109 protein-coding genes, 3 tRNA genes, 2 pseudogenes and 1 riboswitch (1 of these 115 running past the window's edge) are annotated in these 113658 nt (G+C 57.4%); of the genes and pseudogenes, 66 read left to right on the forward strand and 48 right to left on the reverse strand.

What is annotated here, in order from left to right; translation table 11 throughout:
* Positions 1-7 precede the first annotated feature (7 nt).
* Positions 8-688 (reverse strand): cupin domain-containing protein, encoded by a 681-nt coding sequence (locus D0851_RS01110; protein ID WP_117616978.1) that lies wholly within the window; start codon positions 686-688, stop codon positions 8-10.
* A gap of 68 nt (positions 689-756) precedes the next feature.
* Positions 757-1287, reverse strand: a complete 531-nt coding sequence (locus tag D0851_RS01115; RefSeq protein WP_117616979.1) for an isochorismatase family protein — start codon at positions 1285-1287, stop codon at positions 757-759.
* A gap of 50 nt (positions 1288-1337) precedes the next feature.
* On the opposite strand from D0851_RS01115, the gene D0851_RS01120 reads away from it, so the two are divergent.
* Positions 1338-1544 carry a DUF2905 domain-containing protein gene (locus tag D0851_RS01120; protein ID WP_117616980.1) on the forward strand — a complete coding sequence of 69 codons (207 nt, stop codon included), beginning with the start codon at positions 1338-1340 and terminating at the stop codon, positions 1542-1544.
* 128 nt (positions 1545-1672) lie between these two features.
* Positions 1673-1763, forward strand: a tRNA-Ser gene (locus D0851_RS01125).
* 49 nt (positions 1764-1812) lie between these two features.
* On the opposite strand, the gene D0851_RS01130 is transcribed toward D0851_RS01125, so the two are convergent.
* Both D0851_RS01130 and yccX read right to left on the reverse strand, forming a co-directional pair.
* A complete protein-coding gene (locus D0851_RS01130; protein WP_117616981.1) occupies positions 1813-2418 on the reverse strand; it encodes a DUF938 domain-containing protein in 606 nt (201 codons plus the stop codon).
* Between the two features lie 77 nt (positions 2419-2495).
* The gene (gene yccX, locus D0851_RS01135) at positions 2496-2771 is read right to left on the reverse strand and encodes an acylphosphatase (RefSeq protein ID WP_117616982.1); all 276 of its coding nucleotides are present in this window, start codon (positions 2769-2771) and stop codon (positions 2496-2498) included.
* Positions 2772-2854: 83 nt separating this feature from the next.
* On the opposite strand from yccX, the gene D0851_RS01140 reads away from it, so the two are divergent.
* Positions 2855-3628, forward strand: a complete 774-nt coding sequence (locus D0851_RS01140) for a fructosamine kinase family protein (protein WP_117616983.1) — start codon at positions 2855-2857, stop codon at positions 3626-3628.
* On the opposite strand, the gene D0851_RS01145 is transcribed toward D0851_RS01140, so the two are convergent.
* Positions 3609-4571, reverse strand: coding sequence for an AEC family transporter (locus tag D0851_RS01145; RefSeq protein WP_117616984.1), 963 nt, complete (start codon positions 4569-4571; stop codon positions 3609-3611). The two genes, D0851_RS01140 and D0851_RS01145, sit on opposite strands and share 20 nt — an antisense overlap.
* A gap of 316 nt (positions 4572-4887) precedes the next feature.
* Between D0851_RS01145 and D0851_RS01150 the strand changes: the two genes are divergently transcribed.
* Positions 4888-6927: a sensor domain-containing diguanylate cyclase gene (locus D0851_RS01150; RefSeq protein ID WP_227539396.1), complete on the forward strand. Its 2040-nt coding sequence runs from the start codon at positions 4888-4890 to the stop codon at positions 6925-6927.
* Between the two features lie 52 nt (positions 6928-6979).
* On the opposite strand, the pseudogene D0851_RS20990 reads toward D0851_RS01150, so the two are convergent.
* Positions 6980-7765: pseudogene (locus D0851_RS20990) on the reverse strand (molybdopterin cofactor-binding domain-containing protein); the annotation flags it as partial.
* Between the two features lie 108 nt (positions 7766-7873).
* Between D0851_RS20990 and D0851_RS01165 the strand changes: the two are divergent.
* The 6 genes from D0851_RS01165 (at position 7874) to pgsA (ending at position 12206) form a co-directional block, all read left to right on the forward strand.
* The gene (locus tag D0851_RS01165) at positions 7874-8320 is read left to right on the forward strand and encodes a DUF1330 domain-containing protein (protein ID WP_117616987.1); all 447 of its coding nucleotides are present in this window, start codon (positions 7874-7876) and stop codon (positions 8318-8320) included.
* A gap of 85 nt (positions 8321-8405) precedes the next feature.
* Entirely contained in the window at positions 8406-8660 is a 255-nt protein-coding gene (locus tag D0851_RS01170; RefSeq protein ID WP_205422247.1) for a hypothetical protein, read from the forward strand.
* Positions 8661-8771: 111 nt separating this feature from the next.
* Positions 8772-9023 (forward strand): hypothetical protein, encoded by a 252-nt coding sequence (locus D0851_RS01175; RefSeq protein WP_117616988.1) that lies wholly within the window; start codon positions 8772-8774, stop codon positions 9021-9023.
* 100 nt (positions 9024-9123) lie between these two features.
* The gene (uvrY, locus tag D0851_RS01180; protein WP_117616989.1) at positions 9124-9786 is read left to right on the forward strand and encodes a UvrY/SirA/GacA family response regulator transcription factor; all 663 of its coding nucleotides are present in this window, start codon (positions 9124-9126) and stop codon (positions 9784-9786) included.
* A complete protein-coding gene (gene uvrC, locus D0851_RS01185) occupies positions 9770-11632 on the forward strand; it encodes an excinuclease ABC subunit UvrC (RefSeq protein WP_117616990.1) in 1863 nt (620 codons plus the stop codon). The genes uvrY and uvrC overlap by 17 nt, the downstream gene beginning before the upstream one ends.
* Before the next feature lie 7 nt (positions 11633-11639).
* The gene (gene pgsA, locus D0851_RS01190) at positions 11640-12206 is read left to right on the forward strand and encodes a CDP-diacylglycerol--glycerol-3-phosphate 3-phosphatidyltransferase (RefSeq protein WP_117616991.1); all 567 of its coding nucleotides are present in this window, start codon (positions 11640-11642) and stop codon (positions 12204-12206) included.
* On the opposite strand, the gene D0851_RS01195 is transcribed toward pgsA, so the two are convergent.
* The 4 genes from D0851_RS01195 to D0851_RS01210 are packed head-to-tail and all read right to left on the reverse strand — an operon-like array spanning position 12151 to position 15732.
* On the reverse strand, positions 12151-12792 hold the full coding sequence (locus tag D0851_RS01195) for an ABC-type transport auxiliary lipoprotein family protein (RefSeq protein ID WP_227539397.1): 642 nt from the start codon (positions 12790-12792) through the stop codon (positions 12151-12153). The genes pgsA and D0851_RS01195 overlap by 56 nt on opposite strands.
* Positions 12789-13727 carry an MlaD family protein gene (locus D0851_RS01200; protein WP_117616992.1) on the reverse strand — a complete coding sequence of 313 codons (939 nt, stop codon included), beginning with the start codon at positions 13725-13727 and terminating at the stop codon, positions 12789-12791. The genes D0851_RS01195 and D0851_RS01200 overlap by 4 nt, the downstream gene beginning before the upstream one ends.
* Before the next feature lie 5 nt (positions 13728-13732).
* Complete coding sequence (locus D0851_RS01205; RefSeq protein ID WP_117620233.1) at positions 13733-14554, reverse strand: ABC transporter ATP-binding protein; 822 nt, start codon at positions 14552-14554, stop codon at positions 13733-13735.
* Positions 14555-14565: 11 nt separating this feature from the next.
* On the reverse strand, positions 14566-15732 hold the full coding sequence (locus tag D0851_RS01210) for an MlaE family ABC transporter permease (RefSeq protein WP_205422248.1): 1167 nt from the start codon (positions 15730-15732) through the stop codon (positions 14566-14568).
* A gap of 224 nt (positions 15733-15956) precedes the next feature.
* On the opposite strand from D0851_RS01210, the gene D0851_RS01215 reads away from it, so the two are divergent.
* Positions 15957-16032, forward strand: a tRNA-Gly gene (locus D0851_RS01215).
* A 60-nt stretch (positions 16033-16092) separates the two neighbouring features.
* Positions 16093-16166, forward strand: a tRNA-Cys gene (locus tag D0851_RS01220).
* A 97-nt stretch (positions 16167-16263) separates the two neighbouring features.
* Here the strand turns inward: D0851_RS01220 and D0851_RS01225 are convergent.
* The 7 genes from D0851_RS01225 to D0851_RS01260 all read right to left on the reverse strand — a co-directional run bounded on the left by D0851_RS01225 (position 16264) and on the right by D0851_RS01260 (position 23717).
* Positions 16264-17031 (reverse strand): hypothetical protein, encoded by a 768-nt coding sequence (locus D0851_RS01225; RefSeq protein WP_117616994.1) that lies wholly within the window; start codon positions 17029-17031, stop codon positions 16264-16266.
* Between the two features lie 441 nt (positions 17032-17472).
* A complete protein-coding gene (locus D0851_RS01235) occupies positions 17473-18342 on the reverse strand; it encodes a hypothetical protein (protein ID WP_162893656.1) in 870 nt (289 codons plus the stop codon).
* A gap of 10 nt (positions 18343-18352) precedes the next feature.
* The gene (locus D0851_RS01240) at positions 18353-21124 is read right to left on the reverse strand and encodes a hypothetical protein (protein WP_117616997.1); all 2772 of its coding nucleotides are present in this window, start codon (positions 21122-21124) and stop codon (positions 18353-18355) included.
* The gene (locus D0851_RS01245) at positions 21121-21714 is read right to left on the reverse strand and encodes a condensin complex protein MksE (protein WP_205422249.1); all 594 of its coding nucleotides are present in this window, start codon (positions 21712-21714) and stop codon (positions 21121-21123) included. The genes D0851_RS01240 and D0851_RS01245 overlap by 4 nt, the downstream gene beginning before the upstream one ends.
* A gap of 31 nt (positions 21715-21745) precedes the next feature.
* Positions 21746-23041, reverse strand: coding sequence for a hypothetical protein (locus D0851_RS01250; RefSeq protein ID WP_117616998.1), 1296 nt, complete (start codon positions 23039-23041; stop codon positions 21746-21748).
* Between the two features lie 5 nt (positions 23042-23046).
* Positions 23047-23481, reverse strand: a complete 435-nt coding sequence (locus D0851_RS01255) for a type II toxin-antitoxin system VapC family toxin (RefSeq protein ID WP_117616999.1) — start codon at positions 23479-23481, stop codon at positions 23047-23049.
* Complete coding sequence (locus D0851_RS01260) at positions 23481-23717, reverse strand: type II toxin-antitoxin system Phd/YefM family antitoxin (RefSeq protein WP_117617000.1); 237 nt, start codon at positions 23715-23717, stop codon at positions 23481-23483. Before D0851_RS01260 ends, D0851_RS01255 begins: the two co-directional genes overlap by 1 nt.
* A gap of 158 nt (positions 23718-23875) precedes the next feature.
* On the opposite strand from D0851_RS01260, the gene D0851_RS01265 reads away from it, so the two are divergent.
* The 14 genes from D0851_RS01265 to D0851_RS01330 all read left to right on the forward strand — a co-directional run bounded on the left by D0851_RS01265 (position 23876) and on the right by D0851_RS01330 (position 38775).
* Positions 23876-24676, forward strand: coding sequence for an SDR family NAD(P)-dependent oxidoreductase (locus D0851_RS01265; protein ID WP_117617001.1), 801 nt, complete (start codon positions 23876-23878; stop codon positions 24674-24676).
* A 10-nt stretch (positions 24677-24686) separates the two neighbouring features.
* Positions 24687-25892 carry an acyl-CoA dehydrogenase family protein gene (locus tag D0851_RS01270; RefSeq protein WP_117617002.1) on the forward strand — a complete coding sequence of 402 codons (1206 nt, stop codon included), beginning with the start codon at positions 24687-24689 and terminating at the stop codon, positions 25890-25892.
* Positions 25892-26917, forward strand: a complete 1026-nt coding sequence (locus D0851_RS01275; RefSeq protein ID WP_117617003.1) for a phosphotransferase family protein — start codon at positions 25892-25894, stop codon at positions 26915-26917. Before D0851_RS01270 ends, D0851_RS01275 begins: the two co-directional genes overlap by 1 nt.
* Positions 26914-27279: a DUF6285 domain-containing protein gene (locus D0851_RS01280; RefSeq protein ID WP_117617004.1), complete on the forward strand. Its 366-nt coding sequence runs from the start codon at positions 26914-26916 to the stop codon at positions 27277-27279. Before D0851_RS01275 ends, D0851_RS01280 begins: the two co-directional genes overlap by 4 nt.
* A gap of 3 nt (positions 27280-27282) precedes the next feature.
* Positions 27283-28896 (forward strand): long-chain-fatty-acid--CoA ligase, encoded by a 1614-nt coding sequence (locus D0851_RS01285; RefSeq protein ID WP_117617005.1) that lies wholly within the window; start codon positions 27283-27285, stop codon positions 28894-28896.
* A 164-nt stretch (positions 28897-29060) separates the two neighbouring features.
* Entirely contained in the window at positions 29061-30284 is a 1224-nt protein-coding gene (locus D0851_RS01290) for an ABC transporter substrate-binding protein (protein WP_117617006.1), read from the forward strand.
* A 77-nt stretch (positions 30285-30361) separates the two neighbouring features.
* Positions 30362-31231, forward strand: a complete 870-nt coding sequence (locus tag D0851_RS01295; protein WP_117617007.1) for a branched-chain amino acid ABC transporter permease — start codon at positions 30362-30364, stop codon at positions 31229-31231.
* On the forward strand, positions 31228-32175 hold the full coding sequence (locus D0851_RS01300) for a branched-chain amino acid ABC transporter permease (RefSeq protein ID WP_117617008.1): 948 nt from the start codon (positions 31228-31230) through the stop codon (positions 32173-32175). Before D0851_RS01295 ends, D0851_RS01300 begins: the two co-directional genes overlap by 4 nt.
* Complete coding sequence (locus tag D0851_RS01305) at positions 32172-32954, forward strand: ABC transporter ATP-binding protein (protein ID WP_117617009.1); 783 nt, start codon at positions 32172-32174, stop codon at positions 32952-32954. Before D0851_RS01300 ends, D0851_RS01305 begins: the two co-directional genes overlap by 4 nt.
* Positions 32951-33655, forward strand: a complete 705-nt coding sequence (locus D0851_RS01310; protein WP_117617010.1) for an ABC transporter ATP-binding protein — start codon at positions 32951-32953, stop codon at positions 33653-33655. The genes D0851_RS01305 and D0851_RS01310 overlap by 4 nt, the downstream gene beginning before the upstream one ends.
* A gap of 46 nt (positions 33656-33701) precedes the next feature.
* Positions 33702-34385, forward strand: a complete 684-nt coding sequence (locus D0851_RS01315) for a TetR/AcrR family transcriptional regulator (protein ID WP_117617011.1) — start codon at positions 33702-33704, stop codon at positions 34383-34385.
* A 36-nt stretch (positions 34386-34421) separates the two neighbouring features.
* The gene (locus D0851_RS01320) at positions 34422-35885 is read left to right on the forward strand and encodes an NAD-dependent succinate-semialdehyde dehydrogenase (RefSeq protein WP_117620235.1); all 1464 of its coding nucleotides are present in this window, start codon (positions 34422-34424) and stop codon (positions 35883-35885) included.
* A 24-nt stretch (positions 35886-35909) separates the two neighbouring features.
* Complete coding sequence (locus tag D0851_RS01325; protein WP_117617012.1) at positions 35910-37133, forward strand: CaiB/BaiF CoA transferase family protein; 1224 nt, start codon at positions 35910-35912, stop codon at positions 37131-37133.
* 161 nt (positions 37134-37294) lie between these two features.
* A riboswitch (glycine riboswitch) is annotated at positions 37295-37393 on the forward strand.
* Between the two features lie 164 nt (positions 37394-37557).
* Complete coding sequence (locus D0851_RS01330; RefSeq protein ID WP_117617013.1) at positions 37558-38775, forward strand: D-amino acid dehydrogenase; 1218 nt, start codon at positions 37558-37560, stop codon at positions 38773-38775.
* 31 nt (positions 38776-38806) lie between these two features.
* Here the strand turns inward: D0851_RS01330 and D0851_RS01335 are convergent, their stop codons facing one another.
* From D0851_RS01335 to D0851_RS01350, 4 genes are all read right to left on the reverse strand, one after another.
* On the reverse strand, positions 38807-40366 hold the full coding sequence (locus D0851_RS01335) for an FGGY-family carbohydrate kinase (RefSeq protein WP_117617014.1): 1560 nt from the start codon (positions 40364-40366) through the stop codon (positions 38807-38809).
* Entirely contained in the window at positions 40348-41955 is a 1608-nt protein-coding gene (locus D0851_RS01340; RefSeq protein ID WP_117617015.1) for a glycerol-3-phosphate dehydrogenase/oxidase, read from the reverse strand. The genes D0851_RS01335 and D0851_RS01340 overlap by 19 nt, the downstream gene beginning before the upstream one ends.
* Positions 41956-41963: 8 nt before the next feature.
* Positions 41964-43568 carry an FAD-binding oxidoreductase gene (locus D0851_RS01345; protein WP_117617016.1) on the reverse strand — a complete coding sequence of 535 codons (1605 nt, stop codon included), beginning with the start codon at positions 43566-43568 and terminating at the stop codon, positions 41964-41966.
* Positions 43569-43756: 188 nt separating this feature from the next.
* Positions 43757-44407: a type II secretion system protein N gene (locus D0851_RS01350; protein WP_117617017.1), complete on the reverse strand. Its 651-nt coding sequence runs from the start codon at positions 44405-44407 to the stop codon at positions 43757-43759.
* A gap of 165 nt (positions 44408-44572) precedes the next feature.
* Here D0851_RS01350 and gspE point away from each other — a divergent pair, with 165 nt between their 5' ends.
* The 11 genes from gspE (at position 44573) to gorA (ending at position 54467) form a co-directional block, all read left to right on the forward strand.
* Entirely contained in the window at positions 44573-46081 is a 1509-nt protein-coding gene (gene gspE, locus D0851_RS01355; RefSeq protein WP_117617018.1) for a type II secretion system ATPase GspE, read from the forward strand.
* A gap of 3 nt (positions 46082-46084) precedes the next feature.
* Positions 46085-47296 carry a type II secretion system inner membrane protein GspF gene (gspF, locus tag D0851_RS01360; protein ID WP_117617019.1) on the forward strand — a complete coding sequence of 404 codons (1212 nt, stop codon included), beginning with the start codon at positions 46085-46087 and terminating at the stop codon, positions 47294-47296.
* A 68-nt stretch (positions 47297-47364) separates the two neighbouring features.
* Positions 47365-47817, forward strand: a complete 453-nt coding sequence (gene gspG, locus D0851_RS01365; RefSeq protein WP_117620236.1) for a type II secretion system major pseudopilin GspG — start codon at positions 47365-47367, stop codon at positions 47815-47817.
* A gap of 6 nt (positions 47818-47823) precedes the next feature.
* A complete protein-coding gene (gspH, locus tag D0851_RS01370; protein WP_117617020.1) occupies positions 47824-48354 on the forward strand; it encodes a type II secretion system minor pseudopilin GspH in 531 nt (176 codons plus the stop codon).
* Positions 48351-48722: a type II secretion system minor pseudopilin GspI gene (gene gspI, locus D0851_RS01375; protein ID WP_117617021.1), complete on the forward strand. Its 372-nt coding sequence runs from the start codon at positions 48351-48353 to the stop codon at positions 48720-48722. Before gspH ends, gspI begins: the two co-directional genes overlap by 4 nt.
* Positions 48723-48724: 2 nt before the next feature.
* Entirely contained in the window at positions 48725-49486 is a 762-nt protein-coding gene (gene gspJ, locus D0851_RS01380; protein ID WP_117617022.1) for a type II secretion system minor pseudopilin GspJ, read from the forward strand.
* A 6-nt stretch (positions 49487-49492) separates the two neighbouring features.
* On the forward strand, positions 49493-50512 hold the full coding sequence (gene gspK, locus D0851_RS01385) for a type II secretion system minor pseudopilin GspK (RefSeq protein ID WP_117617023.1): 1020 nt from the start codon (positions 49493-49495) through the stop codon (positions 50510-50512).
* 2 nt (positions 50513-50514) lie between these two features.
* Positions 50515-51819 carry a type II secretion system protein GspL gene (gene gspL, locus D0851_RS01390; RefSeq protein WP_117617024.1) on the forward strand — a complete coding sequence of 435 codons (1305 nt, stop codon included), beginning with the start codon at positions 50515-50517 and terminating at the stop codon, positions 51817-51819.
* A gap of 4 nt (positions 51820-51823) precedes the next feature.
* A complete protein-coding gene (gene gspM / locus D0851_RS01395) occupies positions 51824-52354 on the forward strand; it encodes a type II secretion system protein GspM (protein ID WP_117617025.1) in 531 nt (176 codons plus the stop codon).
* Positions 52355-52408: 54 nt separating this feature from the next.
* Positions 52409-53080 (forward strand): GNAT family N-acetyltransferase, encoded by a 672-nt coding sequence (locus D0851_RS01400; RefSeq protein ID WP_117617026.1) that lies wholly within the window; start codon positions 52409-52411, stop codon positions 53078-53080.
* Positions 53081-53105: 25 nt separating this feature from the next.
* Positions 53106-54467, forward strand: a complete 1362-nt coding sequence (gorA, locus tag D0851_RS01405; RefSeq protein WP_117617027.1) for a glutathione-disulfide reductase — start codon at positions 53106-53108, stop codon at positions 54465-54467.
* 49 nt (positions 54468-54516) lie between these two features.
* On the opposite strand, the gene D0851_RS01410 is transcribed toward gorA, so the two are convergent.
* The 3 genes from D0851_RS01410 to D0851_RS01420 all read right to left on the reverse strand — a co-directional run bounded on the left by D0851_RS01410 (position 54517) and on the right by D0851_RS01420 (position 59646).
* The gene (locus D0851_RS01410) at positions 54517-56460 is read right to left on the reverse strand and encodes an ATP-binding protein (protein WP_117617028.1); all 1944 of its coding nucleotides are present in this window, start codon (positions 56458-56460) and stop codon (positions 54517-54519) included.
* Positions 56453-57385 (reverse strand): ABC transporter substrate-binding protein, encoded by a 933-nt coding sequence (locus tag D0851_RS01415; protein WP_227539398.1) that lies wholly within the window; start codon positions 57383-57385, stop codon positions 56453-56455. The genes D0851_RS01410 and D0851_RS01415 overlap by 8 nt, the downstream gene beginning before the upstream one ends.
* Before the next feature lie 83 nt (positions 57386-57468).
* A complete protein-coding gene (locus tag D0851_RS01420; protein ID WP_117617029.1) occupies positions 57469-59646 on the reverse strand; it encodes a TonB-dependent receptor plug domain-containing protein in 2178 nt (725 codons plus the stop codon).
* 131 nt (positions 59647-59777) lie between these two features.
* Here D0851_RS01420 and D0851_RS01425 point away from each other — a divergent pair, with 131 nt between their 5' ends.
* A complete protein-coding gene (locus D0851_RS01425; RefSeq protein ID WP_117617030.1) occupies positions 59778-60422 on the forward strand; it encodes a J domain-containing protein in 645 nt (214 codons plus the stop codon).
* Positions 60423-60436: 14 nt separating this feature from the next.
* Here D0851_RS01425 and D0851_RS01430 read toward each other — a convergent pair whose 3' ends face one another.
* From D0851_RS01430 to D0851_RS01445, 4 genes are all read right to left on the reverse strand, one after another.
* The gene (locus tag D0851_RS01430; protein WP_117617031.1) at positions 60437-61432 is read right to left on the reverse strand and encodes a bile acid:sodium symporter family protein; all 996 of its coding nucleotides are present in this window, start codon (positions 61430-61432) and stop codon (positions 60437-60439) included.
* 3 nt (positions 61433-61435) lie between these two features.
* Complete coding sequence (locus tag D0851_RS01435) at positions 61436-62113, reverse strand: FadR/GntR family transcriptional regulator (protein ID WP_117617032.1); 678 nt, start codon at positions 62111-62113, stop codon at positions 61436-61438.
* 79 nt (positions 62114-62192) lie between these two features.
* Entirely contained in the window at positions 62193-63683 is a 1491-nt protein-coding gene (locus D0851_RS01440; RefSeq protein WP_117617033.1) for a flavin-containing monooxygenase, read from the reverse strand.
* A 90-nt stretch (positions 63684-63773) separates the two neighbouring features.
* On the reverse strand, positions 63774-64685 hold the full coding sequence (locus tag D0851_RS01445) for a LysR family transcriptional regulator (protein ID WP_117617034.1): 912 nt from the start codon (positions 64683-64685) through the stop codon (positions 63774-63776).
* 113 nt (positions 64686-64798) lie between these two features.
* Here D0851_RS01445 and D0851_RS01450 point away from each other — a divergent pair, with 113 nt between their 5' ends.
* The gene (locus tag D0851_RS01450; protein WP_117617035.1) at positions 64799-66418 is read left to right on the forward strand and encodes an NADH-quinone oxidoreductase subunit L; all 1620 of its coding nucleotides are present in this window, start codon (positions 64799-64801) and stop codon (positions 66416-66418) included.
* Positions 66415-68880 carry a YbcC family protein gene (locus tag D0851_RS01455; protein ID WP_117617036.1) on the forward strand — a complete coding sequence of 822 codons (2466 nt, stop codon included), beginning with the start codon at positions 66415-66417 and terminating at the stop codon, positions 68878-68880. The genes D0851_RS01450 and D0851_RS01455 overlap by 4 nt, the downstream gene beginning before the upstream one ends.
* Positions 68881-68917: 37 nt before the next feature.
* Here the strand turns inward: D0851_RS01455 and D0851_RS01460 are convergent, their stop codons facing one another.
* Complete coding sequence (locus D0851_RS01460) at positions 68918-69190, reverse strand: YebG family protein (protein WP_117617037.1); 273 nt, start codon at positions 69188-69190, stop codon at positions 68918-68920.
* Between the two features lie 133 nt (positions 69191-69323).
* Entirely contained in the window at positions 69324-70292 is a 969-nt protein-coding gene (locus D0851_RS01465) for a beta-ketoacyl-ACP synthase III (protein WP_117617038.1), read from the reverse strand.
* A gap of 178 nt (positions 70293-70470) precedes the next feature.
* On the opposite strand from D0851_RS01465, the gene D0851_RS01470 reads away from it, so the two are divergent.
* From D0851_RS01470 to D0851_RS01475, 3 genes are all read left to right on the forward strand, one after another.
* The gene (locus D0851_RS01470) at positions 70471-70722 is read left to right on the forward strand and encodes a YdcH family protein (protein WP_117617039.1); all 252 of its coding nucleotides are present in this window, start codon (positions 70471-70473) and stop codon (positions 70720-70722) included.
* A gap of 171 nt (positions 70723-70893) precedes the next feature.
* The gene (locus D0851_RS20125) at positions 70894-71046 is read left to right on the forward strand and encodes a hypothetical protein (protein ID WP_162893658.1); all 153 of its coding nucleotides are present in this window, start codon (positions 70894-70896) and stop codon (positions 71044-71046) included.
* Between the two features lie 234 nt (positions 71047-71280).
* A complete protein-coding gene (locus D0851_RS01475) occupies positions 71281-71532 on the forward strand; it encodes a hypothetical protein (RefSeq protein ID WP_117617040.1) in 252 nt (83 codons plus the stop codon).
* A gap of 3 nt (positions 71533-71535) precedes the next feature.
* Here the strand turns inward: D0851_RS01475 and D0851_RS01480 are convergent, their stop codons facing one another.
* From D0851_RS01480 to D0851_RS01490, 3 genes are all read right to left on the reverse strand, one after another.
* Entirely contained in the window at positions 71536-72477 is a 942-nt protein-coding gene (locus D0851_RS01480) for a peptidoglycan-binding protein (RefSeq protein ID WP_117617041.1), read from the reverse strand.
* Positions 72478-72586: 109 nt separating this feature from the next.
* Entirely contained in the window at positions 72587-74587 is a 2001-nt protein-coding gene (locus D0851_RS01485) for a methyl-accepting chemotaxis protein (protein ID WP_227539399.1), read from the reverse strand.
* 76 nt (positions 74588-74663) lie between these two features.
* Positions 74664-75629: an ABC transporter substrate-binding protein gene (locus D0851_RS01490; RefSeq protein WP_117617042.1), complete on the reverse strand. Its 966-nt coding sequence runs from the start codon at positions 75627-75629 to the stop codon at positions 74664-74666.
* Positions 75630-76023: 394 nt separating this feature from the next.
* Between D0851_RS01490 and D0851_RS01495 the strand changes: the two genes are divergently transcribed.
* The gene (locus tag D0851_RS01495; RefSeq protein ID WP_117617043.1) at positions 76024-77487 is read left to right on the forward strand and encodes a malate:quinone oxidoreductase; all 1464 of its coding nucleotides are present in this window, start codon (positions 76024-76026) and stop codon (positions 77485-77487) included.
* Between the two features lie 29 nt (positions 77488-77516).
* Here the strand turns inward: D0851_RS01495 and D0851_RS01500 are convergent, their stop codons facing one another.
* Both D0851_RS01500 and D0851_RS01505 read right to left on the reverse strand, forming a co-directional pair.
* Positions 77517-78845 carry an ATP-binding protein gene (locus D0851_RS01500; protein WP_117617044.1) on the reverse strand — a complete coding sequence of 443 codons (1329 nt, stop codon included), beginning with the start codon at positions 78843-78845 and terminating at the stop codon, positions 77517-77519.
* Positions 78835-79500 (reverse strand): response regulator transcription factor, encoded by a 666-nt coding sequence (locus D0851_RS01505; protein WP_117617045.1) that lies wholly within the window; start codon positions 79498-79500, stop codon positions 78835-78837. The genes D0851_RS01500 and D0851_RS01505 overlap by 11 nt, the downstream gene beginning before the upstream one ends.
* Positions 79501-79686: 186 nt before the next feature.
* Between D0851_RS01505 and D0851_RS01510 the strand changes: the two genes are divergently transcribed.
* The 8 genes from D0851_RS01510 to D0851_RS01545 all read left to right on the forward strand — a co-directional run bounded on the left by D0851_RS01510 (position 79687) and on the right by D0851_RS01545 (position 87384).
* Positions 79687-80088, forward strand: a complete 402-nt coding sequence (locus D0851_RS01510; protein ID WP_117617046.1) for a PepSY domain-containing protein — start codon at positions 79687-79689, stop codon at positions 80086-80088.
* Between the two features lie 58 nt (positions 80089-80146).
* On the forward strand, positions 80147-80617 hold the full coding sequence (locus D0851_RS01515; protein ID WP_117617047.1) for a DUF2271 domain-containing protein: 471 nt from the start codon (positions 80147-80149) through the stop codon (positions 80615-80617).
* Between the two features lie 22 nt (positions 80618-80639).
* Positions 80640-82865, forward strand: a complete 2226-nt coding sequence (locus D0851_RS01520) for a PepSY domain-containing protein (protein WP_117617048.1) — start codon at positions 80640-80642, stop codon at positions 82863-82865.
* A 161-nt stretch (positions 82866-83026) separates the two neighbouring features.
* Positions 83027-84547, forward strand: a complete 1521-nt coding sequence (locus D0851_RS01525; protein ID WP_227539400.1) for a COG3014 family protein — start codon at positions 83027-83029, stop codon at positions 84545-84547.
* A gap of 10 nt (positions 84548-84557) precedes the next feature.
* The gene (locus D0851_RS01530) at positions 84558-84962 is read left to right on the forward strand and encodes a YcfL family protein (RefSeq protein ID WP_117617050.1); all 405 of its coding nucleotides are present in this window, start codon (positions 84558-84560) and stop codon (positions 84960-84962) included.
* A 60-nt stretch (positions 84963-85022) separates the two neighbouring features.
* Positions 85023-85622 (forward strand): penicillin-binding protein activator LpoB, encoded by a 600-nt coding sequence (lpoB, locus tag D0851_RS01535; protein WP_117617051.1) that lies wholly within the window; start codon positions 85023-85025, stop codon positions 85620-85622.
* Between the two features lie 43 nt (positions 85623-85665).
* Positions 85666-86397 carry an SDR family NAD(P)-dependent oxidoreductase gene (locus D0851_RS01540; RefSeq protein ID WP_117617052.1) on the forward strand — a complete coding sequence of 244 codons (732 nt, stop codon included), beginning with the start codon at positions 85666-85668 and terminating at the stop codon, positions 86395-86397.
* Between the two features lie 123 nt (positions 86398-86520).
* A complete protein-coding gene (locus tag D0851_RS01545; protein ID WP_117617053.1) occupies positions 86521-87384 on the forward strand; it encodes an urea carboxylase-associated family protein in 864 nt (287 codons plus the stop codon).
* Here the strand turns inward: D0851_RS01545 and D0851_RS01550 are convergent, their stop codons facing one another.
* Positions 87385-87954 (reverse strand): NADPH-dependent FMN reductase, encoded by a 570-nt coding sequence (locus D0851_RS01550; RefSeq protein ID WP_117617054.1) that lies wholly within the window; start codon positions 87952-87954, stop codon positions 87385-87387.
* Positions 87955-88423: 469 nt separating this feature from the next.
* Complete coding sequence (locus D0851_RS01555; protein WP_117617055.1) at positions 88424-89236, reverse strand: amidohydrolase family protein; 813 nt, start codon at positions 89234-89236, stop codon at positions 88424-88426.
* Between the two features lie 77 nt (positions 89237-89313).
* On the opposite strand from D0851_RS01555, the gene D0851_RS01560 reads away from it, so the two are divergent.
* The gene (locus D0851_RS01560; protein ID WP_117617056.1) at positions 89314-89742 is read left to right on the forward strand and encodes a MarR family winged helix-turn-helix transcriptional regulator; all 429 of its coding nucleotides are present in this window, start codon (positions 89314-89316) and stop codon (positions 89740-89742) included.
* Positions 89743-89837: 95 nt separating this feature from the next.
* Here the strand turns inward: D0851_RS01560 and D0851_RS01565 are convergent, their stop codons facing one another.
* Positions 89838-90740 carry a hypothetical protein gene (locus tag D0851_RS01565; protein WP_117617057.1) on the reverse strand — a complete coding sequence of 301 codons (903 nt, stop codon included), beginning with the start codon at positions 90738-90740 and terminating at the stop codon, positions 89838-89840.
* A gap of 370 nt (positions 90741-91110) precedes the next feature.
* Here D0851_RS01565 and D0851_RS01570 point away from each other — a divergent pair, with 370 nt between their 5' ends.
* On the forward strand, positions 91111-92037 hold the full coding sequence (locus D0851_RS01570) for a LysR substrate-binding domain-containing protein (RefSeq protein WP_117617058.1): 927 nt from the start codon (positions 91111-91113) through the stop codon (positions 92035-92037).
* Positions 92038-92095: 58 nt separating this feature from the next.
* On the opposite strand, the gene D0851_RS01575 is transcribed toward D0851_RS01570, so the two are convergent.
* Both D0851_RS01575 and D0851_RS20745 read right to left on the reverse strand, forming a co-directional pair.
* Positions 92096-92734, reverse strand: coding sequence for a BCCT family transporter (locus D0851_RS01575; RefSeq protein WP_264756458.1), 639 nt, complete (start codon positions 92732-92734; stop codon positions 92096-92098).
* A complete protein-coding gene (locus D0851_RS20745; RefSeq protein ID WP_264756459.1) occupies positions 92716-92910 on the reverse strand; it encodes a BCCT family transporter in 195 nt (64 codons plus the stop codon). The genes D0851_RS01575 and D0851_RS20745 overlap by 19 nt, the downstream gene beginning before the upstream one ends.
* 270 nt (positions 92911-93180) lie before the next feature.
* Between D0851_RS20745 and D0851_RS01580 the strand changes: the two genes are divergently transcribed.
* The 5 genes from D0851_RS01580 to D0851_RS01600 all read left to right on the forward strand — a co-directional run bounded on the left by D0851_RS01580 (position 93181) and on the right by D0851_RS01600 (position 99420).
* A complete protein-coding gene (locus D0851_RS01580; protein WP_117620239.1) occupies positions 93181-94365 on the forward strand; it encodes an aromatic ring-hydroxylating oxygenase subunit alpha in 1185 nt (394 codons plus the stop codon).
* Positions 94366-94392: 27 nt separating this feature from the next.
* Entirely contained in the window at positions 94393-95835 is a 1443-nt protein-coding gene (locus D0851_RS01585; RefSeq protein WP_117617059.1) for an aldehyde dehydrogenase family protein, read from the forward strand.
* A 10-nt stretch (positions 95836-95845) separates the two neighbouring features.
* Entirely contained in the window at positions 95846-97240 is a 1395-nt protein-coding gene (locus D0851_RS01590) for an FAD-dependent oxidoreductase (protein WP_117617060.1), read from the forward strand.
* On the forward strand, positions 97204-98622 hold the full coding sequence (locus D0851_RS01595; protein ID WP_319922341.1) for an NAD(P)/FAD-dependent oxidoreductase: 1419 nt from the start codon (positions 97204-97206) through the stop codon (positions 98620-98622). Before D0851_RS01590 ends, D0851_RS01595 begins: the two co-directional genes overlap by 37 nt.
* A 387-nt stretch (positions 98623-99009) precedes the next feature.
* The gene (locus D0851_RS01600) at positions 99010-99420 is read left to right on the forward strand and encodes an ACT domain-containing protein (RefSeq protein WP_117617061.1); all 411 of its coding nucleotides are present in this window, start codon (positions 99010-99012) and stop codon (positions 99418-99420) included.
* Between the two features lie 46 nt (positions 99421-99466).
* Here D0851_RS01600 and D0851_RS20750 read toward each other — a convergent pair whose 3' ends face one another.
* The 4 genes from D0851_RS20750 to D0851_RS01615 all read right to left on the reverse strand — a co-directional run bounded on the left by D0851_RS20750 (position 99467) and on the right by D0851_RS01615 (position 103823).
* Complete coding sequence (locus D0851_RS20750) at positions 99467-99598, reverse strand: hypothetical protein (RefSeq protein WP_264756460.1); 132 nt, start codon at positions 99596-99598, stop codon at positions 99467-99469.
* A gap of 142 nt (positions 99599-99740) precedes the next feature.
* Positions 99741-100928 carry a thiolase family protein gene (locus D0851_RS01605; RefSeq protein ID WP_117617062.1) on the reverse strand — a complete coding sequence of 396 codons (1188 nt, stop codon included), beginning with the start codon at positions 100926-100928 and terminating at the stop codon, positions 99741-99743.
* Positions 100925-102685 carry a DUF3141 domain-containing protein gene (locus D0851_RS01610; protein ID WP_117617063.1) on the reverse strand — a complete coding sequence of 587 codons (1761 nt, stop codon included), beginning with the start codon at positions 102683-102685 and terminating at the stop codon, positions 100925-100927. Before D0851_RS01610 ends, D0851_RS01605 begins: the two co-directional genes overlap by 4 nt.
* A 208-nt stretch (positions 102686-102893) precedes the next feature.
* Positions 102894-103823: an alpha/beta fold hydrolase gene (locus tag D0851_RS01615; protein WP_162893659.1), complete on the reverse strand. Its 930-nt coding sequence runs from the start codon at positions 103821-103823 to the stop codon at positions 102894-102896.
* Between the two features lie 565 nt (positions 103824-104388).
* Here D0851_RS01615 and D0851_RS01620 point away from each other — a divergent pair.
* Positions 104389-104655: a type II toxin-antitoxin system Phd/YefM family antitoxin gene (locus tag D0851_RS01620; protein WP_227539401.1), complete on the forward strand. Its 267-nt coding sequence runs from the start codon at positions 104389-104391 to the stop codon at positions 104653-104655.
* Positions 104652-105053, forward strand: a complete 402-nt coding sequence (locus D0851_RS01625) for a type II toxin-antitoxin system VapC family toxin (RefSeq protein WP_117617066.1) — start codon at positions 104652-104654, stop codon at positions 105051-105053. The genes D0851_RS01620 and D0851_RS01625 overlap by 4 nt, the downstream gene beginning before the upstream one ends.
* Before the next feature lie 422 nt (positions 105054-105475).
* Here D0851_RS01625 and D0851_RS01630 read toward each other — a convergent pair.
* Positions 105476-106078, reverse strand: a pseudogene (locus D0851_RS01630) (pirin family protein); the annotation flags it as partial.
* Positions 106079-106188: 110 nt separating this feature from the next.
* On the opposite strand from D0851_RS01630, the gene D0851_RS01635 reads away from it, so the two are divergent.
* The 3 genes from D0851_RS01635 to D0851_RS01645 all read left to right on the forward strand — a co-directional run bounded on the left by D0851_RS01635 (position 106189) and on the right by D0851_RS01645 (position 108501).
* Positions 106189-107115 (forward strand): LysR substrate-binding domain-containing protein, encoded by a 927-nt coding sequence (locus D0851_RS01635; protein ID WP_117617068.1) that lies wholly within the window; start codon positions 106189-106191, stop codon positions 107113-107115.
* Between the two features lie 192 nt (positions 107116-107307).
* A complete protein-coding gene (locus tag D0851_RS01640) occupies positions 107308-108048 on the forward strand; it encodes a tyrosine-type recombinase/integrase (protein ID WP_117617069.1) in 741 nt (246 codons plus the stop codon).
* A gap of 126 nt (positions 108049-108174) precedes the next feature.
* Positions 108175-108501, forward strand: a complete 327-nt coding sequence (locus D0851_RS01645) for a hypothetical protein (RefSeq protein ID WP_117617070.1) — start codon at positions 108175-108177, stop codon at positions 108499-108501.
* Here the strand turns inward: D0851_RS01645 and D0851_RS20905 are convergent.
* Genes D0851_RS20905 through istA form a run of 3 tightly spaced genes read right to left on the reverse strand, consistent with a single transcriptional unit; the run spans position 108498 to position 110732 of the window.
* Positions 108498-108716, reverse strand: coding sequence for an ATP-binding protein (locus tag D0851_RS20905; RefSeq protein WP_319922342.1), 219 nt, complete (start codon positions 108714-108716; stop codon positions 108498-108500). The two genes, D0851_RS01645 and D0851_RS20905, sit on opposite strands and share 4 nt — an antisense overlap.
* A complete protein-coding gene (locus tag D0851_RS01650) occupies positions 108713-109240 on the reverse strand; it encodes an ATP-binding protein (RefSeq protein ID WP_319922343.1) in 528 nt (175 codons plus the stop codon). Before D0851_RS01650 ends, D0851_RS20905 begins: the two co-directional genes overlap by 4 nt.
* Entirely contained in the window at positions 109227-110732 is a 1506-nt protein-coding gene (gene istA / locus D0851_RS01655) for an IS21 family transposase (RefSeq protein WP_162893660.1), read from the reverse strand. Before istA ends, D0851_RS01650 begins: the two co-directional genes overlap by 14 nt.
* A gap of 290 nt (positions 110733-111022) precedes the next feature.
* Here istA and D0851_RS01660 point away from each other — a divergent pair, with 290 nt between their 5' ends.
* Positions 111023-113095 carry a hypothetical protein gene (locus D0851_RS01660; protein WP_162893661.1) on the forward strand — a complete coding sequence of 691 codons (2073 nt, stop codon included), beginning with the start codon at positions 111023-111025 and terminating at the stop codon, positions 113093-113095.
* A protein-coding gene (locus tag D0851_RS01665; protein WP_117617073.1) for a hypothetical protein crosses the window boundary here: on the forward strand, positions 113088-113658 show its 5' portion. It continues 431 nt past the right edge of the window; the window shows 571 of its 1002 coding nt (coding positions 1-571); its start codon is at positions 113088-113090; its stop codon lies beyond the right edge, outside the window. The genes D0851_RS01660 and D0851_RS01665 overlap by 8 nt, the downstream gene beginning before the upstream one ends.

Raw genomic sequence — 113658 nt, forward strand, 5'->3', positions numbered from 1 at the left:
GCGGAGTCTAGTGGCTCCCCCCTATCCCGATTGGCTGGTCGCCAGGAAGGTGGCCCGTCTTGACCCAGATCACAGTTTCCTTATCCACGAACGGATGGTGTTGGCTCAGATGGGGGCTCCGGATCCAGGTTCCCTCAGGGTACCTGCCGTGCTCGTCGCAGAATTCCCCGGACAGTACGAAAATCTCTTCACCTCCGAAGTGTCTGTGGGGCTGGAAGACTTCGTTCGCCGGCCATTTCACCAGGGCAACATGCTCATGCTCGAACTCGTGCAGGGGCATAACCTGCAAGCCCCCAATGCCGGCGAGCCAGGGCGTATTGGTGGTGTCGATACGAACCGTTGACTGATCCCGTTCATCGAACTGATGCAGTTTCACCAGCAGGGTGCAACCTTCCTTGCTGAACGGGGCGTGGCCACTTCCCGGCGGGTTGCGCAGGTAAGTACCTGCCGGATAGTCGCCGGTTTCATCGGAAAATACGCCGTCGAGAACCAGAATTTCCTCGCCGAGTGGATGTTCGTGCCGCTTGAATGAGGCTCCGGGTTCATAACGAACAACGCTGGTTGCGTGCCCGCGCTCCGCTTCCTCTCTGGCAAGGGGTTTTCTGAGTACACCGCCTGCGGGGCTGGGAACCCATTCCTGTTCGGCAGTCCGAATTACGACCTTGCGGGTAAAATCCATGTTTAGCATCGGTAACCTCAAGAACTGCGTGGGATTTCGGGGGTGTGTTTACGTCGGCATCGCTGTGCTGGATGCATTTACTTGATCAGCGCCTGAATGTTCCTGAATTGCGGATGCCTGCAATGGCGCATCCATTCGAATGCCACCATTTCAAGGGTCACGACCCGTGCTCCGCTTTCGCTCAGGCGATCCAGGGCGACGTCACGGTCAAACTCGTTCCGGGAACCTGTCGCATCGGCCACCACCCAGACCTTGTAGCCGGCGTCGACAAGGCTGAGGGCGGTCTGCATCATGCAGACATGGGTCTCACAACCACCCACTACAATGTGTTGCCGGCCTTCGGGAAGGTGATCGACAAGCCCGTCGGGGCAGGCGTCAAAATGGTGTTTCGCCAGAGTTTGATGAGAAAGCTCCCGAACCGCCTCGACATTATGGCCCAGCTTGTCCGGAAGCTGTTCGGTGGCCAGTACCGGCACTTCCATCAGGCCAGCTATGGTTGCGAGTGTAATACATCGGTCAACCACCTCTTCACCGTGGCTTATGGCTGGCATGAGCTTTTCCTGTACGTCGATCAGCAGCAATGTCGATTGCTCAGCTTTCATCAGCATTGTTATTCTCCCCGTATCTTTATCGGATCTGGTCACCAAAGGTACCCGCCATGGCCCGCTGGTTCATTGTCGCCGGCATCATACTGATTGTTGTTGGGGCTATCCTCCATTTTACACCCGGCATTCTGAACTGGTTCGGAAAACTGCCCGGTGACATCAATATACGTTCGGAAAACAGCCGGGTGTTTATCCCGATTACGTCCATGATCATCATCAGCGTTGTGTTAACCATAGTCCTGAATCTGTTCAACCGGTAAACAGAAAAGCCGGCGATTCCCGAAATTTTTTGGCGATTTCTCCAAAGGGAGTTGCCAATCGCCCGTAAAACCATTAAAGTTTGCGCCCTCAAATGCGCGACGACATCGCTGATTTGAAACAGTTTATTGGAGAGGTGGCCGAGTGGCTGAAGGCGCACGCCTGGAAAGTGTGTATACGTTAATAGCGTATCGAGGGTTCGAATCCCTCCCTCTCCGCCAATACAATCCGCCAATACAAAACCCCGGCACCGTCGAGGTTTTTATACCTTCACTCAGACCGGCGCCAGACAAGCAGCCGGTTGTTGGCGGGCATGTCGAAATCCTGTTCCATCGTCAGGCCTGTGGCCTTACCCAGGCGCTGCAAATCCTCGATATCCCGTATACCCATGTGTGGAGCCTGCGCTCTGAGCGAGCTGTCGAACCGTTCGTTGCTGGGGCTGGTATGCTTGCCCGCATAACTGAACGGGCCATAGAGGCAGAAAGTACCGCCCATTGGTAATGCCTTGCCGATGCCCCGAAACATTGCCTCTACCTCCGGCCAGGCCATGATGTGAGCGGTATTGGCGGAGAAGGCGCCGCTGATGGCGGGTACCTGGGCCCAATCCCCGGCGAGGACATCAAGGGGTAGAGGCGGGCTGATATTGGGCAGCATTGCGTCGTCCAGCCACGGAATGCAAAGCTGGGTGTTGCGCGGGCGATCACTGGGCTGCCATGTCAGGTGCGGCAAATGCCCGGCAAAGTGCACCGCGTGCTGGCCGGTGCCTGTTCCGATTTCCAGAATCGTGCCCGGTTGTTTGAAAAGCCCGGAGAGTTTTTCAAGAATCGGTTGCCTGTTATTCTCACAAGCTTGGGAAAACGGTTTGTCCTTTGGCATGCCCCGACCTCTGAAAGGTGGTAGGTAGATAGTGGTGGTAACCCTGGCCCGGTGTATCGGTCACTGAAAGGCATCGATTAGCGAACGCTGAAATCAGTGAACGCTCCTGAGGGGGGCTGTTCCGTGATTTCGATGGCGTCTACCCGGGCATCCGGTGGCCCGCCTTTGCACCACTCATGAAGCTGATGCAACTGGCCTTCCGATCCTTCGGCAACCACTTCTACCTGGCCGGAGGGCAGGTTGCGGGCATAGCCGGTGAGGCCAAGTTCAGCGGCCCGTTTTTCGGTAGAGGCCCGGTAGTAGACGCCCTGTACCCGCCCGGAGATAAGAAGGTGCCAGCGTTTTTTATCCATCATTTGCCCCTTTAAATGCGTCGTGTCAGGCTTTGGTTCAATCTACCGGTTCCGGCAGGAAAACTTCAAGGAGTGTGTTCCCCATGGCCGATACCTACCTGAAACAGAACGCCACCGGCTATGCCAATGCGTTGATTTGCGAGGCGGAAGGTCTGGAACGTCTTGCCAGCGCTCTTGGCGAGGCCGGGGTCACTGATATCGGCGTTCCGAGGGTTTACCGGGTAGATGAATCCGAACTGGAAATCACCGCCATCGAAGCCTTGGGGGCGTCGGATCGTGCCCGGCAAGCGCTTGGTGAAGGCCTGGCCCGACTGCACAGCCTTCCGCAGGATGCCTACGGCTGGAGCCACGACAACTACATCGGGTTGTCGCCGCAACCCAACCGCTGGTGCCGCAGCTGGGGCGAATTTTTTGTTCGGGACCGCCTTGGATATCAGGTTACCAGGGTGCGCGACGCCGCCCAGCGGACCCGTTTTCAGAAGGTGCTGGAGCAGCAGGGTGAAGTGCTCATGAAATGGCTCGACACCCATTGTGACCACCCGAGCCTGCTTCATGGCGACCTCTGGAGCGGAAACGTGCTGTTTGATGTGAAAATGCCCTGGCTGATTGACCCAGCTGTCTATTGCGGTGACCGGGAAGCCGATCTCGCCATGACGGAAATGTTCGGAGGTTTCGGGCGATCCTTCTACGCCGCCTACGATCGTCAATATCCCCGAACACCTGTGTATGGCGTGAAGCGTGAGGTCTACAACCTTTACCACTATCTGAATCACTACAATCTGTTCGGTGGCGGGTATCTCGGCGGCTGTCAGGCCGGGATTGCCGTTATTGAGTCTATTAGCCAGACGGGACACTGATCAGCCCTGCGCTTCGCAATACGAACACGCCCAGAGTCACGGTAATGCTGGCCATCAAGGTTGTCAGGGCGATTATATTGGCGGCCAGCCGGTCGTTTCCACCCAGAGCTTTTACCATCACAAAGCTGGCCGCGGCGGTGGGGCTGGCAAAGAACAGGAACATCAGTCCCAGTTCAGGACCGCGGAAGCCTGCCAGCCAGGCCGCGGCCGTACTCAGCGTGGGTAGCACGACCATCTTCATCAGGCTGGAGCTGAACGCCGTTTTACTGTCGTTCCGGATAGCACTGAGAGAGACTGTGGCCCCGATGCAGAGCAGCGCCAGCGGAAGGGTCAGGGATGCAAAATAGTCACCGCTGATCATTACCCAGCCCGGTAGCGTGATTTCCAGCGCGGCAAAGGGAATGGCGACAAACACGGCGATAATGAGCGGGTTACGAACAATATCGTGAAAGATCTTCCGCCAGTCTGTGGCCTGCCCGGGCTGATAGGCCACCAATACGATCACGGACAGGATGTTGTAGGAGATAATCACCAGCCCCAGCAGGATACCGCCGGCAGATAAGCCAAAATCGCCATACAGGTTGGCGGCGAGCGCGAGACCCACGATGCCGCAGTTGCCACGGAAGGCACCCTGCACATAAACCCCCCGATCTTCCCGGACAACGCGCCAGCGGGCCCAGAGCCAGGCTATTGCGAAACTTGCCAGGGTCGCGCCCAGGTAGAACACCAGAAGGCCGGGATTGAAGGCCGTATCCAGGTCCGCGCGGATGATGCTCAGAAACACGAGGGTCGGTAGCGTCGCCTTGAAGACCAGGGCCGAGGCCGTGTTAACAAATGCGCCGTCAATCCAGCCGATGCGTCGCAGCCCAAGCCCAATAAAGACCATTATGAAAACCGGTAATGTGGTTTCCATGGTTTGCAGGAACAGGTCGATCAGGGTCATTACGGCTGGCCATTTCCGGGTTGTGTTGAGGATGAGGATTATAAGCGCTGCACTACCTAGCCTGCTACCGGAATGCCACCAAGGTTCCATTCAGGAGTGGTTCCGAATTTAACAAATAGTTGACAAGATGACATAGTTTGGTGGCGTGAAAGCTGTATACTTCAGGCAACTCATCGCCGGATTTGCAGGGAAATTGTGCTCCACGGACAGGTTTCCGGCTAACTGTCATTTTGTTTCGCTGGAGCCGTCGCTTATCTTGAACCCTGACCACCTTCTTCAGGCCAGCCAGGCCTCTCAATCGTCTGCTGCCCCTCCTGTGCGAAATACGTCTCTCCTCAGCATTCAACCCTGTGGCTGCCTGTTGGTTCTGGATAAGGACCTTTCCCTGATTGTTCAATGCAGTGCGAACGCACAGCAGTATTTGCGTGTGGCTGCTGATGAGTTGCTGGATCAGAAGCCTGAACAGGTGCTCGGTAAACGGATTACGGGGAAGGCGCGAAACGAATTGCGCACGGGCAGCCGGCTCAGTGGTCCGCTTTCAATCCAGAGAGATATTGACGGTCGCAAGACCCGGCTGCAGGTCAATGCCTTCCGGTCCGGTGATGCGGTCATCGTCGAGATCGAGCCCATTACACCGCTTGGCAACCGGCGCCTGATGGGAACGGTGAACCAGTGGCTGACCAGACTGGCCCGGGCCGAAACGCCGGGCGCTCTGATGGACATCCTGGTGGCCGGTGTGCGGGATATAACCCGTTTTGAGCGTGTCCTGGTGTTCCATTTCGATGACGAAGGCCATGGTGTCTGTCTTGCGGAGGATTTGGCCGAAGGTCTGTCCCCGGTTGTGGGGCAGCGCTTTGCCGCGAGTGACTATCCGGCGGAACAGCGGGAAAAGTTTGCGGCAAGGGAGGTTCGAAGCATTCCGGATTTGGGTGCGGATGCCGTTCCGGTTGTTTCCTCAGCAGCACTTTCAGAACACAGGATCCGGGACATTGATGCCAGTGGTACGGTGCTGCGGGCCCCGTCCCGACGTCAGCGAAACTTTCTGGATGACTTCAATGCCAGGTCCCTTTTGTCTCTCGCCATCGTAGGTCAGGCAGGCCTCTGGGGAATGGTGACCTGCATTTCCGCGACGCCAATGCCGCTGGCACCCACACTCAGGGATGCCGCCCGAACTCTGGTTACCATGGCGACTCAACGACTGTTCCTGCTCAAGGCGCGAATGGAATCCAGCTTTCTTTTGCAGGTGCAGGAGTCCAGGGACTTTCTGGTGGAGGATGTCAAAGCCGGGCTGTCGCCCACGGCAATGCTCGAAAAGTACGGCAACGAATGGCTCGTGTTTTTTCGCGCGGCCGGCCTGGCGTTCAGGACTAAAGGCGAGATATCCGGGTTCGGCGTGACTCCACCCCTGAAAACCATCGCAGAGTTTGCAAGAAGGCTCGAACAAAGCCACGGCCAGGGAGCCTGGGTGAGCAGCCGCCTCAGGAATGAACCGTTGGCAGCGGGCCTTGAGCTGAATGGTTGCTGTGGGATGCTCGCAGCACCCTTGCCGGGGGAAGATTCTGAAGGTTGGTTGATGTTTTTCCGCCCGGAGCATGACAGGACGTTTTACTGGGCTGGAAAACCGGATTCCGATGCTTTGGTCAGCGCCCCCGCCAGCGGGCAGGACCTGCACCGCACCTTCAGCGCCTGGCAGGAGGAGGTCCGGGGCACCAGCGATCCGTGGAAACCGATTGAGCGTCAGGCCGCGGTGGATCTTGGTGAGGATGTGGCCCTGCTGGCATCGGCCAGCGAAATTACCCGGCTGAACGAAATGCTCCGGGAGGAGCAGCAGGCGCTTGCCAGGGCAAATGAAAAACTCCGTGAAGCGGTCAGTCATGATTCCCTGACCGGTATCTGGAATCGGTACCGGACCGAACAGGAGCTGGACAAGGAACTGGCGAAAGCCCGCCGGCACAAACTTCCGTTTTGTGTCCTGTTGTTGGACGTTGATCACTTCAAACGAGTGAATGACACCTGGGGTCATGAGGCAGGAGACGAGTTGCTGGGGCACATTGCCTGCGAGGTAAACGGCGTGCTGAGGCAGGAAGACCATATTGGTCGGTGGGGCGGTGAGGAATTTGTGGTTGTGGCCACCGGCGCAGCCAGGGAAGACGGAGTGATTCTGGCGGAGCGTATCCGTAAGGCAGTTGCCGGTGTGCGCATAAGCAGGATGCCGGAAGGCGTAACCGCCAGCATCGGAGTCGCTACCTGGCGTCCCGAGGACAAGCGTAAGGAGCTGGTGGCCCGTGCCGACAGAGCCATGTATGCGGCAAAAACAGGCGGGCGCAACCGGATAGAGACAGATCAGGGCCTCTGAGGAGGCCCTGATGTTGCTTTAACCCTTCAACCCTTCAACTGATCACCGACCGGCAGGCGCCTTCCAACTGGGAGCGAATGTGCTCCGGGTTGGCCTGTTTGCCGCAGTCAAAGGCAATGTCTGCCCGGTGGATGGTGAGCTCACCCTGATCATCTACTTCCACCTCGAACACGATGGCCGTGTAGGAGACAAAGCTGTGATGAAAGGCCAGACCAAGCCCCCGACCGTCACCCAGGGATTTGCTCCAGCCCGCTTCGCCAGTAGCCCGCTCAATCACATTCCGCATCCTGCCGATATCGATCGGATAGAGGTCCGGGTCTTCACCGTAGTTCCAGCCATCGCCCACCGTCAGGTTATGGATCTCGCGGTCGGGGCCGAGCAAATCCAGCACGTAATCCCGGTGATCCCGGCCAGCGGCCACCGACAGCTCATGGGCAAAGCTCTGGATCGCCCAGGCATGAGGAAGGTTGTACACCGAGCGGAACCAGTGGCGCATGCTACGGGAACCGTCGGTATTCTGGTTGCCATATTTGCTGTGGTCACGTTCAGCCTGCCGGACCTTAACCCGGTCCCAGTCAGCGCCAAGCTCGTCGGCACCCACCATGACCAGGCTGGTTCGGATGCCCTGGCCCATCTCGGATCGATTATTCATGATGGTAACGGTGCCATCGGCATCAATGTGAATGAACACGTTGGGGTTATCCACCCAGCCTCCGGGCATGGCGCCAGCGCCGAATTGCGCTTTTTCGCTGGCCATGGGCATATCCCAGCGGGCAGCCAGAACCAGGGCAGAGCCGCCGGCCAATGTATCGTTTCGTTCACTGTAGCTATACGAGATAAGAAGGCAAACAGTGCAGCCTGAGTGAAAGGTAATGAAAACCCTTGCGTTCATGCATCAGGGCTAGGCTATAGTAGGCGCCGGAACCACGAGAACAAGAGGATAAGGATGGACGCCATTAATCCCACGCCCGAGCAGCTGCAGAAGGTACTGGCAGATACCCCCAAGGATCAGCCAGTGGTTATGTTGAACCTGCTGCGTTTTCGTGAGCGGGCCAGTTACAAGGAAGAGGCGCCGGAGCGGTCTGGCCGGGAGGCCTATAAGCTGTATATGGAGGAGGCCGCCGCCTGTGTGGAATCCGTGGGTGCCGAGGTTATCTGGTCTGGCCGGAGCCTCGGCCCGCTGATCGCGCCACCGGATGAGTCCTGGGACCAGATTCTTCTGGTTCGCTACCCCTCCATAGATGCCTTTATGGCCATGATCGAAAGCGCTGAGTACAAGGGTGTTGTCAGGCACCGTACCGCGGCACTGAAGGATTCCCGGCTGGTGGCGAGCGTTGAGGACGGAATCTTGCGCAGCAAATGCCACGCCCGGCGGCAGGCAGCCGAGCAGTGAAGGTGATTTTCTGACGCAACGATTGCAATAAAAGTGTCACAGATTCGGCATACCATCCGCGGCATAGCCCGCTGTTGGAGTTGTCATGTTCGGCACAGTAAGAACCCGGATTCTGTTTTTCGCGTTTCTCTCGGTCTTTGCCCTGGCAGGACTCGCCGCTCTGTCCTGGAGCATCATCCTGAAAGCGCAAGACGCTTCAGAAACCCTGAGTGCCTGGGCGGAAGATCACAGAGAGAACTTCGAGCGGGTTCAGGCCCTGATGGCCCGGATGAAGTTTCTTTCCGGCCAGCAAAACTTTCTGGTCGCCGGTTCCGTGTCTCCGGTTCTATTCATGCCCTGAATGAGTCCACTGGCAAGATCGAGCAGGTAATCGGCGTGATTGCGGAGATTGCCGAACAGACCAATCTGCTGGCCATCATTATCCTTACTATGGTGGCCCACAGGAGGTAGTATGACCGACAGCACCGAGCATCAGCCCCAGCAGGATCCCAGACAGGAAAAGTTCACCGTTGATACCGAGTTGTTAACGGAAGATCAGCTTCTGGGCCTGGTTGAAGAATATTGCACCCGGTATCACGGACTGAACGACACCGAAAACCCCATGGGTGAACGGAGCCGGGTGCTGGCTGCAGTTCGCCGGGGCGATCTGGTGGTCTGGTTTGACCCCGTAGAGAATACCGCGGGCCTGGGTGTGCCTGCATAGGCGGCATGTCTGTTATGGTATTTGGGGTTGCACCTACCCGGGGCCTGAACTAAACGTTACAATCGCGCTGTTTTCCCGAAAGCCGTGTGCGAGGTGAATTTTGATCAGGGTACTGGTTGTTGATGATCATGAGCTGGTGAGATCCGGTATTACCCGGATGCTGGCTGATAACCCGGACATTGAAGTCATCGGGCAGGCGTCCTCCGGAGAGGACGCGATCGATTTCGTGCGCCAGCAGCGGCCGGACATTGTCCTGATGGACATCCGTATGCCCGGCATCGGAGGCCTTGAGGCTACCCGCCGCATCCTTCGGATTGATGATTCCCTTCGCGTGATTGTCGTTACCGCCTGTGCGGACGACCCCTATCCGGCCCGAGTGATGCAAAGCGGCGCCACGGCCTACATAACCAAGGGTGCAGACATCAGGGAGATGGTTCGCGCCATTCGTATGGCCCATACGGGGCAGCGTTACATCAGCCCGGAAATCGCTCAGAAAATGGCGCTGAAACAGCTTGGCGGCGGCGACCGGGATGAAGACGGCGAGCTGTCGCTGTTTGACCGGCTTTCCGAGCGGGAAATGCAGATTGCGATGATGGTTGTGGGCTGCCAGAAAGTGCAGGACATTTCCGACAAGCTGTGCCTGAGCCCGAAAACGGTCAACAGCTATCGCTACCGGATTTTTGAGAAGCTGGAAATTTCCAGTGATGTGGAGTTGGCCCTGATGGCAGTGCGGCTTGGTTTGCTTGATGCCGACAAGGTCTGACCCTGAGAGTAACAACATCGGGGAGTTTGACAGCAAGAGCTTCCTGAAGCAGCTCACGGAGCGGCCCGGCGTCTACCGAATGTATGACGAGGGCGGCGCAGTGCTGTACGTCGGCAAGGCCCGTAACCTGAAAAAGCGGGTCGGCAGCTACTTTCGCAAGACCGGCCTGGCGCCGAAAACCGAAGCGCTGGTTGCCAGGATTGCCTCAATCGAAGTCACGATTACCGGCAGTGAAACCGAGGCCCTGCTACTCGAGCAGAACCTGATCAAGTCGTTACGGCCGCCCTACAATATTCTTCTCCGGGACGATAAGTCCTATCCCTATATTTACCTGTCCTCCCACAGCGACTATCCCTCGCTGACGTTTCGCCGGGGGCGCACCAAGAAAGGCGGCGGCACCTGGTTTGGGCCGTTTCCAAGTTCCGGTGCGGTCAAGGAAAGTCTTAATATTCTGCAGAAGGTATTCCGCATAAGATCCTGTAGTGAAAGCTATTTCCGAAACCGGACGCGGCCTTGCCTGCAGTACCAGATCAACCGGTGTACCGCGCCCTGTGTTGGTTATGTGGCGCCGGAGGAATACCAGCAGGACATTCGCCACGCCACCATGTTCCTGGAAGGGAAGAACCCGGCCATCATCCATGATCTGATGAATGCCATGGAGGCTGCCTCGCAAAACCTGGAGTTCGAGAAGGCGGCGGCCTACCGGGATCAGATTAACCATCTGCGCCACGTTCAGGAACAGCAGTCGGTGGATGGCGAAGGCGGCGATGCCGATGTGGTCGCCATTGCCCAGGATGCCGGGGTTGTCTGTATTGTGGTCATCATTGTTCGTGGCGGCCGGGTGCTGGGTACCAAGGACTACTTTCCCCGATACTCCATCGAACAGACCGAAGGCGAGCTGCTCAGCGCCTTCCTCGGCCAGTATTATTTTGGTGGCAATACCCGCCGGGAGATTCCCCGGGACATCCTTGTGCCCGTTGAGGTTGAGGGTCAGGAGCTTCTCGCCCGGGCACTCACGGAGTCCGCTAACCGGGAGATCCGTATCCGGGGCAATGTGAGGGGAGAACGTCGCCGCTGGCTCGAACTGGCCATGACCAACGCCCGCCAGACATTGCTCACACACCTTGCCAGCAAGGAAACCGTGTACCGGCGGTTACTGGCCCTGCGGGACCTGCTTGAGCTCGCAGAAACCCCGTCGCGCATGGAGTGTTTCGACATCAGCCACAGCCACGGGGAAAATACCGTCGCATCCTGCGTGGTTTTCGATGAGAATGGCCCCCTGAAGACCGATTACCGCCTGTTCAATATCGAAGGCGTCACCGCCGGTGATGACTACGCCGCCATGCGCCAGGTGCTTTCCCGCCGCTACAAGCGAATGGTGGCCGGGGAGGGCAAGCGCCCGGATCTTGTCTTCATTGATGGTGGTAAAGGGCAATTGAACATTGCCCGGGAAGTGTTTGATGAGCTTGAAATTTCCGATATACCGCTGATCGGTGTCGCCAAGGGCGTGACCCGCCGGGCAGGCATGGAGCAGCTCATTGATGCGATGACCGGCGATGTCTTCCGGGTACCGGCAGACTCGCCGGCATTGCATCTGATTCAGCACATCCGGGACGAGTCCCACCGCTTTGCGATTACCGGGCACCGAGCGCGCCGGGACAAAAAACGGCGACAGTCTACACTGGAGGGTATCGAAGGTGTGGGGCCGAAAAAACGCCGCGACCTGATACGCTATTTCGGCGGAATACAAGAACTCCGCAAAGCGGGTGTTGATGAGATGGTCAAGGTGCCGGGCATCAGCAAATCACTGGCAGAAACCCTATACGCAGCTTTGCACGACGAGTAAGGACAGCATGAATCTACCTAATATCCTCACCCTTTCCCGCATCATCATGATTCCGGTGTTCGTGGTGATCTTCTACCTGCCAGTGGAATGGAGCTATCTCGTGAGTGCGGCCATTTTCGGGCTGGCGGCGGCCACAGACTGGCTTGACGGATACCTGGCGAGAAAGCTCGACCAGAGCACCCCATTTGGGGCCTTCCTCGATCCGGTCGCTGACAAGCTGATGGTGGCCGTGGCTCTGGCTGTGCTTATTGAGGAGCATTCGGCCATTCTTCTGACCATTCCTGCGACGGTAATCATCGGTCGGGAAATCGTGATTTCCGCCCTGCGCGAGTGGATGGCGGAAATTGGCAGTCGTGGCAGCGTCGCTGTCTCCTACATCGGCAAGATCAAGACTACGGCTCAGATGGCTGCCATCGTTGGGTTGCTGGCGTTTCCGCCGGGGGTATTCTGGTCCAATGTTGCGCTGGTGCTGCTCTATATCGCCGCCACTCTTACCCTCTGGTCCATGGGGCTCTACCTCAAGGCTGCCTGGGCTGACCTCTTTCCGGGTGAGACGGAAGGTCGCACGCCGTAGCCCAGAGAATCACTCTGTCTGAGAGCGTATTGCCGGCGGCACCGAACGCTTCGATAATCTGCTCAATAGCAGGGCCGGGCGCCGGTTCAGCTATCCTGAAGTTGTTGCTGCACAGGCTGGCCCGGGAGCGGTTGTGGATCAGTTGCACGTGCAGCTCGATAACAATCCGGGGCGTGCTCTCAGGATTTTCGACGTGAAAGGCGGAAAGCTCGCTGATCAGGGTGAGCTCTGCCTCGGCGGGGCTGGTTTCACTGATCACGCTGGCAAACGCCTCGCTTTGTCTCAGGGTGCTGACCAGGGTGTCACGCACCACAACCGGCACCGTGTCGCGCCAGCGAACGCCTTCATAAGACCTGAACTCCCAGGGCGCAGGCTTGGCCAGGATCCTCGTACTGTTGAATGGTTTGGACGCATAGGGTGTATCAACGCGCAGCGATTCCGGGAAGCGTTGGTCTGCCTTGCTGATTGTTTCTGGTGCAGCCATGTCCATCACCCGGGGTGGCTCGGGGGTCGGAAACACTGTGCAGCCACCTGCAAGGCCGATGCCCAGGAGGAGGGCGAGGTTAACGATTGGCGCTACCTTCACTTGGAAAGCTCCTTCATGGTGTCGTTTCCGAACAGAGTCCCCGTCGGGTCCTCTTCCAGGCGTTGGGTAAACTGGTTCAGATTCCGAAGCGTCGCCCTCAGCTCCCTGAGTGCCGGTGCCAGTTCACCCATCCCCTGAAGCCCGGAATCCATGGCACCCCGGTTGTCGCGCGTCAGCTGATCAATTCTGGATATGGTGGCGTAAATGATGCCCAGCGTTTTGTCCATGGATTGCAGGACCCGTCGACCGTCCGTTTGCAGCAATTCGTTTGCGTTATCAGAGACCCTCGAAACCTTGATGGCGGCTTCCGCGGTGCGAGACCCGGCAGCATCCAACCGGTCGAGCAGGGCTGACAGCTGTTCGCGGCGGGCGAGAAGGGCGTCGGTTGCTTCACGTGTATTCCGCAGGATAGCCGTCAGGTTCTCGATGTTATCGCCAGAAAGGAGTTCTGTGGCGTTACTGAGCAAGAGGTCCGCCTTGGCCAAAAGCTGATGGCCGTTGGCGAGCAAGCTGTTAAATGTAGAGGGCTCAGCGACGATCAGCGGAGGATTGTCGCGGTTTCCCTTTAGTGCTGGCCGATCCGGGCTGCCACCACTGAACTGAACACTCATGCTGCCGGTAATGTTTGCCAGCACGAGCCCTGCCTTGGTGTTGTCACGAATGGGTACGGACTGATCAACCCGAACGAGCACCCGGACACGACCAGGGTTTTCAGAGTCGAGGGTCAGCGCCATCACGTCACCCACCTGCACGCCGCTGTAAAGAACCGGATTGCCTTCAGCCAGGCCGCTGACGGCGTGGTCAAAGACAATTTCGTAGTAAGCCCATTCCCGGTCAGCAGATGATTTTGCCAGCCACAGGGAAAAAATCAGGGCTGCCCCGAACGCGATGATGGTGAACAGGCCAATGATCAGGTGATGGGCCCTGGGCTCCATGGTTACTACTCCTGATTCCGTATCTGCGAATGATCCATGAAGGCGTAACTGGCTGCGCGACCGCGGGGGCCGTTAAAATAGTCCTGAATCCACTCATCCTCCATGGTGGCAACCGTCTCCAGAGTATCAGCTACCAGCACGCGGCGCTGTGACAGTACCGCAACCCTGTCACAGGTTGAATACAGAGTATCGAGGTCATGGGTGACCAGGAACACCGTCAGCCCAAGGGCATCCCGTAGCGTCACAATGAGGCGGTCGAAGGCGGCGGCGCCGATGGGATCCAGCCCGGCGGTGGGCTCGTCCAGAAACAGGATTTCAGGATCCAGGGCCAGCGCTCTTGCCAGGCTCGCCCGTTTGACCATGCCACCGGAGAGTTCAGACGGGTATTTCACGGCGGCCTCCGGTGATAGTCCGGTAAGCGCCAGTTTCATTCGTGCCAGCTTTTCCGCTTCCGGCCTTTTCAGGCCGGCGTGTTCAATCAGGGGTACCGCGATATTCTCCTGCAGGTTCAGGGAGGTGAACAGGGCGCCCCCCTGGAACAGGACACCAAATCGTTGCTCGATCCTTGAGCGGGCCATCGCCGGGAGTTGTGTAAGGTCCTGGTCAAATACCCGAATGTGGCCGGAGGCGGGCGTAATAAGCCCGACAATACTTCGCAGGAGCACGGTTTTACCGGTTCCCGAGCCACCAACCACGCCCAGGATCTCGCCGCCGAGGAGGTCCAGTTCCAGGTTTTCATGGACAATATGGTCACCAAACCGGTTGCACAGTTCGCGCACTTCGATTACTGGCTCCGTAGCGGCTTTGGTTTCCCGGGTTGCACTCATAAACACCATGATTACCAGCCCATTTCCATAAAGAATAGCGCAGCAATGGAGTCCAGAAGAATGACCATGAAAATGGACTGGACGACACTGGCGGTTGTGTGTTCCCCAACGGATTGCGCGCTGCCTGCAACCTTGAACCCCTCAAGGCAGCCGATAACCGCTATCAGAAAGGCAAAAACCGGAGCTTTAACCAGACCCACCAGGAAATGCTTCAGTGCAATATCGCGCTCAACAATGGCCATGAACTGGGTGGGCGAGATATCCAGCACCAGGGCACACACCACGGCCCCGCCAACCATCCCCGAGATCATCCCGACAAAGGTAAGAATCGGCAGGCTGACCATCATGGCCATTACCCGGGGCAGTACCAGTAGTTCAATGGGATTGAGCCCCAGGGTGCGGATGGCATCCAGCTCTTCATTAACCTTCATGGCGCCTATGTGTGCGGTAAAAGCGCTGGCGGTACGGCCGGCCAGAAGGATGGCAGCGAGGAGCACACCGAACTCCCGGAGGAATGAAAATGCCACCAGGTTGACGGTATAAATCGTAGCGCCGAAGCCGTCCAGTACCGTGGCTCCGAGGAAGGCCACAACAGCACCGACCAGAAATGTCAGTAATGCCACAATGGGCAGTGCGTTCAGGCCAGTGTCATGAACGGCCGCTACAAACGCCGTCATTCGCCAGCGCCTTGGTCTGGGCAGGTTCCAGGCCAGAGTGGCCAGGGTCTGGCCGATAAAACCCACGAGAATCCACAGCAGCCGGAAGATGCTTTCCACCTTCTGACCGGTTCCGGTGATAAAGCTCCAGAGCAGGGAGGGTGCCGCACGGCCCGGTGCGGGCTGGTCTTTCATCGCTTCGCAGACGGCCGCAATCAGGGCGGATTTCTCGCGGGGTAACTCTCCGGGGGCCGACGCCGCTTCCAGCAAGCGATCCGGCCCGACCAGCGAGGCCAGTTGTGATGCACCGGCGGTATCAATCCGGTCCAACCGGGAGAGGTCAACCGGTAATTTGCTGATCTCCTGTACAGACACAGAAGACGCCACCGATGTCAGCGCCCGGTAATGGCTCAGCAACCAGTCCCCGGCGACCCTGAGGGTACCGGCTTCAACGGTCACGGAGCCCGGGCCGGAGAAAGGTCTTTGTGGATCGGTCTGCTCGGAAGAAACGGGACTGGGCACGTTCTGTCGAATCCATAAGTAATGTTGCTGGCCATTCACTAGCTTAGAGAGTGCAGTGGATATCTGCCAGTGCGGAATCTGCTTCATCGCATCGTGTGTTCGCGATTGGCCAAACTTTACCCACAAACTCCAATAAAACAGAACCTTGATAAAAAACTATTGACGCCTGAACGGTAATCCGTAGAATACGCAGCCGTTGACGAGGCAATGCCTCTTAGCGAAGAGCGGGAATAGCTCAGTTGGTAGAGCACAACCTTGCCAAGGTTGGGGTCGCGAGTTCGAATCTCGTTTCCCGCTCCAATTTCAAGTCTCTCAATGCCCACCTGAGAGCACAAAGATCCGATTTCTTCGATCTTTTCCGGCGCGGTGGCAGAGTGGTTATGCAGCGGACTGCAACTCCGTGTACGCCGGTTCGATTCCGACCCGCGCCTCCATTTTCACCCTTTAAAATCAACAAACTAACTCGCCTTAATTTGGTTGAGTTTCTCACCCAAAAAATATCCAAATTAAACCCAAAGTATTTTTACGGGTTTAGGTCGCATGCCCGGTCGGTAACCAGCGATGAATTCCAATTGGTGCGGCGTTTCCGGGTTTGAGGTGACGATACCTGAGCATGGCTCTTCGACGGTACTTGTCATAAGCCTTGCCAATAATCCGGGGTATCTGTTCGTCTCGAGTTCTTTGGGGCCATCCTCGGTGAGCAGCAGGTATGCAGAGCGTTGGGTCCGCATCGGCACCAAGGACTGCCTCTACGGTGTCGTCATGTTCAAACAGCTGAGACAAGAACTTAAGAATATTCAGCGCGTGGCGGGGTGCCCCCCCGTTATTTTCAAGATACTGTTCATCAAGCAGTTCACTCAGATAACATTTAGTGATCTTTATGGCTGTGTTGATTCGAATGGCCTCGCGAGCAGCCTTGTCAGGCCCGTAACCCAGTGTGGCGAAATTATGAATCCTGCTTGCCAGACAAAGTGGGGGTGAGAGAAAGCGCACAGTTTCGCCACCAATCACAAATCCATCCCAGAAGGCCTCAATATGTTTCTGAGGCACTCCCTGTACGCTCTCCATGAAATCAATCTTGTATGGTTCATCTTCCTCTGGCAGATTGAGAAGGACGATGGCGCTTTGTGGCGTGTTGTCACCGAACTTCGGGTAGGTGGCCTTGCCTACCCAGCGCTCGGCGCAAGCTTCGATAGCTTGTTTGTCCCTGGCATAAAGATCCAGGTCCATGCTGGCAATAGCGATTGCTTCATCTTCGCTGAACTCGAGGGGGCTTGGTCGTGTCTGGGCATATTTCATGGACCAAAACATAAGTGCTTGGCCGGCCGCCCACGACAAAGACCAGATCCCGTGCGCTGTCTGGAATTCGGCAAAGCAGGTCATTGATAAGAAAATATTGTTCTACAACGGAACGCTGTTGGTCTTGGATGACCTGAAACGATGGCGGGAATGTTTGGTCGGGGGGAGGATTAGCCTCTGACACGAGCTCTTACAGGCGCAGGAGCAGCACCTTTAAGCAGGGCGGACATCTCTTTGCCATAGGCAGGGTCTTTATAGTCGCGCATGCGAACAATTTCTTTTTCCGCACTACGACGGCTAAAGAGATTGTCAGATTTAAGGGCAGCGTTTTGGGCCATAAGGCTAACCAAGTCCAATAATTAGTCTGAAAATTGTGCGCACATTTTGATCGTTTGTCAAACTGATAGAAAGCTTTGTTCTCTCACCCGAAAAATACCCGGATTAAACCAAAAACACGGCCTCCTGCTCCAGCGCTTTTCCGCTGAGCTTCAGGGCTTTCAGAAGCTCCAGAACCTCTTCCGGTTCCTTGTCCGGATCCAACCTCTGCTCGGCACTGGCCACATATTTAAGATTTTTTCGCCACACGTCAGAATCGCCGTAGCGTTCCAGTTTCCGCTTCCAGTCAGGCATTAGCCACAGTTCGACGTTTTCGCCCATTGCCTGGCGCAGACGGGCATAATTCTGAAGCCCGACGCCATCGTAGTCGGGAAAGAAAAGAATCCTCGGGCTTCGGCTTCTCGCAACTAACCAGGTGATCAGCCGGTTGCTGATCTGGCCCTGATAAAAGAGTACGGATCCATTCAGGTCCTCGGGTACCCAACTGGTGTCGTCCAGCAGGGCCTGGTTTTCCACCAACCACAAGGGGTTGCCCGAGGTCAGCGAGGTATCCGCCTGGCTGATATCGATGGCCAGGGCTCCTGCCAGGGAGGATAGGGCCCAGAGATTGAGGGATTTGCTGTCGCAACTCCAGGTCACTCCAGGGGCCGTTGCTTTCAGTAGCCGGTAGGAAGCCTCGTGAGTATTCTTCCGACCTTTCGTGGATCGGGTAAGCGCCAGGTTCTTTGCACGAACCGGGAGATTCTCGTCAACCGATTCGGCATCAGGTCGTAACTCTCGAAGATTCTGCCTAAACACCGTCGGGTTGGTGACACGATAGACGGTGCCGTTTCCCTGGCGCACCCTGGTTACGCAGGCGGTCGTGCGGAGGAAGTCATCAAGTACTCGTTTTTGGGAAGGAGTGAACCGCGAGCCCACGCACTCTCCACCAGAATCCTCTAGCTTGATCAATGCTTCTCTCAGGGATCTGTTCATGGGTGGGAACTCACGCCTCAACAGCCTCTAACGGTTGCAGGATCTGCCAGTGTTTGCGGCTGATGTGGTTCATACCGTTGCTCCTCTGCTGAATAGGCACGCAGTAGTGGGCCGTGATCAACGGTGAAGGTGAGGCAAAGATCAGCGCGAAACCAAATTCGGAAGCGGTCTTGATCAGGCTCTTCTGGTTCGCCGCGTCCAGGGCCAGGGCTTCGTCCAGGTAGCACAACGCCTGGATCTGACGGGTCTTGTCCTGCATCAGGTACAGCATGGCCAGTCCGGTAACCAGTTTGGCCATGAGCACGGTTCCGTTGGAGGCCGCGCTGTCGATATCGTCAAAGCTCTCAGGGTCCTGGTTTTCCTTTCCCAGCTCGAATGTCAGTCGGAACAGGTCGGCCACCTTCAGGCCGTGGCGGGCGCTGCCCTCGTCAATCAATAACTGGCGGGCCTGGTCCAGCTGCCGGTCGTCGAGCACACTGGTTTGATTGAACAACTCAAAGGACTCACCGGATTCTACCTTTTCCGCAGTCTGTATCAGCAGATCAATGGCGTCCACCAGGTGGCTTTCGTGAACCGGCTGGATGCGGAACACCTTGAGATCTGACAGCCTTCTGCGGCTGATTAACCGATTGAATTCATGCATGGCATTTTCAAAGGACTGCAGGTTGCCCCGAAGATCCCGGAGACTGGCCGTCACGGTGACCACGGCGCTGCGGGCTTTCTTTTCCAGTGCTTCTGCTTCCCGGGCGAGGTGATGGCGAAATTCAACCATCAGCCGGATTTCCTCCTCCGTGCTCGGGGCATACTGGAACTTGGTCAGTCCGCCGCTGTGGAGCGTGATGCGCAGGTGGTGGAGGTCCCGGTCCAGGTCTTTCAGTCGCTGGCAGTCCCGCTGGTATTCCCGCAACGTTTCGGCCAACCGGTCGAGGGGTAACTCGGGGTCGCCCACCCAGGGAGTGTGGGGCAGGTCTTCCAGCCAGTTAAATTGCTCGTCTGTATCACCCCGGTTCTGGCGGATGCGATCTATCTCCTGATGCGCGGCCTCCAGCTTTTGCTTTTGGTTCGCCAATGTCTGGAGCTGATCTCTCAGGGCTTGTTGTCGGACGCTGGCCTGTTTCTGGGCATGGTCAATCTCAGTCAGTTCCCGGTTGGCTGCGCCCATTTCCTTTCGTCGGTCCGGGTGAGTGTTTTGAAGGCGTTTCAACTCATCAAACTGTTCCAGGCCCTTTTCCAGATTCTTTGCTTCCTGCTCAAGCTCCAGCTTGCGCTTCCGTTGGCTATCGAGCTCCCGGGCCGCAGCCTGCTGTTCCTCCAGCGCCTGGAGCCGGGCCTGGCATTCTTCGGTCAGGCGCGCAATCTCCTCAGCTGACCGTTGCTCATGTTGCGGCAACTGGTTCTGGAGGGACAGGTTCAGGCCTGGTAGCAGCAACCTGTCCTCCGGCATGCTCTGTAGCCAATGGTGAAGTTCAGCGGAGTCCAGTTGATACTCCCGAGGGGACAGGGTGAGCAGTTGGCGGTTAAGACTTCTGTTGAGAACGTTGAGCCCTTCTTCAGAGACGTGTTGCTTCAGGGTCAGATAAAGGTTGTCTGATAGCGTCTCCTGCTCCTTGCTCAGTGCCGACAGCTCCTTTTTCTCCCGCTGGATCTGACGTTCGAGAGCTGCGCCGGACTGACTGTCGGCGCCGGCCAGAAGGGCAATCTGGCGGTCACGGTTCTGGATGGCGGTGGTCAGCTGCTGCTCAAGCTGAGCCCGGGCAGTGACCAGGGCAAACTGGTTCTCCAGCTCCGCAAGGCGCGTTTCTTCGGCCTTCAGGGTTTGCAGCCTCTGATTAAGTTCAAGCTGGCGCCGGGTCTGCTCCCGGTCTTTTGCCAGCAGTTCTGCTTCCTCTCGCTCCAGTTTCTGGTGCTGGTCCTGAAGGCTCTGGCCCTGGGTGTGGTAATGGTTTTGCCAGCGCTCCAGACCATCATCGATCAGCGGGCGCCGGGCAATGATCCGACCCCGTATGGTGAGTCGTTCTTCCTGAAGTTTTTCCAGGTCGTCAATGAGCCCTTGCTGGTTGCGGGCGGCATTGTATTGCTCCCGGTCCTGGTTCACTTCTGCGAAGGCTTTGTCCCACTCCTGTTTGAAGTCCACGACGGAGTCCGGCAACTGGCGGCTGAAGATTTGCAACAGATGCCGTTTCACTTCGGCGGAACTCAGTTTGTCCAACCGCAGGGTTCGGGTGAGCACTTGCCGATAGGCACTGGCGTCGTTGCGGTTCTCCAGCCGGAACACGGTAAAGTCGGAACTGGTCTGTCCGCGCTTGCGGGCGCCGCCGTAGACCATTTCGGCGAAGTCCGTGGATGAGTAGAAGTTGGCCGTTCGCCCATGGTGGGCAAGCTGCTCCAATAGCCGGGGTTGTGTCACCAGCTTGCCGTTTTCCAGGCGGTACTCTTCGATATCCAAAGGCCCCCGGTAGGCAAAATACTCATAGTCGTGGCTGAAGCCTTTGCCTACGCAGCCCAGTACCACGGAACCGGATTCCGGCAGGGTGACCTCCAGCAGGATATAGCTGCTGTTGGAGGGGAAGTAGAATCGCCGGGCCTTATCCTTGTCATGAGCACCAAAGTCCAGGTGCCGCTTGTCGATGATCAGCAGGTATTGCAGGGCGTTGATCAGGCTGGTTTTGCCGGTGTTGTTCGGGGCGATGAGAGAGACGGACTCATCCAGGGGAAGCTCTGCCCGTTCGTACCCGGCACTGTTGAGGAGCACCAGTTGCTGGAAACCGTAATCTGAGCTCATGGGGTATCATCCTCGTCATCCTGATCGCCAGCCCAGGACACATCCTCGGCCTGATCCACCTGGCTGGCCAGTTCTTCGTAATGGTCCAGGTAGCGACACACCGCCGGCAGCAATTGCCAGGCTCCGGAATCGAAACGGGCAAAGCCGAAGTTTTCGGCGGTTTTCATTAACCCTGACAAACCGGGTAGATCCAGCTCCTCCGCATCCAGCAGGTCCTGATGTTGCTCGTAAACAGTGGTTAGCAGAGTCTGATCAATGCGCCAGTGCCCGAATTTCATCAGCGGTATGCCCGCATCCGCCTGAGTGTCGAAAAGGACCATGAACAACAGGGCCAACTGGCGCGTGGCCTTGTTGGTTGTCGCGCTGCCTTCGTCCTGATGGAACCAGGCAAACCCACGTCCATCGAGACGAAGTTCGTGTCCCAACGCCGTAAAGATGGCCTGATAGTCGTTGATATTGCGTTCAAGCTCTTCCCATAACGCCGGTTCCGCGAGGCGGTTCAGGTGGCGGCCCCGGCTGAACCACCGGAAAAGCTGGGCCAGGCTCGGCAGGTTATCCGCGATCTGATTGAATTGGCTCGTATTATCCACAGTTGCTACTCACAGTTGTCACTCACGGATCTCACTTAGAGGGCTCGCTTAAAGGATCATTGGCTTCTGGATCGGGCTGGACCAGGCGGTAGGGCCAGTAAAGGACAGAAACCTTTGAAAGGCTTGTAGTTGTGGGCTCTGCCTCCAATTGTGTTTCCCATTGATCCTCCCTCGCAAGGTCATGATAAAGTCTCAGGAGGACCTGGTCAGGCAGGGAGGGGTAGTGTTGCCGCAGCCATTCCAGCAGGTTGTAAACCGGAAGCCCGGTCAACAATTGTTGTCGGAGCTGGTCTTCGTCAATCCACTCCGCAATGGCCACGGGCGCTGCATCCACTTCGTCCGGGAAGGCCTGTTCATTGGGCTCAAAATTCCTGGCCTCGGCCATGATGGTTTTCACCTGGTCCCCCACGGACACACTGCGGCTCTGGTGCACACGCCAGACCGGCAACCAGGGTTGACCCTGCCGCTTCCGAAACGCCCGGTTGAGGCCCTTTTTTCGGACCTGGCCCAGCAGGCGGCTTATGGCGGAGGACAGATTGTTATGCTGGCGTGCTTCCTCCCGAAGGGGCAACAGAATGTCGGCACACTGCTGGGCCGTGACTCGCCCCAGCCGGCGCAATTCCTTTGCCTGGTAACCAACGTGCCTGAGACGGTTCAGGTGGCTGTACAGTGCACCCTTGGTTACCAGACGGTTGTAGCCAAGGTCGAGAGCCTCTTCCGCCGCTGCCAGATGATGATAGAAAATGCCTGAAGGGCCGGAATCCATCATCGCGTTCATCGGCTCAACATACTGGTCATAGGCATCGAGCACGGACTTGTAGCGCCTGGCAATGGGGGCCCGGGTATCGGATGACTTGGCCTGTTCGGCCAACTCCGCGATGGCGTGGCGGTCCTGCTCCAGTTGGCGGGCAATGTCTCTGAACAGGGTGGAGAGCCGATTAATTGCAGAGGTTTGCTGGCCGGTATCACCCGCCTCTATGCCGGAGGTGAGCGTTTCTGTCGCGCCACGAATGGCCTCAATGCGTGCCTGGATGACCGAAGACAGCCCCAGTTCGTGTTCATGAGTCAAACCACGCACAAATTCCAACACGTGGGCATTCACCACAAAGCGTTCAGAGCGACTCTGAACCTCCAGCACGCCACTGGCAAAAAGTTTGCGCAGGGCATCACCGACTTGATTGTCATCCAGTGCCGGCTGGGCCTGTCGAATCGCTGCAAGGATCTGCTCTTCGGAGAACGCCGGCATATCCCGGGTGGCCCTGACCAAGGATTCAACGGTTTCCCAGTGCTCAAAAAGTGTGCGGGTGAGATGTTTAGGACTCGCCATGGTACTCAGACGCTCTTTGAAGCAAGGCTGGCGTCGATGCCAAAGAAAATGGCTGCGTTCACAAGCGCCTCGTCTTCGCTGATTAAACGGGCCTGGTGATGTTCCGCGCAGGCCAGGTGAAGCGCATCCAACGTCCTCAGGCTCGTCTTCCTTGTTCCAATCCAGTGGCTCGCTCGTTGATAGTGGGTCGTTTCAATGGGGCAAAGGGTGAAGCGGCCATGACTTACATCGTCATGGAACGCACTTTCGATACGGTTCGCCTGAGGCTCACTGAGTTCCCCCATTCGAACCCAACGGGCCAGTGCGCTTGCAACCTCAACTTCTGTCAGATGACTGATAAGAACAGGCCTGGTCTGTGACTCAAGCAAAGCCTGAACCTGATCGCTGGTGCGTTCCTGGCGGTAATAGGGCAGAACGGCGCTGGTGTCAAAGTAAACCATCAATAACGCTCATCGTCTCTGAGCTGCCGCACCGCCCGAGCGGAACTTTCCCGGGAGGGGGGCAATGAGGCCCTGAGTTCTGACCGGTTCGGAAACTGAATTTTTTCTGGCAGGGCTGCGGTCAGGCGCGCAGCAGGTTTGCCATGGCGAAGGATAACAATCTCTTCTCCGGCGGCCACGGCGTCCAATAGATTTGAGAGTTTTTCCCGGGTTTCCCGGACATTGATTGTCTGCATAACCTTTACCCCATTTGTGTACACAATAAGTGTACTCCTGATCGGGGTTTGGTCGCAATTTAACGCCCCGGGGTATTTTCGGTTTCCGGGTCCCGGTTCGATCTGAAACTTGAATAATTCGAGCGCTCGTTCTATTTTTATATTCCGGAGGTCGAAATATGAACAATTCCAATAACACGAACCCTGGCAACACAAACTGGTCCCTGCGCGTGGACGGCAAGACTGCACTGGTTACCGGTGCGGCAGGCGGCCTGGGCCACAGCTTTACCCGATGCCTGCTGGAGGCCGGTGCAACGGTCATTGTCAGTGGCCGCCGCCGCGAGGCACTGGAGTCCCTCAAGGTTGAATTTCCCGAGCATGCTGATCGGGTCCATGTTGTCACCATGGATGTCACCGACGAGGCAAGCGTCACTGAAGCGTTCGACACCATGGCCGATGACATTGCCATCCCCGATGTCGTGGTTTCCAATGCTGGCGTGGCGACCAGCAAGAAGGCACTGAACCTGACCGGTTCGGACTGGGACCGGGTGATTGACACCAATCTCAAGGGCTGCTGGCTGGTCAGCAACGAAGCGGCACGCCGCCTCTCGGCAATCAACCGGGGCGGCAGCATCATCATGATTTCTTCCATTCTTGGCCATCGCGTGGCCGGCAACGTGGCGCCTTATGCCGCCGCAAAGGCCGGCGTTGAGCAGCTGACCCGTGCCCTTGCGCTCGAATGGGCCCGTTACGGTATCCGCGTCAACGCGCTGGCACCGGGGTACATTGAAACCGACCTGAACCGTGATTTCTTCGCCAGTGAACCCGGTCAGAAAATGATCCGTCGCATTCCCCAGCGTCGCCTGGGGCAGGCCGATGATCTCTCCGGTCCGTTGCTGCTTCTGGCTTCAGGGCTTTCCGACTACATGACCGGCAGCACCCTTGTGGTTGATGGCGGTCATCTTCAATCCTCACTGTAAGGAGTGGGCTGTGGACTTCAATCTGAACGCCAGGAACGAGTCTTACCGAAAACGCATCCGGGATTTTGTGGAACAGGAACTGTTGCCGCTGGAGCAGAACCCGGAGGCCTACGATGAGCATGAGAACATTGCGCACGACCATCTCGAGAAGATGCGCGCCAAGGCAAAACAGCAGGGCCTGTGGTGCCTGCAGATTCCTGGGCATCTGGGCGGCCAGGGGCTTGATGTCTCCGGTATGGCGGCCTGTTACGAGGAAATGAACCGCTCGATTTTCGGGCCGGTGGTGTTCAATTCCTCGGCACCGGACGACGGCAACATGATCGTGCTGGCGAAGGTGGCGACCGAGGCCCAGCAGGAGCGCTGGCTCAAACCCATCGTGGAGGGCAAGGTACGGTCTTCGTTTGCCATGACCGAACCGCCCCCCGGCTGCGGCTCGGATCCCGGCATGATGCAGACTACCGCCACGCGCAAGGGCGACCGGTGGGTCATCCACGGCCACAAGCACTATATTACCGGCGCCGCCGAAGCGTCCCATTTCATCTTGATTGCCCGGACTTCCGACGATACCCGCAAGGGCCTGAGCGCTTTCATGTTCCACAAGGATGATCCGGGCTGGGAGATCGTCCGGCGGATTCCGATCATGGGGCCGGAAGAGCACGGCGGTCATTGCGAGCTCCGGTTCGATGGCCTGGAAATTTCGGATGAGAACCGGCTGATGGAGGTCGGTGACGGCCTCAAGGTCACCCAGATCCGCCTGGGCACGGCCCGTCTGACCCACTGCATGCGCTGGCTCGGCCTGGCCCGTCGCTCCCTGGAGATTGCCACCGAGTATGTCGATACCCGGGAATCCTTCGGTCAGACCCTGGCCCAGCGCGAGGGCGTGCAGTGGCTGCTGGGCGAGGCCGCGATGGAGATCCAGATCGGCCGGCTATTGACCATGCACGCTGCCTGGAAGCTGGACCAGGGTGACTTCGCCCGCAAGGAAGTTTCCATGGCCAAGGTCGCGGTGGCCGACACCCTGCACAAGGCGGTGGACACGGCCATTCAGCTGTGCGGTGCCCGGGGTTATTCCAAGGATACCCCGCTGGAGTGGATCTACCGTTATGCCCGCCAGGCGCGGTTGGTGGATGGGGCCTCGGAAATACACAAGATGGTGTTCTCGAAGACCCTGCTGGCGGAGCGTACGGACTTCTGGCACTGGGGAGTGAAGGCCTGATGTCTGCGCTTGCCGACACCTTCAGCGCATTCATTGCCCGGCAAACCGGTGCCCGGAGTGCCCGGGTTATCGATTTCGACAAGCTCTCCGGGGGCGCCATCCAGGACAACTTCGGGTTGACCCTGGAGCTGGAGGGCGGCAGCCGGCCGGGGCGGCAGGAATTTGTGGTCCGGCAGGACGCCCCCTCCGGGGTGTCGGAGAGCCTGTCCAGGCCTGAGGAATTCCAGGTTCTGCAGGCGGCGTTTCAGGCCGGGGTTACCGCTCCGGAGCCGCTCTGGCTGTGCGAGGATACTGAGGTCAGTGGGCGGGTGTTCTATGTCATGACCCGGGCTTCGGGCAGCGCCTCACCGCGCAAGCTTGTCAAAGCGGATTTCACCAAAGAGCAGCGCCGGAACATCGTGCGCAGGCTGGGTGCCGAGCTCGCCAGGCTACACACAGTGAGGCCACCGCAGGAGTCGCTGGAGTTTCTGGCACTGCCGGATCCGGACAATCCGGCCCTGAGTCGGGTCGCGCTGTATCGCCGCTATCTGAAAGAGATCGGTGAGCCCCATCCGGTGCTGGAGTGGGCGCTGAACTGGCTGGAGGACCGTGCGCCGGAACCGGGCCCGACGGTGCTGTGCCACTGTGATTTCCGGACCGGCAACTACATGATGGACGGTGACGAGCTGACCGCTGTCCTGGACTGGGAATTCGCCGCCTGGAGCGATCCCTGTGAAGATCTGGGCTGGCTCTGTTGCCGCAGCTGGCGATTTGGGGCGGATGACCGGGAAGTTGGTGGCGTCGGAGCCAAACAGGATCTTCTGGACGGTTACCGGGAAGCAAGCGGAACCGACCTTGACCCGGCGGCGGTGAGTTACTGGGAAGTCATGGCCCTGGTGCGCTGGGCGATGATCGCGTTGCAGCAGGCGCGCAGGCACATGTCCGGTGAACAGCGTTCGCTGGAACTGGCACTGACCGGCCGCATGGTGGCCCAGATGGAATCCGACCTGCTGAACCAGATTCAGGAACTGGAGGATGGGCAATGATCAACCAACCGGAAACCCGGGATTTGCTCACCGAGGCCCGCCAGGTGTTGCTGGATTCAGTGGCCCCGGAGCTGACGGGAGAGCGCAAATACCAGGCGCTGATGGTAGCCAATGCCATGGGTATGGCAATCCGGGAGCTTGAGCAGCGCGAGCAGGGCCAACCGGAGCAAACCGACCGAACCGTCCGGGCATTCCTGGCGGAGCGGTCCCTCAAAGCTACCGCCGGTGAGGCTGAGGCCGCCCTTGCCCGGGCCGTTCGAGAGCGTCACCTCGATGGCGCCGATCCGGCCGTGCGATCGGTGCTCCGGAACCTCACGGAGGCCCGGTTGCGGATCAACAACCCCGGCTATCTGAAACGGTGAACCATGAACAAGTACAACAACCTCGACAAGACAGCCGCCAACCACTCCGCGCTGACACCACTGAGTCTGCTCCAGCGCTCGGCACGGATCTTCCCGGACAAGCGGGCAGTCATCGATGATGACCGGATACTGTCCTACCGGCAGCTCTACCAGCGTTGTCGCCAGATGGGCGATGCGCTTCGTCGCCGCGGCATCAACCCCGGCGACACGGTGGCCATCCTCTGCCCGAACAGTCATGAGATGCTGGAGTCCCACTACTCGGTGCCGATGGCCGGGGCGGTGCTCAATTCGATCAATATCCGCCTGGACTCGGCCACGATAGCCTTTGTCCTGGCCCATGGCGAAGCCCGGGTGCTGTTCTACGACACCCAGTGGGAGAACGAGATCCGGGCCGCTATTGCCGAGCTGGAGGTGCCGCCGCTGCTGGTGGCCATCGAGCGCAAGGCGGGGGCGAGCGAGGGCCTGGCAGACCTGGGCTACGAGCACCTGCTGACGGAGGGCGATCCGGAGGCCTCCTGGCAACGGCCCGCCGATGAATGGGACGCCATTACCCTGAATTACACCTCAGGCACCACCGGCAATCCCAAGGGTGTGGTCTACCACCATCGCGGCGCCTACCTGGCGGCCATGACCAACGCCATGGTGTTCGACATGACCGCCGAGACCGTCTACCTGTGGACCCTGCCGATGTTCCACTGCAACGGCTGGGCCTACACCTGGGCGATCACGGCGGTGGGCGGCACCCACGTCTGCCTGCGGGAGGTGGACGCCATGGAAATCTACCGCCGGATCGAGGACTACGGTGTGACCCACATGTGCGGCGCGCCGGTAGTGATGAACATGTTGCTGCAGGACCTGGGACGCGAAGGCCTGACACTGTCCCGGCCCGCCCACTTTGCCCTGGGTGGCGCGGCGCCCCCCAGCAGCGTGATCCATAAGGCGGAGGACATTGGCTTCCAGGTTACTCACCTTTATGGCCTGACGGAGACATTCGGCCCTTCGGCACTGTGTGTGCTCCAGCCGGAATGGCAGCAGCTGCCGTTGGAGGAACGGGCAGTGAAAATGTCCCGCCAGGGTGTTCCCACCCATGGTCTGGACGAGGTCGCGGTGCTGGATATGGACAGTGGGGAACCGCTGCCTGCCGATGGCAACACCATGGGCGAGATCTGTATCCGCGGCAATACCGTGATGAAGGGCTACCTGAAGAATGCGGAAGCCACGGAGAAGGCGTTCAGGGACGGCTGGTTTCATACCGGTGACCTGGCCGTCATGCACCCGGATCACTATGTGGAAATCCGGGATCGTGCCAAGGATGTCATCATTTCCGGTGGCGAGAACATCTCCAGCCTGGAGGTGGAAGAGGTTCTTTACCGGCACCCGAAGGTCTCCGAGGCGGCGGTGGTGGCAATGGCCGACGAAAAGTGGGGCGAAGTACCCTGTGCCTTTGTCAATCCGGTCGACGACGGCGAGGCACCCACCCCCGAGGAGATTATTGCCTTTTGCCGGGAGCGCATGGCGCACTTCAAGGCACCGCGGAAGGTGGTGCTTGGTGAATTGCCCAAGACCGCCACCGGCAAGATCCGCAAAAACATTCTCCGGGACTCTCTGTCACGATGACCGGGCTGTCACGATGACCGGGCTGTCCCGATGATTAGGCTGACCATGGTCGGCGGGAGGTTGCGATAGCGAAAACAACGCATTCACAGCGACGAAAACCGGGCCTGATTCAACGGGTCTGCAAGTTCCAGTGACAACAAAGACAAGAACACAGGAGCATTATCATGAAAATAACGAGCATCAGGAAACTCCTGGTTGCGATGACCGCAGCCGCTACGCTGGGTACCGCCGGTACCAGTTATGCCGAGGATCCGATCCGGATCGGGGGCATCTACATTCTCTCCGGCAGTGCCGCCACCTACGGTGAGTTTGCCCAGAAGGGCATCAACCTTGCGGTGGACGAAATCAACGCTTCGGGCGGCATCCTGGGTCGCCAGGTCGAAATGGTCTATGAGGACAGCCAGGGCAAGGCATCGGTAGCCATTCAGGCAGCCCGGAAACTGGTTTACTCCGAGGGTGTTGACGCCCTGGTGGGTCTGGACAGCTCGGGTGTTGCCCAGGGTATGGTTCCGACCATGCCAGAGCTGCAGAAGCCGCTGATCATTACCCACGCCGCCACGCCGGATGTCACCGGCAGTCTGTGTAATCCGTTTACCTACCGCATCAGTGTGAACGTGGCCCAGAACATGAAGGCTGCCGCCCTGGTGGCCGCGGAAACCGATGCCACCAACTGGACCACCATCGGTCCGGACTACGCCTTCGGCCACCAGTCCTGGGAGTTCTTCGGTAACTACCTCAAGGACATCAAGCCGGAAGTGAACCTGATGTCGGAGACCAACTTTCCGCGCTTCGGGGCCGAGGACTTCACCCCATTCATTGACCGTGTAATGGACTCCGACGCCGAGGGTGTGCTCATCTCCGTCTGGGGTGGTGACCTGGTCAACTTTATCCGCCAGGCCAATACCCGTGGGTTCTTCGAAAAGGACCTGGAGGTGATGTTTACCGTCGGGGCGGCTACAGAAGTACTGTCCGCCCTGGGTGAGGAAATGCCAGAGGGTGTGCATCTGTCCACGCGTTACTGGTATGAGGCCTATGACAACGCGGTGAACGATCGCTTCGTCAAGGCGTACATCGACGCCTACGGCACTCCCCCGAGCTACAACGCCGAGGGCGCCTATGCGGCTATCTATGCCTATAAAAAGGCCATGGAAACAGCCGGTACCACCGAAGGTCCTGCCGTCGCCAAGGCACTCAGCGGCATGAGCCTGGAGGCGCCGAACGGCACGGTGACTTTCCGTGAGGGTGATCACCAGGCGATGGTCAGTCCGAACTGGGGTGTTTCCGGCCCCATGCATCCGGAGCACGGCATCCGCACGCTGACCAACCTGCGGATCTTTGACGGCGAAAAAGTAGCCCGCACTATCGAAGAGACCGGTTGCAAGCTCTGATCTGATTGTTGTTCTTACGCTTGCCGTGGCGTCCTCCGGGGCGCTACGGAACCGGCCCTAACCTAATGAGGTAATCCATGTCTGGCATCGGAGCGGCGTTGCTGAATAGTCTCGATATCGGGCTGCTGCTGTTTATCATCGCAGTGGGCCTGAATATCGTGTTCGGTGTGCTGAACATCATCAACTTTGCCCATGGGGCACTTTACATGCTGGGGGCCTACCTGGCCTTCACCCTGATCAATATTGCAGGCATGCCCTTCTGGGTGGCCCTGATACTGGCTCCGATGGGTGTCGCCATCCTGGCGGTGATCATCGACCGGGTCCTGTTGCGCTTCATCTATTCCCGGGACGTGGCAGACAGCCTGCTACTGACCTTCGCCATCCTGCTGATCATCAACGAGAGTGTGCGGATGATCTGGGGTAGTGGTATTCATGTGGTCCAGCCGCCGCAGCTGCTTTCCGGTTCGGTGCAACTGTTGGGCAGTTCCGTTGCCACCTACAGCCTGTTTGTGATTGTCGTCGGCCTGCTGTTGCTGGCCGGGCTGTGGTACCTGTTCAACCGCACCCGCGTCGGCCGCGTCATGCGGGCAGCCGCACTGGACCGGGACATGGCCGAGGCCCTGTGCATCAACACCCGGATGGTGGTGACCGGCGTCTTTGCCTTTGGCGCCTGGCTGGCCGCCGTCGGCGGTGTGATGGCCGCACCCATGCGTGCACTGGATCCCGGCATGGGGGACAAGATCATTATCGAATCGTTCATTGTGGTGGTGATTGGCGGTCTGGGTAGCTTCCCGGGTGCCTTGCTCGGCGCCATCATCCTGGGCCTGATTCACGGCTTCGGTGGCCGCTACCTGCCGGAAGTGAACCTGCTGTTGCCGTTTGTAGGCATGGCACTGGTTCTGTTGTTCAAGCCAAACGGCATTATGGGCAAGGGGGCAGCCGCATGAAGACCAAGGTTCTGATGGCCATTCTGGCTGTGGTGATCGCGGGGCTGATTGCGGTGCCCTGGATCGCTTCCTATTTCTATGTTTTTATTTTTACCGAGATCCTGATCCTGGGTTTGTTCGCGGCCAGCTTCAACCTGATTTTCGGCTATACCGGCATGCTGAGCTTCGGGCATGCCGCCTTCTTTGGTATCGGCTCTTACGCCACGGCACTGGTACTGATCCATCTGGAGTGGCCGTTCCTGGCCTGCCTGCTGGTTTCCATGGGGGCATCCGCGCTGCTGGCGCTGGTCATCGGCTTCCTGAGCGTCCGGCTCAACGAGGTGTACTTTGCCATGCTCACCCTGGCCTTTGGCATGATGGTCTTTGCCATCGCCTACCAGTGGCGTTCGGTAACCAACGGCAGTGACGGCCTTGCCGGGTTTACCCTGGGTTCCTTCGGGCTCGGCCTTGATCTGACCCTGGCCAATCCGTCGGTTTATTACCACGTGGTGCTGGGGATCGTGGCTGTTGCCTCGGTGGTGCTCTACGTGATCTGTCGCAGCTCTTTCGGCATGATCCTCAGGGCCATCCGTCAGAATCCGGAACGGGTGTCCTTTGCCGGATTGAACGTACGCACCTACCGTCTGGTGGCTTTCGTTATTGCCGGCAGCTTTGCGGGCCTGGCCGGTGGCCTGATCGCACCGTTCCTGCGGGTGGCGAGCCCGGAACTTTTGCACTGGTCCATGTCCGCCGAACCGATTTTGATGGCCATCCTCGGTGGCACTGGGTATTTTCTCGGGCCCTTCGTCGGTTCCGCGGTGTTTGTGCTGCTGGAAACCTGGATCACCAGTTATACCGAATCCTGGATGCTGGTTCTGGGCATCATCCTGGCCATGATGGTGATTTTCTTCCGCAAGGGTTTGCTGGGTACTGTCATTGACTGGTGGATGGAGGTGAAGAAATGAGTAATCCAATCCTTACCATAGCTAACCTGACCAAGCGTTTTGGCGGAGTCACTGCGGTATCTGGAATTAACCTGGAGGTCATGCCGAAGGAAACCATTGCCATTATCGGCCCCAACGGTGCCGGCAAGACAACCTTCTACAACATGGTTTCCGGCCGGATGCAGCCGACTGAAGGCAAGATCATGCTGGACGGCAGGGATATCACCGGCCTGCCGCCCCACAAGATCAGCCGGCTGGGAGTATCCCGGTCGTTCCAGATCAATAACATCTTCCCGGAGATGACGGTGCAGGAGAATGTGGAGGTGGTGCTGTCGGCCTATCACGGCCACAGCCGCAAGCTGTTCAACATTGCTTCCCGCAACACCGGAATTCAGCAGGAGGCGGTCGAGTTTCTGCAGCGCCTGGGCATCGACAGCCTCAGGGACCAGCGTGCCGAAGTCATCAGTTACGGCGACAAGCGATTGCTGGAAATCGCCATGGTGCTGGCGACACAACCCAAGCTGGTACTGCTGGACGAACCCACCGCCGGGATGACCCCGGATGAAACCCGGCGCACCACCCGGCTGATCAAGAAGCTTGCGGACAGTGGTGACTACACGTTCATGATTACCGAGCACGACATGGACGTGGTTTTCAACCTGGCGGACCGGATTCTGGTCATGCACCGTGGCGAAAAGCTGTTTGCCGGTACACCCGAGGAAGTGAAGAACCATCCGGAGGTTCGTGTCGCCTACCTGGGTGAGGAAGACGACGAGGCGGTCGAGGAGGCCAATCCATGATTCTTGATGTTCGCAATATCCAGACGTTCTACGGTGAGAGTCAGGCGCTCCAGGGTGTTACCCTTCAGCTCGAAGCCGGTGAGACGGTTTGCATCCTTGGCCGTAACGGTGCGGGAAAGAGCACAACCCTGAAAAGTATTATGGGGCTGACGCCGCCGCGATCCGGAGAGGTGATCTATGATGGCAAGCCGGTCCAGGGCTGGCCCGCGCACCGGATTGCCCGCGCAGGCATCGGTTATGTGCCGGAAGATCGCCGGATATTCCCCGGGCTGACGGTGCGGGACAACCTGGATGTGGCCTCCTATCAACGCAAGGGCAGTACCGCCCGCTGGACGGTGGATGGCATCCTCAAGAAGTACGAAATGCTTGGTGAGCGGGCGGACCAGGACGGTGCCACCCTGTCTGGCGGCCAGCAGCAGATGCTGGCGGTGGCGCGTTCCCTGATGATTCAGCCCAGACTGTTGCTGCTGGATGAGCCCAATGAAGGACTGGCCCCGGTTATTGTGCAGCAGATTGGTGAGCTGATTGACGACCTCAGTCAGACTACAACCATCCTGTTCACCGACCAGAGCGTGCGGTTTGCCCTCAAGCATGCCCAGCGAGCCTACATCCTGGAAAAGGGTCAGGTAGTGCATGAAGCGAGCAGTGATGAGTTGCGTGCTGATCAGGCCACCCAGGACCGGTTCCTCTCGGTGGCATAATCTGGCTTATAATCCCCGCCCGCAGGAGCAGACAGGCGTGGCAGCTATGATCGAGAATTATGAGGCATTTCGTGGTGAACTCAGCATGTCCAAGGAGGATGTGATCCGTGATGTTTACCGTCAGAACAAGGAACGGATCAGCATCAAGAAGGAGGCGACGGCGGTCAGAAATCTGACCCGGATCATCGAGTCGACCCTGCGGCTGGCCAACTCCAAGGGTTTCCATGCCATGACGCTCAGGGATCTGTGTGGGGATTCCGGAATGAGCATGGGTGGCCTCTATGCCTATATCCGCAACAAGGACGACCTGATCCATCTGATCCAGAGCCACGGCTTCATTATCACGCGCCGGACCCTGCTGCATTACACCGCAGAGGTCCCGGATGTCCGTGACCGTTTGTTTGCGGCGATCAAGGCACACCTGTACCTGAGCGAACTGATGCGGGCCTGGTTCTACTTTTCCTACATGGAAGCGACGAGACTGCCGGCTGAGGAAAAACGCGACGCGGTTGCCATTGAGCTGGAGATCGAAGAGATCTTCCTGGGGTTAATTGAAGACGGCATTGAGGCGGGGGTTTACCGCTCAAGAAATGCCCGCCTCGTTGCGTCGATGGCCAAGGCCCTGTTGCAGGACTGGTACCTGAAGCGCAGAAAATACCGTGACCAGAATGTTGCCGTTGACGACTATGCTGCGTTTGTCAGGGATGTAATTGAAAGCTATCTGCTCTGAGGGCGCTGACTCTCTCCTGTGAGGACTGTGATGACTATCAGATTGGCGAATCCGGAACTTGTGCGCGAAAGCGCCTATATCAACGGCGAATGGGTCCAGGCCCGTTCAGGTATCCGACTCCCGGTAACCAATCCGGCCAATGGTGAGCATCTGGCGAATGTGCCGGATATGGACGCCGACGACACCCGGCAGGCCATCCGGGCGGCGGAGGCCGCATGGCCGGAATGGCGTGCCCGCCCGGCCAGGGAACGAACGGGTATACTGCGCCGCTGGTTCGATCTGGTGATGCAGCATCAGGAAGACCTGGCTCGCCTGATGACGGCGGAGCAGGGCAAGCCTCTGGCGGAAGCCCGCGGTGAGGTAGGTTACGGCGCCAGCTTCATCGAGTGGTTTGCCGAGGAAGCCAAACGGGCCTACGGCGACGTGATTCCGGGCCACGGTCGGGACAAGCGGATTGTGGTGATCAAACAGCCCATCGGGGTGGTGGCGGCGATCACGCCCTGGAACTTCCCGGTAGCCATGATTACCCGAAAGGTGGCGCCGGCCCTGGCCGCTGGCTGCCCGGCGGTGGTCAAGCCCGCGGAAGACACACCCTTGTGCGCCCTCGCTCTGGGGGCTTTGGCAGAGGAGGCCGGTGTTCCACCGGGGGTCCTTAACATCATTACCTGCTCGAAAAGCCGGGCGCCGGAGGTAGGCGAGGAGCTGACTACCAACCCGGCAGTGCGCAAGGTGTCGTTCACTGGCTCCACGCCGGTAGGCAAACTGCTTATGCGCCAGGCCAGCGGCACGGTCAAGAAAGTGAGCCTGGAGCTGGGTGGCAATGCTCCGTTCATTGTGTTTGACGATGCCGATCTCGATGCCGCGGTGGCCGGACTGATGGCCTCAAAGTACCGCAATACCGGGCAGACCTGTGTCTGCGCCAACCGCATCTATGTCCAGTCCGGCGTGTACGACGAATTTGCTGAAAAGCTGAAGGAAGCCGTCAGCAAGATGGTGGTGGGCGCCGGTCTCGAAGGCGAGACCCACCAGGGTCCGCTGATCAATCAGGCGGCCCTGGACAAGGTCAAGCGGCATATCGCCGATGCCACCGGCAAGGGGGCAAAAGTGGTTCTGGGAGGGCAGGAGCACGCCCTCGGCGGCACCTTCTTCGAGCCAACCATCCTCACCGACGTCACCCAGGACATGCTGGTGGCCCGTGAGGAGACCTTTGGCCCGGTGGCGCCGCTGTTCCGGTTTGATACCGAGGAGCAGGCAATCGCCATGGCCAACGATTCGGAATTTGGTCTGGCGGCCTACTTCTACAGCAACGACATCCGGCGCATCTGGCACGTAGCCGAGGCGCTTGAGACCGGCATGATCGGGATCAACGAGGGGATCATTTCCACCGAGGCGGCCCCCTTTGGCGGCGTCAAGGAAAGCGGCCTGGGTCGGGAAGGCTCCCGCTATGGTCTGGACGAGTTCATGGAGCTCAAGTATCTCTGCCTCGGTGGCATGCGCTAAATGCCCGCTTGCAAGGAGAGCCGGGTGTCAGGCCCTTTGTCGCACCTTCGTGTCCTGGACCTTTCCAGGGTCCTGGCCGGCCCCTGGGCGGGGCAGATCCTCGGGGATCTGGGCGCGGAGGTCATCAAGATCGAGCGCCCGGGAACCGGTGACGACACCCGCTCCTGGGGGCCGCCCTATCTGCAGGGAGTTGATGGCAGCGCCGAGCTCTCCGCCTACTTCCTGACCGCCAATCGGAACAAGCAGTCCCTGGCGATCGATATCGCCCATCCCGAGGGGCAGGAACTGATCCGCAAGCTGGTGGCCGAATCGGATGTGGTGCTGGAAAACTTCAAGGTGGGCGGCCTCAAACGCCATGGCCTGGATTATGACAGCCTGAAACGCATCAACCCCAAACTCATCTACTGCTCGATTACCGGATTTGGCCAGGATGGCCCCTACGCGAAACGGCCCGGCTATGATTTCCTGATCCAGGCCATGGGCGGGCTGATGAGCATTACCGGGCAGCCGGACGGCGAGCCCGGGGCCGGGCCAATGAAGGTCGGGGTAGCCCTGACGGACATCATGACCGGGTTATACGCCACCATCGGCGTGCTTGCTGCCCTCAGCCACCGGGACCGGACCGGCGAGGGCCAGTATGTGGAGACCGCGCTGCTGGATGTGCAGGTGGCCTGCCTGGCCAATCAGGCGATGAATTACCTGACTACGGGCAAGGCACCGGCCAGGATGGGAAATGCCCATCCCAACATCGTTCCTTATCAGGATTTCCCTACCGCGGACGGCAACATGGTGCTGACCGTCGGCAACGATCAGCAGTTTGCCCGGCTGTGTGACGTGCTCGGACATCCGGACTGGGCGAGCGATGAGCGCTTTGCGACGAACCGAGCCCGGGTGGCCAACCGCAGGGAGCTGACCCCGAAACTGAGGCAGGCCACGGTGATGCGGTCTACCCGGGAGTGGGTGGAAATCCTTGAGGGGGCAGGTGTGCCCTGTGGGCCGGTGAATACCCTGGATCAGGTATTTGATGATCCCCAGGTCCTTGCGCGGGGGATGAAACAGTCTGTTTCGCATCCGGACCTGGGCGAGGTACCGATGGTCGGCAATCCAATCAAGCTGAAACTGACACCGGTGACCTACCGAGCGGCACCGCCGCTGTTAGGGGAACAGTCGGAACAGGTCCTGCAGCACATTGCGGGGCTGTCCCCCGAGGAGATCAGGGTGCTCCGGGAGCGTGGTGTTGTATCGTGAACATCCCTGTGATGGTAACCAAAGCAGGGGGTTATGCAGGGGTGGGTATAAGGCGCCAAAGGCCATGTGTTCCCGCATCAGGCTCCCGTGCGGCAGCCCGGTTTCCTGCCCCCGGGTTATTTGCTATCTTATACGCTTTGATAGGCACCAGATGCAGATCAGACATGTCAGCGGGAGAGACTGAATCACACATAAGTGTGATCAGCGCCGAAGGAGCAACTGCCCCGGAAACTCTCAGGCAAAAGGACCGCTGGCATGAAAACTTTCCGAAGAGCTGTCGACAATCGCGTCAGTCGGCACACCGAAGGAGCAAGCGGCCGGTTTCGCTGAAACGGCCCGTGAATCTCTCAGGTCCCGTGACGGAAGGGGTGCTTTCTACCATGTTGCGTAGAAAGGAAACCCTGGACGCCTCACGGAGACTGTAATGAAGCGAATCGCTGTTATTGGCGGTGGTATCACAGGTATTACCACGGCTTACACCCTTGCCAAGCGCGGGCTGGATGTCACTGTTTACGAGACGCACCGTTATGCGGCGATGGAAACCTCCTTCGCCAATGGTGGCCAGCTGTCGGCCTCTAATGCGGAGGTCTGGAATAACTGGCAGACAGTGATCAAGGGCATCAAGTGGATGTCCCGCCGGGATGCGCCGTTACTGGTTAATCCCAAACCCTCCTGGCATAAACTGAGCTGGTTCGCCGAGTTCATGGCTGCAATTCCCCAGTACGAGAAGAACACCACCGAAACCGCCCGTCTGGCCATTGCTGCCCGTGATCACCTGTTTGCCTGGGCGCAGGAAGAGGGGATCGATTTCGATCTCAAGAAGCAGGGCATTCTGCACATTTATCGCGACAAGGCCGGGTTTGATCACGCTGCCAGGGTGTCACGGCTTCTGGCCGCTGGCGGCCTGGAGCGCCGGTCCGTCACTCCGGAGGAAATGAAGGCCATTGAGCCGACTCTGGCAGGCACCTATTACGGCGGCTTTTTCACCGAGAGTGATTCCACAGGTGATATTCACAAGTTCACCAACGGGCTGGCGGATGCCATCCAGCGACTTGGCGTTAAAACCTGCTATGGCCACACGGTGACCGAGCTGAGTGCGGACGAAAACAGTGCCTGGATTACAGTGCACGATGGAGAAGAGCAATCCCGGGATACCTTCGATGGCGTGGTGATCTGTGCGGGTGTTGGTAGCCGGGGGCTGGCATCAAAGCTGGGGGACCGGGTCAATATCTACCCGGTCAAAGGCTATTCGATCACGGTTGAGCTTGACGACGAAGCCTCTCAGAAAGCCGCACCGACGGTCAGTCTGCTGGACGATGCCACCAAGATTGTCACCAGCCGGCTCGGTGATGGTCGCTTCCGTGTTGCCGGTACCGCGGAATTCAGCGGCTACAACCGCGATATCAAGGATGACCGGATCCGGCCGCTCACCCGCTGGGTCGAGCAGTGTTTCCCCGGGGTTTGTACACGCCGTGTTGTACCTTGGGCGGGTTTGCGCCCCATGCTTCCCAACATGATGCCGCGAGTCGGACCGGGCCGTCTGCCGACCGTGTTCTACAACACGGGCCATGGTCATCTGGGCTGGACGTTGTCGGCCATTACCGCCGAGATGCTGGCGGACGCTGTGGAGAAGGCGTCGTAGGGTCCGCCTTCCGCCAGGATTGCAGACCGTATCAGCCCGGGTAGCCGGTTATCTCCCTGATTTTCCGGTATAGCGGCTGAAGTTGCGGGTACATGCGCAGGTACACCTCGGAATAAAGCTTCTGGTAGAGAGCCCGGGTTTTCTCATTGGGGGAAAACACGTCCCCGACCCGGGTCATTTCGGCGACGGCGGTGTCAAAGTCCGGGTGAAGCCCGAGGCCCACAGCCGCGTCGATAGCGGCGCCGAGCCCCGAGGTTTCATAGGTGTGGGGGCGTTCAGCGGGGAGTCCGAACACATCGGCCGTCAGTTGCATGGCGGCATCGCTCTGGGAGCCGCCGCCGGCCACCCGGAGCTTTTTGATCTTCACACCGCTCCGTTTTTCGATCTTCTCCTTGCCTTCGCGCAGCGCATAGGCCAGCCCCTCGAGTATGGCCCGGTAAATGTGTGAGCGGGTGTGCACATCCCCGAAACCGATAATGGATCCTTTCGCTTCCGGCCCCGGTTGGCGCACGCCCGGTGACCAGTAGGGTTGCAACATCAGGCCCATGGAACCTGGCGGGACGGCCTTGACCAGTTCATCAAACAGCGTCTCGGGTTCGATTCCCCGTTGTTCCGCGATTTTCTGTTCGCGCAGGCCGAATTCCCGCTTGAACCAGCTCACCATCCAGAAGCCCCGGTAGATCATGACCTCAGTGGAATAGTGGCGCGGAAGCGCAGAAGGATAGGGCGGCATCAGCCGGACGGGCTCTACGTAACGCTTGCTGGTGGTATTGATGGTAGCGGTGGTGCCGTAACTCATGCAGCCGATGTCCGGTGTCAGGCCGCCCGAACCGAGAATCTCGCAGGCTTTATCCGATGCTGCCGCGATGACCGGTAACTTCCGGTTCAGGCCCAGATGCTGGCCGGCCTCCTGAGTCAGATACCCCAGGGTTTCACCGGGTGATACCAGTTCCGGCAGCATGGACGGGGTGACCGGCATGGTCTGCCATTTGAAATCCCTGGGACCAGCCCAGCGGTGTTTTTTGTAATCGAAGGGCAGATAGCCCACCTGGCTGCCGGTTGAGTCTTTGAACTCGCCGGTAAGGCGATAGTTGAGATATCCGGAAAGCAGCAGGAAATGTCGGGTTCTGGCCCAGAGTTCGGGTTCGTTCTGGGCAATCCAGCTGGCCTGGGTTTTTTCCCGGAACCGATTGATGGTGTCTTCAAGGCGGGCCAGTTTGAACAGCCAGCCCCAGGGACCTTTGACGGGGCCATCAACCCGTGCGTGGCGTTGATCCAGCCAGATGATTGCCGGCCGCAGCGGTTGGCCGTTCTCATCCAGATTGATCACGGTTCCCCGTTGAGTGGTCACGGTAACGCCAGCCACCTGGTCAGGCATTGCAGTGGTTGTCTGCCACAGTAATCTGCAGGCCTCGCCGAGCTGCTTCCAGAAGTATTCCGGATGCTGCTCGGCCCAGCCGGGTTGCCTGGAAAAGTAGGGTTCGATCTCCTGTTTGCCTTTACCAATCAGGTTGCCTTTGGTGTCAAAGAGCAGGGCGCGGATGCTCTGGGTGCCATTATCGATGGCCAGGATCAGGGGTTCAGCTGGCATTGGGCGATTCCTTCCGGGGCAGGGGAATAGGCGCTCTGGTAAATACCGAGGTAGCGGGTCTCTTCTTCTGCCCAGCGCTGGTCATCCCAGCCCAGCGCTGCCTGGCAGCGGAGTTTGATCGCCGGCAACAGCGCCTTGCCACCCTCGGCCAGAATCAGGCCAAGTCGCGTTCTTCGCAGCAGCAGATCGTCCAGATGCCGAACATCTTCTGCCTTGCAGGCCCATAGCAGCTCTGCCCAGAGCAAATCTCCATGGCGGTCCGGCACCACAGGCTCCATGGGGCCCGATGCAACCAACTGATTCAGGTCGGGTCCGTAATATCCTTGCAGTCTCTGCCAGGTCTGATGCCTGACCTGCTCCGGCCGCACCAGTTTTGGCGCAGTCTGGAAAACCGCCTGGCTGTCCGGCCGCAGAAGGCGGCCTGCACTTTCCCCGAGACCCATTTTCAGGGCTTCCCGGGCAATCACACGGAACGTCGTCAGCTTGCCGCCGGCAATGCTGATGAGCCCCCGGTCTTGTCGAATCGAGTGTTCGCGGTTTTCCTTTGACGGTGCTTTGCCGGTGCCATCCGTGACCACGGGCCGCACTCCGGCCCAGGTTGAGAGTATGTTGGATCGGGAGATGGGAGTGGCCGGGAACAGGCGAGAAGCGATCTGAAGCAGGTACTCGGTTTCCGCCTCTGAAATGACGGGCTCCTGATCCAGGCTGCCCTCATGGTCCAGGTCGGTGGTGCCCAGAACGGTTGTACCTTGCCAGGGAAAGGCAAACACCGGGCGACGGTCCTGCGGATGAAACAGCGATACCGAGCAGGACACGGGCAAGCACGACCAGGGCAGTACCAGATGGCTGCCGCGAAGGGGGCGGATGGTCATGGCCTTGGTGGCGTTCCCGCCGGTCTGGAGTCGATCGGCCCAGGCACCCGTTGCATTGATCACCAGATCGGCGGATACCTCTATCGGAGTGTCTTCCTCCTCTGGCTGGATAACCAGCCCGGACACTTTGCCCTGGCTGCGCTTTACCTCCTGAGCACGTGTGTAGTTCAGGCAGATGGCACCGTCCCTGCGGGCCTCTGCAATCAGCCGTTGTACCAGCCTGGAATCGTCGGTAACGGCGTCGGTGAAGCCGCTGGCCCCTGCCAGATTTTCGGTGGTTAGTCCGGGAACCCACAGCTCTGATTGGGCCGGGCTCAGAAAGTGCCGGCTTGGAGAGTGAGCGATGAAGTCGTAAGCCCGGAGCAGCAGCTGGAACAGGCGCGGCCCGGGAAACTGGCCTTTGAAGTGAGGCATGATGAATCGCAGTGGGCCGATAAGCCCCGGTGCTTCCGCCATTAATCGTTCGCGCTCACGGACGGCGTCCCGGGTCAGACCATAGTGCCCGCTGCCCAGGTACCTCAGTCCTCCGTGAACCATCTTTGAGGAACGGCTGGAAGTGCCCCAGGAAAAGTCTTTCTGTTCAACCAGCAGGGTGCGCAGACCGCTGCCCGCCGCTTCTCTGGCAACGCCGGCCCCGGTGATGCCGCCGCCAATCACAACCACATCGAACCCGGCGTTGTCGGTTGTCAGCGCTTTAAGAGTCTCAGCCCGCGTCATGATTCGTCTCACTCCACCAGGGTCTTCGGATTGAGAAGGGCGCCCGGGTCAAAGGTGTGGCACAGGGAACGGATCGCCAGCATACCCAGCTCGCCTTTCTCCACTGGCAGGTAGGGCGCATGGTCTTTGCCAACACCGTGCTGATGGCTGATGGTGCCCCGGTTGTTCACAATCAGTTCGGAGGTGCTTGTCTTGAGCCTTTGCCAGCGAGCGAGGGTTTGTTCGTAACTGTCGCCTACCCGGAAGACGTAAGTGGTGTAGATGCTGCAGCCCTGACTGTAAAAATGGGACAGGTGGGTAAACACGTGGGTGTTTTCCTGTTTATCCGCCAACCCTTCCCGAAGGTTGGTCTCGATAAGCCCCAGCAGGTTATCGACATTGTCCCAGTCGGTTGCGGTTTCTAGCGTGTCGACAGCATAGCCCATCTGCCAGAGCGCCTCCCGGAGGTAGGGCATGGTAAACCGTTTGGCGGCCCACTTATCACCAAGCCGGGTGCCGGTGTAGACCCCTTTGTGAGCCTTGCAGACGCGGCGGGCCTCCTGCAGGGTATTCCGGCATTGGCGCCGGCTTCCGGTGACTCCGAACGTCATCATGCATTTGCCGGTTCCGGCGCCGCGGAGCGAGAGGAAGCGTTCCAGGGTGCCGATCAGCCGGGGGTGACCGGCAAGGGCGAGTTGCGTTTCGGTCTCCACGGCGTTACTGAGGCGCAGCATGGACAGCTGGGTTCGATTCTGGACCAGCATTCGGCTTGCAGTGCGGGCACGCTCCCAGTCCGGAAAGAAGACAACGTGGAAGCTCTCGTGTTCAGGTAGCCGGGTTACGCGCACCTTAACCTCGGTAATGAGGCCGATCCGACCCTCGGAGCCCAATACCATCTCGCGGATATCCGGGCCGGCGCTCGAGGCCGGGATGGTGGGCAGGGTAAGGGTGCCTTGCAGGGTCTCAACGCGGCCGCCGGCAAAGAGTTGCTCAATTCGGCCATAACGCAGGGACTGCTGGCCACTGGAGCGGGAAGCCACCCAGCCCCCGATGGTGGACAGTTCAAAGGACTGCGGAAAATGGCCAAGGGTATAGCCGTGGGCCCGAAGCTGGGATTCTACAAGTGGACCGGGGGTGCCTGCTCCAAAGGTGGCAATCTGGCTGTCCGGGTCCAGATCCAGCAGGCGGTTCATTCTGCCCATATCCACGGTCAGCACGGGCTTGCCGTTGTCGACCGGATTGATATGCCCGGCTACGCTGGTGCCGCCACCGTAGGGAATCACGTTGATCTGCTGCTCCGCCGCCCAGGCAAGCAGTTTCCGGACATCTTCGTTCGATGCCGGATAGGCGACGCCATCAGGGAACACGCCAAAATCGCCGCTGCGCATGGCAAGCCAGTCAGCAAGGCTTTGGCCCCGGGCGTGCCGAACCCGCGTTTCCGGCGTGGTATCGATCAGGGCCTCCAGGTCAGGCCCGGGATGCAGTCGGGTTTCCGGCACCCTGGCACAAACCGACTCCAGGGTTGTGTCGGCCAGCGGACGGCCGTTCCCGATCTTGCTGGCCAGAAAGTCATGGCCCTGTTCCGGCATTGCCAGATTGAACGCCTCATCGCCCCAGCCGTTCCAGCGTCGCATCTTTCTCTTTCTCCCGGATTTAAAACGAATGTGAGCGCATTCTATAGGGTTTGCGCCGGGCGCAGGTGTCGGTTGGCGCCAGGGATGCTGTCATTTACCGCCAGCGGAACTCAAAGACACCCGCGACGGAAACCGGCAGCCACAGCGCAAGTATGCAGGTATCGCAGTTATGCAGGTATATAGGGGCCTCAGTTATTGTTCCGCAGGCGTTCTCTGAGCTGCTCAAGGCGCCGGCGGATTTCCTCCCGGCGCTGATCATCGCTCGCGGCGGTGGCTGGCGCTACGGAGGTTGTGACCGAAGCCGAAGGCTGGACGGCGTTGACCGGTTCGGCCTCACGATCTGCGGTGAATGACATCCCTTCGCGATCCTCCGACTCCGGGAAATACAGGTTCTCAAGCTTACCGGCGCGTTCAATGATTACGCGGTTTGGGTGGACCGACCGAAGCTTCGCATTGCCGGGCAGTTGATCGCCCACCAGGTAGGCTTCGGTCTTGCTCTTGTCGTCTTCGATCAGTGCGCTGCCGGGAAAATCGCCGTCCGCGGCCAGAACGCCGCGCAGGAATAGCCGAAGGTTGGTTTCCGGCAGGTTTTCGGTATCAATCTCCGTCGATGTGCTGTCCCCGGTGGCCGCCCCGAACAGGTCCAGGGAAGAGAGGTCAACACCGGGCGGCTCCCGGGCCGGAGCGGACTCGGAAACCCGCGGCTGTGCAGTGCCATAATCACCTTGCTGGCTTTCCATCTGCCAGAAACGGTAGCCCTGCCACGCTGTCAGGGCCACCATGGCAGCCCCTGCCAGAAGCGTGAGGGTCAGGGGAAGCCGTTCGTTGTTTAGGAGCATCGATCATCCTGAATGCAAGTTTGTGGGCGGCGAAAAGCCCACAGGTTATCAGACTGCAACGTTTTATTGGCAGTATAGTGTACAGAGTTATTCAGCGGCTCCATATCCTGTGGTAGCCTTTCTGAATTGATTGAATCGAAAAGGGTTTCACGAACGAGGACGACCTTGACCACAGACACTGAACTTCAGCCGCAGGATGCTCCGCTGGGCCGTCTTCCCTTTACGTTTGCCAAGCGCAACGGGGTGATCCTGACCCGTTCGGATGCGGGCGAGCCGGTCATTCTGGTTCGTCCCGGGGCGTCCCATTCCGCGCTGGCGGAAGCCAATCGGATCAGCGGCGGCCGCGCCCGCTTTGCCACGATCGATCCAGACCGGTTCGATCAGGCCCTGAACTCTGCCTACCAGAATGATTCAGCCGAAGCGATGCAGATGGTCGAGGGCATTGGCGATGACATGGACCTGGCGTCATTGGCTGACTCCGTGCCGGAAACCGAGGATCTTCTGGAGCAGGAAGACGATGCGCCGATCATTCGCCTGATCAACGCGATCCTGACCGAAGCGGTGAAAACCAGCGCCTCGGACGTGCACATTGAAACCTACGAAAAGCGGCTTGTGGTTCGTTTCCGGGTCGACGGTGTGTTACGGGAAGTGGTCGAACCCAAACGCGCGTTGGCCCCCTTGCTGGTGTCCCGCATAAAGGTCATGGCAAAGCTGGATATCGCAGAAAAGCGGGTGCCTCAGGATGGCCGTATTGCCCTGCGGGTGGCCGGGCGTGAGGTGGATATCCGGGTCTCGACGATGCCCTCTTCGAGCGGTGAACGGGTGGTTCTGCGACTGCTGGACAAGCAGGCAGGGGCCATACGGCTGGAGTCTTTGGGGATGGCCGGTCCGGATCTGAAAGTGCTTCGCAAACTGATCTACCGGCCCTATGGAATCTTGCTGGCAACCGGCCCGACAGGTTCCGGTAAATCCACCACGCTTTACGCGGCCCTTCAGGAAATCAACGATCGCAGCCGGAACATCCTCACCGTTGAGGATCCGATCGAATACAACCTGCCCGGTATCGGCCAGACCCAGGTCAATACCAAAGTGGACATGACGTTCGCCCGCGGCTTGCGCGCCATTCTCCGGCAGGATCCCGATGTGGTGATGATCGGTGAGATCCGGGATCTGGAGACCGCGGAAATTGCAGTTCAGGCCAGTCTGACAGGCCACCTGGTGCTTTCCACTTTGCACACGAACACGGCTGTTGGTGCCATTACGCGTCTGATGGACATGGGCATAGAGCCATTCCTTATATCTTCAAGTCTGGTGGGGATCGTCGCCCAGCGCCTTGTGCGGGTGCTGTGCAAGGAATGCCGGGAGCCCTACACGCCCACTGAGGAGCACTGCGAATTCCTGCAGCAGGATTCGGCCAATCCACCAACCATTTACCGGGCGAAGGGGTGCTCCCATTGCAACCACCTTGGGTATCGTGGCCGTATCGGTATCTATGAAGTGGTGGAAATCTCCGAGGAAATCGGTTCCCTGATCCACAAGCGCGTCGGGGAACTGGACCTCGAACGGGTTGCCCGCCAGCACGGCCCCAGCATTCATGCCGACGGGGTGCAGAAGATACTGGACGGTGTCACTACGGTGGAAGAAGTGCTTCGCGTCACTCACCGGGGCCGGTAAACCATGCCCGCATACGAATACAGGGCACTTGATGCCCGGGGCAAACAGAAGCGCGGTGTGGTTGAGGCCGATGCACCGAGGGTGGTTCGCCAGCAACTCCGGGACAAGGGGCTGACCCCTCTGGCCGTGGAACCGGCAGTTGAAAAGCAGACCCGCAGCAATCCGCTGAGTAGTCGCGGCTCTCTTGCTGCGGCGGACCTGGCATTGGTCACCCGCCAGTTGGCCACACTGATTCAGTCGGGTATTCCCATTGAGCAGGCCTTGTCGGCGGCATCGCAGCAATCAACCAAGCCCCGCATTCGCAGCATGCTGATTGCGATCCGCGCGAAGGTTATGGAGGGTTATACGCTTGCAGACAGTCTCGGCGAGTTTCCGAAAGCCTTTCCAAGACTTTACCGGTCCACCGTTGCTGCGGGCGAGCATGCCGGCCACCTGGATCTGGTGCTGAACCGGCTGGCCGATTACACCGAGAGCCGCCAGGAAGCTCGCCAGAAAATTCAGCTGGCGGCGATTTATCCCATCATTCTCAGCATTGTTGCCATCGCGATCGTGGTTTTCCTGTTGACCTATGTGGTGCCGGATATCATTGACGTGTTCCTGAGACAGGGGCAGGAACTGCCAACGCTCACCATGGCGATGCTGGCGGTGTCGGAATTTCTGGCGGATTACGGTGTCTACATTTTTATCTTGCTGGTGGGCGCGTTGATGGTGCTCCGGTATTTCCTGACCAAGCCCGGGTTCAGAATGCGCTTTCACAAGCGTTTGCTGCATTTGCCGCTGCTTTCCGGGATGGTGCGCGGGGTAAATACAGCCCGTTATGCCAGTACATTGAGCATTCTTACGACCAGTGGCGTGCCGCTGGTGGAGGCCATGCGTATTGCCGGCGAGGTGCTCTCGAACGACTTCCTGCGCCAGGAACTCCGGGACGCCGCCCGAAAGGTCAGCGAGGGGGGCTCATTGCATCGCTCACTGGACCAGACCGGGTACTTTCCGCCCATGATGCTGCATATGATTGCCAGCGGGGAGGCCAGTGGCGAACTCGACAGCATGCTTGAACGCACGGCACGAATGCAGGAAAACACCCTGCAATCGAAAATCGCCGCCATTGTGGGTTTGTTTGAACCCATGATGCTGTTGGTGATGGGTGTGGTGGTGCTGATTATCGTTCTGGCGATTATGCTGCCGATACTGAATATGAGTAATCTCGTGGGTTAAACCCGCGCCGGGTTGTCAGGAGACAGGCCCGAACCTAATGGAAATCCAAGTCAATGACGAGTGAAACAATGACGATCAAGAACCTGAATACACCGAAGCACAGCCAGGGCTTTACCCTGATCGAGATCATGGTGGTTATGGTCATCCTTGGCCTGCTGGTGGCCATCGTTGCCCCGAATATCATGGGGCGCAGCGAACAGGCAAAAGTGACGGTTGCGGAAACCCAATTAAGCAATATCGCCAACGCACTGGATCTTTACCGCCTGGATAACAGTCAGTACCCCTCCACCCAACAGGGCCTGGAAGCACTGGTGTCGAAGCCCAGTGGCAGCCCGGAACCGAAAAACTGGAACCCCGACGGGTACCTCAAGAGCGTTCCGGAAGATCCCTGGGGTGCCCAGTACCAGTATGTGAGCCCGGGTACCGAAGGTCCCTACGATCTGTATTCCTATGGCTCCGACGGGCAACCAGGCGGTGACGGCAACGCTGCGGATATCAGTGTCTGGAACACCAAGGGCTGAACCATTGTGCAACTCAGAGCCCCGCCTACCGGTTTTACCCTGATTGAAATACTGGTTGTCCTGGTGGTTGTGGGGCTGCTGGCGTCACTCGCCGTGTTTACCATGGGCGGAAGTTCCCAGCAGCGGGAACTGGAGAACGAAGTCAGCGAACTGTACCTGTTGATGCAGACGGCTTCGGAGCAGGCCGTTCTTAATAATCTGGAGCTGGGGCTTCGGCTGGAAGAGGGCGGCTATCAGTTTGTCGCGTTCCAGGACCAGACGGGCGACTGGAACGCATCCGGAGAGCGTCTGTTTCGTGCCCGCAGCCTGCCGGAGTGGCTGACCGTTACCCGGTTCATTGAAAGCGATACGCCGAGGCTGGCCTCGGCCGAGGATCGTCTGCTGCCGGATGTGGTGTTTTTTTCCAGTGGCGAGACCACGCCTTTCGAGCTGGAATTTACCATCGGTAGCGGGTCGGATTACAAGCAGGTGCTGGCATCTGATGGTGTGTCGCCGATGGAATGGCGTAAACCGGGCGATGACGGGAGCAGCAGGTGAGGACTCAGAACGGCTTTACGCTGATCGAAGTGCTGATCGCGCTGCTTGTTTTCGGCCTCATTGCGACCGCCGCGGCCGAAGTTGGAAGCCAGTATATCTCCAGTTATGAACGGATCCGGGATAAAACGCTGGCCAGTTGGCTGGCGGATAACCGGATCAGCCAGATCCGTCTGCAGGAAACCCTCCCGGGTATTTCCGAGACCTCCCGGGATACCGATTACGGGCCTTACCGCTGGCAGGTGACAACGGCGGTTCTGGCGACCGCGGAAGCCAGGATGCGCCGCATCGAAGTGACCGTCGCCCGATACCGGGATGATGGCGCCGCGCCGGTGCCAATACACACCCTCTCTGCGTTTGTAGGGGAATGACGATGCGGGCGCACGCTCAGTCTGTCTCGCGATCAGAGGGCGGCTTCACTCTGCTGGAGGTGTTGATTGCCGTCACCATCACCGCGGTGATCGGGCTGGGAGTATGGCAGGTGATAAGCAGCGTGGTCAGTTCCCGTGACCGGGTCAACGAACTGGCGGAACAGTTCGATGGCCTCCAGAAGGCCATGCTTCTTTTGGAGCGAGATATTCTGCAAGTGGTAAACAGGCCCGCCCGCGATATCTATGGCGATTTCAAGCCGGCGCTGTCCAGCCGCGAAGATGAGTATGCCCTGCTACTGACCCGGCAAGGCTGGCGGAACCCGTTGGGTATCCGGCGCAGCGGGCTCCAGCGGGTTGCGTGGGAATATACCGGCAGCGAATTGCGTCGGCGCTACTGGCCGATGGTGGATCAGGGCCAGGAGGAAGACAGCCGCGATGTGTTACTGCTTGAGCGTGTTAACCGCCTGGAGGTCCGGTTTCTCGATGCGAATCGTAGCTGGCAACCGCAATGGCCCACTGATGAAGCGGTGGCCGGGTTAACCCCTGGAAGCCGTCCGGATATAACGCTGCCCCTCGGGATCGAGATTACCCTTGAGCATGAGCGCTTCGGAACAATAGTCAGGACCTTTGTTTTGCCGGACTTTGATCCGGCGGTTGCCCAGGGTGCCGTCAACCAGGCCAGTCAGGCGGGCAATGAGTCTGAAGAACAAACCACGCGAGAGCAGGCTGGCGGCAGCGCCGGCGTTCCCGGGCAGGGGGGCTGACAGGTCATGCAGCGAATCTCCGGTTTTCCCGGCAAGGGCCAGCATGGCGTAGCGCTGATCATGGTGCTTCTTGCCATGGCTCTGGTGGTCATGCTTGCCTCAGGGATGACCCAGCAGCAGAGCATCCGGGTTTTCAGGGCGGGTCATTACCTGGCTCAACAACAGGGGCAGAGCATTGCCCTGGGCGCCGAGGTCTTTGCCCGGCAGATTCTGAGCAGGGATTTCGAAGAAGACAAGGAAGACAGCCTGATGGTCGACAGCCTGGATGAATTCTGGGCCGCCAACGCCGCTGTTTTGCCATTGGATGACAACGGCGTGGCCGAAGTGCAGATCGACGATCTGGGCGGGCGCCTGAATCTGAACGATCTGGTTGGCGGAAACGGCCAGGTTGACGCCCAGGTTGACGCGTTGACACGAGACCGTTTTGTCCGGCTTTTTGCGGCGTTGGGAATTACCGCCTTGTCGGTAGACGCCCTGGTCGACTGGATTGATCCGAATGACCAGACGGTGACTGCCTACGGTGCCGAGGACGGCCAGTATCTGATGGCCGATCCGGGCTACCGTGCCGGCAATCAGCCCTTTACCAGCGTGACCGAGCTGCGGCTGATCGAGGGCATGACCGAGGAAATCTATCAGGCCCTCAGGCCCCACGTCGTGGCACTTCCGGTGTCCGGGGCTGGCGTCAACGTGAATACCGCCACAGCGATGGTGATTCGCTCGCTGCATGAAGAACTGACGGACGCCCAGGCTGCGTCTATTCTAGAGAAGCGGGAAGAAGAACCCTTCGAGAACCTGCAGGACTTCCTGGCGCTGCCGGAGTTTGCCGGCCTCGGGCTCAAGTCTGCGGGCCTGGGTTTGCGGACCCGTTTTTTTGAAGTTGCTTCGAGGATTACCTACGATAACCGTGTCGTTAATATGGTCAGTACCGTGTACCGGACCCCGGAAGGGGAGGTCCGGACGGTTCACAGGGATACCGGACAGAAAAACCGAATCACCAAAGAGCCTTTTACCATTTCAGAAGGATAACCATGTCTTATCGCCTTTACGTCCGCCCGATACCGCCTTTTGCGGACGCTGACCAGAATCCCGGTGCCCAGATGTTCAACTGGGTGCTGCACGACGCCAGTGGCGATACCCAGGCCCGTGGAACCGGAGACACCCGCGATAGCATTGAGCAGGCTCTGGGCCAGAACGCTCTGGACAATGTTTTGCTGATTGGCTTGATTCCCGGCGACGAGGCACTGTATTGCCTTGCCGATATTCCGGCCAAACAAAGTCGCTTCATCCACCAGGCGTTGCCCTACGCCGTTGAGGAGCAGATCGCCCAGGATATTGATTCCGTTCACCTGGCGCTGGGTAGCCATACCGATCACGGCTACCGGGTAGCCGCGATTGACCGCGAACGCATGGCGCAGTGGGTGACGCTGTTCAGTGGCTGGGAGCTGGTGCGCCTGGACGCAATCTATCCGGATGCCTCTGTGCTACCACGTACCGCTGGCGGCTGGTCTGTCTGTCTGGATGGCGATACCGCGATGATGGTCAGCGAGCGGGGTGAGTGGCTGAGCATGCAGTCGGCCAATCTTGGCATGTTTGTTCACACCCTCGCCGCACCCTCCGCAGACGAAGTGGTTGCGGAAATACCCGTAACCCTCTATGGCACCGAAGAGGAATTTGAACTTCAGCAATCGGGCATTGGTGAGCTGAATGCTTCCGGCCGCCTTGTGCTCAAGAAAGAAGTCCTCGAGCTCATGCCACTTGAATTGCTGGCCTACGCCCATCATCACCATCTGTGTGAGCCGGTCAATCTGTGCCAGGGCATGTTTTCGACAACGTCCGGCAAAACGAGTCCGCTGAAGCCCTGGAAACCGCTGATTGCGGTTGCCGCGGCCTGGTTTGTCATTCAGGTAGCGCTGCAGGCGGGCATGGGATTCTATTATCAGAACCAGGCCGAAGCGCTGAGAAATGACGCTATGGCGATCTACCGCGATGCCTTTCCCGCTGATCGTCGAACCCATGCCGGTAATGTCAGGCGTGTCATTGAGGGGCAGCTCCGGGTTGCCGGCGCCAGTGGTCCGGAGGTGGACTTCATCACCCTGATGAAATACACCGGCCAGCAGTATGCGCGCTTGCCGGGGACCCAGTCGGTCAATTTCAATTCGGTGAACTACAGCCGCTCCCGGGGGGAACTGATCGTGGATGTGCGGGCCGATAGCTACGATCGCCTGAGTGCCTTGCGCAATGGTCTGGCGAGTCAGGGCCTTGAGGCCCGGATTGGTTCGGTGGTGAACGAATCCAGCGGTGCCCGCGGCCGCCTGACCGTATCCGGAGGTTAAGGGTATGCTTTCCAGAATCGAGGATCAGCCGGTGGTGGGCAAACTGATTGCACAATACGACCAGTTACCGAGGCGTGACCAGCAGGCCCTGATCGTGCTCGCGATCGCAGTCTTTATCGGCATTCTGTACTTTGCTGTCTGGCGCCCATCGGCGGAGTTCCATGACCAGTCGTTGAGCGCCCGGGATAATGCTGCCGAGCTGCTGGCCTGGATGCAGGCGAATGAACAGACGATCCAGCGCCTGGGCAATTCCGGTCGGGGCACCGCATCGGCCGCCGCAGACAAGCCGGAAGACGGTCGAGCCCTGATGGCTCTGGTGACCCGTTCCGCTGGCGAAGCGGGGTTGTCACTGCAGCGGTTTGAGCCCGGCGGCGAGGGCGCTATTCGCGTCTGGCTGGAGAACGCACCGTTTGCAGAGGTTGCGGCGTGGCTTGAGAATCTGAATACGAACCATGGCGTGATGGTTGATCAGGCCGCCGTGGACAGGGCCAGTGAACCGGGGCGGGTTTCCGCTCGTTTCACACTGACCATCTGATTCTGGAAAACAGATTCCGGGCCGGTGCCCGGAATGACGCGGGAGAGGAAAGTGATGAGTAACGGCAGCGACAACAAGAATAAATCCGAGCCAGCCATTGTTCGCCTGGACGACAGTGCGCGCAATGAAGCCAGATCCATACTTTTCCATGCTTACCGGAATGAACCGACATTCCAGTATCTGTTTGATCACCGCCGGCCGGGCTACGAGCAGCGGGTCCGGGCCACCGTGCGCGAACTGATTGATCTGTATCTGGAGCACGACCAGGACGCCATCGGGGTTATGGTTGACGATACCCTCGTTGCAGTGGCTTTCATCGGTGATCCCGAACTGCGGATGAATCTGGCAGACCAGATCAGCTGGCGCATTCGTATGGTACTGACTACAGGTTTTGCATCCACGCGCCGTTATCTGGATTACCACGAGAAAATCCGCAACCTGTTGCCACAGCCCCAGGCCCACCAACTGCCGTTGATGGGGGTGAATCCAAAGTATCAGAACCGGGGCTATGGCCGGCTGTTGCTGAAAACGGTTGAGAAACTCTGCGCAGAAAATCCGCAGGGCAGCGGGCTGGTACTGGATACTGGTAATAACCGTTATCTGCCATTTTACGAATCGGAAGGTTTCCGAAGCCTGGGCAAGATCCGGCTCGGAGATTTCGAGGATCACGTTCTATTCCGGGAAGTGCATCCGGAAAGCAAAACGGCCGCGCCAGGCCGTGCCTGATTTTTAATTGTTAACGGGAGAAGCTGTGTCTGACCAGCAGGATTTTGATCTGATTGTTATCGGAGCCGGCTCTGGCGGTGTTCGACTTGCCCGTATGTCGGCGCAACGAGGCGCCCGCGTTGCCGTGGTGGAATCACGGTACCTGGGAGGCACCTGTGTCAACGTGGGGTGCGTGCCCAAGAAACTGTTTGTATACGGTGCCCACGTTCACGACGAGCTGGAAGACGGGGCCGGTTATGGCTGGCAGGTCCCGCTGGATGACGTCCGTTTTGACTGGCCCAAGCTGGTCGCCAACAAGAACGCCGAAATTGAGCGCCTGAACGGCATTTACGGCCGGCTGCTTGAGAATGCCGGGGTTACAATTATCGAAGGCACCGCCACTGTGTCCGATGCCCATACGGTTGTGGTCGGCGACAAGTCATATACGTCGAAACACATTACCGTGGCCACCGGCAGCTGGCCGGTGATTCCGGACATACCGGGTAAAGAGTGCATTCTTACCTCCAACGAGATGTTCTACCTGCCGCAACTGCCAAAACAGGCGGTCGTCTGGGGAGGTGGTTACATTGCCGTTGAGTTTGCCGGCATTCTGGCCGGTCTGGGCGTTGAGACCACGCTGTTGTATCGTGGTGACCTGTTCCTGAGAGGATTTGATGGCGATGTCCGTCGGTTCACGGAACAGGAAATGCGCAAGAAGGGCGTCAACCTCCAGTTTGGCGTAACGATCAAATCGGTTGACGCTGAAAATGCCCATTACCGGGTGCAACTCAGTAACGGAGAGGTCATGGAAACCGGCCTGGTGATGGCTGCAACAGGCCGGCGGGCTCTGGTCGACGGGTTGGGGCTGACAGATCTGGGCGTCCAGCTGAGTGCGTCCGGGCATGTGGTTGTGGATGATCATTTCCAGACCGCCGTCCCCTCAATCACCGCACTGGGTGACGTGATTGGCACTCCGCAGCTCACGCCTGTGGCCCTGGCGCAAGGCATGGTGCTGGCCAGACGACTGTTCGGTGACGGCCAGGGCGACATGGATTATTCCGCCATACCCACCGCTGTGTTCTGTCAGCCCAGCATCGGTACGGTTGGCCTGACCGAGGAGGAGGCCCGCGAAGCAGGACATTGCCTGCGGATTTATCGCTCCGAATTCCGGCCAATGAAATACACCCTCAGCGGACGGGATGAACGCAGCCTGATGAAACTGGTGGTGGACGATGAAACCGACCGGGTGTTGGGCGCCCATATGGTCGGGCCGGATGCCGGCGAGATAACCCAGGGCCTCGCCGTGGCCATCAAGGCCGGTGCCACCAAGGCGCAGTTTGATTCCACGCTGGGTATTCACCCGACATCGGCGGAAGAGTTCGTCACCATGAGAGAGCCGGTGGCCTGAATCAGTCCTGAATCACCAAAAGGCGCCCAGGGAAGGGCGCTAACCCACCTTAAAGCTGTATCCAGCGGCTCAGTACTTCGCTCAGATTTTCCTTTCGGACCGGTTTGGCCAGGTAGTCATTCATTCCGCTGTCAAGGCAGCTTTTCTCCGTGCCTGGCAGTACATCGGCGGTCAGCGCAATGATCGGCGTTCCTGACTGACCGTTACTCTTCTCCCAGTCCCTGATGTATCGGGTTGCCTCGTAACCGTCCATAACCGGCATCTGGCAGTCCATCAGAATCACATCGTATCCGTTGTGATTGGTGGTTACCTTTTCCAGCGCTTCCTTGCCATTGTCGGCGGAATCGGTCTGAAAGCCCAACCGGCTGAGCATGGCCGTGGCAACCCGCTGGTTCACCGGGTTGTCTTCCACCACCAGGGCATGGCTGGTTCCGCCTATCGACTCTCGCGGCAGGATGCCGGGGGGATTTGGTCGGGCACTGGTTTCTGCCAGCTCAAAAGGCAATTCAAACCGGAACGACGAACCTTTGCCGAGGTCGGTCTCAACCTGAATGTGGCCGCCCATCAGCTCCACCAGGCATTGCACCAGAGACAGGCCCAGACCGGTACCTCCGTGCAGCCGGGTGTTTCCGCCGTCGAGCTGTTCAAACGAATTAAAAATGTCGTGCAGGCGCTCCACCGGAATGCCAGACCCGGAATCGCTGACTGAGCAGTTCAGGATGACGCAGTTGTCTTCAAGACCGAAGCAGCCGGCCTGAATATTGATAAAGCCGTCACTGGTAAACTTGATGGCATTGTCCACTAGCCCGGCGAGCACCTGCCGAAGGCGCGCGGCATCACCGGTAACCAGTGGGGTATCGGGCCAGTCGCCGTAGAATGTGAGATTCAGGGCCAGGCCTTGTTGCTCGGCCACATGCCGGTAGGTAGCGGTGCAGTTCAGGATGAGTTGTCTGAGGTCAAACTCCTGAGTCTCCAGCTTGAGAGTTCCGCTGTCCATACGGGAATAATCAAGGATGTCGCCGATCACGGTAAGCAGATCCTCGGTGGACTGTCGGGCCGTGATGAGGTAGTCGCGCTGGCGGTTGCTGAGTGGTTCTTCCTGAACAAGGTCAATCATGCCGAGTACACCATTAAGCGGCGTGCGTAATTCATGGCTCATCGTTGCAAGAAACTCGGATTTCGCCTGATTCGCCGTTTCCGCCTTTTCGCGAGCACTTTCAGACGCCTTCAGGGTCTGATCCCGGGCGGTCTGCAGGCCGGCCAGGTGTTTTGCCAACTGATTCAGTTGCTCTTCAATGGCGATGATTTCCCGGGAGGTCTGGCGGGTATTCAGCGGTCGTTCCTGGTAATCGCCGGCTGTCAGCTTACCGATCCGGTCGGTCAGATCCCGGACCGGAGAGAGGATAGTGGTCAGGAAATGGTTGATGATCACGATGGTGAACAAAAGCAATGCCAGACCGACGGCAGTGGATGTCCACAGAATGTCCATGCGACGGTCCGCCAGAACATCGGTGCCGACACCGACCTGCACAGTTCCCACCCGCAGTGCGCCCGAACCAAAGCCATAGTCCGGTTCAAACCACTCCGCGGTGCGTTCTGACCCGAGCTCCAGAGGCCGCTGGAGAATTTCTGCCTCAAAAACCTGATAGCGTTCCGGGTTTTCCTGCGGATTCACCGGTCCTTGGGCAACGAAGCCGACCTGCTCGCCCAAAACATCCGATACCCGGATCCAGTCCGTCCTGCTGCGGCGTAGGGATTGAGAGAGAACCTGCTCCAGAGCCAGGGTGTTGCCGGATACAATCGCGTACTCCAGAGCCGGAGCCAGACTGTCTGCCAGCATCTGGCTGCTGTCTGACAAGTCGCGACGGGCATCCTCCAGCCGGGCTGATGTGAAAAACACCATAAGCACGAGGAACATGACAACGGCGGGCAATGCGCCGAGCAGCAACAGCTTGCGGGACAACGGGCGCTGCTGTCGGGGCGTATTACTCATCAGACACCTCTCCGTTGACGGTCAGTTGTCGATCCACCCGGGCGGCAATGTCCTCCCGGCTGGGCAATGGGATGTTCAGGGAGCGCGCGACCTGTTTGTTGATTTCTACCCGAAACTGATCCGGGTAGGAGGGCGGAGGGAACTCTCCGGTCTCAAAGTGGCTGTCCAGAAATTGGCTGGCCAACTTAACCATCTCGGGAAATGGCGCATAACTGGATGCCAGTGAACCCGCTTTCACATAGGCCTGGGTGGGCCCGATGACGATCTGGTTGCGGCGATAGGCGGTCAGCAGGATGTGCTTGATGGTCCTTGGGTTGTAGATGGCACTGTCGGGAGCGGCCAGCAGGAAATCACCATACCCCAGCGCCCGAACAAGGGTTGGGATCAAGTCGTCGGCGTCATCCACCAGGAAAATCCTGCCGGCCATTCCGAAGGCCGGCAGTTCATCAAGCAACGGTTCATAGAGTTGCACCGAATCCGCGGTTGCCAGCAGGGCAATCCTGGTTGCATGGGGCAGGATTGCCTTTCCTGTCAGCGCCTGACGGATCAGGGGAACATCGTAAAGAATGCCGGAAATCTGGCCCGGCGAGCGATCGGCAAATGTCGAAATAAACGATTTTTCCACAAGCATCGCAAGAATGGGCGCCGAGCGGTTGCCCTGGCGGACCCGGGAGAAGGCAGAGGGGCCAATGGTGATGACCGGCGCCTCCGCGGTCATCGGAATCTGGTCATCGGATATCGGGCGCAGGTTGACGCCTTCGCCCAGTTGCGACTGAAGTAAGCTGGTTAAATGCTGGTCCAGGGCGCCATTACCAGAGCCGGCCAGATAGACGGTCCGACCGTTTGCCGCATCCTCGGCAATCGCCGAGTGGCCGAACGCCCAGATCAGCAACCCCAGGCAAAGCCGGAGAATAAGCCTTCGCACCAGCGCCCGGTTCCGCGTTTCAGAAAAACTGTTTGATGTGTGCGTCATACCGTCCAGGGTCAGATGCTTTCCATAATAGGTGTTCAGAAGCGAATTCCAGCCTCAACGAAAAACTGGTTGTGGTCCTCAATCCGGTTGTCCGGGCTCATCCAGGCCTGAAGATCAAGATAATGCTGGATCGTCAAAGCCAGCACATAGCTGTAGTCCGGCCTGTCAACGCGCCTGGCGAGGCGAAAATCAGCGCGCTCAAAGCGGGTCTCCCGGACTTCGTTAGTCCAGTAATAGGATACTGAAGATTGTAGTTCGAATGGCAGCTCCTGTATCCAGGCAGCGCTACCCGAGTGACGGGCAGACAGTCGGGAAAGCAGGCCGACCACATATCTCTGGTCCTTGGGCGAGAGGGCGGCAGGACCACCGGTATAATACCCTTCCTGATCCATGTAAGCATAAGTGGCTCGCAGCATGGTGCCCGGGAATGTGAGTGAGGTCTCAAGTTCGACACCTTCCTGCTTCATGGCAACGTTGTTGGCGATGAACCACTCTTCTTCGTTAATGACCCCACTGATCATGTCCCGGAAATCATCGTTGAAATACCGGATCTCCGTGGACAGCATCGCCTGCTCAAAACGGAACTGACCAAAATAGCTGATTTCCCGGGAGGTGATCCACTCCTCATCGAGATCTTCTCCATAGGTGGAGGTGCTGCTATCCACCAGATCCTCGATCAGCAGGCGGGTGCCCTCGAGCGCTTCGTAAGGGGCGCGCACATTGGCCGGCCGGTAGGACCAGTCGGGGGACTGTTCAAAAGCATCCGGTGTACGCACAGCCCGGGAGAAGACAAACCTCAGGGCATGGTTGTTGTTCAGAATAAAATTGGATGCGATCCTCGGAGAAAAATAGCCCTCGTCGGTCGTAGAGGTTCGTTCCCAGTTTCCGCCCGCGTTGAGGGTCAGCCAATGGCTCGGTGAGTATTCCAGGTTGGCGAACAGCCGGCTCTGATAAGTACTGCCTTTGCCATTGAAGAAGGTTTCCGAGTCGTAGCCGTCGTTGCGGTAGCCCAGACCGGACACCAGTTTCAGGCCCGGATTGAAGATGATCGTGTCCTGAATCTCGAATTCATGACGGGATTCCTTGATATCCTCATTCAGATCTGCGATGAGCGGAGAGGTCTGGGAAGGGAGTGGCACTCCCGGAGGAAACAAGTCCGCCAAAAAATCCGGAGCAGTTGGCGGGGCTTCTCCCGGTTCCGGTAGTTCGGGGATTCTGACAGACCAGCGTTGACGGCGCTGCTGAACCTGGTGGCTGGCTTGAACATGATAAAAGTGATTGGGGGAGGTGGCGCCATTAAACTGGACCTGCAGGTAGTAGTCGTCCGCCATAATGTCGGGGGGCGTTATTGCGCCCAGCTTACCGGATCTGTCAGGATCCTCTTCGTTGATGCCGTCGATCACGCCGGCTCGGACATCCACGGAGTGGCGATTGTCGATGTTTACAGTGCTGTCAAAGTTGAAGTTGTTGACGTTGTGGCCATCGTGAAAGGGGGTTACTCCATCCCTGATGGTGTCGAAACCATTTGACTTGCGCTTTTCGTAAGAAAGCCGCCAACTACCGGCCTGGCTGGCCTCGCCTGCGGACGTAAAGGTCCTGACAAAGCCCCGGGAGCCAGCGGTTGCATACGCTTCCACGCCGGCGGTGTCCTGGGGTGAGCGCGTGATTATATTGATACTGCCCAGGAAGGCGTTGATACCATCTGCGGCGGAGTTAGGACCACGGCTCACCTCGATCCGTTCTATGTTTTCCAAGGCTACCGGCATGGTAATCCAGTCAACGTCTGCCAGGCTGACCCGATAAGCCGTACGGCCATCGATCTGAACCTGCATCCGTCGTTGCTCGTACTGGGATGTTCCGTGATAGGCGGCGACCGGGTTGTTGCTGCCATATGCACCAACGACCATGCCGGGAACCAGCCTGAAGGCTTCAACCAGGTTCATGATGCCCAGATCGCGAATCATGTCGCCGGTGAGGATGGTGGTCGTGCCGGGCACCCGAAGTTTTGACTGCCGTAATCGTGTTGTCGTCAGAACCTGGGGTATCTCGGTTTGCACACCATCAAGGGCGAGCAAGCCGGGCATGAGATCAGATGTGGGGGATTGGCCGAATCCTGTCGACGGTAACAACGCACCGACAATCAAAGTGGTGCTGAGGCAGGTCAGGAAAAGGCGGCCCTTTTTCACTTCTGCCGTTTTTGTCGCTTGGTGCATGGTTGACGTTCTATAATCTGCCGATAAAAAGGTTGTTACGATTTTATAGTGGTTAGTGCCTATCGTAGGGGACTACGGTCTTTTTGTCTCTCTAAAATGTAATGAATGTCAGGCCCGGGAGTTACAGCTCTATGAATTGTTGGGAAATCCTCGGAATTGAGCCCACCGGCGACCGCCGGAGGATCCAGGATGCGTATGAGCAACAGCTAAAATTTGCCTCTGATGCCGAGGCCCGGCGCCTTGAGCAGGCGTTTCGGGAGGCGGTGGGTGATGCCCCGGAGCCACTGGAGGAAGAGCCGGTAGCCGTTCGGCTGCAGGAGCAGGGCCGGGCCGGGGATGAGGTGGCTGATCGTCCACTTGATGCCAACGACGGCCAGGTTGTCCGTGAGGTGGTTATCCAGATCAAGGCGCTGCTGAACGACTCCTCCCGGAGCAAGGACGTCGGTATCTGGAAGGCGATTCTTAATGAACCGCCAGCGGATCAGAAGCCATTGCGCCGGGAGATTGGCCGACAGCTTGAGCCGCAGTTGCGCCCAATGGCTGAAAACGGCACGTTTCCCGCTCCTGTCGCCCAGTTTCTCGGGGACTGGTTTAACTGGTTCAGCGTTGAGCAGGTTCGGGATTTGCCGGATGAGCGCAATTACCCAGAACGGGAGATGGCGGAAGCGCAGGACGATGAGCCTCCCCAGATGGTCAATTTCTGGCCTGCGATCATTGGCTGGATTGTGGGCCTGGTCATTCTTGCCGCGCTCTTTGGCGGAATGGGGGGCGGTTAAAGCCGCCACCCCGGTTATTCCGCTTTTTCTGCATTGGCCTGTTCAATCTTCTCCCGGTATTTCTGCGCAAGGATTGCCCCGACGATCACCTGGATCTGGTTGTAGCACATGATCGGCAAAACGATCATCCCGAAGCCCGGGTGGCCGGAGAACAGTACCTTCGCCATGGGCAACCCTGATGCCAGGCTCTTCTTGGAACCGCAGAACACGACAGCTGCCTCGTCTTCGAGGCTGAAGCCGAATCGCCGCACCAGAAACCTGGCAAACACTATAAACAGCGAGAGCAAACCCAGGCACAACGCGATAGCGAACAGGATCGCCTGCAACGGCAGTTTCTGCCACAGGCCGCTTTCCACCGAGAAGGAAAAGGCCGAGTAGACAATCAACCAGATTACACACTTGTCGTAGCGTGCCATCAGGCTTTCATTTCGCGCCAGGTAACCGCCCAGCCAGGGCCGCATGGCGTGGCCAACCGTGAAGGGGAGTAGTAGTTGCAGGATAATGTCTTTCAGCGCTTCGGCCACTGAAAAGTCTCCGCCCCCCGAGGTGCTCACCAGCAGCAGAAGCAGGAAGGGTGTCAGCATCATGCCGAAGACATTGGAGGCGGCGGCGCTGCAGATGGCCGCAGGTACGTTGCCCCGGGCCATGGCCGTGTAGGCGATGGAGGAGGAGACCGCTGATGGCAGTACACCCAGGTACAGGAACCCCAGGCCCAGATCTTTCGGCATCCAGGTTGGCACAATGTCGCTCAGGCCGTTGATGGGCAACACCGCCAGCGGGAAGAAAATGAACGTGAGCGATGTGATCAGAATGTGCAGGCGCCAATGGGTGGCCCCGGAAACAATCTGCTCCCGGGACAGGGCGGCACCGTGGAAGAAGAAGAGCAGGGCGACCGCTACCGTGCCGGCGGTCGCCAGCATGTCTCCGGCCTGGCCCGTAGCGGGCAGAAACGTTGCCAGAACGATGGCGCCGAGCAGGAGCAGGGTGAAGGTATCAATCCTGAACCTCATATTTCAGGACTCCTGCCGCTTGAGCGCCTGAAGGCTGGGTTTCAATAATTCCCTGGCAAGGTTCTCCGCCCTGGTCTCATCCTGCCGGCGGACCGCGGCCAGCAGAAGTTCATGATCTTCCTGGGACGGCTCTGGCAGGTCGGTATTGGTTTCGGTCTGCTCGATGGTCTGGCTGACGGCGTGGGAGAAGTAATTGTACAGCTCAGCCAGTGCCGGGTTATGGGAGGCCGCCACCAGGGCGTGGTGGAAGGCTTCATCATGGCGGATGCGGCTTTGCAGATCCCCACCGGCTTTGGCCCGCGCATCGAGGGCGCTGGTCATGTTCCGCAGATCCTGGACTGTGCGCCTTGCCGCAGCCAGCTTGGCGGCTTCGGTTTCCAGCATAATGCGCACTTCCAGCTGATCCGCCAGTTGGGTACGGGTGATCCTGCGGAGTGTTTCGCCGGCGTCCCGGGTGGCGCGCACGTAGGTGCCATCTCCCTGCCGGGTTTCCAGCATCCCCACATGCACCAACACCCGAACCGCTTCGCGGACAGTGTTCCGGCCTACCCCGAGAGCGTCTGATAACTCCGATTCCACCGGCAGACGATCGCCAACATCCCAGTCGCCTTTTTCGATGGCATTTCGGAGGCTTTCTATCGCGGTTTCCACAAGCGAGCCTTTGCGGATACGTTCTAGCATGTGTCTATCATCCCTCAAACCTATGACCCAATCATCCTATGAATTAGCGAAGGCTTCAAGTATTGATGAAGGATTTGCCTCAGTCAGATGGCTGAGAGGGATAAATAAACTGATAGTCCGCAGTGTCCACCCGTCGTGTCGCGAAACGATAGGTGAAGGTAAACCCCGGCCAGTTAATGGTATTCCGGCCATTAGCATCAAGGTACCAGGAAGTACACCCGGAACTCCAGACAGTGTCTTCAAGCCCGTCCTGGACGACATGGGTAAACCGGTCCTGCCTGTCCTGGCGAACGTCCATGGCGGAGCCGGGGTATTTTCCGAGCGCATCCAGGCAACCGAGGACATAACGGAACTGGGACTCCAGCATGTACAGAATGGAGTTGTGGGCCAGGTTGGTGTTGGGGCCATACAGCATGAACAGATTGGGAAAGCCGCTGACGGTGATGCCTTTGAAGGCGGCTGCGCCGTTCTGCCAGGCCTCGTTCAGGGTCTTCCCGCTCCGGCCGGTTATCCGCATGGGGGAGAGAAACTCCGAGGCCCGGAAACCGGTCCCGCAGATGATGGCATCCACCGGGTGGTGGTGGCTGTCTCGGGTAACTACACCGGTCTCATCAATATGGTCAATGGGGTCGGTAATCAGATTCACATTTGGCCGGTTAATGGCCGGGTACCAATCGTTGGAAATCAGAATGCGCTTACAGCCGATTTTGTAATCGGGGATGATACGGTGCAGCTTTGCCGGGTCGGTGACCTGCTTTCTGGCTTCTCGTTTTGCCTGGTTGGCATGGAACTCCAGCAATCCGCTGAATTTGGTGAATGCCAGGGCCCGGCTTTCGTTTTTCCAGTAGATCAGATAGCGGTAGACCCGGTCCCAGGCCGGGACTTTCTGGAACAAGGCCTGCTCCCAGGGTTTGAAGGGGCGGTCCGGCTTGGGCAGCACCCAGGCGGCAGAGCGCTGGAACAGGTCCAGCTGTTTTACCTTTGGGGCAATCTCCGGCACAAACTGGATGGCACTCGCGCCAGTACCGATAACCGCTACCCGCTTACCCGTCAGATCATAGCCGTGATCCCAGCGGGCTGAATGAAACAGCTTGCCTTTGAAGCGCTCCAGGCCATCGAGCTTTGGCCAGGCGGGCTGATTCAACTGGCCTGTTGCCGTGATCAGCACGCTTGCGGTCAGTTGCTCGCCGGTGGCCAGAGTAACGGTCCATTGATTGTTGTTGTCATCAAAAGCCGCCTCCTGCACTTCCGAATTAAAACGGATGTGGTCGGCCAGCCGGTATTTGGCGACACAGTGTTCCATGTACCCGAGGATTTCCCGTTGCAGGCCAAATTTTCTGGACCAGTCGTGCTTGGGTTCAAACGAGTAGGAGTAGAAGTGGGACTGGACATCGCAGGCTGCGCCAGGGTAGGTATTGTCGCGCCAGGTGCCACCCACCCGGTCGGCTTTTTCCAGCAGTGTCAGGTTGGTGTAGCCCGCCAGCTTCAGTTTTATGGCTATTCCGAGGCCGCCGAAACCGGCGCCAATGATCAGAATGGATGGGCGTTCACGTTCGCTGGGCGGGGTCATGGAAGGCTGTCCGTCATTATTGTTGTGCTCGTTCGGGATCAGTATACGGTTCTACAGCACCCCGATGGATGACTTTTTTGGCCAGACTGGCTAGTCAGAATGATCAACCGTGGGCTGGGCGAGAAAATTATCAGAGGTCTGCGAAAGCAGCGCCCGCAGCGCTGGAGTCTCGAACTGGCGCCGGATGCTGATGGCGTAGAATTCCTCGAAGACGCCGGGCAGGGCGCCGTAATCCGACAGGGCCCCGCTTTTAAGTTCGTCCCGCACCACCACCGGCGGCATGATGGCAAAGTGCCCGGTGTCCCGTGTCAGCAGTCGCATCATGGCCATGTCGTCCACTTCCGCGGCAATGTGCGGGCGGAGCCTGTGGTATTCGCAGAGCTGATCAAAAGCCTGGCGTATGTTGTTGTCCGGTCCCGGAACAATCAGGCTCCGGTTCCTGAGCATCTCAGGGAACTCTCTTTGCACCTCCAGGCCCGTCGGGCCAATGATGCTTACCGGCTGTTTGGCGATCAGACGGGAGCGCCAGGGGTTCTGCTCATCCCCCTGTACTGTCTGATTGGAAAGAATCAGGTCCAGTCGATGGGCCGACAGACGCCGCAGCAATTCATCGATGTGGCTGCTTTGCAGGCTAAGCTCCAGATCCTCCCGGTTCAGTAAGGGTTGCAGAAAACCCTCCTGAAAGTTCCGTGACAGGGTCGCGACGGCGCCAATGCGGAGGATTTCCCGGTTCGGTTGCGCGCCTGAGGCAAACAGGGCCGACAGTTCCTCACCTTGCCGGAAGATTTCTTCGGCATAGGAGAAAGCCATGCGTCCCGCCTCGGACAGCTTGAGCCGGCGCCCCTCCCGAATGAACAGGTCATGGCCGAGGCTTTCCTCCAGTTTCCGGATCTGCCCTGAAAGAGCGGACTGGGAAATATGCAGGGAGTCTGCCGCCCGGGTGAGATGGCCGGTGCGGGCAACCTTCCAGAAATAATACAGGTGGTGGTAATTGAGCTTCATTGCCGACCGTTCTCAAAAACAGAATGAATTAATCAGTATAAACCATTTTTTATATCGGTCTGGCAAGGGCAAAGTACTCCCGAAAGGTTCCGCCAAACAGAAGGTTTGTCCCTATGAATCCAATCGCTGAATTTTCTTCGTTACTGGTACTGGCCATCTGGCTGATGCTGCCGGTGGCCCTTTTTGCGCTGGCCGGATTGAGCGGCTGGCTGAAAAGCCCCCTGAAGCGGAATCACTGCTGGCGCATTGCCGGCTGGCTGATGGTGCTCTCAATGGCCGCGTCTTTACTGGTTGCCACTTTGCTTATCATCCAGTCCGTGGTCGTTGGCGACAGCAACACACTGGCTACCCTCGGCAGTCGCTTTGGCTTGTACCCGGATGGTATCGCCGTCTGGATGGCTCTGATGGTGGCGTTCGTTGGGTGGGTGATTCTGCGGTTTGCGCACAATTATCTCAGCCAGGATCCCGGCCGTGATCGCTTCCTTCCCTGGTTCCTGGTTACGATCGCTTCGGTTCTGGTTCTGGTTTTCACCAATAACCTGCTGATTCTGGCAGGCGCCTGGATTGGTGTCAGCCTGGCCCTGCACCACCTTCTTACGCTTTACCAGGACCGGCCACAGGCGCGAATGGCAGCGGTTCAGAAGTTTATCGTCAGCCGCGCCGGAGACGTGCTGGTGATTTCGGGTGTGGTGTTGCTGTATCTCCACTACGGCACCTTTTACCTGCCAGAGATGGTGACGAGCGAGACCGCCCGTGCAGGTGGTTCGCCGGAGCTGACCATGGCCTCGGTGGCCCTGGCTCTGGCGGCCATTCTCAAGTGTGCCCAGATCCCCTTCCATGGCTGGCTTATCCGGGTGATGGAGGCGCCGACGCCGGTTTCTGCACTGTTGCATGCCGGCGTGATCAACCTCGGCGGATTTCTGTGGCTGCGTTTGTTCCCGGTCTTCGACGGATTCACCGCCGGACACCTGTTACTGCTGGTGATTGGCGGCCTCACAGCGGTCGTTGCGGCGCTCACCATGATGACCCAACACTCCGTGAAGCATGCTCTGGCCTGGTCCACCTGTGCGCAGATGGGGTTCATGCTGTTTGAAATCGGCATGGGAGCCTACACGCTGGCGCTGCTGCATCTGTTGGCTCACTCGCTTTATAAGGCCCACTCCTTCCTGGCCTCCGGGCGCACGGTGGTGGTGTCGGCGGCGGGTGGCTTTGCCGAGCCTCCAGTGGCCAGCCGGATGCTCTGGGCGGGCTCAACCGGGCTGGTCGCAACTCTGATTCTGTTCCAGGCTCCGTGGATTGTTGAGCACAACCCGGTTTTCGGGGCGCTGCTGGTGCTTGCAGTCGCCGCCGCGGCCATGGGCATACCGGCCGGCGCAACCGCTTCAGTAAAATTCAAACTGGCAGGCATGTCGGTGTTGCTGGTTCCGGTCTATTCACTGCTGCATACGCTGGTGGGGCCGGCGGTGCCCGTGCATGAGGGTTTTGCCGTTCCTCCGGTCGGTTACGCACTGGGGGCGGCAATGGTCGCGTTGCTGGCCCTATGTTCGCTGCTGATTGTTCTGGGCGCCCGTTTCCGGGCAACCCGGGTGCTCGGCGCCCACTTCCGGCAGGGGCTCTATCTCGACCTGCCGTTTGACCGGCTGACCCGTCAGCTGGCGGCCGAAGCGCTGAGGGTGCCGTCAATGTTTCGTAGAGTTCCCCATCATCCGTTCAGACTGGAGGAAAGATCATGACCAATTTATCGGTGTCGGTGCCGGAGTTGCAGGTAATGGATGATGGTTGGCGCGACTCTTTCCGCAAGGCCTGTAACCTGATTGCGCCGGTGTGGCCGCTGGATCAGTGGATTGCGGTCAACCCGTTCTGGGGCCTGAGGCATAGTACGGCGGCGAGAGCAGACCAGCTTCTGCAGGAGCGTGGCGGGATCAACATGCTGATGCCCCCGGAGTATTACCGGGAGGCTTGGGACGGCGGCCGGATCCGGGAAGAGGATCTCAGGGCGAGTATCGAGGAGTTTGGCGGCGAGCAGTGTCTTGCGGATTATCTGGACTGGCCTGGCCGTCCATCAAACACCTCTGCTCCCGGACAGGGCTCGATTCTTGGTACGTTTTCAGGAGGTCCGGCAAACTCCGCAGGCAATGGTGAAGAGAACCTGGCTGAGGTGGTTTGTGATCAGGTTTCGAAAACCTGTGGCGCTTTTTTTGACCAGCGCCAGGGCCGTTGGTCTGCGACCAGGGGCGAATATGACACGGGTTTGTTCGGGTTCTGGCTCGAGTCGGTTCGCGAGGATCGTTCCCTGGATTTCAGAACCGGTCTGGCGGGTGCCCGGGCGTTTTTCAACGCCGTGCCGGATACCATGGATGAGGCGATTGAAGAATCGATCAAGGCCATCAGGGTTTCTGGTCAGGAGCTTGAGGCCCTGTTCCACAGTCTGTTGCTTCGGGTAAACGGCTGGGCCTCCTGGTGCCGTGGAGAGGACTGGCGCGCCGGCCTTGAGGGCGCATCGTCTGATCGCTGCGCAGAACTGCTGGCCATCATGCTGGTCTGGGAGTCCCTCGGCGCTGGCTTTGCCTCGCCCGCCCAAAAAGCCCAATGGCAGAAACAGAGAGCGCGGGCACGCCGTGCCGGCGACCGGAACGATCGGAACAGGCTCTGGGTGTGGCAGCGTGCGTTTGAGCTCGGTTATCAGCGCACGCTTTGGCAGGCGCTTGGATTCGGGCATCAGACCGAGCCGGTTTCGGTTCCAGACAACGAGACGCTGGAAGCCCAGGCTGTCTTCTGTATTGATGTCCGGTCTGAAGTGATGCGCCGACACCTGGAAGAGGTCTGTCCCGGCGTTCAGACGCTGGGTTTCGCGGGCTTTTTCGGAATGCCCATTGCGCACCAGCAGCACGGGCCTTTCGCGCCGGTCCGGCGCCTGCCGGGGCTATTGTCAGCGCCATACCGTTTAATCGATACCAAGGGCAGCTTGCGGGAAGACTTCGCTGAAAACAGGGCATTGGATCAGAAGGAAATTGCCCGGGAATCGGTGAGAAAGGCGAAATACAGCAGTCTCTCCACATTTACTATGGTGGAAACAACCGGGCTTGCGTGGGCCTGGAAATTGCTGAAGGACAGCTTGAAGCGTGGCCAGCACAGCAATACTGAACATTGTATTGAAGGGCGACTGGTTCATAACCATGGCGGTGATCCCCTTTCCGATGCGGAAAAGGTAACGCTGGCAGAAAACATGCTCCGGGGCATGTCGTTAACCGGCAGCTTTGCGCCCTTGCTGGTGTTTGTTGGCCATGGCAGTCATACCGATAACAATCCGAATCAGGCCGGACTGGATTGCGGCGCCTGCGGCGGCCAGAGTGGCGGCGTCAACGCGCGCCTTGCCGCCCGCCTGATCAACGAGCCCGAAATCCGGGCAGGGCTGGCCGCCCGGGGTATAAGAATCCCCGACTATACCTGGGCCGTGGCTGCCGAGCATTGCACGGCCACTGACAAGGTGACCATTGCCGATCACCACCTGATTCCGGATTCCCACGTTCATAAACTGGCGGATTTACAGGCGGGTTTTGAGGAGGCTGGCGTTCGGGTTCGCAAGGAGCGGGCAACGCCACTGAAACTGAATGGGTTGGGGGATGACCAGCTGAAAGAAGCCATGGAGAAAAGGACCAGAGACTGGTCAGAGGTGCGTCCGGAGTGGGGGTTGGCCAACAATGCAGCCATCATCTTTGCCAAGCGGACAAGAACCCGCGGCAGGAATCTTTCCGGCCGGGTATTTCTGCACGATTATGATCCCGCCCTGGATGCCGATGGCAGCCTGCTGGAAGGGCTGCTTGCCGCTCCGATGATCGTAGCCAACTGGATTAACCTCCAGTACTTTGCTTCGGTAACGGTTCCGGAAGTCTACGGCTCAGGGAACAAGCTGCTTCATTCGGTCGTTGGTGGCAATGTGGGGGTGGTTGAAGGCAATGGGTCGCATCTTAGGATCGGCCTGCCTCTGCAATCGGTGCACGACGGAACCTACTGGCGCCACGAACCGGTTCGGCTGACGGTGCTGATTGACGCTCCGGCACAGCGGATAGAGTCGGTGATTCGTTGCCAGCCAGACGTGGCGGCCCTGGTGCAGAATCAGTGGGTCTGCCTGTGCCGGATGTCTGAGAATGGGGCAGAGCGTTACGATAAGGGGCAGTGGAAAAGCATAGCGTGAGGCAGGGCGGCCTTTACCTGCCTGCCGCCCTTGGCTCTTATTCCTGCTCCGCGTTAAGAAGATCCGGTTTTTTGAGCGATTTCTGAAACAGATCCTTTTCTTCAGCGATGGCCATGGCGCAGCGTTCAGCCAGGTCATCGCCAAGCCCTTCAACCTTGCGGCTGAGAAATACCTGAATTTCTTCGGCCAGCTCCAGAACCTTATCCCGGGCATCGGCTTCGGCTTTTGAGGTGAACAGCATCGTGTCAGGATTTTTCAGTGCCATATCCAGGCCGTCCCTATCGGAAAAGTAGACTGCTTGTACTGCCATGGTCATTCCTCGCAGTGAGCGTTAGTAGTACTGTATAAAAACACAGTCTATCCGACAGGGGGTCGCCAACACAATGGCAATCGGGCTTCAGCAATTGCCGAAGCCCGGAAAGACAGGGTACGGGAAGGGAAAATCAGTATCTCAGTAGTGCGGAACCCCAGGTGAATCCGCCACCGAAGGCCTCCAGCAGGATCACCTCATTGCGCTTGATTCGCCCGTCGCGCACGGCAACATCCAGGGCAAGGGGGATCGAAGCCGCAGAGGTGTTGCCATGCTGGCCAACAGTAACAACAACCTGGTCCATGGACATATTCAGTTTTCTGGCAGTAGCCGAGATGATTCGAAGATTGGCCTGGTGGGGCACCAGCCAGTCAATATCCGATTTCTGCATCTGATTGGCTTCGAGGGTTTCGTCGACAATCTTGCCGAGCGTGTTCACCGCCACCTTGAACACTTCATTGCCCTTCATCTCCACAAACGCGCGCCCGGCTTTCACCTGATCATAACCATCCGCAATACCGCAGGGCACATGAAGTAACTCTTCATATTGGCCATCGGCGTGGATGTGCGTGGAGAGAATGCCGGTTTCGTCATCGGCTTCCAGGATCACCGCACCGGCACCGTCCCCGAAGAGTACACAGGTGCCACGGTCTTCCCAGTTGATGATGCGGGAGAATACCTCAGCCCCGATGACGAGCGCCTTCTTGCTGCTGCCGGTTTTGATGAATTTTTCCGCAGTTGCCAATGCGTAGACAAAACCGCTGCAGACTGCCTGAATATCGAAAGCGGGGCAGCCATGGATTCCCAGCCGGGCCTGAAGAATGCAGGCGGAGCTCGGGAAAATCTTGTCCGGGGTGGAGGTGGCGAACACAATCAGATCAATGTCTTCAGCGTTAATGCCAGCGGCGTCAATGGCGTTCCTCGCAGCTTGCTCGGCCAGGTCGACCGTGGTCTGTCCCTCAATGGCAATATGCCGTTGCTCGATTCCGGTGCGCTCGCGAATCCACTGGTCTGTGGTGTCGACCATTTTCTCAAGGTCTTTATTGGTAACGATATTGTCTGGCAGGTAAGAGCCGGTGCCGGTAATTCGTGCAAAGGTCATTCGCGAGTGTCCCGAGGCGTAACTGGTTTAACGTTCTTCCATGCTATACCCATGTAACGTCGTGCGTAATTAGCGATTTGTCAAAGAAGCCCGGAAACTGGCAGGCTCGTCTATGCTGAAGGTGATCACCTTTGATCGACACGATGCATAACTCTGCACAGAAGAGGAGAGCAAGACGATGGGCATTTCCAGCCATGAGCTTCACAAAGAATTTCCCCAGTACAGTGACCTTATTGATGAGCTCAAGAGCAACGACCCGAGGTTCGATGAAAAATTCCGGGAATACGCGGAGCTGGATCAGGAGATAGAGGGGTTGGAAAAGAGGGATGCGCCTATTAGTGACGACAAATTGCATCGCATGAAACAGAAGCGCGCCCGGCTTAAGGATAATCTTTACCAGGCGCTGGTTTCAAACGACAAGGCATCATGAAAACGTAATGAATGTGTAGCCTGAATTTAACGGAAAAACGCTGAGAGCCCCTGTGTGTAGGGGTTTCCAAGTATTTAGAAAACTCCTCGTCAACCCTAAAATAGGATCCTAATTAAACAAGGTCCCGGTTTTGAATGACCGACATTTTGTCGTTGACTCAGGAGTTTTAAAATGAAAAGCGCAGCTTCTCTTTACAAAGGCTGGCGGATGAAGCGCAACTTCGTCCGCCTGGTTATGACAATGGATCGCCGGTTGCTGAACGACGTCGGGTTTTCACCCGAACTGGTTGAACAGAAACTGAGCACGCCTTTCTGGAAATTCTGATCCGGAAGAACTGACCGGCAATTGCACCGGTAATCTCCTGAGCTGGTGAGAAAATCACCAGTTCAGCGTTTTCGGAATGTGGCAAAAATAAAATATACCATTGTTCTTAAAGTGTTTTTATCTCGAAAAAATATAAGAAAGTTGATTTGTATCTGTATATTCCCTGAACGGATCAGTCTATAGTCTGGCTACCTCCAGAACCCCAACGGTTCACCCAGAAAGGAGAGCTCGACGATGATCCAGGAATTCCTGCAAAGCACCTTGCCTTTAGACTCTTCCGTTACCCTCAAACGTTCTGAGATTGATCCTGATAGTGAACTTGCAGCTGTCCGCAGCGAGGCCTTTGAAATCGTTTCTGATGCCGGCGAAACCGTAGGCTTCGTGAAAGCCTGGGAAGAGGATCCAAGCTTCCGAGGCTACGTTCATTTTGATTCGGATGGCAACGTGGTCGACTGGAAGGTTTTCAGCCGCCGGGCTCAGGGCTGACGGTTACACCAGCCAGCCAAAGAAGAAATCAAACAACGCACTGAAGAATCCGCCACCGGTACTACGCCGGGGTTCGTTCTCAGGCTGATTCGTTGCAGCAGGGTTGCCAGTGCCGGCGGTTTGTTCTGTGACTGTAACTTCGGTTTCAGGCTCAAGGGGGGCGGTACTTGTTGGCTCTGCTGGCAGCTGTGCTAATGGACCGTCTGCCTCAACGGCCACTACTGCAACAGCGGTAACAGGTTTTTGATTTGCCGATGGTACGGAGTCAACGATTTCGGTCTCGGATTCCGGGGCTGGCGCAGTTTCACTGGACGACTCGGATACGACCCCCAAAACGGCCGGGGAGGACGAGGATGGAGCTTCAGAAGGAGTTGAGGTTCCGTTTTTAACTAATTGACTATAAATGGTTTTGTTATCAGAATCATCAATAGCTTCTGGTGGCTTGCTTGCAGATGCCTCAGCGCTTGCAGGAGGTTCTTCAGTTCCCGTTTCCCGGGGGGCCTCGATCAACGGTGCAGATGGCTCGGGCTTTGGCTCCGTTCGCGGCACCATTTTCGCCACAGCTTGAGGCCGTAACCGCAGGTTCAGTTCCGGTAAACCCAGTGCAGCCACAGCGTCTTCACGGCTGGCGACAGCATTGCTGCTGACTGTTGCCTTGGCGGTGGTATTTACACCCAGCGCCTTCAGGGTTTGCGAATCCAGGTCACCGCTGGTGGGAAGGCCGCTTTTGTCCTGATAGTTCCGGACAGCGGCCCGCAACTTGTTGTCATACCAGCCGTCCGCACGCCCGATGTCATAGCCGGCGCCGTAAAGGGCATTTTCCGCTGAAAAAATAACATTTACCGGACTTGCCCCGTGGGCAGCACTGAAGCCCATGGCCGCGGTGAACAGGACGGCGGCCTGAGTGCGAAAGCCAGGAACCTGGCAATGGCGTGAGCGTTTCATGGCGAAATCCCTCTGGGCTGTTCCGTATACGTTTACATTTCGTAACGTGAGCCCTGAAAGTATCAGCAATAACCGGGACCGCCTATGACGCAGTTAACAACCGGAATAATTAGCTGACGTGAAACCGGCGAACGAGGCTGTCCATTTCTTCGGCCATACCTGCAAGCGCCTTGCTGGAATCGTTTACGTGAGAAATGTCTCCAGTCAGTTCGTCGATGGCACCACTGCTGGCCTCGACATTCTGAGTCATTTCCGCGGCGGTCGCCCGTTGTTGTTCGGTGGCACTCGCAATCTGTGTGGTCATGTCCACAATCCGGTTCACTGCGGCCAGAATGTCCGAAAGCGCCGTGCCGGACCTGCCGGCCTCTTCGCTGGCCTCTCCGGCCATCTGTCTGGCCTTGCTCATATCAACCACGGCCCCCGCGGCGCCACTCTGGAGATTGGAAACAATCCGCTCAATATCGACCGTTGAATCCTGAACCCGCTTGGCGAGCCCCCGGACTTCATCAGCAACCACAGCAAATCCCCGGCCGGCTTCTCCCGCCCGGGCTGCTTCAATGGCCGCGTTCAGGGCCAGGAGGTTGGTTTGCCCGGCGATGCTCTGTATCACTTCGAGGACACCACCGATTTCACCAGATTCCTGTTCCAGGCGTTGAATACGTTTGGAACCCTCCTGGACCTGTTCCGCAAGCCGGGTTACCGACTGGATTGCATTGGTCACGGTTGCCTGCCCCGAATCGGCCAGCCGCGCGGCCTGCCGAGCGGATTCGTCCGTGTCGTTGGTATTTGAAGCGATCTCATCGGATGTGGAAACCATTTCCTGCATCGCCGCTGATACCTGGGTAATCTGGTCTCTCTGCTGCCCGGAGTTTTTTGTCGTCCTCTCTGTAATGCCGGACAGGGACTCGGATTCGCTGGTCAACCCCCGGGATGCCGTGGCAATCCTTGAGATGATGTCCTCGAGGGTTTCGAGAAACGAATTGACGGCTGATATGAAGTCCCCGATTTCATCCGGGCGCCCTTTGGTGAGCCGGGTTGAGACATTGCCGCGATTGTTGCCAATGTCTTCCAGGTATCCGAGGATTTCCGCGCGAGCGCGTTTCACGCTAGTGGCCATCATCCGGCTAAAGAGGAAGGCGACCACCAGTCCCAGCACTACAGAGGTTGCGAAGGCGGCCATAGTCAGGCGCAGAGCAGTGTCGGTTTCTGATTCCGCCTCATCGGCCACGGCTTCCAGCGCAACAAAAACCTTTTGTTCGAGCTCCCTCGCCAGTTGCGTAATTTCCGGGCCCAGAACATCGAGTTGTTCTGTTTTGGTTCGGTTCATGGCGCTTTGATGAAGCAAAAGATTGTTCACTGAGGCTTGATATTTCTCCAGCGCCTCAATGGCCGTATCGAGGTATTGGCGTATGAAATCGGGCACGGCATCCATATCGAGAAAGGAAAGGGCGTCCGATACATCCTCCATGGCATAACCCAGTGCTTTCTCGGAGGTTTCAGTGCCATCCGAAAAATATCGCTGGGTTGCCATTCGCATCAGGAGCGTGTCGTGGATCAGCTGCTCAAGCGTGACCCGGAGTGGGCTGTCCGGTTCCCGGTTGGTGATGCCGTCAATAGCCCTGCGCAATGCTTTGGAAGCGGCAGGGCCATACTGGTCCAGTTCTTCGGCAACAATTCGCTGAACTTGCTGTTTGGCGGGGACCAACTCCTCTTCGAAGATACCAACGTACCGGGAGGTGGCCTGCTCGATTTCCCTGACCAGCCGGATACGTTCCGGGGCCCGGATGTTTGCCTGAGCATCTGCCAGATCGTTGAAAAATCCAGACTCGAGCTGCTCAAGACGGGACAGGACTTCCTCGTTACCCGTGGCGTAATAGTCGAAAACCCAAAGTCTCAACCGGTAAAGGTTGATGAGAACATCCGTTGCAATCGCCGTCTCGGGGGCAAGGTCCCTGGCGACAGTGCCCATTCGATCATCCAGGCTCCGGAATTCGCGAACACTGTAAAAAGTGACGAGCGCGAACAGCAGCAAGATAAACACCGGTGCAATCAGCAGTTTGCCGCGCACGCCGAGGCGACGCTCAATAGATTCAACAATGGTGGCAGTCACTGTACAACCTCTTCCAAAGTGCTAGATATCTCAGTTAACGACCGAACGGGAATTGTCTGGAGTGAATCGTGACGATTTAGTCAACAAAGTTCGCCTGGCTGGCGATCAGTGGCGACAAATCCAGGTTCCAGTGTTTCAGTCCACTTTCGCTGTACACGTAGTGGCCACTCAGGGATTTCAGCTGGGGTATGCGATTGGGTTTAACCCCGTTCAGTATCAGGGAGGCGAGGCGAGCTGCGGTCAGGCCTTCCTGATGGGCTGAAATGGTGAATCCCCCGATGCTTTGTTCCTTGCCGATGAAAATATCCCAGAATGAAAAGATCGGAATTCGGGTGCGGGTAAATGCCTCAGTCATGAGCTCTTTTGGGGTGATGTAGTTATCGGCTTCATCGCGAATGGTGTGGTGCGTGCCGACCACAATAGCGTCGTAGGTTTCGTGTGCATTGAAAACGCTTTGCAACCAGGTGTCCTTGTCATTGGTAAGCACAATGTCCAGTTGCGAGCCGTAAAGGGTGGCTTGTCTTTTGTCACCGAAGTATTCGTTTACGGCATTGCGCATGGTTGGTGAATCATCCATCAACACAAGGAAACGATCCTTCTGGCTGAGTACTTTTCTCAGATGGCGGATGCTTTCCGCGAAGAAGGGCCGCTCTAGTATGCCGGTGACCAGAGGGTGCTCAAGAGCAGGGTGCTGCACGGGCCCTCCGTTCACACCTAGGAAGACAACGGGAATATTCTTTTCAACCAGATGCGCGGCCATTAACGAAAAGGCGTTGTCATCACCAAGAATAGCGACGTCCGGATTGATTTTCGCGATGGCTTGCTGCGTGATTTCAACTTTTTGGGGCCATTCGGCCTTGGGCAGACGCTTCGTGTCCAGCTCGAGAATATGAATTTTATGGTTGTCGCCAAGTACTGACTGAACAGCGGCGATGTAATCCGCGTCCCATTTGTACTGGATGTGATAGCTTTGGATGATAACGACGGTTTTACTGAAACACAGGGGGCTTACCAGCAGAAGAGCCAAGAGGAGAAAACGCATAGTTGTTCCCTATTATTATCCGAGCGAAGTTGAAAAACAGCATTTTTAACGAGTTGTTCTTCAGGCAGTTTTTATAGTTATTGCTGGCACTTATACAGAAATATACAGAAACCGTGCCAATCGCGTAATACTTTGGTTTATAAAGCTTTGTTATCTTTATTGGATCGTTTTTCCAGGTATTTCGCATCAAATGTCCGGACATCGGGACAGCTCAAGCGCGAAACCCTTAGAGACTGTCGGATTTTTCGGACAGTTCTGTCCGGTTTCGCAGACACGGGGCGTTTTGATACTGGCTGAGCAAGCCTCTTTCTATCCATAAACCACCCATGGTACTTTCGAGCCAGAAGACTTTGTTGACTACTGTCAGAAAAATTCAGACCGGTGAGCAGACTTTATGAACGTAATCGTCATAGGCGCAGGGATTATGGGTACCACGTTCGCCATCCTGGCGAAAGAGCTGGCACCCGAGCTGGATATCACCATTCTGGAAAGACTGGATGGCGCCGGGGCGGGGAACTCATGGGTATTCAACAACGCCGGTACGGGGCATGAAGCAAACTGCGAGCTTAACTATACTCCGGTGGATGCAGAGGTCATTTCGGTTGAAAAAGCCTTGAAGATCCACGCCCAGTTCAATGTTGCCAAGCAGTTCTGGGCTTATCTGATCGAGAAGGGTGCCATCAAGGACCCTACGTCTTTTATCAACCAGACCAAACACTGCACCATTGTTTCCGAATCTGCGATTGAAGAACTGCGGTTGCGGTTCAAGGAAATGTCCGCTCATCATTTTTTTGAGCACATGCGTTACTCAGAGGATTTCGATGAAATAAAGAGCTGGATTCCTTACGCCATGGAGGGACGGCCCCGCCATGAAAAAATGGCGGCTACCGTTATTGAAACGGGGACGGATGTTAATTTTGGCGCCCTGACGGAGCAAATGGCCGAGTATGCCGTCAAAGATCTGGGCGTGAAAATCCAATACGGCACCCATGTAAAGCGTGTACATCGTAGTCCGTCCGGAACCTGGCTTGTCGAAACGAAAAGCAGGGGAGTTGCAAGCCGGTACAAGTCGGATGTGCTGTTTGTGGGCGCCGGCGGCGGTGCCTTTCCGATCCTGAAAAAGAGCCACTTGCCTTTTGCAAAACGGTTTACCGGCTTCCCGGTGGGTGGCCGCTTCCTGCAGGCCCCGATCAGCGCCGAGCAGGCCGATCATTACCGGGCTAAAACCTATGGTAAGGCGAAGGTTGGCGCACCGCCCATGTCCGTGCCGCATCTGGATTTGCGGGTGGCGGAGGGTCAGTACTACTTGTTGTTTGGTCCTTTCGCGTCATTCAAACCGGTTCTTGAGAAAGGTCGTGGACTTCTGGATTACCTTGGTTCGATGCGTCTGCATGACATCCCCGGCTTGCTGAATGTCGTCCTGGAGCATTTCCCACTGGTTAAATATCTGGTTTCAGAGACGTTCAAGGGCGAAAAAAGCATGTTTAAAGAACTGGACAACTTTGCCCCGGGATTGAGTAAAAAGTTTAACTGGAAACCGGTTGAAGCAGGCCAGCGAGTGCAAATCATCAAGGATGGGGATCTGCAAATGGGCACGGAAATCCTCGTGTCCAGGGACAAAACCTACGGGACGTTACTGGGGGCATCGCCCGGGGCGTCGGTTTCGCCCGAGGTTATGTTGCGCTGTCTGGAACAATTGTTGCCGTCCATCTTTGCCAAAGAGCAAGCCAGGATAAAGAAGAAAGAGATTTTTCCCGAGGATGATCTTGACGCATTGATCAATAATCCCGATCGTTACCGGGAGATTCGGGATGCGGTCAACAGGCAGTTGGGAATAACCCAGTCCAGGGCACAATGAGATCGGCCCACGCTGCCAATACTGCGGACTTACCGGGCGCCTGCCACATTAAGCTCCGCTTCAAAACCGTCCTGGCGTCCTGTTGCCGGCGAACGCAAATGCAATGTCAGGCCCGCACCCGTGGCAATAGCATCCGCAATGGCCAGGCCCAGGCCGGAACCGGCCGCATCCGTTTTTGAGCGTGCAAACCGGTTCCGTAACAGGGCGAGCTGTTCCGGTGGCACGATGTTACCGCCATTACATACTCTCAGCGTGCCATCGTTTACCATGCTGACCTCCACAGGCTGTTTATGGGAGCCATGCCTGAGGGCATTCTCAATCAGGTTGCGCACCAGGATGGCAAAGGCATCGGGATCAAGGAAGGAGTTCACTTCACTCTCGGGCAGGTTCAGGATGATTCGACCCGGTACCTGACCTTCAAAATCAGCAACGATCATCGCCAGTATTGGCACAAGGTTGTGCCGACTTTGCGATATTGCGCCCCCTCCTTCGGCTTTCGCCAGCTCGAGCAGTTTTCCGGACAGCATCGACAGGCTGCGCAGAGCTTCCTCAATCTCGGCAACATTATTCTTAAGTTGATCACTCTGTACCTGGGTTTTCAGTCGCTGCACTTTGGCGAGTGCAGTTGCCAGTGGTGTCCGCAATTCATGGGCGCTGTTGGCCGTAAAACTCCGTTCTGCCTCAAGAGCGCGGTGCAATCGTTCCAGCAACCGGTTGACGGCAACGGCGATCGGCTCAAATTCTTTTGGTAACCGATCGCCCGCAACGGGGGACAGATCTCCAGCGCCCCGGGATTCTATCGATTGCTGGAATTCGACCACCTTGCGCAGGGAAAGCCGGACCATCCACCAGACACCCAGAAGGCTGACCGGAATCAGGAAAATCAGAGGCATCAGCAATGCCAGACCCGCCTCCAACGCAGCTTCGCGCCGGTGAGCCAGGGGTTCCGCCACCTCAATGTAGATGGTGTCACTGACGGCAGATGCTCCGTAGATCCGGTGTGTCGACGTGTTTGAAAACCCTTCCCCGGGTAATGTGCCAAAAACCCGGGGGTCGGCATCGTGGGACTGGAGCAGGAGGTTGCCTTGGTCGTCCCGGACCAGGTAAGTGAGGTATTCGTCATGGTCTTTCATGGCGGGGGCCCGTTGATTTCCGGTGCCAGTTTCCCGGTTCAGGATATCGGTAACGGCCAGCGGCAGAATGCGTTGGGCCGTTTCTTCCAGAGCACTGTCGAAAACCTCGTTCATTTCGTGCTGTGCCACGAGTCCGGAAGCTGTAACGCCTAACAGCCAGAGAAGGATGACGCCGAGTGTGAGGCCGATGCCGAGGTTTTTCTGTAAGCTGGTTCTATTGGTCATGTGTTTCCAGGCGATAGCCCATGCCCCGGACCGTTATGATGGCGTCCCGCCCCAGTTTTTTACGCAAACGGCTGACATAAACCTCGATGGTGTTACTTTCGATTTCTGCCCCGAAGGCGTAAAGGCGATCCTCCAACTGCGACCGTGATAATAACATTCCAGGTCGCTGGATGAAGCCCTCGAACAGTGCCCACTCTCGAGCGGTAAGCTCCACCGGTTTGCCGTCGCGACTGATGCGATGATCACCAAGATCCACCTCCAGATGACCCACGCGTATCCGTGGACTCGGGTTGCCCCGGTAACGACGGGCTACCGCTGCCACACGGGCCGACAGCTCGGAAAGATCAAAGGGCTTTACCAGATAGTCGTCGGCGCCGGCGTTCAGTCCTTCAATCCGGTCTGACACCTGATCCCGGGCAGTAAGGATGATTACGGGAGTCGTGTTTCCGGTTGCCCTTAGTTTCCTCAGGAAACCGAAGCCATGGCCGTCCGGAAGCATCAGGTCGAGCAGAATCAGGTCGTAAGCCGTGGTCTGAACACTGGCTTCGGCAAAGGCCAGGGTTTGCACCCAGTCTACCGCGTGGCCGTCATCCGCGATCTGATCCCGCACTGCCTCGCCAAGCCCTGCAGTATCCTCAACCAACAGTACCCGCATAGTTCACCTCTGATCCAGTTCTGGGAGAAAGATACTACAGCCGGGACCTGACAGCAGCCTGAATGGCGCGGACAGTTTGCGTTCGTGACTTTAACACGGTGGAAGATGTCCATGATTGGCCGCGTTCAGGCCATTGTCAGGAAAACCTCATAGGGTATTCATTGTGGATTCAACAGGAGACATCCCATGAAGACCAAACCCGTGATTATATCCCTCGCTCTACTATTTCTGAGTACGCCTCTGCTGGCTGACGATGACTGTGATGACCCGGTGGCCAATTGGCAGCCCCGGGAAAACCTGCGCCAGAAACTGGAAGCCGAGGGCTGGACGGTATACCGCATCAAGGTGGATGACGGCTGTTATGAGGTAAAGGGCCGTGACCCGGAGGGTAACCGGGCGGAGGCCTCTTTCGGACCCGCCTCCCTGATATTGATGGACATGGAGCGAGAGGAAGAGGACGACGATGACGATGATGACAGCGATGGAGATTACCGGACAAAGGCACGTGACGGCGGCCAGGGCACTGGCGAGACGCCGGTTCCGCGAAATGGCATCGTCAAGGGTCGCCCGAGTGTGACGGTCGAATAATCCGCCAATCCTGTCCGTTCTTGTTTAACGCGTTGTACGTTTCTATCGGAGAGACTGTATGAAAAAGATCTTTTTTGCTCTGGCCCTGGCTATAGCCATTGCTTTACCCGCTCTTGCACAGGCTCGTGAAGTGACCTTTACGACCGAGTTACTCGACTACGGTGGCGATGGCGCCTACCTGGCGCTTTACCTTACGGATGCTTCCGGCAAATATCAGGGGACTCTCTGGGTTGCGGGGAAAAAATCCAAATACTACAAGCACCTGAGTGGCTGGGCCCGTGGCAGCGGGTTGAATCCGGCTGAGTACGATGGCCTGACCGGAGCCAGTATAACCAGCGGGCGCACCCTGAAAATCACCCTGAACCTGGACGATGCGCTGATCGACAAGGGCTATGAGATCCGTATCGACACCGCCGTTGAAGATATGCGGGACAACCGGGCGGATGTCGCCGTACCACTGACCACTGAAGGTTCCGGCAAGCCGGTCACCGGGCGTGGTTATGTTCGCTCATTCCGCTACGATTTTTAACGGACTGACAGGAGCCAAGGCTATGTTGCGACAATTGCACGGTTTACCGGGTCTGCTAGTGGCGTTGTTCCTGGTGACGCTTGCCGTCACCGGGGCGGTACTGGCCCTGGCGCCCGCCATGGACAGGGCGGCAGCTGTGATCCCGGCTGCTGGCGAGGTAAGCGTGGCGGAGCTGGCAGGACGGGTCGTGGCCCATTACCCGGGAACCGAACAGATTGTGCGTGGCCCTTCAGGTGGAGTAGTCGTTTATTACAACCGTGACGGCCGGCCCGGGGCGGATCTGGTTAATCCCTTGACTGGCGAAGGCATTGCGCCCTATGAGCCATCGGCCTTTTTTATCTGGATCAGGGACCTGCATCGCTCGTTTCTGCTGGATGACGCGGGCCGGGGGCTGGCCGGGGTGATGGCCGCCGTGATGCTACTTCTCTGCATCTCCGGAATTCTGCTGCTGGTCCGTCGGACCGGCGGCTGGCAGGCATTGTTACGGCCATTCGCCGGTTCCGGCGGCAAACGGATTCATTCCGAACTGGCCCGGTTTGCCGTTCTCGGGTTGCTGCTGTCGGCATTGACCGGCAGTTATATGTCGGCACAGCGCTTTGGTTTGCTGCCGGAAACTCCCGAAACCGGGCCGACTTTCCCTGCTGAGGTCTCTGGTGGAAAACCGGCTCCGGTGGCAACGCTGGGCGCCCTCTCGGAGGTGGACCTCAGCGAATTTCGGGAACTGGTGTTTCCCTATCCTGATGACCCGCAGGATGTCTATTCACTGACCACCAGCGGCGGTTCCGGGTTTGTTGATCAGGCGACCGGTGAGCTGCTGAAGTACCAGCCCCGCTCTGGCGGTAGCGTGTTCCAGCAGTGGATGATCAGTTTGCATACCGGCGAGGGCCTGTGGTGGCTGGGTTTGATTCTCGGAGCTGCGGCGCTGACCGTGCCGGTGCTCTCGGTGACAGGGATAAGCATCTGGTGGCGACGTCGCCGGTCGTCAGGGCAGATTCCGGACAATGCCGATGTCTCTCAGGCTGAAGCTATTATCCTCGTCGGTTCCGAAGGTAATACTACCAGGGGATTTGCCCGGGAACTCCATGGCAGCCTGAACAAGGCAGGTTTTCGCGTGCATTGCGGCGAGATGAACGCATTGGCTGACCATTATCCGCAGGCCTCCCTGCTTTTTGTACTGACCTCGACCTATGGCGACGGCGACGCGCCGGCGTCCGCTCGCCGGTTCATGGCCAGACTCAGTGATTTCAGGGGCGAGAAGACACTGAAATATGCCGTTCTGGGCTTTGGTGACAGCCAGTTTCCGAATTTCTGTCAGTTTGCCTTGGACGTGGATGGGGCGCTCGCCAGTAAAGGCCTGAGCCAATTGCAGACCATTGAGCTGATTGATCGGTGTTCCGCCACGCAATTCAGCGAATGGGGAGACAAGGTCGGTGAGCTTATCGGGACTCCGCTTTCGCTGAGCCACGATCCGTTGCCGCCGCCCACGGTAAAGCTGGAACTAGTGGAGCGGGCGGATTACGGGCTCGCCGTGCAGGCACCGACCAGCATCCTTCGTTTCAGGGCGGCAGAGCCGGGTCGGGGCCGGTGGCCGAAGTTTCTCTTCCGAGGCCGCAAAATTCTGCCACCATTTGACGCGGGCGACCTGCTTGGTGTCATGCCTCCGCATGGCCAGGCCGCGCGATTTTACTCTTTGGCATCCTCTGCCAGTGACGGGATTCTGGAGATATGCGTACGCAAACAACCTGGTGGTCTTTGCTCCGGATATTTACACGAGCTCAGGCCTGGGGATTGTATCGATGGCTTTATCCGCCATAACCCTGGCTTTCGGCCAGCGACTGGCAACACCCCGATTATTCTGATTGGTGCCGGTGCAGGGATTGGCCCACTAACCGGTTTTATCCGGAAAAATACCGAACGTCATCCTATGTATCTTTATTGGGGTGGGCGCAGTTCGCAGTCGGATTTTCTGTATCAACCCGAGCTGGGGCGCTACCTTGAAGACCATCGGCTGACGGCCCTGAATACGGCGTTCTCTCGATCTGACGAGCGTGTCTATGTTCAGGATAAGCTCAGGCAGGATCAGATCGCTGTGCGTCAGATGGTTGAAAAGGGGGCTCAGATCCTGGTCTGTGGTGGCCGGGATATGGCAGCAGGGGTAATGCAGGTCATTGAAGACATTCTCGAGCCATTGCGCACCGATGTGGAAACTCTCAGAGCCGAGGGGCGGTATCTGGAGGATGTCTACTGAGGGCCATCGATAGTGTGGTCCGGAAACATATCCGGTTCACTTGATGTATTCTTGCCATAGCTGAGTCCGAACTGCGGTTTTCTTCCTCACCCATGAGGGGGCAAAGCCAATGACTTCGGACTCTCTATCAGACCTGCCAGTTCCAGGCGCCGCTCGGGATAATGATGTTGAACAGCCGATTGCCAAGCCGTTTTTTGAACCTCTCCATAGCAATGATCCTCCTGCCGGGCATTGTGGGCTGTTCCGCCTTCCAGCAGCGTGACCGGATGGCAACCTTTAATAGCGCATACGATCGGGGTAATTATCAGTCTGCCGCCAACGCCATGGCATTGCCGACGAAAAAGGAAGACAGCGGGCAGAATGGCCGTTCCGGCGATAGGGTACTGGAACTGCTGCACCTGGGCGAAGCCTACCGCCTGGCGGGCGATTACGATGCCGCCATCAGCGCCTTTGACCAGGCGGAGTCTGGCATGAAGTACCTGGATACCCAAACGGTGGCTTCTTCCGCTATGGGAAAGGTCGCCTCGGTACTGGTTAACGAATCATCGCGGGATTACCGGGCGCTGATGTCTGAGGCCATTCTGGTGAATACCTACAAGGGGCTGTCCTTTCTGGCAAAGGGCAACAGCGACTTTGCCCGGGTAGAATTCAACCGGGCCGATGACCGGACCCGGCGTGCGGTGGATTATTTTTCCGAAGATATTCGGGCCCAGCGCGAGGCGGTACAGTCCGGGCCCACTAATGCCGCCTCAGTGCGCCGCAACGCTGAAAGCAGGGAATTCCGCTCAGTGCTGGAGGACCGCTACGGTGATCCGGCGGGTTGGGCTGTGTATGCCGATTATATCGTGCCGGTCAGTACCTACCTGCACGGCCTGTATTTTCTCGCTGCGGGTAACGGCCAGTCGGATATTGATCGAGCGGTCAGTTCCTTCGAGCGGGTTGCCCGTATGACGCCGGGCAATCCAACGCTGGCGGTTGATGCCCGACTGGCTCAGTCACTGGCTGCAGGCAAGCTCCGGCGGGAAGAGTTGCCGCCCATGGTCTGGGTGCTCTACGAAAACGGCCTGGGGCCGGTACTCGAGGAAGTTCGCTTTGACGTACCGCTCATTGTGACTCCCCGGGATCGACCATCACTGATTTTCGCCGCCATCGCGCTCCCGCGCTACAAAGACCGCCGCGCTGTGCCCGGCAACCTGATTGCCAGTTCCGGTGACGGCCCGTCAGTGAACACGGACACCATGGCCCAGATGGGCAGGGTCATTCGTACGGAAATGCAGGCGCGCTTCCCCGGCATCCTGACCCGCGCAATTTCAGCGGCCGTGGTAAAGGGAGTCATGCAGTATCAGGCCACCGAACAACTGGGCGCTGTTGGCCAGATTGGCTCAATTATCTACACCCTGGCCACCACCCAGGCCGACCTGCGGGGCTGGCAGGCCCTGCCGGATCACTGGGAGGTTGCCCGGCTTGAGCGACCGGCCGACGGCAACCTCACCCTGAAAGACAGCCAGCAGGGGTTGCTGGGCCGGATAAAGGTGCCGGATCAACCGTTCACGCTGATTTACGTCAAACGGCCTACCATGGTCAGCCCGGCTACGGTAATGTTACTGGATCTGCAAGGGAACAATCCCGGACAACGCCTGGTGCTGCCAGCCCCCTCGAACCAGACGTCCGCACCTTTATAGGAGAGACACTATGTCCAGAATGATGCAGTTAGCCGTTCTGATACTCGTGACCAGTTTGCTGGGCGCCTGCGCGCCCATACAGCCGGAAAGGGAAGTCGTGCAGCGCGACGATCTCCGGGTCGATCCTGAGATCGGGGGCTTTGTGACGGTGACAGAGTTGCTCGAAAAGCGGATCGACATGCCGGGCGGCGGCGATCTGCTCAAAATCCAGTTCGCGGTGCAGGCGTATCAGGACACGCTGATGGAATGGGCTGTCACCTGGTTTGATGCAGAGGGCATGGTCGTGCCCGGTGTCGGTGAAGGGTATCGTCCCGCCCGCGTGCTCCCGAACCAGACCCGCTTCTTTACGGCGACAGCGCCACATGAAAAGGTCGTCAGCTACCAACTTCACTTACGTGAGGACCGCGAACCCTGAGCCGGATGATATCGCCGTCCATAAAACTGTCATTGTGCGTTATGCGAAAAGGAATGAGTAATGAATAAATGGGTGCCCGTCGTTTTGTGTTCAACACTCCTGGCCGCCTGCGCGACCCCAACACGTTACATCGACCCGGCAGCCGATGATGGCGCGGTTGCCATGACTATGGACTACCGCGACTTTGAGCGGGCCGCCGATGCCGCGTTGCAGGACCTGCTCTCCAGCGGCGCCGTTGACAACCCCAGCGGCGATCGCTACGTGATGGCCGTGAGCCGGATCGTCAACGACACCATGCAGCGCATCGATACGGATCAACTGGTGAAAAAGATCCGGGTGGGGCTGCTGCGCTCCGGCAAAGTCATCACAACCACCGCCGTCGGCGTTGATGGCGCCGAAGACGCCATGAATGAAAAGGCCCGTGAACTGCGCAATTCCGAGGAATTCGACCAGTCCGGCGTGCAGAAAAAGGGCACGTTAAAAGCGCCGGACCTGAGCCTGTCCGGCAAGATCATCCAGCGCAATCATAAAGTGAAAGACGAACAACAGGTGGAATACTACTTCCAGCTCAGCCTCACCGACCTCCAGAATGGCCTGGCCATCTGGGAAAATGAAACGCCGATTATCAAGAGGGGGTCGGATAAGGGCGTGGCCTGGTGACCGGGAAGGGAATTCCGCAACGTGCATGGATCAGGAGAATAAAATGGCTACCACAGACAAGCCAATCGCAGTGGTGATCGGGGCCGGCGACCATCTCGGGTCGGCCATAGCCCGGCGTTTTGCGCGGGAAGGCTTTCATCTTGTAATCACCCGTCGCCGGGGCGATCTGGATGGACTGAGGGCCGAAATCACTGCGCTGGGCTCCAGTGCGACGGCGATTCACTCCGATGCCCGTGACGAGGCACAGGTCAGCGAACTGATCGATCAGGTGGAAGCCGAGCTGGGTCCCATTCGGGTTGCCGTGTTCAATGTGGGTGGAAACGTCCGGTTCGACATCTGCGAGACCACCACCCGGGTTTACCGGAAAGTCTGGGAAATGTGTGCGCTGGCAGGGTTTCTGGTCGGGCGGGAAGTGGCGAAAAAGATGCTGGCTCGCAACGAAGGCACTATCCTGTTCACCGGTGCATCGGCCAGCCTCAGAGGTGGCCGTGGCTTTGCGGCCTTTGCCGGTGGCAAACATGCCTTGAGGGCCCTGGCCCAAAGTATGGCCAGGGAGCTGGGGCCACAGGGTATCCATGTCGCCCACGTGGTTGTTGACGGGCTCATCCGCAACGAGGCAACCGCTGAATTTCTGCCTGACCTTTATGCCAGCAAGGGAGATGGGGGCATCGTTGAGCCGGACGACCTCGCGGAAATCTACTGGCAGCTCCATAGGCAGCCTCGCTCCGCCTGGACCTTCGAGCAGGATGCCCGTCCTTTCTCGGAATCCTGGTAGCTCATTACCCACACATTTCATCCCGCGAGGTTCTGGTGGATGCGCTCAGCAAGGCGGGTTTCGATGCGGGTGAGGGAATGGTGGCGATGGCGCAGGTGCCCCCTATTAGAAGGAGAAACTGAAATGTCTGACGTTGCTGCAGCGTACCGGGCAAACAAAGGCTCCGTACTGGATGTCGATAAAGCGTTCTACGACACCTTGACTGATGCCAGCACGAAACGTGAACTGGTGGCCACGTACACGGTTCCCGTGAGAGATGGTCTTGCATGGAAGGTGCCCGCGGGCCATGTGTTTCGGGTAAAGATTATCGATGGGTCGCAGGTTGGCGACTTCAATATGTGGAGCCTGCATAACCCACGGGAGCGGATGTGGGCGTCCCGTACCCGGCAGTTGCAGCGGGCTCATGTCAGCAACTATGACCGGCTATGGTCTACCCTGCCGTACCTGCGACCGATGGCGACCATTATTGACGATACGCTCGCGAATTACGGGGTAGATAGTGAAGGTGGTCGGGTTCATGATCTGTTGGGGACGCGGTGCGACCCGTATGTGAATCGCCTGCTGACTGGCGAGGATTTTGACTTCCACTGTCATTCAAATCTGGTGCGAGCCGTGGAGCCGTTCGGGCTGACGGAATTTGATGTCCACGATGTTCTGAACATCTTCCAGTGCACCGGTCTTAACAAGGATGATCAGTACTTCATGAAAGCCTGCCCGGCGCGAAAAGGGGACTATCTTGAGTTTTTCGCCGAGATTGACTTGCTGTGTGCGATGTCCTGTTGTCCGGGCGGAGATCTCTCGGTGGATCTCTGGGGCGAAAACGCCAAGGATCCCCTACAAACCTGTCATCCGCTGGGGGTGGAGGTTTATCGGGTCAAGCCGGAGCTTCTGAGGAACTGGGCGTCCCCGGACTATGCTCCTTACAAAGGGAAGCATGGGCGCCAGAACCCCAGCGTGGATTGGGCGGCCATCAAGAAACAGGGTTAGTCACCCCTGACGGATCGCCTGTAAGGCCTGGGCCCATTTTTCCAGTTCCTCAAGCATCGCTTTCCCAGAAGTCTCATGGTGCTCATTTGCCTGGAACACTTTATTCTCATCCAGCAAATTCCAGGGCATCTGTACCATCACTCCCTCCATCATCGGCATCATCTTCAAGGTTGTTACCAGCTGTTTTGCAAGTTGTGCAGAACGCAGGCCTCCTGATACGCCACCGTAACTCACGAATCCGCACGGTTTGTAATTCCACTCGTTGTAAACGTAATCCAGTGCGTTTGTGAACGAGGAGGGTGGGCAATAGTTGTACTCAGGGATAACGTAAACGTAGGCGTCCGCTTCATCGACGCTTTTTGACCAAGCCTTGGTATGATCGTGCTCGTATTTTTGTAGGCGCGGATGATTGGGTTCGTTGTAGATCGGTAGTTGGAAGTCCGCCAGGTCGATCAGTTTGGACTCAAAGCGCCCGTCGGCATTGGCGAACTCATTGAACCATTTGGCGATAGATGGTCCAACCCTTCCGGGGCGGGTACTGCAGATGATTGTATGAAGTTTGAGTGCCATTGTAGATCCTTAACCATTGTTTTTTTGCTGGCGCCAAGAAGAGCCCAGAAGTGAGTCCAATTAAGATAAAGCCTTCACAGTTCATCGTAAATTGCTGAAGTTTAAGCGGGTCGCCAGATACGGCCATCGCGAATTTGCGGATGTCGGTATCCGCTGCTTTGAGCGCTCCCTGAGCGACATAGATTGCGCGCTCAACAGCATAGGGGAGTTCGAGCGACTGTCCTTTCAAGGAGGAAAAAACCCACCAAGATCTCTCTTTCTTAGCTGAATGATTAGCTCTATGGCACCACAGTTCTGGGCAATGTGGCAGTCAAGTTCGATGGACCTGGTTGGATTACTCACCATTGATCTCCGTTAACCGGTATGAAGCGGTGAACAATGCGGGAAATGCAGCTTAAGACTTAAAACTAGCTCAAGGTTGCGGGGAAAGGAAGGCTGACGAAAAATGAGGGAGGTCACGGAACATCGGTCATAGACTGAAGACCCGTCGAGCATTTCCAGACAAAAAGGCGTTTTTTTGTTCCTCCGATAACGCCAGGCTTTCCAGATGCTTCAGACACTGCGCTGGCGAGAGCATTGGCCAGTTGGTTCCGAACATGACACGTTTCGAGCCAATCGTTTTCATGTACTCGATGAAATTTGGCGGTAGTCGGTGAACCGCATAGGCAGAAGTGTCAACGTGGAAGTTGGGGAACTTGATCGTTAGAGATATAAGTTCGTCGATCCAGGGAAACCCCACATGGCCTCCAACCACAACCAACTCTGGAAAATCCAGCAAGACATCCTCGAGGTAGGGGATTGGCCTTCCGGTTTCCGAACGCAAAAGTGGTCCTGTGTGGCCAACCTGGGTACAGAATGGAACGCCAAGATCAACGCAGGCCGCGTATATCGGGTAATACCGGCGATCATTGGGTGGCAAATCCCAGAGCCAGGGCACGACTCTGACGCCAACAAACCTCTCCTTATCAACCCACCTGCGGATGTCTCTTACGGCCTGCATCGGCTCATTGAGGTTAACTGACACCAGGCCACGAAACCTGTCTGGCGCCTGATCGATCTGGTCTGAGACCTCCTGATTGCTTATCAGTGATCCCGTCGGACCATGCCACGCCGACAGAATTGATATCTCAACACTCGCCTCATCCATTACCTGAATGGTCGATTCCACTGTGGGAACCACTGGCGCACCGGTCTGCTTGGTCCACTTCAACAGAGGCTCTAACCAGGGCTCTCTTGCCATGCGCTCGGTCATTACTTGTGACCACACATCAATTGCACTCATCGGAACCTCCTCTTGATATTACTACACATATGTAGGAGTATCTTAGAACAGAATTCCTACAATCAACAAGGAAATCCATGGCCGCATCCGATCAAAGACTCTATTTCCTGCTGCAACTCGCCGCACACCGCCTAAAAAAACGTGCAGACGCCGCACTCGCCGACGCGGCGGACCTGTCAACGGCCCAAGCCGCTGCCCTTTCGATCATTGCCAATAGGGGACCTGTTTCCCAACGCTTTGTGGCGGACCAACTCGCGCAAAGAGAAAGTGCTGTTATGACAATGACCAATCGCCTGCTTAGGGCGGACTACATAACCAAAAGCAGGTCAGAAACGGATGCGAGGGTGTGGGAGCTGTCAGTCACTGACCGCGGATTGAAAGCTTTGGACAAAATGCAGGAGCCGTTTTCTGCGATCAATGGCTTGATCGATAGCCGGCTGGGAGCGGATGAGGTTGATCGATTGGCCGCTGGCCTGAAAAAGTTGCTGAAGGCGCTGGACGTTTAATAGAAACCGGGCGTTTACCTCGGACACCAAGGCGCTCGGCACTAGCCTCTAGAGCAAGGCTATCCGATTGCATGATCCGACGTTAAATTGGCGTATTAACGCTCACTGTCTCGATAAAACGCACGGCTCTTCTCGTAAAACGGTGACATGTCGATCAGACCAAAACCCAGCCCCGATTCATGTAAAAAGAATGTGTAAGGCTCTCCTGAAGGCAGACTCTGCCAGTATTCCGGGATGCTGCTTTCCTGTTGGTTGATAGCCGGATAGTCAGAGTGCTCAAAGTAGCCGGGTTGAGTCATCTTGAAAGCTACGGCCACTGGTTCGGGAGAATTCATCAGTGTGTACCGTTGAAGGCCAGGGTAGGCGGCCACCATCGCAATGACACCGAGCAGGGCGGCGAGGCCCAGGCGCTCTGCTCCCGGAGCACCTTTCCCAAGTTGAAAACCGAGGGCACCTGCCAGCAGTCCCGCCGACACAAAGGGCCAGAGTGGCAAGTCACCGGAAACAAGGTAGTTGGTGAGCAGGGTATAATCAACGAGCGCATAGGTGGCGAGCCCGGCCAGCAGAATCAGCTGGATGACCATGCCCTTGTGTTGCAGCAAGTTAAAGTGGTTTGCCAGCGGCCCGGTTCGGTTAACGGGGGTCGAGGTAAAATCGGCATTGCCTGTGACGCCAGACACCGTGGTCAACCCAAAAAGCCCAAGGCCCGTCAAACGCGGAATGTGAATCGTGAGATTCTCGCTGTCCAGCTCCAACCAGACCTGGCGATTGGCAAAGACCACAACACAGCCCACCAGCAGAAGAACCGCGAGCAAGTGCAGCTCGAAAGGCACATTACCTTGTTCGTTCAGAACAAGCTGGCTTACATCCAGCTCACCAACATTTGGCAATACCAAAAACAGGCTGCCAAACAGGAATGCCAGCAATGCTCCGATTCCGGCAAGCAAGTGGTTTGTTTTGAGGATGCTGGAAGAGTAACGAAAGCGATGCTTTACCATCGTTCAATGTCGTCCCTGACAAAAAAGTGAGGCCACCATGGTAAATAGAAATCGGACTAAAAACGAGCTCTAGCATTACTGAGGAGAAAGTGATGTCGGGCTCAGGCGAAATCAGTCTCGCAAGATGCAACGGCGGGAATGTCATCTTCGAAATGAGTGGCACGCCCATCATTATGTGAACGGCAAATTTGAATTAGAACGGTGAGTACTTTGTGTGGACGTCTATCGGTGCAGATTAAAAACCCAATCAGTCATAAGAGATGCAGGTTTTATTTTGTGTTGAGTAAGAGCAAAATAAGTAGCAAGGAGTGCGTATTGACGCCCGATTCAAGGTGATCTTTTTTATGCGTACAAGGGTAGCTCAACAATAATGAAAATTTCACCCTTACCGCCCCTCAACAGTCTGGTGGCCTTTGAAGCTGCGGCGCGTCACCTCAGCTTCACCCGCGCCGCCGACGAATTAAATGTTACCCAGGGTGCAATCAGCCGGCAGGTTCGTGTGCTTGAGGATTATCTGGGCAAACCGTTGTTCACGCGGGCGACGCGCAAAGTGAATCTTACGATGGTGGGCTTGCAGTACGCCCAGACCATTCGCAGTTCACTTGCTGAGATTTCCTCTCTCACGTCCGAGGTGCGCTCATGGCGGAGCATGCAACAGGTTACTGTGGCCACCTCGAGCGCCATGGCCTCGCTTTGGCTACTGCCCAAAATTACGGCCCTTCAACAGCAACACGACGATATTGATCTGCGTATCACGGCCCTTGAACAGGTCCGAGATCTTGATCGGATAAAGTTTGATATCGCACTTTTCTACTGCCAGACGCCGCCGCCGGGAATGAAGGGGACAACACTCTTTTATGAAGAAGTGTTTCCTGTGTGCAGCCCAGACTATCTGGAGAACCATGGCCCAATCGACACACCCGATGCGTTGCAGTACTGCACCTTGCTGTCCCTGGAGGATTCCGACATTGACTGGGTCAGTTGGAAGCGATGGTTTGCGGAAGTGGGCGCAGAGACCCGGTCGTCCAAACGAAGCCTCCATATAAACAGTTACTCAATGCTTGTGCAGGCTGCGTTGATGGGGCAGGGAGTGGCGCTTGGCTGGGGGCAGTTGGTTGACGACTACCTTCTGAGCGGCCAGTTGGTCAGGCCTATGGATACCGTGCTGAAGACAAACGCGCGATTCTGCATGCTGGAGCCGACCCAGGCTCCATCACGGCACGCCAGTGTTCGAGCTTTCCAGCAGTGGTTGCTGGGAACGATCCCGAAGGAAGTAGGCGACCTTGGTTTAACCTGATCGGAAAACAAACCCCGCTGCCTCGCGGCAGTGGGATTTTTTGCCTGCTGTCGGACGTTCAGGCCGGGACGGGCCTCGCGCTTGTGGTAGTCTCTGCGCCTGCATGTCCGCCGCTGTCGAGTATGCAGAGCACCAGTGTTCCCGAGTCGGCCGAGGTGATGAAATAGGTTGCCAGCAGCAGCACTGCAAGAATCGAGAGTATGCTGCCCAGCGCACCAGCATCCAGGCCAGCGAACATGGTAAACAGAGCCGATGTGGTGTCTGCCTGAGTGGCCTGTAGAACATCACCGCCGGTGAAGGCTGTTGCCGCAATCCCAGCGTCTTCGGATACCGCCTCGTTGTAGGCGGTTTGAGCCTGCAACTCCTGGTACAGGGCAGCGCCGCCAAAGACGGACATCCACACGCAAGTCACCAGAGTCGGAACAATCAGTGCTCCACCAATCATTTCCCTGATCGTACGGCCCCGGGAAATTCGGGCGATGAACATGCCGACGAAAGGTGCCCAGGTCATCCACCAGGGCCAGTAAAACGCTGTCCAGTAGTTCTGCCAGCCAGTGTCGGCATAGGTATCGCTCCACAAGCTCATACTCAGCAGGCTGCTGGCATAGTCGCCGGTGGTTTCCAGTAGTGTATTGAGTATGTAGCGGGTTGGTCCGATCGCGAGGATGGTGATCACGATCACAACGGACAGCACCATATTCCATTCAGAAAGCAGCCGGAGGGACCGTAAATCCGGTTGCCGATGAATGGGTAAAGTATGGAGCGGAGCGTAAGGGGCAATCCCTTGCGGTACGCGAGATAGGCCAGCGATAGTGCCACTATAATAAAGGTGGCCCAGGGATGAAGGCCCCAATGGAAAAAGGTCAGACGCATCGCCGCACTGGCTGATTCTGCGCTTAACCCTTCCGAGAAGGGATTCGCAGATGAGATTTTGTCATGAAATCGCCACCTTTCGACCGAACCTCATGAGCCGTCAAACGACGTTGCGCTATGGATTATTTTTACTCATCCATCGATGAAAAATCGTCGATTGTCCAGGTCAGGGCCCCCACTACAGAATCAACTCAATCCGGGGCCATATGTGAAGTAGGCCAGAGAGAGAACAACAACAATCCAACAGGCAATTTCGAAAGTGAGACCATCATGACAAATCCGAACCTGATCTCCGCTCGCCAACTGGACAGCGTACTCGCACCCATCTCTGATTCCACTGGTATGCCCAACGCCGCCTATGTCAGTGAGGCGTTCTTCAATCATGAGCGAGACACGCTCATGGCCGGAACCTGGGTCTGCGTCGGTTTTGCCAGTGACCTGGTCAAGAGCGGCTACGTCAAGCCTGTTGACTTCATGGGCTTACCGCTGCTGTTGATGCGGAACAAAGACGGCCTGGTACAGGTGTTTCACAACGTCTGCAGCCATCGCGGCATGCAACTGGTGGCAGAGGAAGGAGAAGTGCAGGGGGTGATCCGTTGCCCCTACCATTCATGGACGTACGATCTGAATGGCAACCTCAAGGGCACGCCCCACATCGGTGGGGTTGGCCAGCACAAGGTAGAGGGCTTCAAGTGTGAAAAGCATGGCCTCAAGCCTCTGCGCAGTGTGGTGTGGATGGACCTGGTCTTTGTTAATGCAGATGGACAGGGTCCTGACTTTGCAGAGCACATTGCGCCGCTGGAGAACCGCTGGCGCGACTTCATTGGCGCTGATGGTTTTGACTTGATGCGAAGGGTCAACATGGGCGGCAGCCTGGAAATGACTGTCAACTGCAACTGGAAGCTGGCCGTAGAGAATTATTGCGAAAGCTATCATTTACCCTGGGTTCACCCAAGCCTGAACAGCTACTCAAGGCTTGAAGACCATTACAACATCCAGGAAGGCGAGCATTGCTCGGGCCAGGGCAGCTTTGCCTATCGTCTGTCCAATGTCGCCGGCACCCACCTGCCGAAGTTCCCGTCATGGCCAGAAGACAAGCTGGAACATGCCGAATACGTGTCGCTGTTCCCCAATGTGCTGCTGGGCATCCAGGCGGACCATGCCTTTGCGATGATGCTTGAGCCACTTTCCGCGGGCCAGACCAAAGAACATTTGCGGGTCTATTACGTTGGTGAAGAGGCTGCGAAGGACTCCTATGCGGCTTGCCGAACCTCCACTCTGGAATCCTGGCGAGTGGTATTTGGCGAGGATATCGGCGTTGTTGAAGGCATGCAGCGTGGTCGTCAGTCTCCGGGCTTCCAGGGCGGCGTTTTTTCGCCGGTGCTTGATCATCCCACACACTTTTTCCATCAGTGGGTGGCTCGCCGTGTCGGCAATCAATCAGCCGCCGCCTGACCTCAGACACTAAAAAAGGAGCGCGCCGTGACCAGGCTTGAGCGTTACTACAACTACATTGACGGTACCTGGGTAGGTGCCGAAACTTATCGACTGATCGACGATCCGGCAACTGGCGAACCGTACGCTGAAATTGCCGACGCCAGCACAAGCGACGCCGATGCGGCTCTGCAAGCAGCGCGTCGCTGCGTCGATTCGTGTGCCCTGAGTTCCGTGCGCCCGGCCCAGCGAGTCACCTGGCTGTTGGCAATCGCCGACGAAATCAGAGCACTGACCGAAGAAGCCGCAGCGGTTCTGAGCAGGGAAAACGGCAAATCCCTTGACGTTGCCCGGGGCGAGTTCACAGAAGCGGCGCGGTATTTCGAATACTACGCGGGCATGGCGGATAAGATCGAGGGTGTGTCGATTCCGTTGGGCGATGGTTACGTGGACTTCACCAGCTATGAGCCTATGGGCGTTTCTGTGCAGATTGTGCCGTGGAATTTCCCGCCGTCGATCTGCGCACGCTCTCTGGCGCCGGCTCTGGCAGCTGGCAACGCCGTGGTGGTGAAGTCGCCGGAAGTCTCGCCGCTGGCGATGACTTTCCTGATGACAGCCTGTGAACGGGCCGGGCTGCCCAAAGGTGCGGTAAACCTGCTGTGCGGAGATGGCTCTTTGGTAGGCGCCCACCTGGTGGGACATGCACTCACCAACCAGATCGTTTTCACCGGTTCGGTCGCCACCGGCCAGAGCATTCTCAGGGCGGCCGCCGAGCATGCAACGCCCTGCGTGATGGAAATGGGCGGCAAATCGGCTGCTATCGTACACCCCGACGCCGACATTGAGCAGGTACTTGCCAGCGTGCGGAGTGGCATTTTCTTCAACTCCGGCCAGGTCTGCTCGGCGATGTCACGGCTGCTGGTGCACCGTTCCCGCCTGGCCGAAGTGACCAGGCGGGTGACCGAACTGGCAGAGAGTCTGTCCATCGGTAGCGGTTTTGAAAATCGGTACATCACGCCTTTGGTGTCCAAGGCTCAGTTGGCTCAGGTCGAGGGCATGTGCCAGCGTGCCATGGCCGACGGTGCCAGATGTCTCACTGGTGGCGAACGGGTTTCCGGAACCGCCGGTTACCTCATGCAACCGACTGTGTTCGTCGATGTGGCGGTCAACAGTGAGATATTCCAGCAGGAGGTGTTCGGCCCGGTTCTGGTGATTCACCCCTTCGATTCCGAAGACGAAGCCGTTGAGCTTGCCAATGGCACCGCATTCGGTCTGGTGGCAGGGGTTTTTGATCGACAACTGGATCGCGCCCTTCGGACAGCCCGCAGACTGCGAGGTGGTCAGGTGTTCATCAACGAATGGTTTGCCGGTGGCATTGAGACACCGTTTGGCGGCGTCGGGCTTTCCGGCTTCGGTCGGGAGAAGGGCCAGGAAGCACTTTACAGCTACGTGCAGACTCGAAATATTGCCATCCGGATTTCCGGCGAGTGAGGGCGACATCATGAAAACCTGGCTTTGCGTTATCTGTGGCCTGATCTATGACGAGGCCAAGGGCTGGCCTGACGACGGAATCGCACCTGGTACCCGCTGGGAGGATGTGCCTGAGGACTGGGTATGCCCGGAATGTGGTGTCGGTAAGTCCGATTTTGAAATGCTGGATATCAGTGAAGACAGCCCGTCGGAGGCCGAGGTCCCGGTTGAGTTCCCGGAACAGGTCGCTGCCAGTGTATCGCCAACCGGGCCGGTTGTGATTATTGGCAGCGGTCACGCAGGCTATGGCGTTGCCGCAGCCTTGCGCGCCCGCAACCCGGGGCGTGAGATTCATGTCTTCACAGCCGATGACGGCGGCCTTTACTCGAAACCAGCGCTTTCCAATGCGCTGGCTCTGGGGAAAGATGCCGGGGGATTGCTTGAGGAGTCTGCCCTGTCTATTGAGCAACGACTCAACATTCGTGTACACGCATTCTGCCCAGTGCTTTCCCTTGATCATGAGCAACGTGTACTGGTTACCCGGCTGGGTGAGATCGACTATGGCCAGTTGGTTCTCGCAACCGGTGCAAGGCCGATCCGGATCGGTTTTACCGGCGACCAGAATTCCGTGCTTCCGGTCAACGACCGTCAGGACTATCAGCGGCTTCGGGCCAAACTGGACATTCTGGACGAGCCAGCGCGCGTCACCATCGTTGGTGACGGGCTGATTGGCTGTGAGTTTGCCAATGATCTTGCCCAGGCAGGCCATCGGGTGACGGTGGTTGGCCTTGCCGACCGTCCCTTGCCAAGGCTGTTGCCGGAAGCCGGCAGTGCCGTCCTGCGCAAGGCGCTGAGTTCCGTGGGTGTCCAGTGGTATCTGTCTTGTTCTCTGGCGGATGTCCAGAGTCTGCCGGCCGGCGATGTCCGGCTGACCCTGACCGATGGCACAGAGCTGGACGCCGATCTGGTGATCAGCGCGGTTGGTCTGGTCCCGAACGCGGATCTGGCCCGACAAGCCGGGATCGATTGCGGGCGAGGTGTGCGGGTGAACGATTACCTTGCCACGTCCGCGCCTGACGTGTACGCGATCGGTGATGCCGTTGAAATAAAAGGGCAGTTGTTGCCTTATCTGGCGCCGATCAATGCCGGGATTCGGGCCCTGGCCGCAACCCTGGATGGCAGCCCTACTGCGGTGAGCTACCCGACCATGCCCGTGCTGGTGAAAACACCGGCGGCGCCGGTCTGTGTTGTGGTTCCCCCTGAAGGAAGCAACGGCCGGTGGCAAACGGATCAGAGTGGTGATGGTATTCGGGCCGCCTTTTACAACACAGATGGTGTGATGACCGGTTTTGCCCTGGTAGGTGAGGAAGCAATGGCCAGGCGCAGCGAATGGATCAAGGCGTGTGGCATGGCCTCGGCGGCATGAGGGACGTCGTATCAATCAACCAGAAACCCAGTTGGACGTCGCGCAGCGACGAGGGACCCAAGATGACCCAGGCAATTATTCCTCAGGATGATAAATGCAACGGCTGGTATCACCTGCTTGACGAGCCGCCCCAGGCGCGGCGGCTTGCCAACCGGGTCGTCGCTGACTGGCTGGTCATTGGCGCGGGATTCACTGGCCTGGCGGCGGCAAGGCGCCTCGGCGAGTTACGTCCGCATCACCAGGTGGTGCTGCTTGATGCGTTACGAGTCGGGCAGGGCGCTTCCGGACGCAATACCGGATTCGTGATTGACCTCCCCCACAAACGTGACCTGGAAGACAACAACATTGAGCGCAAGCAAAAGCTGCTGACCCTCAACCGGGCGGCGATCAGTGATCTGGACACCCTGATCAAACGGCATAGCATAGACTGCGACTGGTCTTTGGCGGGGAAGTACCAGGGTGCAGTGGGCGAGCGCGGGCTCAAGTACCTGAGCGGGTATGAGGCGTTGCTCAAGGCGTTTGACTATCCTTACCAGCGCTTGGAACGCGAGGCATTGACCCCCATTCTCGGCACCTCTCACTACGCCGCCGCAATCTATACTCCAGATACCGCCCTGATGCATCCGGCGGCACTGGTGAGAGGATTGGCCGCAACGTTGCCGGAGAACGTACAGCTCTTTGAAAACTCGGCAGTTGTTGGACTGTCCCGCAGAAACGGCTACTGGCATGCATTGACGCCAGAGGGTGAGGTGCAGGCGAAGGGACTGATCCTGGGATCCAATATCTATTCGCAGGAATTCGGCTTTCTGAAAAACCGGATTCTGCCGGTAATGACGTTCGCCAGCATGACCCGGCAACTTACCGATCAGGAGATGGGGCTATTCACCCAGGCGCCGCATCATTTTGGTCTTACACCCGCCGACCACGCTGGCACCACCGTTCGGTTGACACCGGATCGGCGACTGATCATTCGCAATCAGTACCGCTTCGTACCCAAATACCACGACAACCTGGCCGGCCGTATGGCCATTCGTCAGGGCCATCGGAATTCCTTCCTGGCCCGTTACCCATCACTGGATCATGTGCCTTTCGATTCCACCTGGGGTGGCGCCTGTGGCTTGTCCCGCAATTTCACCCCGTTTTTCGGCGAAGTCGGGGAACAGGCATGGATGTCAGGTGTTCACCAGAGTGTCGGTGTGGCCCGCGGCACCATTTCCGGCAGGCTCATTGCGGAGCTCGCCACAGGCCAGAATTCCAGCCAGTTGGCGGATATGCTGGCAGTGTCTGGAAAACCCGCTATCAACCCACCGCAGCCTTTCCTGGGTGTTGGGGTCAGGGCTCGAATGTCTCACGCTGCCTGGGCCAGCCGCAGTGAACTCTAGCGTGCAGGCCAACCCTCGGGAGTTTTCATAACCAGCACACATTCGAGCCGTTCACCTTGATCATCGCGAAACCGAGCTCAATCAACCGACGGTCCCGGTAACAAACGGCTAAAATTGGCCTATGCTTTAGTAGGAATCTGCGGTAGACAGAGAGCAGTTCTGACCGGTAGAGGAATTGCGTTGATGAGGTGCACCCGAGGCGAAATTCCGGATGGACAAAGTCCGTGCCTTTGTTTCCTGGATTATCGGGGAAGTGCGTTTAGAGTATAGGTATACGCTGGGGTACTTAAGCCTCCATGCACGGATAATGATATTTTGCTCTGGACGACCACAGAAAGTGCTAAATTTTCGGCATGTCCACGACATTCGGCCAGAGGATAGTTAAAGATGAAGCAAACACAGTTTCTCCAGGATTTAATCAAGCAGCTCTCGCCAAAACTGGACTCAACGTCCTATGTCTACTGCACAGTGGCTCGTGCAAAGTATGGTGAGCTGGAAAAGCTCAAACCCATTGTCAGCATTGCCGAACTGGAAGGTCTTACTCTGGTCATTCCTCTGGCACAGGCCAAATCCGAGGACCTGGACTACTACAGAGTCTTCCGCCGCATCACGCTCGAAGGCCACTCCAGTCTTGAAGCTCTGGGCCTCACATCCGTGGTAACGAGCCTGCTTGCCGACCGGGGCATTACCACCAATGTCATCGCAGGGTTTTATCACGACCACATGTTCGTGCCCAGTGATCGAATTGATGAGGCCATGGAAGCACTGAAAGTGCTCGCCAGCCAACCCGGCGACTAAAGCCGGGCAACGGTAAGCAGCTGACGCCACCTCAAAACTCCCTGAGTCACTGATCCAGGGTTATATTCAGTATCTGCCCCACGCCGGCGGGCGCCGAGACAAAGCCTTGGTGCCCTACCACAACGACACTCTCAGGGATGACTTCATCACTGTGGTGGCAATTGATGACAATAGACAAGTTACAGAATTCTCTAATATCCCAGGTGCAGAAGCCAAGATTCAGCAGCGGTTCATTGCAGCCCCGGTAGGCCCCCGCGCTGCTTGACGAGCGCGATGCCCTCGCGCACGAACCCGAGCAGCGCGTTCAGGTTAATTCGCGGTTACGCCAGGCGTTCCAACGCCAGCGCCACCCCCTGGCCGCCACCGATGCACAGGGTAACCACGCCACGGCGCACGCCATCTCGGGCCATGGCGTGTAATAGCCGGGTGGTCAGCACCGCGCCGGTGGCTCCGATAGGGTGGCCGTGCGCAATCGCGCCGCCTTCCACGTTAACGATATCCTCGGCCAGACCGAGCTCCTGGGTCAGGGCAAGGACGATGGCAGCAAAGGCTTCGTTGATCTCGATGCGTTCGATATCACCTACGCTCCAGCCGGCACGTGCCAGTGCCTGTTGCACCGCCGGCACCGGGCCCAGGCCAAAGTAGCCGGGTTCCACCGCGCCGATACCGTAGCTCACCAACCGCGCCATGGGTTCCAGGCCATGGTGTTCCGCCCAGGCGCGATCAGCGACGATCATCGCTGCCGCGCCCGTGTTCAGCCCGGGGGCGTTGCCGGCGGTGATGGTGCCGTCCTTGCGGAAGGCCGGTCTGAGTTTGCCGAGGCCCTCGGCGGTGGCGTCGGGGCGATTGTGCTCATCGCGCCCGAAGGCCGCCGTGCCCTTGTGGGATGTGACTTCGACCGGCACGATCTCGGCGTCGAAGCGTCCTGCCGCCTGAGCCTCGCTGAAGCGTTGCTGGCTGCGCGCCGCCCAGCGGTCCTGATCCTCGCGGCTGATGTTAAAGCGGCTGACCAGATCCTCCGTGTGCCACCCAGAGTGCTGATCAGAGAAGGCATCATTGAGCCCGTCGCGCAGCATGCTGTCGTAAATCTCGGCATTGCCCATGCGGTGGCCCCAGCGCCCGTGCAGATCCAGGTAGGGCGCAAGATCCATGTTCTCCATTCCGCCGGCGATAGCACAGTCACGATGCCCGAGCATTATCTCCTGCGCGGCGTTAATCACCGCCTGGGCGCCGGAGCCGCAGACCCGGTTGACCGTCATGGCCGGCACCGACACCGGCAATCCGGCGTGGATCGCAGCCTGGCGCGCCGGGTTCATCCTGGCGCCGGCCTGGATCACCTGACCCAGCACCACACTCTGCACATCCTCGGGGGTCAGGCCCGAGCGGCGCAGGCTCTCGGCGATAGCAGTAGCACCGAGCTCGGGTGCCGGCGTGTCCTTGAGTGTGCCACCGTAGGTGCCGATGGCCGTGCGTACCGGAGCGCAGAGAACGACGTTGGATTCTTTCATGATTGATTACCTCGCGTATCTGTTTTGTCCTTGCCGGGCCATAACCCGCCATAGAGCCTCTTGAACACCGTCTCGAAGATGCTGTCGCGAGTCGTGCCCACAAGCGTCAGTGCCGAGGTGATTGAGTCGCTCACTGACGTCTCCCATTGCCGATAGGGGCTACTACTATTGACCGGCGTTGGCGTGGCCTCCATCCTCTCGGCCAGCCACTTGACCCCGCCCATCCAGGGCGCGAAGCGCTCCGAGAACATCAGGCGGCTGGTTCTTGCCGGATGCAGTTGGCGCAGCATCTCGGCCGACCAGGGGGTGGTGACCCGCCGCACCCAGGGCCCGACAAAGGTCTCGTAGAGAGTCACATTGCGCTTGGAGAGGGCTTTTACGCGCTCGAACTCCGGTGCCTGGTCGGGGTACTCCAGATCTTCCACATGACGTTCCTCGAAACGCACCTGGAACTGGGGCTTGTGACAGTCCGGGTCGCCGGTGGGATTGTCTATCTTCATCTCGTAGAGCCCGGGGGCAAGGTCATTGAGATCGCCGACGCTCTCGAGGATCGCCCGGTGCTCCAGCCGTGCGACCTTGGCGGAAACGAAGATTCCCAGATGGCCAACGTGTGGGTTGATCAGGTAGACGATTCGCTGGCCAGCGGCCTTGAGTGCCTTGGTGTCTGGGTACACCGCGGGGATCCAGTTGAGCGCCTGGTGCGGTGGGGTGATGTTGTCTCCACTGGAGGCGAAGATCACCAGCGGGTTGCGGATGCGCTTGAGGTCAACGGTGCAACCGGGATGGACTTCAAACTCGCCACGCTCCAGCTTGTTACCGATGAAGAGATTCTCGACGATAGCAACAATCTCTTCCTTGCTCAGGCTATAGAAGCCGGTCCACCAACGCTCGAAGTCCAGAAATCGCTCGCGCTGGCCGTCGATGTCGGCAAACAACTGGTAGTCCTTCTGCCACAAGGTATTTGCCGGCTTGAGGGATTCGAAGTTGGCCGCCAGATGGGCGCCATCAAAGCGCCCGCCCCCCAGATCCGCCAGCAGGTGCGTCACCCAGGCGCCGCCCAGCAGCCCGCCGGCGAGGCGCATGGGATTAACGCCGGATTCGCCGGACCAGTAGGACAGCGGTGAGCCGTTAAGCACCGCCGGCCCGACCAGGCCCTCACAATCAGCCGAGAGCAGTGCGATGGCCCATCCCGCCTGGCAGTTGCCGTAGAGCACCGGCGGCATGTCGGGGTGGCGCTCGGCCAGCGTCTCGACGAAGCGCCGTAGTACGTGTAACACGTCCTCCAGCGTCTGCCCGGGCATGGGCTCGGGGAAGAAGATCGCGAAATAGACCGGGTGCCCCTCGTGGAGTGCCATGCCCACTTCGGAGTCTTGTTTGAAACCGCCGATACCGGGACCATGACCGGCGCGCGGATCGACGATCATCACCGGCGGTTTGGTCTCGTCGAGGCAGTCTTCCAGACAGTCCTCGCCGACCCGGGTGATGCGTAGCAGGGCATAGTTGGCGGGGCGCTCCAGCCGGCGACCGTCCAGGATCATTTCATAGTCGAAGTCGAGTAGCGGTGGCTTGCCGGCCTGCTCATGCTCAAGCATGTTATTGGCACGCTCGCGCAGGGTGTCCAGGTAGCGCACGCCGCGCCGCCACAGGTCGGTCTGGTAGGCGAACAGTTCCGCCGCCGGGTTGCTCGGGATGGTGGCGTGTTTGTCGGGCCTGACCGACGGGTCGGGCGCCTTGTCTGTCGTTGGCTTGGCATTCATAGTGGTTTTACCTCTCGGTGTCAGGATGAAGTTTGGTCAAGTCGGCTCTGCTGGGCAGCGTTGCCGCCAGCACGGCCACCCCGTAGAGGTGCCACCAGCGAACCCTCAATGCCATCTCTCACCGCGATTCCTGCGTTGAAGAATGCGAACACAGGCACGACACCGAAGGTGACTATCTTGAAAGAGCAGAGTCGGTTTTAAATTTCGGTCAAGGAAGGCTTCCGGCCATATTATCCACGTTGCGGCTCTCTGGCGCTGCAAAATTATCAATCAAAGCCCATATTTTTGCCGGGTCTGACAGATAGACTTGATGGTCTTCTCCCATGAGCCGCTCAAATATTGCGTTTGAAAAAAACGGCAGCAATGCGACTGCGTTCTCCACCGGTGCCGCGAGGTCATTTTCTCCATGAATGAGCAGTATTTTTTTGTCCTGTATTTTCGACGCCAGCCTCTGCAAATCCGCGTTCGCCAAAATTTCATCAAGCGTGCGATAATAGCTGACCCAGGTATGCTTTTTTGCCTCGTCAAAAATCTCCTTCGGAATGTTTTTTGGCCGAAACCACTCGGTCATGTAAATCGGGTGGAAATAGCAAACGAACTGGTAGGTCGAATCGACGGATAATTCATCCCACAAAGAAATTCTCGCGAAAGTCTCCTTGATCTCCTCTTTATCGGCAAAACTCGGAAGGCCGATGGTCACCAACCCGTCAAACCACTCGGGATGTTCTCCGACCAGCCCCATCGCCAGGATGGCACCAAGCGAATGCCCAACCGCGAACGAATTGCCGGAATCAAAGCCCTCTTTTTTCATCACTTTTTCAATGGCTGTTATGTGTTCTTCCAGATCGTATTTGCCATTGGGTTTGGGTGAGTCGCCAAAACCCAGAAGGTCGATCAACAATAATGAGTAAGAGTCCGGCGCATACGCCAAACCCTTCTTCCAGTACCTCAACGAGCCCGTCAGACCGTGCAGAAGTACTATCTTCGTAGGACCATCACCTATCCGCTCATAGTTAAGCGTCATCGATTGCGGGTCGTATGGCGTTGCAAGCGCGCCGCGGAGATAGGTTTGAACACCGGTTCCGATGAAAGCGAGGATCACAAAAGCAATAGTCAGGTAGAACACGCGTTTTCGCACTGGTGGCTCCCAAATAGCCCAAGTTTATCGAGCGCGATGGCTCGTCACAGTTTGCCAATAAAGGGCTCGTAGACGCCGGTCCAGCTCACACCCCATGCACCAGCCCTCTTGACTCAGGTGGGCGGCTACGCAGTAAATTCCTTAGTAATGCCATTTTAACGGATTTTAGTGTTTCAACAGGGAAGTATCACTCCCATGGGTGCCGAGTCTGGACGACCACAGAAAGCACTAAATTTCCCGAGCAACAAATCAATAAGTTGGGCGCTGAGGTCCGCACAAAGTGCTACCTGATTACTCATGTTGATCAGCTTGCACTGGCCTTCAACGACAAAAAGTATAAAAACGCATCTGGTGAGACGGTGACAACCAAGGTGTGTGGCAGTCTTGAAAACCTGGTTCGTGAACTCCTTATAAGGTGCGGGCCTGAACTATGGGTCCAGTCATTCAGGCAGACGCACGTTAGCGACTTGGCTGGATCGAAAGGGATTTCAGTCTATTTGGTCGGGCCTAAAAGTCCCAAATTGCAAATGACCACTTGTGGTAGTCACCACGCTGATTTATTGTGGTGACTATACCCAATGACTATGGTGTGTCCATGAACCAGGAACAGGTAACGAAATCGCAATTCAAGGCAAGGGCACTTGAGTATTTCCGCAAGGTTGAGACCTCTGGAGAGTCGGTAGTGGTTACGGATCGCGGTCAACCAACTGTAGAGATTCGACGCTACCGGAGCGATAAGCGGTCGCCGCTTGAGCGGTTGCGCGGGAGCGTTCTGGAGTTCAAGAGCCCGACAGAACCGGTTGCTGAAGACGATTGGGAGGCTCTGGATTGATCGTTCTCGACACTCACGCCCTGATTTGGTGGGTAAATGGTGACAGCCAGCTTTCCCCGAACGCCAAGGCGGCAATAGATCACGAGCAGCAGGATGAGGACGGAATCATCCTGGTCTCGGCAATATCGGCGTGGGAGATCGCCCTGCTTGTCGGACGTGACCGTTTGACTCTGGGGATGAACCTCGATGACTGGCTTGAAACCGTCCGTGAAATTGAGGGGGTGAAGTTTGTACCTGTTGATGAGGTGGTGGGCGTTGAATCAACACGTTTTCCGGGTGACTTTCACAAAGACCCAGCCGACCGGATGATTACCGCCCTCGCCAGACACTTCAATGTGCCGCTGGTAACAGCAGACGAAAACATCCGGGCGTACAAGCACGTTCGGTCAATTTGGTGATAGGAATCCAGGAGAAAATCGTGAGTGAAGAAACCCCTATTTTGAAGCTGCGCCAGTGTCGGAGTTGTGTGGTTGTGTATCAGTTGCCCTCACCGAAGTAGAGCAAGGCCGGGTTTCGCGAGCGATTTCTAAAGAACGCAAGGATGCGCTGATGGTGCGTTTCTTCGAAAGCGGTCGTGATCGTAGCTATGACGCTGACTGTCCTCGCTGTGACACTGGCATCAAACACTAGTTGGAAAACGTAATGATGGAAGGTAGAGCTGCACCGAACACTCATCACGATAGGTTTAGCACTTTCTGTGGTCGTCTATTGGACGACCACACGAAGTACTAAACAAACTTAAAGTAAATTCTAGAAAGCATCACCAATTCGCATTTCCACAGAAAGTACTGGTCAGAATGGTCGGAATTTCGAAAATATGCCCGGACGGAACCCTGATCTCGGTCGCGCAACCTGGCTCTAACGTCAGATCCCACAAATTGATGGGCGTAAACGTTTGGGCAGGTCCCCTATGACCGTGATACTCACCGGCAATGACCCTTAGCTCGCCTTGACCATGGCTCAGTTTCGCTCTTGGTATGTTGCGGTCGAGCAAGGTCTGATAGGCGGCGGGCGCATCCTTGTGTCTCGCTGGCAGGTTGACCCACAGCTGAACCATCTCTAAAGGCCCGCCCGAACGAGTGAAAGCCTGGGAGTGAAATTCCTCATGCACAATTCCAGAACCGGCAGTCATCCACTGGACGTCGCCTTTCCCGATAATGCCGCCACCACCGGACGAATCTTTGTGCTCAAGCTCTCCCTGATAAACCAGCGTGACGGTTTCAAACCCCTTATGGGGATGTTGACCAACGCCACGCGGCCGCTTGCCGGGTTTGAAATCGACAGGGCCAGCATAATCGAGCAACAAGAAGGGACTGATGTTCCGGGCTCCCATCTGGTCGTAGCTCATCAGTGAGCAGACAGGGAAACCATCACCAACCCAGTGGCTGTTCGGTGGGCTGTATGTTGCCTTTACTCGTTTCATGATATTTCTCCTGTCGTGGTTGATCGGTGCCTATTAGACTAAAACCGTTGGGTATGGCTGAGTAGACGGAAAAATTCACACAGACCGTTTCACCAATAGGACGATCAAACATGCAGGACTTAAACGACCTCTATTACTTTGTGCAGGTGGTGGACCACGGAGGGTTTGCGCCGGCGGGCAGGGCGCTTGGCATCCCAAAATCCAAGCTAAGCCGCCGTATCGCCATGCTTGAGGATCGCCTTGATACCCGTTTGATAAACCGGTCGACACGTCGTTTTACCGTGACGGAACTGGGCAGGGAGTATTACCGCCACTGCCTTGCCATGCTGGTGGAAGCAGAGGCCGCGCAAGAACTCATCGACCGGTCGCAGGCGGAGCCACGGGGCGTTGTCCGGCTCAGTTGCCCGCCCGGTATGATTTACTTTCTGATTGCGCCGCTATTGGTGCGCTTCATGGAGAAGTATCCGATGGTTAAGGTGGAAATGGACGCCACCAGCCGGCGCGTCGATGTCATCAAGGAAGGATTTGACGTTGCCTTGCGTGTCCGATTTCCGCCTCTGGAGGACAGCGGTTTGACCATGAAGGTTCTTTCCAGAAGTCCACAGTGCCTGATGGCGTCTCCGGAATTTGTGGCCAACCACAAGAGGATCGAAGCACCCACTGATTTAGGGGATCTTCCCAGCCTGGATTTTGAGCAGCCGGGAGGCAGACATCTCTGGTGCCTCGACGAGCCTGACGGCGCCTCGGTTCAGGTTCATCACGATCCTCGGCTGGTCACCGACGACGTTTTTACCCTTCGGCAGGCGGCGATGTCCGGTCTGGGAGTGGTGCGCATGCCACTTATTGTCGCGGGCAGAGATCTGTTGGAAGGCAGGTTAACCAGCGTGATTCCGTCCTGGCAGCCCAGAGGAGGCATTTTTCACGCGGTATTCCCCTCCAGGAGAGGGTTGTTGCCGGCTGTGCGGGCGCTTCTGGATTTTGTTGCCGAATCGCTGGACGAAGTGGATTTCGCCATACCGGAAAAGATCGCAGGCTGAGCTTGAAGCTACTGCAATTTTCGGCACAAAGATTGTCCAAAGCATACAATCATTGACGTTTACCCCTAGTTCGTCAAACGTCCCCCGTTTCTTGCGGTTTCCCCGTCGCTTGCCATACTGAAGAGAGCGGAAAAGGGCGTTTTACCAACCCTGTAATTCCTCCCATGAATTGACAGAACCCCGGGGGGGGAAATGTCAAAATCCATCACCAGTGCGCGGTCATTTCCGCGCCCGTCTCGAAATACGCGTTCGCTCGGCTTTCAGGAGCGCCCGCTGGTGTCGTTCCCGATACAGGAAGTGACCATCGATTGGGACCGGCTCATCGACAAGCGACCGTTGCTGCTGGAGACCCTCGACACCATGCCCAAGTACCTGCTCAAGCCCGAGGTACTGACGCTGCTGGAGGCCGAGACCCACCCCATGCACCGGCTGATCCTGGATCTGATGTGGTGCACCGGCGCGCGGGTCTCCGAGGTGCTGGCGATCACGCCGGCGAGTTTCATTGATGACGGCTACGACTTCGGGGTCGTCCTCAAGACGCTGAAGCAAGGGGCAGGGCGGCCGAGCAAACGCAGCCTGCAACGCTCGCCCAAACGCTTCATCCCGATCCTCGACCGGGACTTCCAGACCCGGATTCAGAGCTACCTGTGGATGGGGAAGTTTCGGAAGGACGAGCGGATCTTTCCGATCACGCGCCAGGCGGTCAGCGCCAACATCGATCGCTTAATAGAGCAGGTTGGGGGAGAGCCGCCGTTCAAAATCGGGTGCCACACCTTTCGGCACAGCTTTGCAGTGCACCTGCTCTTACACGGCCGGCCGCTGAAGTTTGTGAGCCAACTGCTCGGGCATCGGAGCGTCGAATCCACAGAGGTGTACACGAATGTGCTAACGTTCGACGGAGCGCATTTTCTCGAAGGCGTGGATTTCCATTAGCATGTAACTCGAAAGTCACGTTCGTGCACCTGATTAGAGGGCCCTAATAGCACGAATTTTGGATTGAGCCGCCTCCCATCCGACCAAGGAAAGGCATGCGTTTAAATATAATTTGGAAAGTGGGTCGTGTTTTTGATTGAACAACTAAAGATTTCGATTGCGTCTAAGACCTGGTTTTGGAGCCTGCGGGCGTGGCTCCAAAAAATTTCTTTTTTCTTTGAGCGCACCGCTTACGCAAAGACCGCTCTACTTACCAAGGCAGAAACAAACGGCCTCATTCTTGGCTCCTTCTTTTGGATAGGTGTTAAGAGCCTGTTTTGGGTTTTTGTATTTCTAGCTATTCTCAATTATGTTGAGAGCTTCGTTGCCGAAAGGTCTACTTTCTTGCTGTCAATGGCCATTTATTTTGACCCACCTTTGGCCAATAAAATTGACCCACCTTTCATAGTCTAGCCTGTCGTTTTCTGCTTCAGCCGATAGCTTTCTCCTCCCAGCATAAAGATGTGTGAATGGTGGATGACCCGATCAATGATCGGCACCGCCACGTTGTCGTCGTGGAAGAACTCGCCCCAACTGGTGAAGTCCTTGTTGGTGGTGAGGATGATGGACCGGTATTCGTACAGGCTGTTGATCAGCTGGAACAGGTTGTACCGGGCCTGCCGCGTCATGGGCAGGTAACCCAGTTCATCGATGGACCAGCAGGTCGTACTTGGCCAGTTTGGCTGACCCGCTTTTTCAGCTCACCCTTCATCTCGGCCAGCTCTAGTTCTTCCACCAGATCGAGAGCGTTGCGGAACAGCACCCGGTAGCCGGCCTCCACAGCTTTGTGGCCAATGCCGATGGCCAGGTGGGTCTTGCCTACACCGGGCGGACCGATGAACACCAGGTTGTTTCGCTCGTCGATGAACTGGAAGTCCAGCAAGGCATTGACCTGGCGTTTGGTAATGGTGGTCTGGTGCCGGTAGTCGAAGCCCTCCAGGCGCTTCTCCGCTGGGAACGCAGCCATTTTCCGGTTCCGGCGGATGCGTTTGTCCTGGCGCTGGGTCAGTTCGTGCTCGGCAAGCCGGTCCGCGAAGCTGAGATAGGACATCTCGTTGGCTTCAGCCTCGGCCAGCAGGTTGGTCAGTTCGTCGGCGGCCGCGCTCAGGCGCAGGCTGCGGTAACGGGCCACGGTCTGTTCAAGCTGGCTCATGGGTCACCCCCTGGCCACTGGAGCGGCCAATATGGCGGTAAGCGCTCAGATCCAGTGTTTCTTTTGGTTCCGATAGCGGTTCCGGCTGTCGCTCCCGGAGAACGGCGGCCTGGGCTGCTTCCAGATAACTTTGCAGCCGTGTCGCGGTCATGCCGGGACGCTCTGCCAGCGTCGTAATTAATGCCGGATCCACGGGCGCATGGCGCTTGAGCAGGTCACGGGCAGCCACCAGCTGGTCCTTGTAGATCTTGGGCTCGGAACGCTTGAGCTGTTGGCACAACCGTGGCCCGATGTCACTGCCGATCAGGTCGTTGATCTTACCCTCAAGGGTGGCCACCCGCTGGGCATGATCCCGGTAGTGGTGGGTGTTCTTGATTACCTTGCCTTTATCGGCACACAGAGCATGGCTGGCAATGACTTCCCCTGTGTTCAGGTCGCTGATGTGGAGTTGGCCGCCGGACTCCAGAACGCCCACCCGGGCCTGCTGCCAGGCCATGGGCACAGAGTACTTGTTGGCCTTCCAGGCGATCAGGCCGGTCTTGTCGGCTCGACGTGTCTCGTGGGCCACAGATTGCACGCAAGCTGGTGACAGGTAAGCCTCCAGGTGTTCTCGCTCATCCCGTTCGAAGCGTTCCCGGGGTGGTTCTCCGGTGGTGCCGTGGATGCGGACATTGGCTACGCTCTCAAGCCAGTCCTGCACGTGCTGGCGCACGTGCTCCTGGTCCCGGAAGACTTCACCGTAGAGGCAATCCTGCTTGACGTACTTCACGCCAGCTTCCACCTTGCCCTTGCTCTCCGGGTCATAGCCTTCGCAGGCATGGATCCGGAACCCGGCCGTGGTGGCATACTCATGGAACCGTTGGTTTAGCGTCAGTTCCCGGTACTGCTCGTTGATCACCACCAGCTTGGTCTGATCGTAGACGCACTCCTCTGGCAGGCCACCGAAGTAACGCAGGGCTTCGTCATGGAGCTGGATAAACGTCTGGGTATCCAGCGGGCGGAAGGCCAGACCCACGTACATCAGCCGTGAGAAGGACAGCACGAACACCACGAAGTGGAGAATCCGCTCTTCGCCACCGATCAGCACGCCGCGCAACTCACCCGGATCCACCTGACACTGAACACCCGGCACATCGTCCAGAATGGGTTCGTAGTAGCGCATCTGGGCCGAGGCCACTTCCTCCTTAAGCACCCGCACATAGCGTCGGATGGTGCGATCCGAGGCCGACAACTCGCCAACCCTCTCTTGCAGCTTGCGGGCAATCTTGACGGCGCTGAGCTTGGGAAACTGCTGGAGCAAATGCACCAGATAATCCCGGTGATCATCGAGTCGCTTGCTCCGCGAGGGGTCTGCAAACCGTTCTGAAATCGCATCCACCTCCATCCGCAGGTACTTGCGAACGGTATTGCGGGACAACCCCAGTTCCTGACTGATGGCGCGGATCGACAGCCCTTTGCCGTTATCGTGCAGTGCCTTGATCTTGTGTATCACAACCCACTCCTTCACTGACATGCCCCCGGCCATGGATAAAAGCGGGGGACAGTAGCTGGTTCTGTGGCCTGACGGCCACCCGGGGGTGGGTCAAAATTAATGGCCAGTAGTGGGTCATTTTAATTGGCCACTAACACTTGCCGTCGCTGAGTTCGGACGACCGCGAGTTCAATATCGAACAACTCAGACTTTACGGGCAACTTCTCACCGCAATATTCTCAATCTACTTCGCTACAGTCGGAATCATACTAAGCTCCGGTTATACCCGGCTTCGCCGAGACATAATCCAAATGCTCACCACTGAGCAGGTCGGCAGCGTGTATTCCAAGGTTTTAGTGCTATCAGCAGTTTTCTGTTTACTAGCAACGGCTTTACCTTCGTTTGGGTTCAATCCAGGAATACTTGTCTATACTGTCGGAACAATTCTAATGTTATTGAGTGCGTTAGCATTATTTCCATTAGGCCAAAGGCTTTTTAACTTCTTTGATCTCAACCAACTTGTTAGCAGCGAAGTACTTCCTAGTCTTGTAAGAAATATAAAATATGCAGCGAATCCGCGAAATTCGAGTTCTCTGGCTAATCATCACTCAAAGGCAGCGAGAAGGGCAATTGAACAGTTATCTTATATAGATAGTCATCTTAAATCTGATCGAACGGGTTTAAAATATAGCTTACCTGCTCTTACCGATGACTATACGTTTTTGCTTCAACATTACGTTCGGCGAAAACACACAATTGACCAAAACAGCTATTGGTTTCCACGGCGTGTCGTACACAAGCAATGGTTCTTGGCAGGCGACATAGCGACCTCTTCGGCAATGAATACCCGAAGCCAGCAATTGATGGTTGAGGAAAGGCCAGATTACGAATGGCTTGAAAAAGAAATTTCTTCAAAATTGGTCGGCCATTTTGAGCAGGCACTTGGTGCAGGTGATCTGGCTCTTGCACTGAAACTAATTGGTCGCTTCTCCATTCGTGCATCATCATATTCAGAACAGCTTCAGTTTGAAGATGGCATGCGTGAGCTAACAGAGTTCAAGCAAATTCTTGTAAGAGCTTTTGATTCAATCAACGAAACGCCTGATGATGAGGAATCCTCGAAGGCGAAGATTGGCTTAGCAGATACATGGGCTACCTATGGTAGCAACCTATGCTTGGAAACCCTTCGAAGAATGCTGACTTTTGAGAACGAGCTTCAAAAATACTTTGACGCAAACGATTGGAGTCGGAAATCGCTTCGAAATCTGCCAGCTTTTCTTCAAGTTGAACTATCACCGATCGTAAAACGAATTGAATTCGAAATAGAGGTCGAAGGTCGACGTTTATCGAAGCCTCGGTACCTTCAACAGTTAGCAATTCAAAAACTACTGCGTCATTACTCAAAAATCCTCCCATCGATAAGCCACTATTTCGAGCATGAGCTCCCGGAGTTTGTGGAAGCGATGACGAAGTTGAGAATGTCAAAAGCTGCGACGCAAGTTGTCCTGTCGAGCCTACACACCCATTGGAAATTGGCTTCTTTCTGGCTTGGTGAACTAGCCAACATGGTTGAGCGATATAAGGAGTACCAGCATTACTCTGAGGAGCATTACAGGCTACCCGAGATCGATATTTCGGAGATGATCGAGCAGCTGAGCAAGGCCAGAGATGACGCCATCAGCTCACTGGGCAATCCGGAAATAGTGGGCCATATTTTCGACGCTGAGCAAGATGATGATTTACCAGACCATTTTGGACAAACCTACTTCGAGCTTGCCGAAGCATGCATAAATGCCATTGAGCAAAATGATGAACATAAGCTGGATAGAGTTTTCCCTATGTTCTTTTCTCTGGCGATTCTTGCTGCAGATTCGAAGTTCCCGGACCCATCTTTGAAAGTAAATGATGAATTCCGATTGCACCTAATTTCTTCAGTGATTAACGACTTGGCCTCAGTTCTTGGATTCGCAATTCTTTACGGCGCATATTTCGGTAATGAAAAATTATCAGAGGGTGTCCTCCAGAAATTTCATACCCTAGTAGAGAAGGCGACGAGCAAGCAGGAGTATCTCAAACGGATGCTGCTTCTTTCAGATCTGTCCGGCATTAGCATGAGTGCGTCTCCTCGTGGTTTAATCCGAATGAACTGGAAAATGGCCTTTGAACATCAAGCGAGAGAGGATGGTTACGGCGATCAAATGATGTTTTCTGAAGGCAAACAGCACGCTAACGTACTTGTAAGAGAATTTCTCAGCTCACTCTCTGATGCATCTCATTTGTTCTTTGCAACAGAACTCCTTCCAAAGCTCGATGTAGCGGATTTTAAGATCGATCATCGCATTACGTCCCTAGCTCGACGGTTGAAAGGAGACGGAGATGAATAGTCTAAGAATCTTCAAAGCTGAACCAATACACAGGCAAATTTTCCAGAACAACCAGATTGGGTTGGTTGATAGCCTTTTTCTGAAGCGTCAAAAGCGAGAGCCTGGGTTCAACCGCCGAATGTTTGATGAGGATTTTGCGAATATCTTCAGTGTAATGAACCATCGAAGCCGTAATAGATTTATGGTCCAGTCAAATGACGACAAATTGGCTCAAACGCTGTTGTTAAGCGCAGAGACCAGATACGCGTCGAATTCCATTGATGAGTCGATCGGAGAACTTACAGAACAAATAGCTTTGTCGTTGGTGTGGCACGGAAAAGCTTACTATTATTTGCACGGTAATCCTGAGAGTGAAGGGGTTCGCCTCGCCTCTTTCGATTCCCGCGGTATTTTTCGTCTACTAGGCAAACATTTTCAGTGGGTACCGAAACGCCTGGAACAAAGTTGGGATCTTGATTCTAAAGAGCACCCGAGAGAGATCCGGCTTTTGGATGCTGCGAAGTTGGTGCGCTTCGAGTTGCCATCCTCAATCAAAGAAGCTTTAAACACTCAAAACAGAATTC

The organism is Marinobacter sp. Arc7-DN-1, from assembly GCF_003441595.1.
In the GTDB taxonomy this organism is placed as follows: Bacteria; Pseudomonadota; Gammaproteobacteria; order Pseudomonadales; family Oleiphilaceae; genus Marinobacter; species Marinobacter metalliresistant.

Coding starts and splice junctions, on each gene's coding strand:
- D0851_RS01110 (WP_117616978.1), bottom strand. CDS start 688: ATGCTAAACATGGATTTTACCCGCAAGGTCGTAATTCGGACTGCCGAA.
- D0851_RS01115 (WP_117616979.1), bottom strand. CDS start 1,287: ATGCTGATGAAAGCTGAGCAATCGACATTGCTGCTGATCGACGTACAG.
- D0851_RS01120 (WP_117616980.1), top strand. CDS start 1,338: ATGGCCCGCTGGTTCATTGTCGCCGGCATCATACTGATTGTTGTTGGG.
- D0851_RS01130 (WP_117616981.1), bottom strand. CDS start 2,418: ATGCCAAAGGACAAACCGTTTTCCCAAGCTTGTGAGAATAACAGGCAA.
- yccX (WP_117616982.1), bottom strand. CDS start 2,771: ATGGATAAAAAACGCTGGCACCTTCTTATCTCCGGGCGGGTACAGGGC.
- D0851_RS01140 (WP_117616983.1), top strand. CDS start 2,855: ATGGCCGATACCTACCTGAAACAGAACGCCACCGGCTATGCCAATGCG.
- D0851_RS01145 (WP_117616984.1), bottom strand. CDS start 4,571: ATGACCCTGATCGACCTGTTCCTGCAAACCATGGAAACCACATTACCG.
- D0851_RS01165 (WP_117616987.1), top strand. CDS start 7,874: ATGGACGCCATTAATCCCACGCCCGAGCAGCTGCAGAAGGTACTGGCA.
- D0851_RS01170 (WP_205422247.1), top strand. CDS start 8,406: ATGTTCGGCACAGTAAGAACCCGGATTCTGTTTTTCGCGTTTCTCTCG.
- D0851_RS01175 (WP_117616988.1), top strand. CDS start 8,772: ATGACCGACAGCACCGAGCATCAGCCCCAGCAGGATCCCAGACAGGAA.
- uvrC (WP_117616990.1), top strand. CDS start 9,770: ATGCCGACAAGGTCTGACCCTGAGAGTAACAACATCGGGGAGTTTGAC.
- pgsA (WP_117616991.1), top strand. CDS start 11,640: ATGAATCTACCTAATATCCTCACCCTTTCCCGCATCATCATGATTCCG.
- D0851_RS01200 (WP_117616992.1), bottom strand. CDS start 13,727: ATGGAGCCCAGGGCCCATCACCTGATCATTGGCCTGTTCACCATCATC.
- D0851_RS01205 (WP_117620233.1), bottom strand. CDS start 14,554: ATGAGTGCAACCCGGGAAACCAAAGCCGCTACGGAGCCAGTAATCGAA.
- D0851_RS01225 (WP_117616994.1), bottom strand. CDS start 17,031: ATGAAATATGCCCAGACACGACCAAGCCCCCTCGAGTTCAGCGAAGAT.
- D0851_RS01235 (WP_162893656.1), bottom strand. CDS start 18,342: ATGAACAGATCCCTGAGAGAAGCATTGATCAAGCTAGAGGATTCTGGT.
- D0851_RS01240 (WP_117616997.1), bottom strand. CDS start 21,124: ATGAGCTCAGATTACGGTTTCCAGCAACTGGTGCTCCTCAACAGTGCC.
- D0851_RS01250 (WP_117616998.1), bottom strand. CDS start 23,041: ATGGCGAGTCCTAAACATCTCACCCGCACACTTTTTGAGCACTGGGAA.
- D0851_RS01255 (WP_117616999.1), bottom strand. CDS start 23,481: ATGGTTTACTTTGACACCAGCGCCGTTCTGCCCTATTACCGCCAGGAA.
- D0851_RS01260 (WP_117617000.1), bottom strand. CDS start 23,717: ATGCAGACAATCAATGTCCGGGAAACCCGGGAAAAACTCTCAAATCTA.
- D0851_RS01265 (WP_117617001.1), top strand. CDS start 23,876: ATGAACAATTCCAATAACACGAACCCTGGCAACACAAACTGGTCCCTG.
- D0851_RS01275 (WP_117617003.1), top strand. CDS start 25,892: ATGTCTGCGCTTGCCGACACCTTCAGCGCATTCATTGCCCGGCAAACC.
- D0851_RS01280 (WP_117617004.1), top strand. CDS start 26,914: ATGATCAACCAACCGGAAACCCGGGATTTGCTCACCGAGGCCCGCCAG.
- D0851_RS01285 (WP_117617005.1), top strand. CDS start 27,283: ATGAACAAGTACAACAACCTCGACAAGACAGCCGCCAACCACTCCGCG.
- D0851_RS01290 (WP_117617006.1), top strand. CDS start 29,061: ATGAAAATAACGAGCATCAGGAAACTCCTGGTTGCGATGACCGCAGCC.
- D0851_RS01295 (WP_117617007.1), top strand. CDS start 30,362: ATGTCTGGCATCGGAGCGGCGTTGCTGAATAGTCTCGATATCGGGCTG.
- D0851_RS01300 (WP_117617008.1), top strand. CDS start 31,228: ATGAAGACCAAGGTTCTGATGGCCATTCTGGCTGTGGTGATCGCGGGG.
- D0851_RS01305 (WP_117617009.1), top strand. CDS start 32,172: ATGAGTAATCCAATCCTTACCATAGCTAACCTGACCAAGCGTTTTGGC.
- D0851_RS01310 (WP_117617010.1), top strand. CDS start 32,951: ATGATTCTTGATGTTCGCAATATCCAGACGTTCTACGGTGAGAGTCAG.
- D0851_RS01315 (WP_117617011.1), top strand. CDS start 33,702: ATGATCGAGAATTATGAGGCATTTCGTGGTGAACTCAGCATGTCCAAG.
- D0851_RS01330 (WP_117617013.1), top strand. CDS start 37,558: ATGAAGCGAATCGCTGTTATTGGCGGTGGTATCACAGGTATTACCACG.
- D0851_RS01335 (WP_117617014.1), bottom strand. CDS start 40,366: ATGCCAGCTGAACCCCTGATCCTGGCCATCGATAATGGCACCCAGAGC.
- D0851_RS01340 (WP_117617015.1), bottom strand. CDS start 41,955: ATGACGCGGGCTGAGACTCTTAAAGCGCTGACAACCGACAACGCCGGG.
- D0851_RS01345 (WP_117617016.1), bottom strand. CDS start 43,568: ATGCGACGCTGGAACGGCTGGGGCGATGAGGCGTTCAATCTGGCAATG.
- D0851_RS01350 (WP_117617017.1), bottom strand. CDS start 44,407: ATGCTCCTAAACAACGAACGGCTTCCCCTGACCCTCACGCTTCTGGCA.
- gspF (WP_117617019.1), top strand. CDS start 46,085: ATGCCCGCATACGAATACAGGGCACTTGATGCCCGGGGCAAACAGAAG.
- gspG (WP_117620236.1), top strand. CDS start 47,365: ATGACGATCAAGAACCTGAATACACCGAAGCACAGCCAGGGCTTTACC.
- gspJ (WP_117617022.1), top strand. CDS start 48,725: ATGCGGGCGCACGCTCAGTCTGTCTCGCGATCAGAGGGCGGCTTCACT.
- gspK (WP_117617023.1), top strand. CDS start 49,493: ATGCAGCGAATCTCCGGTTTTCCCGGCAAGGGCCAGCATGGCGTAGCG.
- gspL (WP_117617024.1), top strand. CDS start 50,515: ATGTCTTATCGCCTTTACGTCCGCCCGATACCGCCTTTTGCGGACGCT.
- gspM (WP_117617025.1), top strand. CDS start 51,824: ATGCTTTCCAGAATCGAGGATCAGCCGGTGGTGGGCAAACTGATTGCA.
- D0851_RS01400 (WP_117617026.1), top strand. CDS start 52,409: ATGAGTAACGGCAGCGACAACAAGAATAAATCCGAGCCAGCCATTGTT.
- D0851_RS01410 (WP_117617028.1), bottom strand. CDS start 56,460: ATGAGTAATACGCCCCGACAGCAGCGCCCGTTGTCCCGCAAGCTGTTG.
- D0851_RS01420 (WP_117617029.1), bottom strand. CDS start 59,646: ATGCACCAAGCGACAAAAACGGCAGAAGTGAAAAAGGGCCGCCTTTTC.
- D0851_RS01425 (WP_117617030.1), top strand. CDS start 59,778: ATGAATTGTTGGGAAATCCTCGGAATTGAGCCCACCGGCGACCGCCGG.
- D0851_RS01430 (WP_117617031.1), bottom strand. CDS start 61,432: ATGAGGTTCAGGATTGATACCTTCACCCTGCTCCTGCTCGGCGCCATC.
- D0851_RS01435 (WP_117617032.1), bottom strand. CDS start 62,113: ATGCTAGAACGTATCCGCAAAGGCTCGCTTGTGGAAACCGCGATAGAA.
- D0851_RS01440 (WP_117617033.1), bottom strand. CDS start 63,683: ATGACCCCGCCCAGCGAACGTGAACGCCCATCCATTCTGATCATTGGC.
- D0851_RS01445 (WP_117617034.1), bottom strand. CDS start 64,685: ATGAAGCTCAATTACCACCACCTGTATTATTTCTGGAAGGTTGCCCGC.
- D0851_RS01450 (WP_117617035.1), top strand. CDS start 64,799: ATGAATCCAATCGCTGAATTTTCTTCGTTACTGGTACTGGCCATCTGG.
- D0851_RS01455 (WP_117617036.1), top strand. CDS start 66,415: ATGACCAATTTATCGGTGTCGGTGCCGGAGTTGCAGGTAATGGATGAT.
- D0851_RS01460 (WP_117617037.1), bottom strand. CDS start 69,190: ATGGCAGTACAAGCAGTCTACTTTTCCGATAGGGACGGCCTGGATATG.
- D0851_RS01465 (WP_117617038.1), bottom strand. CDS start 70,292: ATGACCTTTGCACGAATTACCGGCACCGGCTCTTACCTGCCAGACAAT.
- D0851_RS01470 (WP_117617039.1), top strand. CDS start 70,471: ATGGGCATTTCCAGCCATGAGCTTCACAAAGAATTTCCCCAGTACAGT.
- D0851_RS20125 (WP_162893658.1), top strand. CDS start 70,894: ATGAAAAGCGCAGCTTCTCTTTACAAAGGCTGGCGGATGAAGCGCAAC.
- D0851_RS01475 (WP_117617040.1), top strand. CDS start 71,281: ATGATCCAGGAATTCCTGCAAAGCACCTTGCCTTTAGACTCTTCCGTT.
- D0851_RS01480 (WP_117617041.1), bottom strand. CDS start 72,477: ATGAAACGCTCACGCCATTGCCAGGTTCCTGGCTTTCGCACTCAGGCC.
- D0851_RS01490 (WP_117617042.1), bottom strand. CDS start 75,629: ATGCGTTTTCTCCTCTTGGCTCTTCTGCTGGTAAGCCCCCTGTGTTTC.
- D0851_RS01495 (WP_117617043.1), top strand. CDS start 76,024: ATGAACGTAATCGTCATAGGCGCAGGGATTATGGGTACCACGTTCGCC.
- D0851_RS01500 (WP_117617044.1), bottom strand. CDS start 78,845: ATGACCAATAGAACCAGCTTACAGAAAAACCTCGGCATCGGCCTCACA.
- D0851_RS01505 (WP_117617045.1), bottom strand. CDS start 79,500: ATGCGGGTACTGTTGGTTGAGGATACTGCAGGGCTTGGCGAGGCAGTG.
- D0851_RS01510 (WP_117617046.1), top strand. CDS start 79,687: ATGAAGACCAAACCCGTGATTATATCCCTCGCTCTACTATTTCTGAGT.
- D0851_RS01515 (WP_117617047.1), top strand. CDS start 80,147: ATGAAAAAGATCTTTTTTGCTCTGGCCCTGGCTATAGCCATTGCTTTA.
- D0851_RS01520 (WP_117617048.1), top strand. CDS start 80,640: ATGTTGCGACAATTGCACGGTTTACCGGGTCTGCTAGTGGCGTTGTTC.
- D0851_RS01525 (WP_227539400.1), top strand. CDS start 83,027: ATGATGTTGAACAGCCGATTGCCAAGCCGTTTTTTGAACCTCTCCATA.
- D0851_RS01530 (WP_117617050.1), top strand. CDS start 84,558: ATGTCCAGAATGATGCAGTTAGCCGTTCTGATACTCGTGACCAGTTTG.
- lpoB (WP_117617051.1), top strand. CDS start 85,023: ATGAATAAATGGGTGCCCGTCGTTTTGTGTTCAACACTCCTGGCCGCC.
- D0851_RS01540 (WP_117617052.1), top strand. CDS start 85,666: ATGGCTACCACAGACAAGCCAATCGCAGTGGTGATCGGGGCCGGCGAC.
- D0851_RS01545 (WP_117617053.1), top strand. CDS start 86,521: ATGTCTGACGTTGCTGCAGCGTACCGGGCAAACAAAGGCTCCGTACTG.
- D0851_RS01550 (WP_117617054.1), bottom strand. CDS start 87,954: ATGGCACTCAAACTTCATACAATCATCTGCAGTACCCGCCCCGGAAGG.
- D0851_RS01555 (WP_117617055.1), bottom strand. CDS start 89,236: ATGAGTGCAATTGATGTGTGGTCACAAGTAATGACCGAGCGCATGGCA.
- D0851_RS01560 (WP_117617056.1), top strand. CDS start 89,314: ATGGCCGCATCCGATCAAAGACTCTATTTCCTGCTGCAACTCGCCGCA.
- D0851_RS01565 (WP_117617057.1), bottom strand. CDS start 90,740: ATGGTAAAGCATCGCTTTCGTTACTCTTCCAGCATCCTCAAAACAAAC.
- D0851_RS01570 (WP_117617058.1), top strand. CDS start 91,111: ATGAAAATTTCACCCTTACCGCCCCTCAACAGTCTGGTGGCCTTTGAA.
- D0851_RS01575 (WP_264756458.1), bottom strand. CDS start 92,734: ATGGTGCTGTCCGTTGTGATCGTGATCACCATCCTCGCGATCGGACCA.
- D0851_RS20745 (WP_264756459.1), bottom strand. CDS start 92,910: ATGCGTCTGACCTTTTTCCATTGGGGCCTTCATCCCTGGGCCACCTTT.
- D0851_RS01580 (WP_117620239.1), top strand. CDS start 93,181: ATGACAAATCCGAACCTGATCTCCGCTCGCCAACTGGACAGCGTACTC.
- D0851_RS01590 (WP_117617060.1), top strand. CDS start 95,846: ATGAAAACCTGGCTTTGCGTTATCTGTGGCCTGATCTATGACGAGGCC.
- D0851_RS01595 (WP_319922341.1), top strand. CDS start 97,204: ATGGATCAAGGCGTGTGGCATGGCCTCGGCGGCATGAGGGACGTCGTA.
- D0851_RS01600 (WP_117617061.1), top strand. CDS start 99,010: ATGAAGCAAACACAGTTTCTCCAGGATTTAATCAAGCAGCTCTCGCCA.
- D0851_RS01605 (WP_117617062.1), bottom strand. CDS start 100,928: ATGAAAGAATCCAACGTCGTTCTCTGCGCTCCGGTACGCACGGCCATC.
- D0851_RS01610 (WP_117617063.1), bottom strand. CDS start 102,685: ATGAATGCCAAGCCAACGACAGACAAGGCGCCCGACCCGTCGGTCAGG.
- D0851_RS01635 (WP_117617068.1), top strand. CDS start 106,189: ATGCAGGACTTAAACGACCTCTATTACTTTGTGCAGGTGGTGGACCAC.
- D0851_RS01640 (WP_117617069.1), top strand. CDS start 107,308: ATGTCAAAATCCATCACCAGTGCGCGGTCATTTCCGCGCCCGTCTCGA.
- D0851_RS20905 (WP_319922342.1), bottom strand. CDS start 108,716: ATGACGCGGCAGGCCCGGTACAACCTGTTCCAGCTGATCAACAGCCTG.
- D0851_RS01650 (WP_319922343.1), bottom strand. CDS start 109,240: ATGAGCCAGCTTGAACAGACCGTGGCCCGTTACCGCAGCCTGCGCCTG.
- D0851_RS01660 (WP_162893661.1), top strand. CDS start 111,023: ATGCTCACCACTGAGCAGGTCGGCAGCGTGTATTCCAAGGTTTTAGTG.